Source organism: Rouxiella chamberiensis (genome assembly GCF_026967475.1).
In the GTDB taxonomy this organism is placed as follows: domain Bacteria; phylum Pseudomonadota; class Gammaproteobacteria; order Enterobacterales; family Enterobacteriaceae; genus Rouxiella; species Rouxiella chamberiensis.
Genome location: NZ_CP114058.1, coordinates 4,490,309 through 4,605,651, shown reverse-complemented (window position 1 = coordinate 4,605,651; position 115,343 = coordinate 4,490,309). Strand labels below are relative to the sequence as shown.

73 protein-coding genes, 4 tRNA genes and 20 pseudogenes (2 of these 97 running past the window's edge) are annotated in these 115,343 nt (G+C 53.8%); 40 read left to right on the top strand and 57 right to left on the bottom strand.

Annotated features, from left to right (window positions below):
* Positions 1–44: pseudogene (gene rpsB, locus O1V66_RS21530) on the bottom strand (30S ribosomal protein S2); it reaches 683 nt to the left of the window's first position.
* A 432-nt stretch (positions 45–476) separates the two neighbouring features.
* On the opposite strand from rpsB, the gene map reads away from it, so the two are divergent.
* From map to O1V66_RS21510, 4 genes are all read left to right on the top strand, one after another.
* On the top strand, positions 477–1,283 hold the full coding sequence (gene map / locus O1V66_RS21525) for a type I methionyl aminopeptidase (RefSeq protein WP_045049460.1): 807 nt from the start codon (positions 477–479) through the stop codon (positions 1,281–1,283).
* Positions 1,284–1,391: 108 nt separating this feature from the next.
* Entirely contained in the window at positions 1,392–4,073 is a 2,682-nt protein-coding gene (gene glnD, locus O1V66_RS21520; RefSeq protein WP_414058491.1) for a bifunctional uridylyltransferase/uridylyl-removing protein GlnD, read from the top strand.
* Positions 4,074–4,130: 57 nt separating this feature from the next.
* A complete protein-coding gene (gene dapD, locus O1V66_RS21515; protein WP_045049462.1) occupies positions 4,131–4,955 on the top strand; it encodes a 2,3,4,5-tetrahydropyridine-2,6-dicarboxylate N-succinyltransferase in 825 nt (274 codons plus the stop codon).
* A 126-nt stretch (positions 4,956–5,081) separates the two neighbouring features.
* Positions 5,082–5,471 (top strand): DUF3461 family protein, encoded by a 390-nt coding sequence (locus O1V66_RS21510; RefSeq protein WP_045049463.1) that lies wholly within the window; start codon positions 5,082–5,084, stop codon positions 5,469–5,471.
* An 89-nt stretch (positions 5,472–5,560) separates the two neighbouring features.
* On the opposite strand, the gene O1V66_RS21505 is transcribed toward O1V66_RS21510, so the two are convergent.
* The 3 genes from O1V66_RS21505 to O1V66_RS21495 are packed head-to-tail and all read right to left on the bottom strand — an operon-like array spanning position 5,561 to position 7,135.
* Positions 5,561–6,016, bottom strand: a complete 456-nt coding sequence (locus O1V66_RS21505) for a flavodoxin (protein WP_045049464.1) — start codon at positions 6,014–6,016, stop codon at positions 5,561–5,563.
* Between the two features lie 29 nt (positions 6,017–6,045).
* Complete coding sequence (truC, locus tag O1V66_RS21500) at positions 6,046–6,819, bottom strand: tRNA pseudouridine(65) synthase TruC (RefSeq protein WP_045049465.1); 774 nt, start codon at positions 6,817–6,819, stop codon at positions 6,046–6,048.
* Between the two features lies 1 nt (position 6,820).
* Complete coding sequence (locus tag O1V66_RS21495; RefSeq protein ID WP_045049466.1) at positions 6,821–7,135, bottom strand: YqcC family protein; 315 nt, start codon at positions 7,133–7,135, stop codon at positions 6,821–6,823.
* 302 nt (positions 7,136–7,437) lie between these two features.
* Here O1V66_RS21495 and O1V66_RS21490 point away from each other — a divergent pair.
* A pseudogene (locus O1V66_RS21490) lies at positions 7,438–8,632 on the top strand (MFS transporter).
* Positions 8,633–9,258: 626 nt separating this feature from the next.
* Here the strand turns inward: O1V66_RS21490 and syd are convergent.
* Positions 9,259–9,807, bottom strand: a complete 549-nt coding sequence (gene syd, locus O1V66_RS21485) for a SecY-interacting protein (RefSeq protein ID WP_045049468.1) — start codon at positions 9,805–9,807, stop codon at positions 9,259–9,261.
* 92 nt (positions 9,808–9,899) lie between these two features.
* On the opposite strand from syd, the gene queF reads away from it, so the two are divergent.
* From queF to xni, 3 genes and pseudogenes are all read left to right on the top strand, one after another.
* Positions 9,900–10,745 (top strand): NADPH-dependent 7-cyano-7-deazaguanine reductase QueF, encoded by an 846-nt coding sequence (queF, locus tag O1V66_RS21480; protein ID WP_045049469.1) that lies wholly within the window; start codon positions 9,900–9,902, stop codon positions 10,743–10,745.
* 127 nt (positions 10,746–10,872) lie between these two features.
* Positions 10,873–12,236, top strand: a pseudogene (gene ppnN, locus O1V66_RS21475) (nucleotide 5'-monophosphate nucleosidase PpnN).
* A gap of 149 nt (positions 12,237–12,385) precedes the next feature.
* Entirely contained in the window at positions 12,386–13,147 is a 762-nt protein-coding gene (gene xni / locus O1V66_RS21470) for a flap endonuclease Xni (protein ID WP_045049471.1), read from the top strand.
* 224 nt (positions 13,148–13,371) lie between these two features.
* On the opposite strand, the gene rlmM is transcribed toward xni, so the two are convergent.
* From rlmM to O1V66_RS21450, 4 genes and pseudogenes are all read right to left on the bottom strand, one after another.
* The gene (gene rlmM / locus O1V66_RS21465; protein WP_045049472.1) at positions 13,372–14,478 is read right to left on the bottom strand and encodes a 23S rRNA (cytidine(2498)-2'-O)-methyltransferase RlmM; all 1,107 of its coding nucleotides are present in this window, start codon (positions 14,476–14,478) and stop codon (positions 13,372–13,374) included.
* The gene (locus O1V66_RS21460; protein WP_045049473.1) at positions 14,471–14,866 is read right to left on the bottom strand and encodes a DUF423 domain-containing protein; all 396 of its coding nucleotides are present in this window, start codon (positions 14,864–14,866) and stop codon (positions 14,471–14,473) included. Before O1V66_RS21460 ends, rlmM begins: the two co-directional genes overlap by 8 nt.
* A gap of 25 nt (positions 14,867–14,891) precedes the next feature.
* Positions 14,892–15,819 (bottom strand): annotated as a pseudogene (locus O1V66_RS21455) (transcriptional regulator GcvA).
* A gap of 375 nt (positions 15,820–16,194) precedes the next feature.
* Positions 16,195–16,416, bottom strand: a complete 222-nt coding sequence (locus O1V66_RS21450; protein WP_045049475.1) for a YgdI/YgdR family lipoprotein — start codon at positions 16,414–16,416, stop codon at positions 16,195–16,197.
* A 212-nt stretch (positions 16,417–16,628) separates the two neighbouring features.
* Between O1V66_RS21450 and csdA the strand changes: the two genes are divergently transcribed.
* On the top strand, positions 16,629–17,846 hold the full coding sequence (gene csdA / locus O1V66_RS21445) for a cysteine desulfurase CsdA (RefSeq protein ID WP_045049476.1): 1,218 nt from the start codon (positions 16,629–16,631) through the stop codon (positions 17,844–17,846).
* Between the two features lie 10 nt (positions 17,847–17,856).
* On the top strand, positions 17,857–18,294 hold the full coding sequence (gene csdE, locus O1V66_RS21440; protein WP_187329837.1) for a cysteine desulfurase sulfur acceptor subunit CsdE: 438 nt from the start codon (positions 17,857–17,859) through the stop codon (positions 18,292–18,294).
* Positions 18,295–18,298: 4 nt separating this feature from the next.
* Here csdE and tcdA read toward each other — a convergent pair whose 3' ends face one another.
* Together tcdA and mltA are read right to left on the bottom strand one after the other, a co-directional pair.
* Positions 18,299–19,156 carry a tRNA cyclic N6-threonylcarbamoyladenosine(37) synthase TcdA gene (tcdA, locus tag O1V66_RS21435; RefSeq protein WP_045049478.1) on the bottom strand — a complete coding sequence of 286 codons (858 nt, stop codon included), beginning with the start codon at positions 19,154–19,156 and terminating at the stop codon, positions 18,299–18,301.
* A 27-nt stretch (positions 19,157–19,183) separates the two neighbouring features.
* Positions 19,184–20,361, bottom strand: a pseudogene (mltA, locus tag O1V66_RS21430) (murein transglycosylase A).
* A gap of 219 nt (positions 20,362–20,580) precedes the next feature.
* Between mltA and O1V66_RS21425 the strand changes: the two are divergent.
* From O1V66_RS21425 to O1V66_RS21415, 3 genes are all read left to right on the top strand, one after another.
* Positions 20,581–20,657: transfer RNA gene (locus O1V66_RS21425), tRNA-Met, on the top strand.
* A gap of 92 nt (positions 20,658–20,749) precedes the next feature.
* Positions 20,750–20,826, top strand: a tRNA-Met gene (locus O1V66_RS21420).
* Between the two features lie 57 nt (positions 20,827–20,883).
* Positions 20,884–20,960: transfer RNA gene (locus O1V66_RS21415), tRNA-Met, on the top strand.
* Between the two features lie 78 nt (positions 20,961–21,038).
* Here the strand turns inward: O1V66_RS21415 and amiC are convergent.
* The gene (amiC, locus tag O1V66_RS21410) at positions 21,039–22,289 is read right to left on the bottom strand and encodes an N-acetylmuramoyl-L-alanine amidase AmiC (protein ID WP_045049480.1); all 1,251 of its coding nucleotides are present in this window, start codon (positions 22,287–22,289) and stop codon (positions 21,039–21,041) included.
* A gap of 224 nt (positions 22,290–22,513) precedes the next feature.
* On the opposite strand from amiC, the pseudogene argA reads away from it, so the two are divergent.
* Positions 22,514–23,840, top strand: a pseudogene (gene argA / locus O1V66_RS21405) (amino-acid N-acetyltransferase).
* 59 nt (positions 23,841–23,899) lie between these two features.
* Here the strand turns inward: argA and recD are convergent.
* From recD to rppH, 12 genes and pseudogenes are all read right to left on the bottom strand, one after another.
* The gene (gene recD, locus O1V66_RS21400; RefSeq protein ID WP_045049482.1) at positions 23,900–25,777 is read right to left on the bottom strand and encodes an exodeoxyribonuclease V subunit alpha; all 1,878 of its coding nucleotides are present in this window, start codon (positions 25,775–25,777) and stop codon (positions 23,900–23,902) included.
* A complete protein-coding gene (gene recB, locus O1V66_RS21395) occupies positions 25,774–29,334 on the bottom strand; it encodes an exodeoxyribonuclease V subunit beta (RefSeq protein ID WP_045049483.1) in 3,561 nt (1,186 codons plus the stop codon). Before recB ends, recD begins: the two co-directional genes overlap by 4 nt.
* A pseudogene (gene ptrA / locus O1V66_RS21390) lies at positions 29,334–32,218 on the bottom strand (pitrilysin). Before ptrA ends, recB begins: the two are co-directional and overlap by 1 nt.
* Before the next feature lie 190 nt (positions 32,219–32,408).
* Positions 32,409–35,784: pseudogene (recC, locus tag O1V66_RS21385) on the bottom strand (exodeoxyribonuclease V subunit gamma).
* 150 nt (positions 35,785–35,934) lie between these two features.
* Positions 35,935–36,279 (bottom strand): prepilin-type N-terminal cleavage/methylation domain-containing protein, encoded by a 345-nt coding sequence (locus O1V66_RS21380; RefSeq protein WP_045049486.1) that lies wholly within the window; start codon positions 36,277–36,279, stop codon positions 35,935–35,937.
* Positions 36,269–36,775, bottom strand: coding sequence for a YgdB family protein (locus O1V66_RS21375; protein WP_045049487.1), 507 nt, complete (start codon positions 36,773–36,775; stop codon positions 36,269–36,271). Before O1V66_RS21375 ends, O1V66_RS21380 begins: the two co-directional genes overlap by 11 nt.
* Positions 36,772–37,341 (bottom strand): prepilin peptidase-dependent protein, encoded by a 570-nt coding sequence (locus O1V66_RS21370; RefSeq protein WP_045049488.1) that lies wholly within the window; start codon positions 37,339–37,341, stop codon positions 36,772–36,774. The genes O1V66_RS21375 and O1V66_RS21370 overlap by 4 nt, the downstream gene beginning before the upstream one ends.
* Positions 37,335–37,826 (bottom strand): prepilin peptidase-dependent protein, encoded by a 492-nt coding sequence (locus O1V66_RS21365; RefSeq protein WP_072045122.1) that lies wholly within the window; start codon positions 37,824–37,826, stop codon positions 37,335–37,337. Before O1V66_RS21365 ends, O1V66_RS21370 begins: the two co-directional genes overlap by 7 nt.
* A gap of 244 nt (positions 37,827–38,070) precedes the next feature.
* Positions 38,071–38,865, bottom strand: a complete 795-nt coding sequence (gene thyA / locus O1V66_RS21360; protein WP_045049490.1) for a thymidylate synthase — start codon at positions 38,863–38,865, stop codon at positions 38,071–38,073.
* Between the two features lie 6 nt (positions 38,866–38,871).
* Positions 38,872–39,742 (bottom strand): annotated as a pseudogene (gene lgt / locus O1V66_RS21355) (prolipoprotein diacylglyceryl transferase).
* Between the two features lie 110 nt (positions 39,743–39,852).
* The gene (gene ptsP / locus O1V66_RS21350) at positions 39,853–42,222 is read right to left on the bottom strand and encodes a phosphoenolpyruvate--protein phosphotransferase (RefSeq protein WP_269128012.1); all 2,370 of its coding nucleotides are present in this window, start codon (positions 42,220–42,222) and stop codon (positions 39,853–39,855) included.
* An 11-nt stretch (positions 42,223–42,233) separates the two neighbouring features.
* Positions 42,234–42,761: an RNA pyrophosphohydrolase gene (rppH, locus tag O1V66_RS21345; protein WP_045049493.1), complete on the bottom strand. Its 528-nt coding sequence runs from the start codon at positions 42,759–42,761 to the stop codon at positions 42,234–42,236.
* A 693-nt stretch (positions 42,762–43,454) separates the two neighbouring features.
* Here rppH and mutH point away from each other — a divergent pair.
* From mutH to O1V66_RS21330, 3 genes are all read left to right on the top strand, one after another.
* Positions 43,455–44,141, top strand: coding sequence for a DNA mismatch repair endonuclease MutH (gene mutH / locus O1V66_RS21340; protein WP_045049494.1), 687 nt, complete (start codon positions 43,455–43,457; stop codon positions 44,139–44,141).
* A gap of 90 nt (positions 44,142–44,231) precedes the next feature.
* Positions 44,232–44,450 carry a YgdI/YgdR family lipoprotein gene (locus O1V66_RS21335; RefSeq protein ID WP_045049495.1) on the top strand — a complete coding sequence of 73 codons (219 nt, stop codon included), beginning with the start codon at positions 44,232–44,234 and terminating at the stop codon, positions 44,448–44,450.
* 293 nt (positions 44,451–44,743) lie between these two features.
* Positions 44,744–45,784, top strand: coding sequence for an NADP(H)-dependent aldo-keto reductase (locus O1V66_RS21330; RefSeq protein ID WP_045049496.1), 1,041 nt, complete (start codon positions 44,744–44,746; stop codon positions 45,782–45,784).
* 56 nt (positions 45,785–45,840) lie between these two features.
* Here O1V66_RS21330 and lplT read toward each other — a convergent pair.
* The 3 genes and pseudogenes from lplT to O1V66_RS21315 all read right to left on the bottom strand — a co-directional run bounded on the left by lplT (position 45,841) and on the right by O1V66_RS21315 (position 52,036).
* Positions 45,841–47,044, bottom strand: a pseudogene (gene lplT / locus O1V66_RS21325) (lysophospholipid transporter LplT).
* The gene (gene aas / locus O1V66_RS21320) at positions 47,041–49,209 is read right to left on the bottom strand and encodes a bifunctional acyl-ACP--phospholipid O-acyltransferase/long-chain-fatty-acid--ACP ligase (protein ID WP_045049498.1); all 2,169 of its coding nucleotides are present in this window, start codon (positions 49,207–49,209) and stop codon (positions 47,041–47,043) included. Before aas ends, lplT begins: the two are co-directional and overlap by 4 nt.
* A gap of 568 nt (positions 49,210–49,777) precedes the next feature.
* Positions 49,778–52,036 (bottom strand): molybdopterin guanine dinucleotide-containing S/N-oxide reductase, encoded by a 2,259-nt coding sequence (locus O1V66_RS21315; protein ID WP_045049499.1) that lies wholly within the window; start codon positions 52,034–52,036, stop codon positions 49,778–49,780.
* A gap of 294 nt (positions 52,037–52,330) precedes the next feature.
* Between O1V66_RS21315 and galR the strand changes: the two genes are divergently transcribed.
* Positions 52,331–53,335 carry an HTH-type transcriptional regulator GalR gene (gene galR, locus O1V66_RS21310; protein ID WP_045049500.1) on the top strand — a complete coding sequence of 335 codons (1,005 nt, stop codon included), beginning with the start codon at positions 52,331–52,333 and terminating at the stop codon, positions 53,333–53,335.
* A gap of 18 nt (positions 53,336–53,353) precedes the next feature.
* On the opposite strand, the gene O1V66_RS21305 is transcribed toward galR, so the two are convergent.
* Positions 53,354–53,806, bottom strand: coding sequence for a GNAT family N-acetyltransferase (locus tag O1V66_RS21305; protein WP_045049501.1), 453 nt, complete (start codon positions 53,804–53,806; stop codon positions 53,354–53,356).
* An 11-nt stretch (positions 53,807–53,817) separates the two neighbouring features.
* Entirely contained in the window at positions 53,818–55,092 is a 1,275-nt protein-coding gene (gene lysA, locus O1V66_RS21300; RefSeq protein ID WP_045049502.1) for a diaminopimelate decarboxylase, read from the bottom strand.
* Between the two features lie 160 nt (positions 55,093–55,252).
* Between lysA and O1V66_RS21295 the strand changes: the two are divergent.
* The 3 genes and pseudogenes from O1V66_RS21295 (at position 55,253) to O1V66_RS21285 (ending at position 59,000) form a co-directional block, all read left to right on the top strand.
* Positions 55,253–56,193, top strand: a pseudogene (locus O1V66_RS21295) (LysR family transcriptional regulator).
* Positions 56,194–56,354: 161 nt separating this feature from the next.
* Positions 56,355–58,109 carry an ABC transporter ATP-binding protein/permease gene (locus O1V66_RS21290; protein WP_045049504.1) on the top strand — a complete coding sequence of 585 codons (1,755 nt, stop codon included), beginning with the start codon at positions 56,355–56,357 and terminating at the stop codon, positions 58,107–58,109.
* A 156-nt stretch (positions 58,110–58,265) separates the two neighbouring features.
* Positions 58,266–59,000, top strand: a complete 735-nt coding sequence (locus O1V66_RS21285; RefSeq protein WP_045049505.1) for a GntR family transcriptional regulator — start codon at positions 58,266–58,268, stop codon at positions 58,998–59,000.
* Positions 59,001–59,025: 25 nt separating this feature from the next.
* Here the strand turns inward: O1V66_RS21285 and O1V66_RS21280 are convergent, their stop codons facing one another.
* The 3 genes from O1V66_RS21280 to O1V66_RS21270 form a co-directional block, all read right to left on the bottom strand.
* Complete coding sequence (locus O1V66_RS21280; RefSeq protein ID WP_045049506.1) at positions 59,026–59,397, bottom strand: hypothetical protein; 372 nt, start codon at positions 59,395–59,397, stop codon at positions 59,026–59,028.
* Between the two features lie 80 nt (positions 59,398–59,477).
* Positions 59,478–60,056: a hypothetical protein gene (locus O1V66_RS21275; RefSeq protein ID WP_269128005.1), complete on the bottom strand. Its 579-nt coding sequence runs from the start codon at positions 60,054–60,056 to the stop codon at positions 59,478–59,480.
* A gap of 120 nt (positions 60,057–60,176) precedes the next feature.
* Complete coding sequence (locus O1V66_RS21270; RefSeq protein WP_269128003.1) at positions 60,177–61,808, bottom strand: PTS transporter subunit EIIC; 1,632 nt, start codon at positions 61,806–61,808, stop codon at positions 60,177–60,179.
* Between the two features lie 662 nt (positions 61,809–62,470).
* On the opposite strand from O1V66_RS21270, the gene O1V66_RS21265 reads away from it, so the two are divergent.
* The 3 genes and pseudogenes from O1V66_RS21265 (at position 62,471) to O1V66_RS21255 (ending at position 68,173) form a co-directional block, all read left to right on the top strand.
* Complete coding sequence (locus tag O1V66_RS21265; RefSeq protein ID WP_045049508.1) at positions 62,471–63,607, top strand: efflux RND transporter periplasmic adaptor subunit; 1,137 nt, start codon at positions 62,471–62,473, stop codon at positions 63,605–63,607.
* A gap of 10 nt (positions 63,608–63,617) precedes the next feature.
* A pseudogene (locus O1V66_RS21260) lies at positions 63,618–66,768 on the top strand (efflux RND transporter permease subunit).
* On the top strand, positions 66,761–68,173 hold the full coding sequence (locus O1V66_RS21255) for an efflux transporter outer membrane subunit (RefSeq protein ID WP_045049510.1): 1,413 nt from the start codon (positions 66,761–66,763) through the stop codon (positions 68,171–68,173). The pseudogene O1V66_RS21260 and the gene O1V66_RS21255 overlap by 8 nt, the downstream one beginning before the upstream one ends.
* Positions 68,174–68,248: 75 nt before the next feature.
* On the opposite strand, the pseudogene O1V66_RS21250 reads toward O1V66_RS21255, so the two are convergent.
* The 4 genes and pseudogenes from O1V66_RS21250 to O1V66_RS21235 all read right to left on the bottom strand — a co-directional run bounded on the left by O1V66_RS21250 (position 68,249) and on the right by O1V66_RS21235 (position 77,297).
* Positions 68,249–69,642, bottom strand: a pseudogene (locus O1V66_RS21250) (efflux transporter outer membrane subunit).
* A 28-nt stretch (positions 69,643–69,670) separates the two neighbouring features.
* Entirely contained in the window at positions 69,671–72,796 is a 3,126-nt protein-coding gene (locus tag O1V66_RS21245) for a multidrug efflux RND transporter permease subunit (protein ID WP_045049512.1), read from the bottom strand.
* The gene (locus tag O1V66_RS21240; RefSeq protein ID WP_045049513.1) at positions 72,793–75,999 is read right to left on the bottom strand and encodes an efflux RND transporter permease subunit; all 3,207 of its coding nucleotides are present in this window, start codon (positions 75,997–75,999) and stop codon (positions 72,793–72,795) included. Before O1V66_RS21240 ends, O1V66_RS21245 begins: the two co-directional genes overlap by 4 nt.
* Positions 75,996–77,297, bottom strand: coding sequence for an MdtA/MuxA family multidrug efflux RND transporter periplasmic adaptor subunit (locus O1V66_RS21235; RefSeq protein ID WP_045049601.1), 1,302 nt, complete (start codon positions 77,295–77,297; stop codon positions 75,996–75,998). Before O1V66_RS21235 ends, O1V66_RS21240 begins: the two co-directional genes overlap by 4 nt.
* 409 nt (positions 77,298–77,706) lie before the next feature.
* Between O1V66_RS21235 and O1V66_RS21230 the strand changes: the two genes are divergently transcribed.
* Positions 77,707–78,546 (top strand): gamma-glutamyl-gamma-aminobutyrate hydrolase family protein, encoded by an 840-nt coding sequence (locus tag O1V66_RS21230; protein ID WP_045049514.1) that lies wholly within the window; start codon positions 77,707–77,709, stop codon positions 78,544–78,546.
* A gap of 17 nt (positions 78,547–78,563) precedes the next feature.
* Here the strand turns inward: O1V66_RS21230 and O1V66_RS21225 are convergent, their stop codons facing one another.
* The 6 genes from O1V66_RS21225 to O1V66_RS21200 all read right to left on the bottom strand — a co-directional run bounded on the left by O1V66_RS21225 (position 78,564) and on the right by O1V66_RS21200 (position 85,970).
* Entirely contained in the window at positions 78,564–79,601 is a 1,038-nt protein-coding gene (locus O1V66_RS21225; protein WP_082051065.1) for an ABC transporter substrate-binding protein, read from the bottom strand.
* A 44-nt stretch (positions 79,602–79,645) separates the two neighbouring features.
* The gene (locus O1V66_RS21220) at positions 79,646–81,712 is read right to left on the bottom strand and encodes a TonB-dependent receptor (protein WP_269128001.1); all 2,067 of its coding nucleotides are present in this window, start codon (positions 81,710–81,712) and stop codon (positions 79,646–79,648) included.
* 378 nt (positions 81,713–82,090) lie between these two features.
* A complete protein-coding gene (locus O1V66_RS21215) occupies positions 82,091–83,194 on the bottom strand; it encodes a M20 peptidase aminoacylase family protein (protein ID WP_045049516.1) in 1,104 nt (367 codons plus the stop codon).
* A 78-nt stretch (positions 83,195–83,272) separates the two neighbouring features.
* Entirely contained in the window at positions 83,273–83,740 is a 468-nt protein-coding gene (locus O1V66_RS21210; protein ID WP_045049517.1) for a YjiG family protein, read from the bottom strand.
* A complete protein-coding gene (locus O1V66_RS21205) occupies positions 83,733–84,416 on the bottom strand; it encodes a nucleoside recognition domain-containing protein (protein ID WP_045049518.1) in 684 nt (227 codons plus the stop codon). Before O1V66_RS21205 ends, O1V66_RS21210 begins: the two co-directional genes overlap by 8 nt.
* Positions 84,417–84,830: 414 nt before the next feature.
* Complete coding sequence (locus tag O1V66_RS21200) at positions 84,831–85,970, bottom strand: M20 family metallopeptidase (RefSeq protein ID WP_045049519.1); 1,140 nt, start codon at positions 85,968–85,970, stop codon at positions 84,831–84,833.
* 124 nt (positions 85,971–86,094) lie between these two features.
* On the opposite strand from O1V66_RS21200, the gene O1V66_RS21195 reads away from it, so the two are divergent.
* Positions 86,095–87,006 (top strand): LysR family transcriptional regulator, encoded by a 912-nt coding sequence (locus O1V66_RS21195; protein ID WP_045049520.1) that lies wholly within the window; start codon positions 86,095–86,097, stop codon positions 87,004–87,006.
* Positions 87,007–87,031: 25 nt separating this feature from the next.
* On the opposite strand, the gene O1V66_RS21190 is transcribed toward O1V66_RS21195, so the two are convergent.
* The 3 genes from O1V66_RS21190 to O1V66_RS21180 form a co-directional block, all read right to left on the bottom strand.
* Positions 87,032–88,291: a PTS ascorbate transporter subunit IIC gene (locus O1V66_RS21190; RefSeq protein WP_045049521.1), complete on the bottom strand. Its 1,260-nt coding sequence runs from the start codon at positions 88,289–88,291 to the stop codon at positions 87,032–87,034.
* Between the two features lie 134 nt (positions 88,292–88,425).
* Positions 88,426–88,692, bottom strand: a complete 267-nt coding sequence (locus O1V66_RS21185) for a PTS sugar transporter subunit IIB (protein ID WP_045049522.1) — start codon at positions 88,690–88,692, stop codon at positions 88,426–88,428.
* A gap of 15 nt (positions 88,693–88,707) precedes the next feature.
* Entirely contained in the window at positions 88,708–89,151 is a 444-nt protein-coding gene (locus O1V66_RS21180) for a PTS sugar transporter subunit IIA (protein WP_045049523.1), read from the bottom strand.
* Between the two features lie 215 nt (positions 89,152–89,366).
* Here O1V66_RS21180 and O1V66_RS21175 point away from each other — a divergent pair, with 215 nt between their 5' ends.
* The 5 genes and pseudogenes from O1V66_RS21175 to O1V66_RS21155 all read left to right on the top strand — a co-directional run.
* Positions 89,367–90,392: a LacI family DNA-binding transcriptional regulator gene (locus O1V66_RS21175; RefSeq protein WP_045049524.1), complete on the top strand. Its 1,026-nt coding sequence runs from the start codon at positions 89,367–89,369 to the stop codon at positions 90,390–90,392.
* A gap of 436 nt (positions 90,393–90,828) precedes the next feature.
* Complete coding sequence (locus O1V66_RS21170) at positions 90,829–92,421, top strand: MFS transporter (protein WP_045049525.1); 1,593 nt, start codon at positions 90,829–90,831, stop codon at positions 92,419–92,421.
* A gap of 9 nt (positions 92,422–92,430) precedes the next feature.
* Complete coding sequence (gene bglB, locus O1V66_RS21165; RefSeq protein ID WP_045049526.1) at positions 92,431–93,570, top strand: beta-galactosidase BglB; 1,140 nt, start codon at positions 92,431–92,433, stop codon at positions 93,568–93,570.
* Positions 93,571–94,287: 717 nt separating this feature from the next.
* Positions 94,288–94,530, top strand: coding sequence for a hypothetical protein (locus O1V66_RS21160; RefSeq protein WP_330873431.1), 243 nt, complete (start codon positions 94,288–94,290; stop codon positions 94,528–94,530).
* A 344-nt stretch (positions 94,531–94,874) separates the two neighbouring features.
* Positions 94,875–95,147, top strand: a pseudogene (locus tag O1V66_RS21155) (ATP-binding cassette domain-containing protein); the annotation flags it as partial.
* A gap of 237 nt (positions 95,148–95,384) precedes the next feature.
* On the opposite strand, the gene yghU reads toward O1V66_RS21155, so the two are convergent.
* The gene (gene yghU / locus O1V66_RS21150; protein WP_045049530.1) at positions 95,385–96,227 is read right to left on the bottom strand and encodes a glutathione-dependent disulfide-bond oxidoreductase; all 843 of its coding nucleotides are present in this window, start codon (positions 96,225–96,227) and stop codon (positions 95,385–95,387) included.
* 473 nt (positions 96,228–96,700) lie between these two features.
* On the opposite strand from yghU, the pseudogene O1V66_RS21145 reads away from it, so the two are divergent.
* The 6 genes and pseudogenes from O1V66_RS21145 to O1V66_RS21120 all read left to right on the top strand — a co-directional run bounded on the left by O1V66_RS21145 (position 96,701) and on the right by O1V66_RS21120 (position 103,565).
* A pseudogene (locus tag O1V66_RS21145) lies at positions 96,701–97,686 on the top strand (substrate-binding domain-containing protein).
* A gap of 102 nt (positions 97,687–97,788) precedes the next feature.
* Positions 97,789–99,330, top strand: a complete 1,542-nt coding sequence (locus tag O1V66_RS21140; RefSeq protein WP_045049532.1) for a sugar ABC transporter ATP-binding protein — start codon at positions 97,789–97,791, stop codon at positions 99,328–99,330.
* Positions 99,323–100,309 carry an ABC transporter permease gene (locus O1V66_RS21135; protein ID WP_045049533.1) on the top strand — a complete coding sequence of 329 codons (987 nt, stop codon included), beginning with the start codon at positions 99,323–99,325 and terminating at the stop codon, positions 100,307–100,309. The genes O1V66_RS21140 and O1V66_RS21135 overlap by 8 nt, the downstream gene beginning before the upstream one ends.
* A 1-nt stretch (position 100,310) precedes the next feature.
* Positions 100,311–101,266: pseudogene (locus tag O1V66_RS21130) on the top strand (ABC transporter permease).
* A 42-nt stretch (positions 101,267–101,308) separates the two neighbouring features.
* Positions 101,309–102,964, top strand: a complete 1,656-nt coding sequence (locus O1V66_RS21125) for an FGGY-family carbohydrate kinase (RefSeq protein WP_045049535.1) — start codon at positions 101,309–101,311, stop codon at positions 102,962–102,964.
* Positions 102,945–103,565 carry a KpsF/GutQ family sugar-phosphate isomerase gene (locus O1V66_RS21120; RefSeq protein ID WP_045049536.1) on the top strand — a complete coding sequence of 207 codons (621 nt, stop codon included), beginning with the start codon at positions 102,945–102,947 and terminating at the stop codon, positions 103,563–103,565. Before O1V66_RS21125 ends, O1V66_RS21120 begins: the two co-directional genes overlap by 20 nt.
* On the opposite strand, the gene O1V66_RS21115 is transcribed toward O1V66_RS21120, so the two are convergent.
* Together O1V66_RS21115 and O1V66_RS21110 are read right to left on the bottom strand one after the other, a co-directional pair.
* Positions 103,562–104,317, bottom strand: a complete 756-nt coding sequence (locus tag O1V66_RS21115) for a phosphate/phosphite/phosphonate ABC transporter substrate-binding protein (protein ID WP_045049537.1) — start codon at positions 104,315–104,317, stop codon at positions 103,562–103,564. The genes O1V66_RS21120 and O1V66_RS21115 overlap by 4 nt on opposite strands.
* Positions 104,310–105,297, bottom strand: a pseudogene (locus O1V66_RS21110) (fatty acid desaturase). Before O1V66_RS21110 ends, O1V66_RS21115 begins: the two are co-directional and overlap by 8 nt.
* A 227-nt stretch (positions 105,298–105,524) precedes the next feature.
* Here O1V66_RS21110 and O1V66_RS21105 point away from each other — a divergent pair.
* A complete protein-coding gene (locus O1V66_RS21105; protein WP_045049539.1) occupies positions 105,525–106,634 on the top strand; it encodes an AI-2E family transporter in 1,110 nt (369 codons plus the stop codon).
* Positions 106,635–106,641: 7 nt separating this feature from the next.
* On the opposite strand, the gene O1V66_RS21100 is transcribed toward O1V66_RS21105, so the two are convergent.
* From O1V66_RS21100 to O1V66_RS21085, 4 genes and pseudogenes are all read right to left on the bottom strand, one after another.
* Positions 106,642–106,863 carry a hypothetical protein gene (locus O1V66_RS21100; protein WP_052673474.1) on the bottom strand — a complete coding sequence of 74 codons (222 nt, stop codon included), beginning with the start codon at positions 106,861–106,863 and terminating at the stop codon, positions 106,642–106,644.
* Positions 106,864–107,231: 368 nt separating this feature from the next.
* Entirely contained in the window at positions 107,232–107,507 is a 276-nt protein-coding gene (locus tag O1V66_RS21095) for a hypothetical protein (protein WP_187329834.1), read from the bottom strand.
* 260 nt (positions 107,508–107,767) lie between these two features.
* Positions 107,768–109,254: pseudogene (locus O1V66_RS21090) on the bottom strand (UbiD family decarboxylase).
* A gap of 79 nt (positions 109,255–109,333) precedes the next feature.
* The gene (locus tag O1V66_RS21085; protein WP_045049540.1) at positions 109,334–109,735 is read right to left on the bottom strand and encodes an SRPBCC family protein; all 402 of its coding nucleotides are present in this window, start codon (positions 109,733–109,735) and stop codon (positions 109,334–109,336) included.
* 307 nt (positions 109,736–110,042) lie between these two features.
* On the opposite strand from O1V66_RS21085, the gene O1V66_RS21080 reads away from it, so the two are divergent.
* Positions 110,043–110,582 (top strand): VOC family protein, encoded by a 540-nt coding sequence (locus O1V66_RS21080; protein ID WP_045049541.1) that lies wholly within the window; start codon positions 110,043–110,045, stop codon positions 110,580–110,582.
* A 92-nt stretch (positions 110,583–110,674) separates the two neighbouring features.
* Here O1V66_RS21080 and O1V66_RS21075 read toward each other — a convergent pair whose 3' ends face one another.
* Positions 110,675–111,259: a YceI family protein gene (locus O1V66_RS21075; protein ID WP_045049542.1), complete on the bottom strand. Its 585-nt coding sequence runs from the start codon at positions 111,257–111,259 to the stop codon at positions 110,675–110,677.
* Positions 111,260–111,875: 616 nt separating this feature from the next.
* Positions 111,876–112,205: a hypothetical protein gene (locus O1V66_RS21070; protein ID WP_045049543.1), complete on the bottom strand. Its 330-nt coding sequence runs from the start codon at positions 112,203–112,205 to the stop codon at positions 111,876–111,878.
* Between the two features lie 205 nt (positions 112,206–112,410).
* On the opposite strand from O1V66_RS21070, the pseudogene O1V66_RS21065 reads away from it, so the two are divergent.
* A pseudogene (locus tag O1V66_RS21065) lies at positions 112,411–112,608 on the top strand (hypothetical protein); the annotation flags it as partial.
* Between the two features lie 490 nt (positions 112,609–113,098).
* Here the strand turns inward: O1V66_RS21065 and O1V66_RS21060 are convergent.
* From O1V66_RS21060 to O1V66_RS21050, 3 genes and pseudogenes are all read right to left on the bottom strand, one after another.
* Positions 113,099–113,812 (bottom strand): DUF6602 domain-containing protein, encoded by a 714-nt coding sequence (locus O1V66_RS21060; RefSeq protein WP_045049544.1) that lies wholly within the window; start codon positions 113,810–113,812, stop codon positions 113,099–113,101.
* 155 nt (positions 113,813–113,967) lie between these two features.
* Positions 113,968–115,139 (bottom strand): annotated as a pseudogene (locus O1V66_RS21055) (tyrosine-type recombinase/integrase).
* 162 nt (positions 115,140–115,301) lie between these two features.
* Positions 115,302–115,343: transfer RNA gene (locus O1V66_RS21050), tRNA-Gly, on the bottom strand; it runs 32 nt beyond the window's last position.

The window sequence follows — 115,343 nt, the reverse complement described above, 5'->3', positions numbered from 1 at the left end:
TGTACACCGGCCTTGAGCATGTCGCGCATGGAAACAGTTGCCATGATAAAACCTCTATAGTAAATGTTTGGGGTTATGCCTCCACGTATCCCATGCAACCGACCCCGTAAAAAGCTGTCCGAAGACGGCGATTCCAGAGCACCCCGGCGCAGGTGTCGATACGTGTGTGTTATTACTTATTGAATCAATAAGTACACAAATGAGTGAGTATTCGGCTCAGTCACTTTTCATCCGTTGCAGCCAGACCGAAGTCTTTTTGCAGAGACAATACAGTGATTGCCGGCGCGCTTTATACCATAATTCACGGCGTAAGACCAACTAAAGTTGCACAAAAGCGCGGCGGCAGAATGATAATTTGGCAGGTCAGAACGAGGCTGATACCATAAAGCCAAAGTTAATTATTGACGACCCGCAGGCATAAATAAAGGCTGTTGAAATCAGGGTCGTCGAAAACACGACATCAGCAGGATTCTTTCATGGCAATCTCAATCAAAACACCTCAAGACATCGAAAAAATGCGCGTCGCCGGTCGTCTCGCCGCCGAAGTGCTGGAGATAATCGAGCCTTTCGTCAAACCGGGCGTCAGCACCGGCGAACTTGACCGCATCTGTCACGAGCATATCACCCGCAAACAGCATGCCGTGTCGGCCTGTCTGGGCTATCACGGTTTTCCGAAATCAGTCTGCATTTCCATCAATGAAGTGGTGTGCCACGGGATCCCGAGCGACGACCGCCTGCTGAAAGACGGCGATATCGTCAACATCGACGTGACGGTCATCAAAGACGGTTTCCACGGCGACACCTCCACCATGTTTATCGTCGGCAAACCGACCATTCTGGGTGAGCGTCTTTGCCGTGTAACCCAGGAGAGCCTGTATCTGGCGCTGAAAATGATCAAGCCGGGCATTCGCCTGCGTTCGCTTGGCAAGGCGATTCAGAAATTCGTCGAAGGCGAAAAATTCTCCGTAGTGCGCGAATACTGCGGTCACGGCATTGGTGAAGGTTTCCACGAAGAGCCGCAGGTTCTGCATTACGATGCCGATGACGGCGGCGTCGTGCTGCAAGCGGGCATGGCCTTCACTGTCGAGCCAATGGTCAATGCCGGTGACTACCGTATTCGCAGCATGAAAGACGGCTGGACGGTGAAAACCAAAGACCGCAGCCTGTCTGCGCAGTATGAGCACACGATTGTCGTTACCGAAAACGGCTGCGAAATCATGACGCTGCGCAAGGATGAGACCCTTCCGAACATCCTGACCCACGACACTGCCGCCGCACATTAAGTTTCAACCAGATTGACTCAAGCCGGCGAAATGTCGGCTTTTTTATGACGTGTCTTGTCGTTTTGTCCTCACCGTTCAATAGGCTGCGCATTTATGTCTGATTCGTTTTTGTCTCGAAACCTGATTCACCTGGCGCTGCCGCTGCCGGTTGAAATCACCCGCGCTTTTCCCGACAGACCGCCCTCCCCTTCTTCCTATCCTGACGACGAACTCAACCGCCAGTCGCTCAAGCAGCACATGGACGAATTCCAGCTGTGGCTCGCCGAGGCGTTTAACTGCGGGCAGCGGGTCGAAGAGCTGGTCGTGGCGCGGGCGCTGTATATCGATCAGATGCTGCAACGGCTATGGATTTACTACGGCTTTGACCAGATCCCCGAAACGGCAATGGTGGCGGTTGGCGGTTATGGACGCGGCGAACTGCATCCGCTTTCTGACATCGACGTGCTGGTGCTGAGCCAGAAACGTCTGGATGACGAACAGGCACAGCGCATTGGCGAGCTGATTACCCTGCTTTGGGATCTCAAACTCGAAGTCGGCCACAGCGTGCGCACGCTGGAAGAGTGTCTGCTCGAAGGTCTGGCCGATTTGACCGTGGCGACCAATCTGATTGAGTCCCGGCTGGTGTGCGGCGACGTGGCGCTGTTCCTGAATATGCAAAAACATATTTTCAGCGACGGATTCTGGCCTTCACCAACCTTCTTCCGCGCCAAAATCGACGAGCAGAACGAGCGCCACCAGCGCTATCACGGCACCAGCTACAACCTCGAGCCGGACATTAAAAGCAGCCCCGGCGGCCTGCGCGACATTCACACGCTGCTGTGGGTCGCTCGCCGCCACTTTGGCGCGACGTCACTCGATGAAATGGTCAGTTTCGGCTTTCTGACCAAGGCCGAGCGCAACGAAATCAACGAATGTCAGAGTTTCCTGTGGCGGATCCGTTTCGCTTTGCACCTGATTCTGAATCGTTACGACAACCGGCTGCTGTTTGACCGCCAGCTCAATGTGGCGCAGTTGCTGCAATATCAGGGTGAAGGCAATCAGCCCGTCGAACGGATGATGAAAGACTTCTACCGCATGACGCGCCGCGTCGGCGAACTGAATCAGATGCTGCTGCAACTGTTCGATGAAGCCATTCTGGCTATCGGCCCGAATGAAAAACCGCGTCCGCTGGATGATAATTTCCAGCTGCGCGGCGATCTCATCGATGTGCGCGACGAGACGCTGTTTGACCGTGAGCCGCAGGCCATTATCGGCATGTTCTATCTGATGGTGCGGCATCGCGAAATCAAAGGCATCTATTCCACCACTGTACGTTTGCTGCGCCGCACCCGTCGTCACATGCAAACGCCGCTTTGCATGATCCCCGAAGCCCGCGAGATTTTCATGGCCATCTTGCGCCATCCGGGCGCAGTTAGCCGCGCGCTGGTGCCCATGCATCGCCACAGCGTGTTGTGGGCCTATATGCCGCAGTGGGGCCTCATCGTCGGGCAGATGCAGTTTGACCTGTTCCACGCCTACACGGTGGATGAACACACCGTTCGCGTGCTGCAAAAGCTCGAAAGTTTCGCCGACGAAAATACCCGTCCGCGCCATCCTTTATGTGTCGATCTTTTCCCGCGCCTGCCGCAGCCCGAACTGCTGCTGATGGCCGCGCTGTTCCACGACATCGCCAAAGGTCGCGGCGGCGACCATTCGGTACTCGGCGCGCGCGACGCGCAGGAATTTGCCGAACTGCATGGCCTGACGTCAAACGAAAGCCAGCTGGTGTCGTGGCTGGTGCGCTGTCACCTGCTCATGTCGGTGACCGCGCAGCGCCGTGATATTCAGGATCCCACAGAAATTCAGCAATTTGCCGCTGAAATGCAGAGCGAAAATCGCCTACGCTATCTGGTTTGCCTGACCGTCGCCGACATTTGCGCCACCAATGAAACGCTATGGAACAGCTGGAAGCAGAGCCTGATACGCGAACTCTATTTCGCCACCGAAAAACAGCTACGCCGCGGTGCCCAGCACGCGCCGGATCTGCGCGAACGTGTGCGTCATCACCGCCTGCAGGCGCTGGCGCTGCTGCGAATGGACAATATCGACGAAGAGTCGCTGCACCGTATCTGGAGCCGCTGCCGTTCCGACTATTTCCTGCGCCACACGCCGAATCAGCTGGCGTGGCACGCCCGGCATCTGCTGGATCACGACTCGACCAAACCGCTGGTGCTGGTCAGCCGACAGGCAACACGCGGCGGCACCGAGATTTTCGTCTGGAGTCCCGACAAGCCTTATCTGTTTGCGGCAGTAGCCGGTGAACTTGACCGACGCAATCTGAGTATCCACGACGCGCAGATCTTTACCAATCGCGACGGCATGGCGATGGACACCTTTATCGTGCTGGAGCCCGATGGCAATCCGCTGGCGCAAGACAGGCACGAGGCCATCCGCTTTGCACTCGAACAGGCGATGTTGCAGGCCTATCAGCCACCGCGTGCGCGCAGGCCCTCGCCGAAGCTGCGAAATTTCAGCGTGCCGACCGAAGTCAGCTTCCTGCCGACCCATACCGACCGTCGCACCTATATGGAGCTGGTGGCGCTCGACCAACCGGGCCTGCTGGCGCGCGTGGGTGAAGTTTTCTCCGACCTCGGACTGTCGCTTCATGGCGCAAGGATTTCAACCATCGGCGAGCGCGTGGAGGATTTATTTATCCTTGCCAACAGCGATCGTCGCGCATTAGATAAGCAAACACGTCGTGAAATTGAGCGCAGATTGACAGAGGTGCTCAACCCGTTCGACAAAATATGATACAAGTAATGCTTGGGACTTTTTTCAACATCACCAAAATTTCTAAAAGAGAGCTATATGCAGCATTTACAGAACATTATTGAACAGGCCTTCGAACGCCGTGCAGACATTACTCCGGCTAACGTTGACAGCGAAACACGCGACGCGATCAATCAGGTTATCAACAAGATCGACGGCGGCGAACTGCGTGTTGCCGAGAAGATTGACGGCGAGTGGGTGACGCATCAGTGGCTGAAAAAGGCGGTATTGCTCTCTTTCAGAATCAACGACAACGAAGTCATGGAAGGCGCGGAAAACCGCTTCTACGACAAAGTTCCCATGAAATTCGCCGACTACGACGAAGCGCGCTTCAAGCGTGAAGGCTTCCGCGTAGTGCCACCGGCTGCCGTACGTAAAGGTTCTTTCATCGCGCGCAACGTGGTGCTGATGCCTTCCTACGTTAACATCGGCGCCTACGTCGATGAAGGCACCATGGTAGATACCTGGGCCACTGTCGGTTCCTGTGCACAGATCGGTAAAAACGTTCACCTGTCAGGCGGTGTTGGCATCGGCGGCGTGCTGGAGCCTCTGCAGGCCAACCCGACCATCATCGGCGACAACTGCTTCATCGGCGCACGTTCCGAAATCGTTGAAGGCGTTATTGTGGAAGACGGCTGCGTTATCTCAATGGGCGTTTACATCGGTCAGAGCACCAAAATCTTCGACCGCGAAACCGGCGAAATCCATTACGGTCGCGTTCCTGCGGGTTCTGTCGTCGTTTCCGGCAACCTGCCTTCCAAAGACGGTACCTACAGCCTGTACTGTGCCGTAATTGTGAAGAAAGTGGATGCCAAGACTCTGGGCAAAACCGGCCTTAACGAGTTATTGCGCTCCATCGACTAAACTGAAGAAGCGGGTTGATTAACCCGCTTTTTTTATGGCGTTTTCGGCTTTTCGCGCAGTAGACAGTACAGACCGTATTACCGTACAAACCGTTTTATCGTACAAAAATAACAGGAAGGTATTGCCATGTATGACAATCTGAAAGGTTTGGGGGTCAATAACCCTGATGACGTGGATCGTTACAGCCTGCGCCAGGAGGCGAACAACGACATACTGAAAATCTATTTCCGCAAAGACAAGGGCGAGTTCTTTGCCAAAAGCGTGAAGTTCAAATACCCGCGCCAACGCAAAACCATCGCCGCAGACAATGCGGGTCAGGGTTACAAAGAGATCAACGAAATCAGCCCGAATCTGCGCTACGTCATCGACGAGCTCGACCAGATTTGTCAGCGCGAACAGGTTGAAGTGGATCTCAAACGCAAAATTCTCGACGACCTGCGTCATCTTGAATCGGTGGTCGCCAACAAGATTACCGAGATTGAGTCCGACCTCGAGAAACTGACCAGCGGACGTTAAATCAATTTTGACGTTTAGAATGATGCATCGAGAAAAGCAGAAAGGTCAGGCGATTACGCACTGACCTTTTTTATTGCCCTTCGTTAACCTTATGCCGGGTTAATCTGTGTCGCCCATTTCTCGACCCAGGGCAACGCGACAACTTCGGGTTCAGGATGCTCGATGGCATCGATTTCCAGCATGTCGCCCATGCGGTTGGCCCCCTGCTCCAGAAGCAGATCGTCCATCTTGTGGCCACCGCCGCAGAAGAAATCGTAGCTGCTGTCGCCAAGCGCAATAATGCCGTAGCGCAGCTCGGGCTGATAACCGACCTTGTCGCGGATGTCGTTGTACAGAGAGGCGATGCTGTCGGGCAAGTCGCCCTGACCGGTGGTTGAAGTGATAATTAGCACAAAGTGATGGCGATAATACTGCCAGGCTTCCAGCGTACCTTCTTCAAACACTTTCACGTCATGCCCCTGCTTCTTGAGCACGGTTTCCGCCTCTTCCGCGACCAGTAGCGCGTTTCCATACACGGTGCCTACGAAAATACCAATCTCAGCCATACCGCCAACTCCCTCAGGTTATTCCAAAATTATTGACTATCCTGACCCGACTCCTGCGCAAACTCAACCCTTTCCAGCTCGCCGACACAGCCCTGCCAGCCAAAACGCTGAATCAGCTGCTGCCAGCGAGTGTCCCACGGCGCCGTGATAGACAACGGTTCGCCGGTGACCGGATGGTCGAGACGCAGGTGGCTGGCGTGGAGCATCAGCCCCGGACAGTCGAAATGCTGCGCCATGCCGCGATTCTGCTTTAAATCGCCGTGCGCGGTATCGCCGATAATGGGGTGGCGAAGGTGCGACATATGGCGGCGAAGCTGGTGTTTGCGGCCCGTTTCCGGCTTGAGCTCGACCAGGCTGTAGCGCGCCGTCTCGTAACGTCCGATTGCCACCGGCATCTCCTGCTGCGCCAGCACGCGATAGTGACTGACGGCAGGTTGCGCGGGTTTTTCGCCCTCGGAAAACTTGTCGGCTATTTTGTCCTGCTCTTCGACCAGCGCGTAGTCCACGGTGCCGTCCTGCGGGACAAAACCCCGCACCACGGCGTGATACACTTTGTCCATCTGATGCTGTTCGAGCTGCTGGGACAACATACGCGCCACGTCGCTGGACAAGGCCAGCAACAGCACGCCGGACGTCGGCTTGTCGAGGCGATGCACGGTAAACACGTGCTGACCAATCTGGTCACGCAGGGTCTGCATGACAAAAACGGTTTCATGCCGGTCGAGCCAACTGCGATGGACCAGCATGCCAGCGGGCTTGTTCACCGCAATCAGATGCTCGTCCCGATACAAAATTTCCAGCATGTCAGTCTTCTATGTTAAGCAAATCGTCGAGGCGTTGCAGCGCATTGTGCAGGCGTTCCTGGCCCGGCAGTGCGACTTCAAAATAAGGAGTAATGGCAAAACGGGTCGGCAGATTCGCTTCGGCGGCCAGCAGCGCATGCATGCGTGGAATGAGCACCCACTGCAGCCACTGCTCGGCGGACATCGTATCGACCGCGAAAGGCTCTTTACTTTCAAAGGCTTCTGGCTCCGGCGGCATAGCCTGCCATAAAGCCAGATCATGCATAACGTGCTCGATATCCTGCAATATCAAGCGGACCTGATTTTCTGTACTCATCAATCACTCTCTGCATTGAACGCGCGTGGGGGTGAGACGGCGCGATAAAAAGGGGCAAAGCATAGCACCGAAGCCGCAGCGCCCCAAGTTTCGGCTTTTCAGGCGCGGCTTACCGATGGAGTTTGTCGAACTTTGCTGCTATCCATAAATAAAGCATAGCATTCAACCATCAACTATCGGTTTTTCATACTGGTACTGCAAGCAGGCGACGGGCAAAATAGGCGCACTTTACCTATCTTGACTGTAGGACGCCCGTGAACGCCACTGTAACGCAAAAGAAACACGCCACGCCTGCCAAGGCAATGCTTGCCTCCGTCTCCGGTTATGCCATGGACGGATTCGACCTGTTGATCCTCGGTTTTATGCTGCCCGCCATTGCCGCCGAATTGGGCCTTACACCTTCGCAAAGTGGGTCACTGGTGACCTGGACGCTCATCGGAGCCGTCATTGGCGGCGTAATTTTTGGCCCTGTCAGCGACCGCTTCGGCCGCATTCGCGTACTGACTTTTACCATTCTGATGTTTTCGCTGTTCACCGGCCTGTGCGCCGTGGCGCAAGGTTACTGGGATTTGCTGACGTATCGCACACTCGCAGGCGTTGGTCTGGGCGGAGAATTCGGGATTGGCATGGCGCTGATTGCCGAGGCCTGGCCGGTGGAGAAACGCAATCGCGCTTCCGCCTATGTCGGCATGGGTTGGCAGCTGGGCGTGCTGATGGCCGCATTCCTGACGCCGCTGCTGATAGGCACTATCGGCTGGCGCGGCATGTTTTTGGTAGGATTACTGCCTGCCCTCGCCTCTTTCCTTATCCGCCGCACAATGGGCGAACCCGAGGAATTCGTTAAACAGACCGCCACGCAGCAGCAAGACTCGCTGCTGACCCGCCTGCGCCTACTGTTCAAGGACAAGGCCACCACGCGATGCTCGATAGGCATTTTGATCCTGACCTCTGTGCAGAAACTTCGGCTATTACGGGCTGATGATCTGGATGCCGAGTTATCTGGCGAAAAATTTCGGCTTCTCGCTGACAAAATCCGGGCTGTGGACCGCTGTCACCGTCATCGGCATGACCTTCGGCATCTGGCTGTTTGGCGTGTTGTCTGACCGCTTCCCGCGCTGGAAGATTTTCCTGATGTATCAGATTGGCGCAGTGGTCATGGTGGTGTGCTATGCGCAGTTGAAAGATCCCACCTTGATGCTGTTTGCGGGCGCGGTAATGGGCATGTTCGTTAATGGCATGATAGGCGGGTACGGCGGACTCATTTCCGACAGTTACCCGGTCAATGTGCGCGCAACGGCGCAAAATGTTCTGTTTAATCTGGGGCGTGGCGTAGGGGGATTCGGTCCATTGGTCATCGGCTTGCTCACCTCGCAAATTGCCTTCACGGCGGCGATTACGTTGCTGGCGGCGATTTATTTGCTGGATATCTATGCAACGCTGTTTTTATTGCCTAAAAAACAGGGTCAAAAAGAGGACACGCTCGGGGCGATTGGATGACTAAGAGTCGCCTTGTCAACGAGGTGAAACGCGAGGTTCAACGCGTGTAAAAAAGTTGGGGGTACTGTTTGCACAGTACCCCCGGTTCGTTTTATAGCAATCCAGCTACCTGTGTGCTCCCTGCTCAATCCGTGAAAACTTGTCCAATGGTTATCCTAACCAGCCATCCGTTGCAGCGTCCTACTTTCATCCTGACTGCTCGTCCTTGTCATCCTGACGTCATCCCTTAGTCTTCCTGACCCACCAAACTCCTGTTTTGGCTCTCAATCTCCATCCTGGAGGTGTCCCTTGTTTCATCCTGAAACGTCCTGGCATGCTCCGATGCCGTCCTGACTCATCCTGAGTCTTCCCCTACTTAATGAAGAAGCCATCATCCTGATGTGCTGCTTCATGCCTTCCTTGCGGCAAAGTAAGCATCGTCGATTTTTGGCGTTGAGACAAGGCTAGCGATACGACTTACGTAACCCTTACATACTGGGGAGGAGTAACGAAAACCGTTAATTAATTGATTTTAAGGATTTTAAATAATTCAGGATGAAATTATTAGCATTAAATATAAGAGATCGCTTACAGCGTTTGTAAGAGATCTCTCACAAGGATGTGAGCTAATTTTCCCCTGTATTCAGTCAGGGGATTTGCGGGACGAGCATTGTAAGGAATTCTGCCAGCGAAGACGAGAGAATCGTGCGCTTTTTACTGCCGAACTGTTCAAGTACGACTTCACCGCTGAGATTACATAATGAGACTAGCATCAATTCCGATTCCGTGGTGCCGAGAAAAATCGTCGGCGACAGCTTGAGACGCTTTTGTGTCAGCAGATGGCCAATGAGATTTTCCTGCAAACGAATAAAGTCGTCTTCGCTCCACACCTGTACCAGCGTGAAATCGTGATCCAGATAACTGGCTGACATATCACCGGCAAGCTGGGTGGTATAAAAGGCATGGGCTTCGGGGCGAAGTTGCAAATCAAAGGCCCTTTCAACGTTTTCAAGCTCGGTTTTCAAAGGAAAAGGCTGCGGCAACCAGAAGACCTCGTCGTCGCTGCTTCTGATGGCGCAAGGCGACGCCACACCAAACAGCGCTTCGCTGCAAGGCGCACTGCCGGTTTTCTGCTGCCAGAGGTCTACATAGCGCTGAGTAAAACCCCGCAGGGCGTCTGATACATCATGGTCCATATTTTTTCTCATCTTCCGGGTCGGCAGTGCGTTAAACTAGGGAATACGCATTTTGTTTTTGTATTGTACCAATCTCTTATCAAGGTGACAGCATGTCCTCCTATCAGGATAACCCCGCTCTTTCAGAACTGACGCTCGGCAAAGCCACGCCTTATCGCGATCGTTACGACGCCACCCTCTTACAGGCCGTGCCGCGCAGCATGAACCGCGAGCCTTTGGGCCTTTATCCAGACTCGCTGCCTTTTCACGGCGCAGACATCTGGACGATGTACGAACTCTCCTGGCTGAATGCCAGAGGACTGCCGCAGGTTGCCGTCGGCGAAATAAGCCTGGATGCCGACAGCGCCAGTCTTATCGAATCCAAGAGTTTCAAACTCTACCTTAACAGTTTCAACCAGACAAAATTCGATGACTGGGCGAGCGTGCGCCAGACGCTCGAGAAAGATCTCTCTGCCTGCGCCCAGGGCAGCGTAACCGTCAGTCTGCGTCCTCTCCATGAAGTTGAAGGCTCGCCGATTGGCCGCTTTGCGGGCATCTGCATCGATGCACAGGATATCGAGATAACCGATTACGGTTTCAGCACCGACTATCTAAACGACGCGACCAGCGACAAGATTGTTGATGAAACGCTGGTCAGCCATTTGCTGAAATCGAACTGCCTGATAACCCATCAGCCTGATTGGGGTTCGGTGCAGATTCAATATCGCGGCCCCGCTATCGATCGCGAAGCGCTGCTGAGATATCTGGTGTCTTTTCGCAATCACAACGAATTCCACGAACAGTGCGTAGAGCGTATCTTCAACGATCTGCTGCACTTCTGTAAGCCGACGCGCCTTGCCGTGTATGCCCGTTATACGCGTCGCGGCGGTCTGGATATCAATCCGTGGCGCGCGAATTTCCTGTTTGAGCCGACAACCGCGCGACTTGTCAGACAATAATTTCGAGCTTTGCTTAATTACTGAGCTAACGACCAGAGAGCAATGGTAAAAGCCCATGGACAGGGTTACTGTTAAAGAATAACAAGTACGCATAGCATCTTTAACACGGCGTTAATAAGGAGCAACTTTGATTACACATATTAGCCCGCTTGGCTCAATGGATTTGTTGTCTCAGTTGGAAGTGGACATGCTCAAGCGCACCGCGAGCAGCGACTTATATCGCCTCTTCCGAAATTGTTCTCTGGCTGTGCTCAACAGCGGCAGCCAAACCGACAGCAGCAAAGAGCTGCTCGATCGTTTTGAAAACTTCGACATCAACGTATTGCGCCGTGAACGCGGCGTAAAACTCGAGCTGGTCAACCCGCCGGAAGAAGCTTTTGTCGACGGACGCATTATCCGCTCCTTGCAGGCCAACCTGTTTGCCGTGCTGCGCGATATTCTGTTTGTGAACGCGCAGCTCAGCACCGCTGGCCGTTATCAGGATCAGGATCTTTCAAGTTCGGCGCATCTTACCAATCTGGTGTTCTCCATTCTGCGCAACGCCCGTACGCTGCACCTGGATGAAGACCCGAATATGGTGGTGTGCTGGGGCGGACACTCCATCAATGCGGTGGAATACCAGTATGCGCGCAATGTCGGCAGCCAGTTGGGCCTGCGCGAACTGAACATTTGTACCGGTTGCGGACCCGGCGCGATGGAAGCCCCCATGAAAGGCGCGGCTGTCGGCCACGCGCAGCAACGTTATAAAAACAGCCGTTTTATCGGTATGACCGAACCTTCCATCATTGCCGCCGAGCCGCCTAACCCGCTGGTGAACGAGCTGGTCATCATGCCCGATATCGAAAAGCGCCTCGAAGCCTTCGTGCGTATTGCTCACGGGATTATTATCTTCCCGGGCGGCGTAGGCACGGCCGAAGAGCTGCTTTACCTGCTGGGTATTCTGATGGACCCGGCCAACAGCGATCAGGTTCTGCCGCTGATTTTGACGGGTCCTAAAGAGAGTGCCGACTACTTTAACGTCCTTGATGCCTTTATTCGCGAAACGCTGGGCGACGAAGCGCAAAAACACTACACCATTATCATCGATGATCCGACCGAGGTTGCACGCCAACTGAAAAGCGCGATGCCGCTGGTAAAAGAGAATCGCCGCAACAGCGGAGACGCCTACAGTTTTAACTGGTCTATTCGTATTGCGCCCGACTTGCAGTTGCCGTTCGATCCGAGCCACGAAAACATGGCCAACCTTGACCTGCATCTCGACCAGCCGCCCGAACATCTGGCTGCTGCGCTGCGTAGAGCCTTCTCGGGCATCGTGGCGGGCAATGTCAAGGAGGGCGGTATCAAAGCTATCGAGAAACATGGGCGCTTCAAGCTGCATGGCGATCCTATTCTGATGAAAAAGATGGACAGCCTGTTACAGGGTTCGTGGCGCAGCACCGCATGAAACTGCCGGGCACCGCGTATGTTCCGTGTTACGAGATCTGTTCGTAAGCGCCCTGCCGCCTACTTTCCTCTCCTTCCCCTGTACAAAACAACAGGGGAAGGCATTTGTTGAGCGATGCCTCGCAAACTTTGTTTTTAAGCACTCATTACGTCACGAGTTCAATGCCAACCCGCCGATTTACTGATAACCTCTCTGCATGAAAATTCACTTACTTATCATAGACGCGCTGAATCTTATTCGACGCATTCATGCTGTTCAGGGATCGCCCTGCGTGATCGCCTGTCAGAGCGCCGTGAATCAGTTGATTCAGCATTCGCAGCCTACCCATGCGGTTGCGGTGTTCGACGAAGACGACCGTCACGACAGCTGGCGACACCAGTGCCTGCCCGATTACAAGGCTGGCCGCACGCCAATGCCCGACAACCTGTTCGCCGAAATGCCCGAACTGAAAGCCGCCTTTGAACGCCTTGGCGTTGCCTGCTGGCACTCTACGGGTCAGGAAGCCGACGATCTGGCCGCCACGCTTACCGCCAAGGTAGCCGGTGCTGGTCATCAGGTAACAATTGTCTCTACCGACAAAGGATATTGTCAGCTGCTGGCGCCCGAGGTGCACATCCGCGACTACTTCCAGAAACGCTGGCTGGATATGCCGTTTGTGCAATCGGCTTTCGGCGTGTTGCCGACCCAGCTTTGCGACTACTGGGGACTTACCGGCATTAGCAGCAGCAAGATACCCGGCGTGCCCGGCATTGGCCCGAAAACCGCCGTTACCCTGCTAGGCGAGTATCCAACACTGGAAGCGCTTTATGAGAATCTGCATGCGGTGCCCGAAAAGTGGCAGAAGAAACTTCGAGAAAATCAGGAACTGGCCTTCACCTGCCGCCGTGTCGCCACGTTGCAAACCAATGTCGCACTGAAAGGAAACTTGCAGGAACTACGGCTCAGAGCAGAGCCGTAGTTTAGAGATTCACACCCCATTCGGGAGCTGACACTAGTCAGTGACTGGGGTGAGTGAGCGCAGCCAACAAAGCTACAGCGTCAAGGACGACGAAGACAATCCTCTAAGTCATTGGCGTTGTAGCAAGGCGGCAAGAGCGTCGAATCCCCGGGAGCTGACACTGGTCAGTGACTGGGGTGAGCGAGCGCAGCCAACAAAGCTACAGCGTCAAGGACGACGAGGATTTAGTAGCGCTCGTCTCTGCGTCCAGGAACCGCAGACCAAAAACGGCGCACATGAACGGTCACTTCTTCGCGATCGTGATACAGCTGCTTGGCGAAAATCTCGACGTTGATGTCTTTTTCCGCCAGACGCGCTCTCATGTGATCCAGAATCTGCGAGACTTCCTCATAACGCTTTTTCATTGGCAACTTGAGGTTGAAAATCGCCTCGCGGCACCAGCCGTTGACCAGCCAGTCGCCCATCAATGCGGAAACCTTGGCTGGCACTTCGACCATATCGCAGACCAACCAGTAAATGTTGCTGCGGGTTGGCTTGTATTTGAAACCGTCTTCGCGGTGATGCGTGACCTGTCCGGTCATCATCAGGCTTGGTGCCATCGGACCATTGTCGATAGCATCAACCATCATGCTGCGCTGTACCAGCTGATAGGTCCAGCCGCCCGGACATGCGCCCAGGTCGACGGCATACATGCCGCTTGCGAGACGTTCGTCCCATTCGTCTGCCGGAATAAAGACGTGAAACGCCTCTTCCAGTTTCAGCGTTGAACGGCTTGGCGCATCGGCCGGGAACTTAAGGCGCGGAATACCCATATAGAACGGCGAGTTGTTGTTGCTGTAGGAGTAACCCACATAGCAGCAGTTTGGCGCGATAAAGAACACATGCACCACCGGGCGCTGGGCGTTCTCTTTCTTGCTCAACACGCGCTGCTCGCGCATGGCGGCACGCAGCGGCACCGTCAGCTTGCGGCAGAACTTGGTCAACTCCTTGCTTTCGTTGGTGTCGGCCACTTCCACGCGCAGCTCGCCGCCGTTGGTCACAACACCCTGCAACATGCCGACAATCGGTGTAACACGGTCTTCCGGCGGCAGATCTTTCAGCAGTTCGCCGACAACAATCATCTGACGAGCGAAAATCAGCTCGCGAAAAGGAATTTCTTTAGCCAGACGATCGGCATCTTCAAGCTGATAGCACTCAAACAGTACATAGCCGCTGTCTTCTTTTACACGTGCAAAGCCGAAAATCTCCAGCGCGGCCGCTTTGGCAGTAATTTCAGCCGCACATTCTTTCTCGAAGCCAGAACGGCAATAGAGTGCAAGTTTATTATTCATGGCGTTGTGCCTTTTGTCCCAGACGCAGCGCGCCGACTAACATCAATATCCAACCGATCAGGAAGAAGGTTCCACCGATCGGGGTAACGAAGACCCATAGTTTGAGTCCTGACAGCGCCAGACAGTAAAGACTGCCGCTGAACAATACGGTGCCAAGCGCCAGACAGGCGCTGCTCCAGTAAAACCAGATACTGCTGCGGCGCTGCATGGCAACGCCCAAAGCCAGTATCGCGAGCGTATGAACGCTCTGGTAGTTTAATCCGGTCTGGATCCAGGCCATTTCGGCGGAACCCAGTGACTGACTTAAAACATGTGCCCCAAAGGCGCCAAAGGCGACATATACAAAGCCGCTGATGGCGGCAAAAATCAACATTGCACGGCTGGTCATCTTTATCGTTATCCTTAAAGGGCCGCTATAGTTGCGGCTGATCGTAACGGAAACGCAATCTTTCTTGCTCACTGGCGGCACGCGCCAGGATCCACTGTCGAAAGGCGGCTATTTTACCCAGTTCTCGCCTGACTGTCATGACAAACCAGATAAAAAGCATTTTTACTGATTAAAACTTCATTAAACGGGCAAACAAGACGCCCGGCTTCAATTTCGGTTTGCGCCATGACATTGTTGGCAAGCGCGACGCCCTGCCCGTGAACCGCTGCCTGCACAACCATTGCGCTGTGGCTGAATATCGGCCCCTGCTGAACATTGATATGCTGCAAACCCAGTTGCTTGGTATAGGCAAGCCAGTCCCGACGTGAAGCATCGTGCAGCAGCGTATGTCTGGCTAAATCCTCCGGCGTCTTCAGCGGGTTATCGCCCATCAGCAGCGAAGGCGCACAGACCGGCAACAGGTATTCGGCATATAACCGCTCGGTACGCAGACCCGGCCAGTTTCCGCGGCCATGGAAAATCGCGACGTCGACGTCGTCCGATAATTTGTCTTCATCGCGGTCGACGGCCTGAATGCGCACGTCGATTCCCGGATAAGCTGAGTTAAAGCCAGCCAGTCGTGGAACCAGCCACTGAATGGCAAAGCTTGGCGGCAAACTGACGGTCAGTGCGCCCTTGGCGCTGCGCGCCTGAAGCTTGCGCGTTGCCTCGTTCAGCGCCGAGAAAATTTCTTTTATGTCGAGATAATAACTCTGGCCTTCTTCGGTCAATAAAAGCGAACGATTACGCCGACGAAACAGTTTTAAGCCTAAAAAGTCCTCAAGTGACTTGATTTGGTGGCTTACTGCCGCCTGAGTAACAAAAAGTTCTTCGGCAGCTTTGGTAAAGCTCAGGTGTCGAGCGGCCGCGTCAAAAACACGTAAAGAGTTAAGCGGGGGTAAACGTTTAGACATGAAATGGATACTTCTCATTCAGGCCGCGAGCCATAGGCGCGTAAGCGGAATTAGTTATTAGTTTTTTTAATCCGAGACATTATAAATTGTCCATTGAGGATGTACAGGCAAAAACCTATAGTTGCGCAACTTCCAGTGGCCGGAACGAAAAGTAGAAAGGTATGAGGATGCCTTGATGCTTTTGGCTTGTGGTTGTGATGTTGTGTTTGTATTGTCTGGCAATCCAGACGCGTAGCCTGATAGCTACAAAATTTTCACTTCCTGTACATTACCCTGTCTGTTCAAAGTGATTTTTTAGCACCGCAATTTGCGGTGCTTTTTTTGTCCGGAGCAAGGCAAAGGTGCCGCAGCCTGTGGCCGGACACCTTTCAAGGCTTAGTTGCCTTTAACCATCTCTTTGACTTCAGATTTGTTGATCTGCTGCTTGTTACCATACGCATCCGTGTAGCTGATCATACCGGTATCACTGTCAGTGCTTGGTTTACCGTCTGCGACGATGGTGCGACCATCGTTGGTGTGCATCACATAGTTGCTTGAACAGGCAGCAAGGGTACCGGCAAGTAAAACAGCGGAGACTACGGCGAAGATCTTCTTCATAATTAACTCCTGTAGATTAAAATGCTTGAATTCGCGGCTAAAGTAGCCACGAAAATTCGTCAGTCATCGTAATTCAGCATAACAAGCATCTGGTATATTTCCAGTTAAGCATTCCTAAAGGTGATATAAGCCTCGATTTTGTTATATTCGCCTTATCGAACAGTTTTACACGGGACGGCACAAACCTCCGCCCTACCAGGATTTCTATTATCATGACGCCTTTTGATTTCGCCGACTTTCGCCGCCATTTTCCAGCGCTTGCGGCAGACAATAGCGACACGCCGTGCTATCTCGATAGCGCTGCAACCGCGCTGACGCCGCAGCCGGTCATCCAGGCGACGGTGAATTATTATCAAAATGCAGGCGCTACGGTGCATCGCAGTCAACACAAGGCGGCGCAGTCTCTGACTCAGCGCTTTGAACAGACACGTGCGCAGGTTGCCGAGTTCATCAATGCGCCGCGTGCAGAAGATATTGTCTGGACCCGTGGTACCACGGAGTCTATCAATCTCGTTGCACAGAGTTATTTACGTCCGCGCCTGCAGCCCGGCGACGAAATTATTGTCAGTCCGTTCGAACATCATGCCAATCTCGTTCCGTGGTTGATGCTGGCCGAACAATGCCGGGCGCGTGTCGTTACGCTGCCCCTCAACGATCAATATCTGCCGGACATCACCGCGTTGCCCGCGCTGCTTTCCTCGCGTACCCGTTTGTTGGCGCTGAGTCAGATGTCCAATGTCACCGGCGGACAACCGGATCTCGCCGCCGCCATCGCGCTGGCCCATGCCAATGGCACGCCGGTTCTGGTGGATGGCGCACAGGGCATCGTGCATGAAGCGGTCGATGTTCAGGCTTTGGATGTTGATTTCTATGCTTTTTCCGGCCATAAACTTTATGGCCCGACGGGCATTGGCGTGCTGTATGGCAAAAGCGATCTGCTGGAATCGATGGTGCCGTGGCACGGCGGCGGCAAGATGCTCACGCAAACCACCCTGCAGGCGTTTACGCCGCAGCAGGTACCGCAACGTTTTGAAGCCGGCACGCCGAATATTGCCGGCGTACTCGGCCTGTCTGCCGCAGTGGCGTGGTTACAGACCTTCGACCGCGTGGCCGCCGAACAATATAGTGTCGCGCTGGCCGATGCCGCCGAAAAGGAACTCGCCAAGATTGCAGGCTTTCGCAGCTTCCGTCATGCCGGATCCTCCGTGCTGGCCTTTGATATTGCCGAGGTGCATCACAGTGATATCATCGCCCTGCTGGCCGAAAAAGGCGTGGCGTTGCGCGCGGGGCAACATTGCGCCCAACCGCTCACCGAAGCGCTGGGTGTGAGCGGCACCCTTCGCGCCTCCTTTGCGCCTTATAATACCTTGCAGGACGTCACGCGGCTGGTGGCTGGCGTGCACTTTGCCCTCGAACTGTTAGCCGATTGAAATGAGAGAGATTATGTTAGCGCCCCATCCGTTTGGTCACGATATTACCGAAGCTTCGCTGGTCGAGAAGTTCTCCGCGTTTCGCCAGTGGGAAGACCGTTATCGCCAGTTGGTGATGCTGGCCAAGGCGCTGCCGCCGCTGGACGCCGCGTTGAAAACGCCGGACATCGAGCTGTCTGGCTGCGAGAATCGGGTGTGGCTGGGATACGAACGCCTGGAAAACGGCGGCATTCATTTTTATGGCGATAGCGAGGGTCGAATCGTAAAAGGGCTGCTTGCGGTGTTATTGACGGCGGTAGAAGGGAAAACGCCCGAGGCGATTCTGGCGCGTGACCCGCTGACGCTGTTCGACACGCTACAGCTGCGTGAACAGTTGAGCAGCAGCCGCGCCAGTGGATTGGCTGCTCTCTCGCAGGGCGTGCAGGACATTGCCCGCCGCTGTCTTTAAGCGGCTATAGCTGAGTCGTGGGCGCACGCTCCGGCACGGCATCCTCTGTTGCCAATGCCGCCGTTCGCTCCGCTTTGGCCATCATCTTTTTAAGCACATGAGAAACGGCGACAAAACCGAAGCTTGCGGTCACCATGGTGGCAGCCCCAAACCCTGACTCGCAGTCCATGCGTTTCGGCCCTTCGGCAGTCGCACGCGAAGCGCAGACCGACCCGTCAGCCTGCGGATACATCAGCGGTTCGCTTGAGAATACGCAGTCGATGCCGAGTTTCCCCTTGTTGTTTTTCTTCACGTTGAAATCATTCTTCAAACGCTCGCGCAGCTTGGCCGCCAGCGGATCCTGAATGGTTTTCGCCAGGTCGGCAACTTCAATACGTGTGGGATCAATCTGCCCGCCCGCTCCGCCCGTAGTCACCACCGGAATCTTGAAGCGGCGACAGTAAGAGAGCAGCGCCGCCTTTGGCCGTACACTGTCAATGGCATCAATCACATAGCTGAAATTGCGGTCGAGCATTTCGGCCACGTTATCGGGCGTAATAAAGTCATCAATGCAGGTCACTTTACACTCGGGATTGATTGCCAGAATACGTTGCGCCATAACCTCGATTTTCGACTGCCCCACATTTTCACGCAGCGCATGGATCTGTCGATTGGTATTGGTCACGCACACGTCATCCATATCAATCAGTGTAATGGCGCCAATGCCGGTGCGTGCCAGGGCTTCGGCGGCCCAGGAACCTACGCCGCCAATGCCAATCACACAAACATGTGCAGCAGAAAACAGTGCCAATGCCTGCTGACCGTATAAACGTGCCGTGCCGCCAAAGCGCTGTTGATAAGCCTCGGAAAATTCGGCTGCCATGTTGTGTGACCTCTCTTTACTTGATAACTAGTCTGAAAACGGATTTTTAGCGTTGTCGGCAGGCACCAACTGCGAGCTGCCGCCAAGCTGGCTTCCCTGATACGAAGTCAGCAACGGCGCGCTATTTGCAGCAGATTTTAACACCCATACGCGACCATAGTGGTTATAAAATCCTGCGGCATGGCCAGCTTCTGGACCAATCCCTTGATACATATCGAAATGTTGTCCTTTAATTGCACCGCCTACGTCGAGGGCAACCATCAGGCGCAGATGATATTTGCCGGTAAATTTACCGGTATTATCAAGTTCGGGCACTTCGGCGAGCAATGTAGTGCCGGACGGGATCAGGGAACGATCGGACGCCACCGACGCTTTCGCCACTAAAGGAATGCCCGCCGCACCGCGTACCGGCGCAAAAGGTTCCGGCTTGAAGAATACATAGGAAGGGTTTTGCTCGAGCAACTCGCGCACCTCTTCCGGGCTATGCGTATCGGCCCAGTGGCGAATGGCCTGCATCGACATATCCTGACGCGCCACTTCACCTCTATCGATAAGTACCTTGCCGATGGAGCGATAGGCATGGCCGTTTTTGCCGCCATAGCCGAAGAACATCAGCGGACGTCCATCGCCGTAATCCACATAGCCGCTGCCCTGCACTTCCATCATGAAGTTATCCATCAATGAATTGGTGTAGGCGACAATATAGTTGCTGCTGAGCGCACCCGAATAGATAGAGGCGCGATCCGGCAGACGTCCACCGCGCGGTTTTGGCGGCATGCGGTACAGCGGATACTTGAACTCGCCCTGCGGCGTGTAGCGCGCCTGAACAACCGGCGTGTAGTAGCCGGTAAACTGTACGTTACCGAAGTTGTCGGCACCTTCCATCTGATAGGCGCTGATGCCGTACTGGCTCATGGTGCGGGTATCGGCACCGGAGCGCACCCACTGGTTCCGATTGCCTTGTAGGTGCTGGTGTTGCGGTTATACAGTGCAGAAGAGCCGTATTGCACCTCCATCACCTGATCCGCGTAATCTTTCGCGTTTACCGGCTTGCCGTTGGCGTTGGGTTCATTGACGTACTCCAGCGCATTGGTCAGGCGTCCGTCCTTATATTGTTGGCCCCGATCGGTGGGCCGCGAAGAACAGCCAGCCAGCACGGCGATAACCAGCCCACTCAGCAAATATTTTGTCCAACGTCCTTTCATTACTACTCTCTCTTGCTCAGGGGGAAAATTCTGTGGAAAGAACGATAGCAAAGGGCAATAAGGAAAGGAATTAGACCTTTCAAAAAAATGCATTAACCCAAAGTGGCGGGAATAAGCAGCGTATTGGATGAAAATAGAGCAATAAAGTGCTTTATCTCAATCAAATACAAAAAAGGGTTGCATGATTTCTCTCAGAGAGTATAGTTCGCCTCCATCGGACGCGGGGTGGAGCAGCCTGGTAGCTCGTCGGGCTCATAACCCGAAGGTCGTCGGTTCAAATCCGGCCCCCGCAACCAATTCGATTCTGTGTACGACGAATTAAATAAGCGTTCGATAAGTTAGTGATTTAAAAGTGTATATCGTGTAATGTAGTTCAGCAGTAGACGGACGCGGGGTGGAGCAGCCTGGTAGCTCGTCGGGCTCATAACCCGAAGGTCGTCGGTTCAAATCCGGCCCCCGCAACCAACTGTCTGTTTGCACGAAAAGCAGTAAAAAATAGCAGTAAAGAATGCAGTAGACGGACGCGGGGTGGAGCAGCCTGGTAGCTCGTCGGGCTCATAACCCGAAGGTCGTCGGTTCAAATCCGGCCCCCGCAACCAATCTACAGATTCTAAAAACAGGCACCCTTCAGGGTGTTTTTTTTGCCTGTCATTCCTGCCCGTTCTCTATTCTCTGCCCTATCTTTTCGCCAACATTCCGCCGTCGTTGAAATAAGCTTTTATCCCTGCGAGGATGGATTCGGCCACCTGCTGCTGAAAATGGCTGGTGCGCAGTTTACGCTCCTCTTCAAGATTACTGATAAAGGCGGTTTCAACCAGAATCGACGGAATATCCGGCGCTTTCAATACCGCAAAACCCGCCTGATCGACCTTATGTTTATGTAGATGATTTACTCTGCCCATTCGTGTCAGCACCTCTTTGCCAAATCGCAGGCTATCAGTGATGGTCGCGGTCTGCATCAAATCAAACAAGGTATGGTCAAGGTAGCGGTCACCGCTTTTGCTGACGCCGCCGATGTTGTCCGACTCATTTTGCGTTTGGGCCAGAAAACGTGCCGCCGTGCTGGTCGCTCCCTTAGTCGAGAGCGCAAAGACGGAAGAACCCCGGGCGGCGCGGCTGGTAAAGGCATCGGCATGAATAGAGATAAACAGATCCGCCCGCTGCTTTCGCGCCTTTGCAACTCTAACCTTTAACGGAATGAAAATATCCTCATTGCGCGTCATGTAGGCCGTCATATTGGGTTGCAGCTGGATAAGTCGATGCAGTCGACGGGCGATTTGCAGCACCACGTCTTTTTCGCGAGTTTTATGTTTGCCGATAGCGCCGGGATCTTCTCCACCGTGTCCGGGGTCGAGCATAATCACCAGCGGACGCTCGCGCCCTGCCTTGCCATCTTTCTTTTTCTCGGGCGGCAGCGTGCGTGCCACATCGCCGCGATTGTAATCTTCAAGCAGCGCCAGCAGCTGGTCGTCCCTGTCTCCCAATCCGGTTTTTTCGGGATAGAGATCGACAACCAGTCGATGCCGAAACGCTGCCACCGGCGGCAGCGTAAACAGGTGCGGACTGATGTTCTGCCTGAGTTCAAGCACAATGCGCACGGTAGTGGGAGAAAACTGCCCGACGCGAACCTGTTTGATATTAGGATCACCCGGGTGAATCTTGTTGCCGAGTCCCTTCAGTACCGAGTTCAGCTGCAAACCCTCGATATCCACCACCACGCGGGGAGGATTCTGTAAGGCAAACTGCTTGTATTTCAAAGGCTGGCTGGATTCGAGGGTAATACGGGTGTAGGTTGAAGAAGGCCAGACGCGCACGGCAACCACATGTGAACCGGCGGCGTGCCCAATGCCGCTGACGCTCAACAACCACGATGCGGCGGCGCTTTGCAAAAGAAGGCGACGTCGAGAATTATGTTGTTCGTCAGGCATGGAGTCTCAAAGATATCAAAAGATGAATAAAAGTAACAAAAAGCGATAGGACGAACTTTAACGAATCCCATTACCTCTGTCACTTACTGGATTGTCAGGTTTTTTCAGTTTTTGATTCATTGGAAATAATTGAATTTGAAAAACAGAGATTTCTTACTTGCCACGAGGCAACAAAAGAATAAAAATACAGAAATTACGAATAAAAATTCAAAAGAGGTTTTGCCGTGAAGGAACGAAGCACTGAACTGGTCCAAGGTTTTCGCCACTCAGTTCCCTACATTAATGCTCACCGGGGCAAGACTTTCGTAATCATGCTCAGTGGTGAAGCCATCGAACATGAAAACTTCACCAACATAGTCAATGACATCGGTTTGCTGCACAGCCTCGGCATTCGCCTGGTGGTGGTTTATGGCGCGCGTCCACAAATCGACAGCAATTTGTCCGAGCATGACTATGAGCCGATTTATCATAAAAATACCCGCGTTACCGATGCAAGGGCTTTGGAGCTGGTAAAACAGGCCGCCGGTTTGCTGCAACTCGACATTACCGCTCGCCTGTCGATGAGCCTCAACAATACGCCGTTGCAGGGTGCGCATATCAATGTCGTGAGCGGTAACTTTATCATCGCCCAGCCGCTGGGTGTGGATGACGGCGTAGACTATTGTCACAGCGGGCGTATTCGCCGCATTGACGAAGAGGCCATTCATCGCCAGCTGGACAGCAATGCCATCGTGCTGCTGGGTCCGGTTGCGGTATCGGTGACAGGCGAAAGCTTTAATCTGGTCTCGGAAGAGGTCGCAACGCAGCTTGCCATCAAGCTCAAAGCCGAAAAGATGATTGGTTTCAGTGCCGAACCAGGGCGTTACCAATGAAGAAGGCAATATTGTTTCCGAACTGTTCCCGAACGATGCGCAAAACCTGATTGAAAAGATTGAAGAGCAAGGCGATTACCAGTCCGAAACCGTGCGTTTCCTGCGTGGTGCGGTAAAAGCCTGCCGCAGCGGCGTGCGTCGTAGCCACCTGATAAGTTATCAGGAAGATGGCGCGCTGGTGCAGGAACTCTTTTCCCGCGACGGGATTGGTACGCAGGTGGTAATGGAAAGCGCCGAGCAAGTGCGCCGGGCGACCATTAATGACATTGGCGGCATTCTCGAGTTGATTCGCCCGCTGGAGCAACAGGGTATTCTGGTGCGCCGCTCGCGCGAGCAACTGGAGATGGAAATCGATAAATTCACCATTATCGAGCGCGATAACCTGACTATCGCCTGCGCGGCACTTTATCCGTTCCTCGACGAAAAGATTGGCGAAATGGCCTGTGTAGCGGTGCATCCAGATTACCGCAGCTCGTCGCGCGGAGAAATGCTGTTGAAGCGTGTCGCCAGCCACGCCAGGCAAATGGGGCTTACCAAGCTGTTTGTGCTGACGACCCGCAGCATTCACTGGTTCCAGGAACGCGGTTTTAAACCGGCCGACGTTGATGTTCTGCCGATACAGAAGCAGGAAATGTACAACTACCAGCGACGTTCCAAAATTCTGATTGCTGACCTGTAAGCACTCAAGGTGAAAAAAGGCGGTGTCATCATGATGCCGCCTTTTTTATGCGCCAAAAATCAGCTTTCGGTAAGCCGCTCGACCAGACCGCTGCGCCGCTGTGTAGGCGTGCGGATAGCCATGCTCAGGACTTTTTCGCTGCTGTACATCGACAGCCGTCGTTTGGCGCGGGTGATGGCGGTATATACTAGTTCACGGGTCAGCACCGGCAGGAAATGATTCGGCAACACCAGCAAGGTGTGGTCGAATTCGGAACCCTGGGACTTGTGCACTGTCATCGCGTAGGCGGTATCGTGGATAGGCAAACGGCTAGGTTGCACCGATTTTATCTGTCCGTCGGGCAACTGGAAATACACCCTCAACTCACCGGATTCGCTTCGTAGCGCAATCCCGATATCGCCGTTAAACAGCCCGAGCGCGCTGTCGTTGCGGCTTATCATCACCGGCCTTCCGGCATACCAGCGGCCACCAAGCGCAGTGGGACGACGAATTAACCCGTGGCGCTGCAACATCTGCTCGATGCGTTCGTTTAATCCTGCAAGACCGAATGGCCCTTCGCGCAGTGCGCACAGCACCTGAAATTCACCAAACGCCCGCAGGATCTCGGCGGGATCGGCTTTCTCCGCCACGGCTTGCAGATAAGGGCGATAACTTGAGACGCAGGCATCGAGCAGCGTCTTGAAGTCTTCCGTTTCGTTGAGCGGGAAACTGCCGACATCGGGCAGTGATTGCGCAAGCACGCGACGCGCGGCCTGACTGTCGCCAGCATTCACCGCAGCCGCCAGCACGCCAATCCCTGAACTGGCATCGAAGCGGTAGCTCTTGCGCAGCAGGCAGAGGGTATCGCGAACGCTGGCAGGTTGAGCCAGCTCCACGCCTTCGGCGGCGCAGCCTGTCAGGCGCATAAGCTGTGCTGCGCGGGCAGGACTGTAACCCTGCTCCGCAAAACGGCAAATATCGCCCAGCACCGCACCCGCTTCCACGGAGGCCAACTGGTCACGATCGCCCAGGAAAATGACACGTGCCTGTGCGGGAAGTGCCGCTATCAGGCGCGCCATCATCGGCAAATCAACCATGGAGGCTTCATCGACGACCAGCACGTCGAGGTGCAGCGGATTGCCCTGATGATAGCGCATTCTCTGACTGTTGGGCTGCGCGCCCAGCAACCGGTGCAAGGTTGAGGCCTCCTCCGGAAACTGCGCGCGCTGGGCTTCGGTCAGGTCGAGCTGACGACTCGCCTGCCCCAGCGATTCGGTCAGTCTCGCGGCCGCTTTGCCGGTTGGCGCTGCCAGCTGAATGCGCAGGCGATCGGGCTGCAACTTGACCAGCGCCGCAAGCAGCTTGGCGACGGTCGTTGTTTTACCGGTGCCCGGCCCGCCGGAAATAATGGCAATACGACGTGTTACGGCCACGGCGGCGGCCACTTTCTGCCAATCGATGCTGTCGGAACTGGCCGGTCCGAACAGTTGATCCAGCACTTCACGCAGGCGCTGTTCGTCTACTGCAAGCGTGCCGCCCTGTTCTGCAAGATTCACGTGCAGCGACTGGCCGTCATCGATGAAAAAGGTCGCGACGCGGCCTTCGTCCTGCCACATCCGCTGTAAATATAGGCGCTGTTGCTGCAAGACCAGAGGCGTTGCCTGAGTGCCGTCGCCCACGGAGGGATGCTGCTGCAGCAGCGAGAGCCATCCCTGTGCGTCGGGTGATCCTGCCGCCTGCCACATTGCATGAGCCAGTGCCGGGAAGCGCCCCTCAAACAGCTGGTCGGGCAGCAGTTCGTCGATGCGAAGACAGACGTGTCCGCGCCCCGCTTCGGCACTCAGACAGGCCACGGCCAGCATCATCGCAGCGTCTTCCTGCGCCAGCATACGGGCAAACTGTACGTCCAGAGGGCGCAGAGCGCCTGATGTTATCGCCTGCTCATAAAGGGCATTCATTCGGTATTCTCCCGTGCCAACTGCACGACGGCTTCGCCTTTAAACAGGTCATCCATTGAGGTAATAAATTCTTTGTTGGGACAGTGGCGGAAAATCCCGTTGTCAGGATGCTCGGCATCCACGCCGCGAAGAAAGAGGTAAATCACGCCACCAAAATGCTGTTCATAATCATAACCTGCCAGCCGGTGCCCGAGATAGCGGTGCAGCGCCAACGTATAAAGCTGATATTGCAGGTCATAGCGATGCTGCGCCATCGCGCCTTCCATCGCCGACTGGGTATAGGCACTGCTGTCTTCGCCAAGCCAGTTGGATTTGTAGTCCAGCAGGTAGTAACGTCCGTGCCAGCAAAACACCAGATCGATAAAGCCCTTGAGCATGCCGCGAACCTGCTGGAAGTTTAACGGCGGACACCTTGCCGACAGCGGATCGTGTTGGCGGATAAGCGCGTCGAGATCTACGGGTTTCAGCAGGCCGTCAATCGGCAGATAAAACTGCAGTTCGGATTGCTGTTGCGAACCGTCAAGCATGCTGAGCGACAGGCCGGAATCATCCAGCTCGGTAGTAAGCACGGTGTTTAGCCACCCCTCGAGTACCGCAAGCCATTCGTTGGAATAACCCTGTGCCTCTAGTTTTTCCTGTAGCCAGTCGGGGTCGACAGGCTGCGTAAAGTCCAGCTCTTCAAACAGGCTGTGCAGGAAAGTTCCGGGCGCCGCACCGCGCGGGAAGCTGTGCGGCGACAGTTGCGGTTCGCTTTCCTGTGGTTGCTCGCCTGCGGCATCGACGTCCAGCTTGGGCAGCAGGTCTTGCGCCAGCGCAGAACCGTGCTGTTGCAGACCCGAATAACTGGTAACCCGCCAGAAATCGGCAAGGGTGCGGGTTATCTGCGCCGCCGAAAGCGTTGCAACTTCCACTTTTGGCGGTTCCCAAACAGCCTGCTCGGCAGGTTCAATCTGCGTGACGGCAATATTGTCGCCCACCAGTTCCTGGAGGCAGGCGGCCAGATAATTCGCGTCTCCGGGCTGCCCGTTCTGGATGAGATATCCGAGCGCGCCGAGATGCAGGTCAGTGTCACCCTGCTTTTTGCGCGTTCCCTGAATCAGTGGCGCGACGCCAAGGCTACAGTGGTAAACCGAACGCGTAAGCGCGACATACAGCAAGCGCAGATCTTCAGCCAGACGCTCTTCTTCGGCGAGCTGGATGCTTTGTTCATCTTCACTTAAATCGAGCAGCGCGGCAAAACTCTGGCGATCGTGATAAAGGCCGTGCTTCTGCACGCGGAAATTGCTGATAAAGGGCAGCCACACCAAAGGATATTCCAACCCTTTGGATTTGTGGATGGTCACGATGCGCACCAGATGCCTGTCGCTTTCAAGACGCAGCTGCTGGCTTTGCGCCTGAGTATCGGGTTGTGCCACCTGTTGCGCCAGCCAGCGGACCAGCGCATGCTCGCTTTCCAGCTGTGCGGCGGCTTCCTGCAGCAGTTCGCCGAGATGCAGGAGATCGGTAAGACGCCGCTCGCCGCCCGGGTTGGCCAGTAAATCCTCGGCAATATGGCGATGTGTTATCAGGCTTTTGAGCATCGGCAAGACACCGCGCTGCATCCAGCGCTGACGATAGCCGTCAAATTCGTCGACCAGCTTGTCCCATTTATCTTCATTTTGCGTCAACGCGTCCAGCGTGAGGGCATCAAGTCCCATCAGGCCCGTGGCCATTGCGCTGCGCAGGGTTCTCTCATGCTCGGGCGTCAGCACGGCCTGCAACAGCCAGAGTACATCCATTGCTTCGGGAGTATCGAATACGCTGTCGCGGTTCGAGAGATAGACTGAAGGAATATTCAATGTCGCCAGCGCATCACGAATCAGGCCCGCTTCCCGACGGCTGCGAATAAGGATGGTAATGTCTGATGCTTCAACCGGTCTGCGGTGCTTGCCAGAAATCAGCCAGGCTTCCTGTTGCTGGCCTGCGGTGAGCCACTCGCGAATCTGGCCTGCACAGTGCTGCGCCATAAACTGCTGATAATCGGCAGAACCCACGCCTTCGCCGGGCTGTAACCAGCACTGTATGCCCGGTTGTTTATGTCCGTGCAGCTCAAAGCCGAGAGAGGCATTCTTGGGGGCAGGCTGAACAGAGATAAACGGAATCTGAGAGAACAGAAACGGCGTTTCCAGCCGTGAAAACAGCTGATTGACGCCATTGACCATGGGTACGGCGGAACGCCAGTTGGTGTCCATTGTGTAATGTGCCGTCACTTCGGCACGCGCCTTCATATAGGTGAAGATATCTGCACCACGGAACGCATAAATCGCCTGCTTGGGGTCGCCAATGAGCAGTAAACCACTTTCGGGCTGCTTGCCGTACAGGTTGTGGAAAATACGGTATTGCTGCGGGTCGGTGTCCTGGAATTCGTCAATCATCGCCAACGGATAACGCTTACGGATAGTTTGCGCCAAAATCTCGCCGTTGGGCTGTCTCAGCGCGCTGTCGAGACGACTCAGCAGGTCATCGAAGCCCAGCTCGGCACGCTGGCGCTTGCCCTCGGCCACGGACAGACGTATTTCATCAAGCGCCCGGGCAATGACCAGATCACGAATACCAAGCGGCTCTTCATACAGCGAGTCGATAGCGCGGAAAACGGCATGCTGCGGCGGCTGACCCTTCTTTGTTTTTTCCAGCAAAATTGACTGACGAAACCGCTCAAGCTCTTTCGGGCGCGCATAACTTTCGGTTTTCTGCATCGCCCACTCGCCTACCGCGGCGAGCCAGACGGGCAGATAACGGGCGCTGTAGCTGCGCCTGTCGACGTCGGAATGATTCATCTCTTTTTCAATATCGGCCGCAGCGGCATGCCACTGCTGCTTGATATCGTCGATGCGAGAAATAATGCGCTGATGCCGGCTTTCCAGCGTCTCTTCGCTTTCTGGCGGAAAACGCAGCTGCGGCGCTTCGCCATGAAGGTAGGAGGCCAACACACCCAGCAACTCTTCGGGGCCGCTCCACTCTTCGGCGACCGCGCGGGCAATATCCAGAGGCAACGGATAACAGTATCGCCGCCAGAAGTCGGCACAGGCCTGACGACGTAACGGCAGTTCATCCTGAATCAGCGTTTGCTCGAACAGAATTCCGGACTCGAAGGCATTGTGCATAAGCATTCGCTGGCAAAAGCCGTGAATGGTGTAAATGGCAGCTTCGTCCATCTGCCGTTCGGCGGCCAGCAGCGTCGAGGCGGCTTCTGATAAATCCACGATCTCAGCCATTAAAGCCGTGAGCATAGTATTGTCGCTGGTGCCGCGAATGCAGGCGAGTCGCAACTCGTGAATATTGCTGCGGATACGCCCGCGCAGCTCTTCGGTAGCGGCTTCGGTAAAGGTCACCACCAGAATTTCTTCAACCGTTAACCTGCGCGGAAAGGCGGCTTCGCGCCCTAAACCCAGCAACAGACGCAGATAGAGCAACGCCAGCGTAAAGGTTTTTCCGGTGCCCGCAGAAGCCTCAATCAACCGCTCGCCATACAGCGGCAGTGTGAGAGGATCAAGCTTGTGCGGGAGTATTTCTGTCATTATTTATTAACCTGATGTGGAAAGGTTTTTTGTAAACTGGACGTCGTCGGGTAGGTTTTCCAACCCGTTGGAGCCGCATATTCCGGCGTTTTGCTGTCATTGCCTGAAACCTGCGACAGCATAGCAAAGCCGGTTTGAGCGATAACCGCCTGATGGAAGAAATCGGCCAGTTTTTTCTGGGTCAGCCCCTGAATCACGGCGATCACTTTATCTCGGGTGTTGAAATCATCGTTACCCCGACTGAAATCTTCGCTAAAACGCCCCGCTTCTTCACTCAGCGTCTGCGGACGCTGCTGCATATCGTTAAGCAGGCCCTGCTTATACTGGGCGAACTCGCTGTCTTTCATCTCGCGCAGACGTTTTTCTGCCTGCGGGTAAAATGCCAGATAACGATCGTATAGGTATTTGGGTTGTTTGCTATTACTTTGCAACAGGAAACCGATGCCCCACTGTTTACCTACCGGCATCGGGAAGGCAAATACGGCATAACCCAGTTGCTCCTGCGTTCGCAGCTGACTGTAAAACCATGGCTGGATAATCTGCCCAAGCAAGGCGCTGTATCCCATGCTGCGAACTTCGTCGAACCCCGTCGGCACGTACACCGCCGCCAGTGCGGAGTCTGTTGAAGTGCCGACACGCTGCATGTTCACCTTTTGCGGATGATTAACCAGAATTCGGCTGCCGCGCCAGAACACACTGCCCTGCGGTTTCACTTTCGCCTTAATGTCCGCCACCATTTTTTCGACCTGCGGCGCAGTCATATTGCCATTGACCAGCACTTCAAGCGCGCCGTCATCGAGCAGGCTTTTGCGATAGGCAATCACGTCTTGCAAGGTGATGTCTTTCACCAGCCCTTCACGTACTTCGCGCTCGCTGTAAGGCAACCGCGAAATAAGCTGTACAGGTTGCAGTGCCAACTCGAAGGCCTTGCCCTTGTCTGCGGCGGCGAGACGTTCGAGATACCAGGATTTCGCCTGTTCCAGTTGCTCTTGCGTAGGAACGACTTTCGGATACTCCTCTACCAATTCGCTCAATAAATCAGGTAGATGATCGGTAAAGCCGTTGGCATTGAATTCGAGTCCGTGGTCTGGCGTGGTAGCAAAACTGATGCCGCCGATGGAAGCCTGGTAACTTAGCTGGTCGAAAGCGACACCAGTCAGATAATCGTTCAGCCCGTATAAAACCTGCTTTTTGGCGCTATCGAGCGCGTTATGACTGCGGAAGGCCAGCGTCACGTCCGCCTTGGGTTCGGCCGTAAAATAGCGGCTCGGCATATACAGCACACGCAGCCCTTTCTGATTGACGATGAGTGAAGGTCGCGTCTGCCCCCCGGCTTGTTAACCGGCTCGAGGTTTTCAGGTATGTAGGGATTAAGTTTCGGCAGCGAAAGCGTAATCTGCGTTTCAAGCTGCTGCCACCGGCTAAAATCGGCCGCAGGCACTTTATCGACCTCATAAGGGGCATCGACAAAATAGGCGGTCTTGTTATGCGGCTCGGACGGGCTGATGAACCACAGACGGGCATTTTGCGGCGTCAGGGCAGCAAGCCGGTTATCGATGGCCTGAGGGTCGAACCTGTCTGTAATATACGGCGAGTCGAGCACGTGATCTACCGGGACCCGCATCATGGTATCCACCAACCATTCAACATAATCCATATCGCGTGTGACGGCCGGATAACGAAAATCCAGTGCCATGACGTGCGCGATTTCGTCAAAGTACTCTTTTTTCACACCTTGCGAGCGAATCAGCGACACATAATTGAAAATGGCGGCGATCACGCGATCCTTTTCGGCCAGTCCTTTGTCGGTCAGTGAAACCGAAATGGCAAAAATCCCCTGATTTCGTTGCACCATGGGGTCGGCACCGGCGCTGATACCATCGGCCAGTCCCTGCTTTTGCAGCCAGTCAGACAACGTGTTAGTGCTGCGATTGCCTATCAGATAGCTGATGTAGGTATCGGTTTTACTTCTAAAGGCAGCGCTGTTGTTGTCGATGGCAAATTCAACCCGCAACTGTTTGCGCGGCTCGGCGGGCACATAGTGGATAATGATCCCCTGCTGCGCGGGCGTAACGCTCGGCACGGTAATCGGCGGCACCGTGGCGTTGCGATTGGTAATTTTGCCAAAGGTATCCGCCGCTATTTGTGCAAGTTCGGGCAGCGGCTTGTTGCTGTAGACAACGCCTACCATAAGATTGGCGGAATAGTAGCGATGATAGAAATCCACCAGCGCATCGTGCAGATTATTGCCGGGTTTGTCGCGCAGCGTGTCAAGATTTCCGCCCGCATAGCGGGATCCGGGGTGTGCCGGATTCAGCGTTTCGGCTCTTACCTGCCCCATGCGCATGCCATCGCGGGAACGCGCCATGGTCAACTCGGCATTGACCGCATTACGCTCTTTATCGGCATAGTGGGGGTCGAGTAGCGGTTCACCCACGGCATCGGCCAGCCTGTCTACCGCCTCTTTAAGCGCATCATTTTCGACTTCAAGATAAAAAGCCGTACGGTAAGACGCAGTGCTGCCATTATGGCTGCCGCCGTGCATTTTCAGAAATTCGGACAGGCTTTCAGGTTTGGGATATTTCTTGGACCCCATCAGCAGCATGTGTTCGGTAAAATGTGCCAGCCCCAACTGCCCGTCGGGATCTTGCAGTGAGCCTACCGACACGGCCAATGCCGCAAGGGATTTGGTCGCATCATTGTCTGAAACGAGCAGCACCGTCATACCATTGGACAATTTAACTGCCTGATACTGACGAGGATCGTTCTGACTTTTATGTATTGTTTCTGCGATGGGTTGCCAGTCTGTCGCGGACCAGACTTCAGGGGCCCAAAACGTCAATAACAACAGTAACCCGCTTACACGGGTAAGCTGTTTCAACATTACCTGTCTCCCTTGGTGAAAAATTAAAAACTCAGGTTAAAGCATCGACCAGGGCCGCCCTATTAACCAAAAGCATGCTAAATGACTCAGACCCCTCAGGAAGCAGATAGTTTTTACCTTTGCTCATTTGCTGCAGGACTCAATTCTTTGTTGAGATTTATTAACCCTTCAAGGTCATTGATAAAGATTACTATGCCAGATTATGTATGGCGACAGGCAAAAGAAAACGCTCGGCCTCACTGATGATGGCTTCAATGCTTTCGGTATCCAGTTGACGCATGGCACGCTGTACGTAGGGATCCTGCCCCTCACCGGGTACGCGGTCGTTACCCTGCCAGGCCTGTATCAGCTTGTTTGTTGCCTTGGTTTCCCGTTCGGGGTCGCGATTCAGGGTGCCGCTTTTCTTGTCAAAACATTCGTCAAGCCAGGCCCAGCCGCTTTTGTTTAACAGTTTCAATGGCGAATTCATGCCCTGTTTGAAGCCGCCAATCAAAGTCTGTAAATGCTCGGCTGCCACATCGGCCGCAAGCGGGGCATACCGGAAAGCCGTGCCTTTACGACCAAACATACGGCTTTCTCCCATGCCCCCGGCGGCACAGTAAGCCACGTGTTCAACCCACAGCAATAATCCGTCTCGTGCCAGCAGATCGGCTGGTCGCCAGCGCACAAGCCCGTCATTCTGAACCTGATGCAGCCAACCGTTGAGTTGGCAATCTGCGAGTGAGATATTCAGCTCGAGACTGCTGCTGTCAGAACGTTCATCACGCACCTGTGCGGCCAGTTCGGCCATATCTTCACACTGCTTTGCCCAGAAAATCTCGCCAAAGGCACCATAGGGTAATCCCCCGACGCCTTGACCTGACTGTATAAAATGGCCGGATCTTCTTCTTCGATCAGTGCATTGAGCAGCTGGGTATTGAGCTGATATCGGTTGAGGCTATCCAGAATAAAAGGCTCTTCATCCAGCAGTTCGGTTTGTTCAATCGAAAAGCTTACGTTAAGGCGCATCTGGAAGAAGGCCTTAATAGGATGACGATAAAAACGCAGCAGGTTATCTAATGAAACGTCTGATATTTCAATGGGCTCCAGCGGCTGATTAAAATCAGCGGCAGGCGAACCCAAGCCACCGGCCGCCGGTAACCACTCCATGGCATAGCTCTGCACAGGATGATGAATATCAAAATTACTGGCATCGAAAGGCGTTCGCGAGTGCCAGTGCTCAAGGTGCTGACGCACATTTTTTTCGCTTTCGTCTGCGTTCAATGCCAGATCTTTCTCCAGACAGTAACTCTGCCCGAGATATTCCAGTAACTCACTGACCAGCACCGACGGATACCGTTCGCTGTTGTCTTGAATGGAGCGCCCGATATAGCTGATATAAAGTTTGTCCTGCGCCGAAAGCAGCGCCTCGAGGAACAGATAACGGTCATCGTCTCGGCGACTCCGGTCACCACGCTTAACCTGCCGAGCCATGAGATCAAAGCCCAGCGGCGGCAGCGTGCGCGGATAAACGCCATCATTCATGCCCAGTAAACAGACAACCTTAAAAGGTATCGAACGCATCGGCATCAGAGTACAAAAGTTTATCGGTCCGGCCAGAAAACGCTGGCTGATTCTTTCCTGATCCAGTCTTGAGGCCAGCTCGTCGCGCAAAATTGAGACCGGCACCGCTTCTGGATAACGCGCGGCAACCCCCTGATTGAGAACTTTTTGCCACTGCTGTTCAATAAGTGCCAGTGCGACTTCCGTTTCGCCCTCTGGCGAGAAGAAGGTGGTGAGCAGTTCGTTGCAGACTGGCAGCCAGTCATGAGGTGAACGCGGCTGCGCAAGGCGGATGCGCCACTGGCTTAGCTGCATCAATAATTCAGCCAGATGCCCGGCCAGTTCAGCCGCCAGACCGGTGGATTCATCATAAGGTAAAACGCCCTGCCAGTCCCCTGCACGACTGTCCATGGCATACCCCAGCAGCATTCGGGTCAGGCCAAAGTGCCAGGTGTGCTGCCCCGTCGCGGGTAAAGCCAACTCGCGCACGTTGTCGTCGTCAAGCCCCCAGCGAATGCCGGATTCACCTACCCAGAGGCGCAGTAACCTTAACCCGTCTTCATCAATAGAGAATCGCGATGCCAATGCCGGTACTTCAAGCAGCGCCAGTACCTGTTCGGAGGTAAAACGGCTTAGCGGCAGTTCAAGCAGCGAGATAAAAGCCTGTAACGCAGGATGCGACTGACTGGCCTTGCGGTCGGAGATGGCAAAAGGCAAATAACGGTCTCGCGGTGCATTGCCGAATACGGCCTGAATATAGGGCGCATAGCTGTCGATGTCTGCCACCATCACGATGATGTCGCGCGGTGTCAGCTCGCTGCCCTGCTCCATGAGTCTCAGCAGGTTATCGTGCAGGACTTCGACTTCACGCTGCGGGCTGTGGCAAATATGCACACTGATCGACTTGTCATCCTCATGCAGAACGCGTTTGCTTTCGCTGCTGTTCAGGGTTTCGGGAGTCATGCCAATGACCGCGCGATCTTCGAGATCCAGCATGTCCTGTTGCACGGCATGCAGCAGCGAGGCTTCGCCGACATCAACAAAGGCATGAACTTCCTGAATATCTTCAACCTGTGAAAGCAGATACATATGATCACGCCCCAACTTGCCCCATGAAGCCAGTAGAGGATTGCTAAGGTTTTGCTCGCCTTCTTCGTTAAAAAGCTGCTCGGCCAGTTCAGGATCGCGGAAAAGTGATGTTTCATTCGATTCAAGATAGTGTCGACGTTTACGGCTCTGCAAACGGGCCAGAAATGCATAATTCTGGATATCACCCCAGTAATATCGGCAAGGATTGGTAAACATCAGATGGATATCGATGTGTCTTCCGAGCGCCTGCAATGCTTGCAGATAAACGGGCGGCAGCGCGGAAATCCCGCAGATAAACACTCGCTTCGGCAAGCCTGGCGGACATTGGTCGGTCTGGTTCAGCGTAGTGATAAAACGCTCGTAAAGGTTGGCCCTATGCCATTCCGGCTGCTGTAGTTCTTCGGTATATTCACACAAAGCTCGCCAGAGCAATGCCTGCCACTGCTGAGAGGCATCAAGATCATCATCGACCAGACGGCCCTTTTCCCAGGCCTTCAGCCATTCGGGGCGATACACCAGATATTGGTCGAAACCAGGTCCGCTACACGGGCCGCAAGCTGGTGGATCTTCCGTTTGTCGCCATCGTCTGTCAGATAACTTTGCAGCTGCGCGAATTCGGGCTGTTCAAGTTTACCGGGCAGTAACCACATCAGCTTCCAGGTCATCGCATCTTTACTGAATGCGCTTTCCTTGGGAATACCGGGCAGCACCTTGGTGAACATGTCCCAGATAAAGGTGGCCGGTAAGGGAAACTCGATATTGGCGGCTATACCAAAAGTTTGCGCCAGCTCCATTTGCAGCCACTGTGCCATTCCGGGGCTTTGAACCAGTATGACTTCCTGCTGAAAGGGGTTGTCGAGTGGACGCCCCTCTATCAGGCTGGTGGTAAGAATTTTCAGCAAATCTAGCTGATTGGAATGGTACACCGTGAACATATCTGTTTCCTTGAGGCCCGTGGGCAACGACTGATTGAATCCTCAGAAACCTGCGACAGCAACTCACCGGGAATACGGTTACTTTACCGACCGGTTGCTGCAAAGCAAAGAAAGTAGGAAAACATAATCGTTTTTACTCTGAAAACCGTTTTAAAGAGGGCAAATCCAGCGACTCAACTGGCTTTTATAGCGCAGTGGGGTTTCGACAGTCGCCGTTATGCGCTGACAGTCGGCAGTGACGGCATTCTCTGTTATCTGCGCCCGCCAACCGCGTTTCTCAAGGGCTTTGCCCTTACCCGTTACTGCAAAACTTTCAAGTTGATCGTGTGCTTCACTCCACGCCTGTCGAACCTGCCATTGTCGATTGAAACCATCACTTAAAGACTGATAATAATTCAGTAGTCCCAACAGAGATATCGAGAGTAATAACATGGCCAGCAGCGTTTCAGGCAGACTGAGTCCCTCTTCTCGACACGTAAATCGATTAGCTTTCATTGCAGTTCACCTCATCTTTGAGTGGGCAGAAATCCAGCCAGCCGTTCAACTGAGGTTTTAGACGTGTTTCACTGCCGTCGGGCGTTACCAAAGTCGTAAGCTGATACAAGAAAACCGGTGGTGCTTCAGGCAGCACTCTTCCCTCTCCTCTTAAAAGATATTGGCCTTCGACTTCGGCTTTCTTGAGGCAACTTTTAAGGTCTGAAGTCTGCTCGAACTTTTCCGACGTGCTGCGGCTATTCACCCGGCCAACGCATAACCATTGATTCTCGTTGGGTATTGTCCAGTGCCGTTGTAATCCCCAGTTTAACGAAGAGACTGCCAGCTCCCAGGATTGCAGATACTGCTTTTCGCTCCGCGTTAAACTCAACGCCGCATTCAAGTGCTGATTTACCGTATTTAGCCCCAGCAGGCCCAATGCCATTATCATCATGACAGTCAGTATCAATGCGCTGCCCTGCTGCCGATTAACGATGCGTTTATCGATGACAGTCATTGTATTTTCACCACCGTATGCAGTCGACTTTTCACCGCAGGGCTTTTCTTCCAGTTTGCCTCCAGTTTCAACTCCAGCAGCGCAGCATTGGCCTCGGCATGGATTGCCGACACGTCAAAATGACTAATTTGGACTTCGGCCGGATCAAGCATGCGCTCCCAGCCGCTGCCGTTACACTGGTCTACTCCGCGTTGACTCTCCAGCATCCTGTCTCGAAGGCGGTAACCAAAATATTCGGAGTCGATATGGCCCGGCGGCTCCCAGCGCCCGTTGCGGTTAAGGTCATAGGCCACAATAATGCACGAGTCTTTTGCTTCACCGCTGGCCTGGCCAATCGTGTACGCCTTACCGGCACAGGCACCTGCGCAGAATCCTGCGCGCCGGAAGTCTTTTTGCAGCGTGCGCGATGTCTGCCGCAGCAATTGATCTAGCTGGTAATGCTGACTCAGCTGCTGCGTACGCTGGCGGAGCAGCGGGAAAAATTGCATCGCGCCGAGAATCAGTATGCTGCCAATGCCCATGGCCAACATGACTTCGGGGAGCGTAAACCCTTTTTCATTCAACATAATGGAATGCCCGAAAGCGCGCTGCGTTCACTGCAGAGCCTGAGCCTCCCTCTGGCAGAAAGGATCACACGAACACTACCTGCACTGTTGCTGACAATGATATGCCCTGCCTGCGCCATATTGCGAATCCCGTAGAATCCCATTATTTTTTCAGAGAAGGCGCGTAAAGAAATATCGGGCAGAGAAGGCCTGAATGCGCTGTTGTCTGCCATCTCACAGGTTGCCGGTTTTTCTCCGCTGCCGACACATCCTTGCGGTCCGTCAATGATCCACAGTAAGCGAGTCTGATTATGTCTGTAAGCCTGTGCCTGCAAGCCGGTCAGATAGATACGAAGCCTCTGAATCTGCTGCTCGAGCTGCAACTTTTGCTGGTGCTCGCGCCAGCCCTGAAGCGACCAGATACTCAGCATGGCTATCAGCCCCAGCGCCAGCATGATTTCGATAAGCGTCATTCCGCGCTCTCTTGATGTAGTGTGCGTTTTCATGCCGTGAGTGTAAGGAACTGGCGGCGCTTGAACAGCGGTATAAAAGAAGTCGCCAGCATGTCTCGCAAAAAATAAAGGAACGTTGCAAGGCACGACAAAAGTTCAGGAATAGGCATTCCAACTTTTCATCCGAGACGAAAAAACGGGTTGGCAATGACTATTTTTACGGTAGAAATAGAACGCAGGAAGGGAGACAAGGCGGAAGGCAATCACCCGGCACGAACGCCGGGTGATTGATTAGGATTTAGATGGCAACCGGGGCCTTGATAGCTGGATGCGGGTCATAACCCTCAATTTCAAAATCTTCAAAATTATAATCAAACAGGGAAGCTGGCTTACGTTTGATGATTAATTTCGGCAATGCACGAGGTTCACGACTCAGTTGCAAATGGGTCTGTTCCATGTGGTTGCTGTAAAGATGGGTATCACCGCCGGTCCACACGAAATCACCGACTTCGAGGTCGCATTGCTGGGCCATCATGTGAACCAGCAGCGCATAGCTGGCAATATTGAAAGGCAGTCCGAGGAACACGTCGCAGGAACGCTGATAAAGCTGGCAAGAGAGCTTGCCGTCGGCCACATAGAACTGGAAGAACGCGTGGCAAGGCGCAAGCGCCATCTGGTCCAGCTCGCCAACGTTCCAGGCAGAAACGATGATGCGTCTTGAGTTTGGATCCTGCTTTAGTTGCTCAACGACATTGGCAAGCTGGTCAATCTGCTTGCCGTCGGCTGCGCCCCATGAACGCCATTGCTTACCATAAACCGGACCCAGCGAACCGTTTTCATCAGCCCACTCGTCCCAGATGGTGACCTTGTTTTCACGCAGATAGGCAATATTGGTTTCACCTTTCAGGAACCAGAGCAGCTCATGAATGATGGAACGCAGATGGCAGCGCTTGGTGGTAACCAGCGGAAAACCTTCTTGCAGATTGAAACGCATCTGATGGCCGAAAATCGACAAGGTACCTGTTCCGGTACGGTCGCCTTTAGGCGTGCCTTCATCAAGCACTCGCTGCATTAATTCCAGATACTGTTTCATATTACCTCAAGACAATTGTTTCTGCGGGCGACGGTAGGCCCAGACGAACATAATGATACCAAAGACGATCATCGGGATGGAGAGAATTTGCCCCATGCTGATAACGCCATCGAACAAGCCGAGCTGGGCATCCGGCTGGCGGAAATGTTCGACAATAATGCGGAATGCGCCATAGAAAATCAGGAACAGTCCAGAGACGCTGCCCATCGGGCGCGGCTTGCGAATAAACAGGTTGAGGATGATAAACAGCACCACGCCCTCAAGCAGCAATTCATAAATTTGTGAAGGGTGGCGCGGCAGAAACGCCGTACTGGTTAAGCAGCGGCTGCCATTTAGGATCGGCGGCAGCGATCGCCACGTCTTCATCGTGTGAGCCTGGGAACAGCATTGCCCAAGGTACATCGGTAGTGACACGGCCCCAAAGCTCACCGTTGATGAAGTTGCCGAGACGACCCGCACCCAGACCAAACGGGATGAGTGGAGCAATAAAGTCTGAAACCTGGAAGAAGGTCCGTTTGGTACGGCGTGCAAACCACAGCATGACCAGAATGACGCCAATCAGGCCGCCATGGAACGACATTCCGCCGTCCCATACCTTGAACAGATACAGAGGGTTATCGAGGAACAGGGGCAGATTATAGAACAGAACGTAGCCAACGCGGCCACCAACGAAAACGCCAAGGAAGCCCGCGTACAGCAGGTTTTCGACTTCTTCCTTTTTCCATCCGCTGCCGGGCTTGTTGGCGCGACGCACGGCAAGCCACATGGCAAAGAGGAAACCTACCAGATACATCAAGCCGTACCAGTGAAGTGAAACCGGGCCGAGGGAGAAGATGACCGGATCAAACTTGGGAAACGCCAGATAGCTGTTACTCATCTATCACCACAAATTGTATGTTGATGTGCGCCAAAAGTAACTTTTAATCAATAAGATAACAAATCAAGGGTCGTTATCTGATTGATTGACTCAAGGCCAGAGGATGCGAATCATAGCATAAGAGCACAGAACTCTGGTTCAACCGCGAGGGAAAAGATCTGTAAAAAAAGTCTCGTCGTCATGTAACACATTAACAATTCGAGACTTTCCAGCAAGTCTAGAGGTGGAGTGACCCTACTTTCCGCCGCGGATAAGCCCCCAAGGCCTCTGCGCTCCATAAAGGCTGCCGTCATATGACGCACTTCGGCGGTGAATTGCGCCTTGAGCGCATGCTTTGCCAACTCTTGAGCTTCAGTGACATCAATCTGGCGAAGCAGGTATTTAACACGCGCGATACTGCGTCCGTTCATGCTGAGATTGCGATAGCCGAGGCCGATTAAAAGTAGCGCGCCCATAGGATCTCCCGCCATCTCACCGCAGAGGCTGAGATCGATACCTGCCGCTTCGCTGTCGCGTACGATTTGGTTGAGCACACGCAGCATGGCTGGATGCAGACTGTCATAGAGACCCGCAACACGGGTGTTGTTACGATCGACCGCCAGCAGATACTGCGTCAAGTCATTGGTACCAACCGATATAAAATCGACTCTGCCAGCCAGCGAAGGCAGCATGAAAATCATTGAGGGCACTTCAATCATCACGCCAATACGTGGTTTGGGCTGCGCATAACCCAACGCCTCTTCGACTTCGCGTCCGGCACGGTCAATCAACCGGCGCGCTTCGTCGATTTCTTCGAGGCTGGTTATCATCGGTAACAGAATGCCAAGATTGCCGGTCGCGGCGTTGGCGCGCAGCATCGCCCTGACCTGAATCAGGAAGATTTCGGGTTGATCCAGCGTTATGCGAATCCCGCGCCAGCCAAGACAAGGGTTTTCTTCGCTGATGGGCATGTAGGGCAGCTGTTTATCCGAGCCGATATCCAGCGTTCGTAAAGTGACCGGCTTGGCCGGAAACAGTTGCAGCATGCCCTGATATTGCGCCACCTGCTCTTCTTCCGACGGGAAGCCGCTTTGCAGCATAAAAGGAATTTCGGTGCGGTAAAGCCCGATGCCGTCGACACGACCACCAAAGCGCTTTTCGTGGTCGGCACTCAGGCCTGCGTTGAGCATCACCTGAATCCGCTCGCCGCTTTGCAGTTTACCGGGTTGTTCAACGTCGCTTTCGGCGCGCTCGCTCAGCTCCATCTCTTCGCTGATGAGTCGACGATATTCTTTGACCAGCACGGGTTCGGGGTCGATAAGCAATTCACCGCGATAACCGTCGACAATCAATTGGCGCTGATTCAGCAACGATGGCTGGATATCGGCACCCATGACGGTCGGAATACCCATCGCGCGAACCAGTATCGCGGCGTGGGAGTTGGCCGCGCCGTCACGCACGACTACGCCCTTAAGGCGATCCTGCGGCATTTCGGCCAGCAGCGTGGCAGTCAGCTCATCGGCTACCAGAATAAAGTTTTCGGGCCATTGAGTATCGCCCTGCGCCGTGTCGTCAAGATGAAATACCAGACGTTGTCCGAGCGCGCGAAGATCACTGCCACGTTCGCGCAGGTAAGTGTCCTGCAGGCTGGCAAACTGCGCGGCAAAGTGTTCGACGACCTTTTTTACGGCCCATTCGGCTACGGCACCTGCATCGATTTCAGCAAACAGCTCACGTTTGAGCCGCGCGTCATTTAACAAATGCGAATAAAGGTCGAAAATGGCCGCACTTTCTTTTTGCGCACTGGCGGTAAAACGTTTGCTGAATCGGCGGAACTCGGCGCCCGCGTCTTCCAGTGCACGGGTCAGGCGCTCGCGTTCACGCACCGGATCAAGCGTTGAGGCCATATAGATATGGTCGAGCGAAGGCTGATTGCTGTCCTGCCAACCCGTACCGATAGCCACGCCCGGAGAAGCTGGCAATGCCTTGACGCGAGTCTGACGAAAGCGGCCGTATAATACGTTGAGCTGCGCCTGCGAAAGAATGGCCGCCATCTGCGTGGCCAGCGTAACCATGAAAGACTCTTCGCTTTCATCGAACTGGCGGTGTTCGCGCTGCTGAATAACCAGAACGCCCAACAGTTGACGGCGATGAATAACGGGTACGCCAAGAAAAGATCGAAACAGATCTTCTTTTACCTGGGGAATATATTTGAAACTGGGGTGGCTCTGGGCATCGGCAAGGTTGATAGGCTCGGCCAGACGCCCGACCAATCCAACGACACCTTCATCGAAAGCGAGTGCGATAGTGCGCCCACGAGGCTTTTTCAAGCCTCGCGTCGCCATCAGGTAGTAACAACGTCGATCGTTATCTGCGAGATAAATTGAACACACTTCGGTGTCCATCGCCAGGCAGGTTTCATTAACCAGAACATCCAGTGCATCATTCAGGCTGGACGCCATCGCTACCTTTTCAACAATTTCCCGCAACCGCGTGAGCATTTCTTCGTGACTTAGCCTCTTTTTCGACGATACGCGGGAGGCGTGCGGTTAACCGGCACCTCCTGCATTGGCATCACAGTAGTGGAAAACTCCTTCATTACCCGGCGATAAACGTCACGTTTGAAAGACACAACCTGACGCACCGGATACCAGAAACTCACCCAGCGCCACCCGTCAAATTCGGGCGTACTGCTGCGTTGCATATTGATGTCTGCATCATTACACATGAGCTGTAGCAGGAACCATTTTTGCTTTTGGCCGATACAGACCGGCTTTGTATCCCAACGCACCAAACGTTTTGGCAATTTATAACGTAACCAGTTGCGAGTCGAAGCCAGAATACGAACGTCTTTTCTACTTAGTCCCACTTCCTCAAACAGTTCACGATACATGGCTTGCTCGGCAGTTTCGCCGGGGTTGATTCCCCCTTGCGGGAACTGCCAGGAGTGCTGTCCATACCGGCGGGCCCATAGAACTTGCCCCTGCTTGTCACAGATTACGATACCAACATTCGGGCGGTAGCCATCATCATCGATCACCGGACTACCTCGATAAGCTTTAAATGCATAGATACTCTGATTGTTTCATACTACCAACAGGCGGTAAACCACTGCTTATCACTCAGTTCAAATGGGGAAAAGCGGGATAACTTATGCAAAACACCAAAGTTATAAACAGACCTTTCCCCGTTTCGGGAATTTTATTCACTTTTTCTGTGGATAGGTATGTGAAGAACATAAGAGTAAGAGGGGTAAAACTAATTGGACCCTATCTTTATACCCACGAAAAAATAAAATTAATCATTTAAATTACAATAAGATAATAAGATATCCACCGGCTTGACGCGCCGCTGACCTCACGTGTATTTGTAGAGAGATCCTAAACTGGCGAAAGATCACACAATGTTGATTTTATCCACAGAGAAAACTCAGTTTCAGGTCATATATGGGACAAAACCTCATAAAAACCCCCTCGTCAAGCCTGTAAATGGAAACAGTGTTAGGTTTTAAGCTGCTTATCCAAGTTTTCTGTGGATAAGTAGGTGGAAGATCCTGTTCATTGTGCCCTTCAACGGGTGATCAACTCAACGAACGGACATTGCCCTACGCGATTTAGGGGAAAAAACCTGCGACAAATCATGCTATTATTCAGCTTAATCACAGTGCATGGATTTTAATTTTTAATTGCGCTGCCTGCTGTGCATTTTTTAACCAACTCTGGACGAGTGTTTTATGTCGATTCCCTTACCTGCCTTCGAACCTCCTCATGACGAACATGCGTTGCTTTTGCGCGCCCAGTCATTGGCCGGTTATACACTCGGAGAGCTTGCAGAGCGGGCTGGCTTGCCTATTCCCAAGGATTTGAAAAGGGAAAAAGGCTGGGTCGGCATGTTGCTGGAAGTGTATTTAGGAGCAAGTGCAGGAAGTAAACCGGAACAGGATTTCCCGGAAATCGGCGTTGAACTGAAAACGATCCCTATCGACAGTACGGGCAATCCGCTGGAAACCACCTTTGTTTGTGTCGCGCCACTGACGGGTAACAGTGGCGTAACCTGGGAGAGCAGTCATGTTCGTCATAAATTGGCCCGCGTGCTGTGGATTCCAGTGGAAGGTGAGCGGCAAATTCCGCTCTCGGTACGTCGTATCGGCACGCCATTACTCTGGAGTCCTTCGGTAGAAGAAGAACATCAGCTGCAACAGGATTGGGAAGAACTGATGGATCTTATCGTTCTGGGCAAAGTGGAAAGCATAACGGCACGTCACGGTGAAGTATTGCAGCTTCGACCCAAGGCGGCCAACAACAAGGCCAGAACGGAAGCCATTGGCGAAAAAGGGCAACCTATCATGACGTTACCGCGTGGTTTTTACATCAAGAAGAACTTTACCCGCCAGCTGCTGGCGCGTCATTTCTTGCTCTGAAATCTTTGAAGGCGGCGTTGTCAGGCCGACCCATTTCTTTGCTAATCTTATCAAAGGGGTCTATTTCGGACTGAATCCAGAGGTCATGCTATGAAAAATGCTATCAGGCTTGTCGGTGCGGTAGGTATTGCGTTTACATTGATGGGATGTTCCAGCGATTATGTTATTGCCACCAAAGACGGCAACATTATATTAACCGAGGGCAAACCCGAACTCGACAGTAATACGGGCTTGCTGAGTTATGAAGATGCTCAGGGTAATGAACGCCAGATCAATAACGATCAGGTCTCGCAAATAATGAAGCGCTGAACGGCTTCATCCGTGCCTTATCTTGTTTTCCAACAACAATACCGGCTTGAAGCAGGACGGTATTGTTGTCAGACGCCGTCTCCCTTTCACGCAATATGGCGCACGTAGCAAAACGAGCGCTTTCCCCGTTTGCCCTTCCCCCTCTGGCATCCGTTGTATATAGTCAATCATGCGTGGCTGCTCCGATACGCGCTTTTTTGGTTATAAAAGACTGTGCTACGCGCCGGCGAAGCCTCTGCGGCCCCCACTTTCAAGCGCAGCCAGACATTCTCAGACACTAAGGAAGACAGGCAATGCAATATCACCGTATACCCCATAGTTCTTTAGAAGTGAGCGTACTGGGATTGGGCACCATGACTTATGGTGAACAGAACAGTGAAGCCGAAGCTCACCAGCAGCTCGATTATGCCCTCGCGGCAGGCATTAACCTTATCGATACCGCCGAGATGTATCCGGTTCCTCCGCGTCCCGAGACGCAGGGGCTGACTGAAAGCTATATAGGAAGCTGGATCAAGGCGCGCGGTAATCGTGAAAAAATCATCCTCGCGAGCAAGGTTGCCGGACCTTCGCGCGGCAACGATGCCTCTATTCGTCCGGGTCAGGTGCTCGATCGCAAAAATATCCGCGCCGCGCTGGATGCCAGCCTGAAACGCCTGAATACCGATTACATCGACCTGTACCAGCTGCATTGGCCACAGCGTCCGACCAATTTCTTCGGCAAACTGGGTTACACCTACAGCCCGGATAATTCGCCAATCACGCTGCTGGAAACGCTGGAAGCGCTGAATGAGCAAGTGCGTGCAGGCAAGATTCGTTATATCGGCGTCTCCAATGAAACGCCCTGGGGCGTGATGCGTTATCTGCAACTGGCCGAAAAACACGACCTGCCGCGCATCGTTTCCATTCAAAACCCGTATAGCCTGCTGAACCGCAGCTTCGAGGTTGGTTTGGCGGAAATCAGTCAGCACGAAGGCGTTGAGCTGCTGGCCTATTCCAGTCTGGCATTTGGTACGCTGAGCGGCAAATACCTTAACGGGGCAAAACCGGCCGGGGCGCGTAACACCCTGTTTAGCCGCTTTACCCGTTATTCTTCGCCGCAATCACAGGCGGCGGTCGCGGAGTATGTCGGTTTGGCGCAGAAACTGAATCTGGATCCCTCGCAGATGGCGCTGGCCTTTGTTCGTCAGCAACCTTTCGTGGCCAGCACCTTGCTGGGCGCCACCACGATGGAACAGCTGAAGATTAATATCGACAGTCAGGATCTGACGCTGGATGAAGACGTTATCAACGCGCTGGAAGAGATCCACAAACGTTTCACCATTCCTGCGCCATAATCGGCGAATAATGACGAAAAAAGGGCGCTCGATGCGCCCTTTTACTTTGCGAAAAACTAGCGGCGTTTCTGCTTGATTTGCCAGGCCCACAATACGGCGATGGCCAGGGCAAACACGACGCCGAATCCTACGCCAATGGCAACCACCGGTGCGCCCAGCATCACCACTAGCGAATAGAGCCCCAACATCAGCAACATCGCCGTATTTTCGCCGAGGTTCTGCACCGCAATCGCATTCCCTGCACCGACCGTCTCTTTGCCAAGATGCTGTAACAAGGCATTCAGAGGCACCACAAAAAAGCCGCCCAGCACGCCAATCAGCGCCAGCAGGACATAGGCATTGAGCATATTGTGTTGCAGGCTGAACAGCACCACGACCACGCCGATACCGATGCCGGCCGGCAGACAGCGTTTAACGGTTTTTAACGTAACCAGACGTGCCGCCGCGCCCGCGCCCAGCACGATCCCGACGGCGACCATCGCGTTCAAAAGCGTCGGCGTGGTGTTATCGCTTATCCCCAGAGCCACCGGCACCCACAGCACCAGCAGAAAACGCAGCGTAACCCCAGCGCCCCAGAACCAGGCTGGTTCCCACTAAAGAGAAGCGCGTGTCGGCATCTCGCCAAAGCGTGTTACAGGCGCTGAAAAAGCGGGAAGACATGCGACGTGGATGCCAGGATTGCCCCGGTCGCGCAGCCGCCAGTTTTGGAATAAAGATATTGGCGGCGACGGCAGCGGCATACGCCAATCCACAGATAATCAAGGCTGCCGTAATATGCCAATCTGCCAATGCGCCCCCGGCAACCGAGCCGAGCAGAATGGCGGCAATGGTTGAAGACTCCATCAAGCCGTTCGCCTTGACCAGCTGATCGCCCGAGGTGATTTCACCCAGAATGCCGTATTTGGCCGGGGAATAGGCCGCCGCCCCCACGCCCACCAGCGCATAGCCGAGAAAGGGATTGAAGCCAAAGCAGATAACCAGCGCACCCAGCAGTTTAAGCCCGTTGGCGACCATCATGACCCGTCCTTTGGCGAAGCTGTCGGCAAACTGCCCGACAAAAGGCGCCAAAATGATGTAGGCCGCGACAAACGCCATTTGCAGAATAGGCTGGCTCCAGTCGGGATAAAGCTCCTGTTTAATCAGGGCCAGCGTCGCAAACAGCAGCGCGTTATCGCCGAAGGCCGATAAAAACTGGGCAACAATCACGGCAGTCATACCGCGCGACATCAGGGGAAACTGGCTCCCCAAAGGCTTGCTCATGCTTCATTCTCCGGTTTTTCTGCCATTTCGCGCAGGGTCACAAAGTCAGGTTTTCCGCTGCCGAGTAACGGCAGGGCTTTTACTACGCGAATGTCACGCGGCACCGCAAGTTCGGGAATGCCCATTTCGCGGGCGCTTCTGGACAGTTGATCACGCTTGAGCTCGCTGTCGGTCGTAAACAGCACCAGCGCTTCGCCTTTGGCACTGTCGGTGCGCGAAGTCGCCGCATGCTGTGCGTCGGGAGAAACATTGAGCGCCAGCTGTTCCACGCTTTCGAGCGAAATCATTTCACCGGCCAGCTTGGCGAAACGTTTTACGCGGCCGCGAATGGCGCAGTAACCCTGCTCGTCGAGCGTGACGATATCGCCGGTGTCATACCAGCCCTGTTCGACCTCACCCTGGGCATTTTCGGCCGACGGCGTCTCGAGCACGCCGGGATTTTCAACCCGCAAATAGCCTTTCATGATATTCGGGCCGCGTAACTGCAATCGCCCGCCCTTGTCGATGCCTTGAACGGGCAGCAGACGCGAAGTCATGCCCGGCAAGATTTTGCCGACCGTATTCACCTTGGCCGCCATCGGCACATTGATAGCCACTACAGGGGCGCATTCGGTTACGCCATAACCTTCGAGAATGCGCAGCCCGAACTTGTTCTGCCAAATCTCGCGGGTACTGTCGGAAAGTTTTTCGGCGCCTGCAACAACATAGCGAACCCGTGCAAAATCATAGGGGTGTGCGAATTTGGCATAGTTGCCAAGGAAGGTCGAGGTGCCGAACAGCACGTTGCAGTTCTGGTCGTAAACCAGTTCCGGCACAATGCGGTAATGCAGCGGACTTGGATAGAGAAACACGCGGGCACCGGTCATCAGCGGCGTAAACAGCCCCACCGTCAGGCCAAAGGCATGGAACAGCGGCAGTGCCGACATAAAGCGGTCACGCGGGGTAAAGTCGGCAACGGTGCGGATTTGTTCGACGTTGGCCAGCAAACTGGCGTGCGAGTGAACCACCCCCTTGGGATTGCCTTCCGACCCGGACGTAAACAGCACCAGCGCCGCATCATCGGGTTGCTGCGGGAGCATCGCCTTGCGGGGGAAAATCAGGTGATAAAGGATCCACAGCTTGTCTTCCCGCGTGACGGTATCTTTAAGGTCTTCAAGATAGACCCACTTCACCTCGGTCACCTGCTCCGGCAGCTGGGTCAGCTTGCCTTTCTCCAGAAACTGTCGGGAAGTGACGATAGTCTTGATTTGCGCCGCTCTGGCCGCGCTTTTCAGCCCTTTTGCACCGGAGGTGTAATTAAGGAGAGCCGGAATGCGATTGCGCATCGAGGCCCCGAAAATCGCCGCGGCGGTGATGGTCGCATTGGGAAGCAACATGCCGACGTGCTCGCCCTCCTCGGTGAAGCGCTGAAGGATGCGGCTCACGCCGAGAGATTTCTTCAGCAGCCCCTGATAACTGTCTTCCTTGAAGGCGATATCGGCGATACAGGGTTTACGGCGACCATAACGGGTCTGGGCCGACAGAAAGGCCTGATACAAGGTTTCGGGTGGACGAGTCGCCATCCGCGCTTCCATCATCATGCTGTGCAGATGCTGACCCGCCAGCATGCGGCGGTCGCGGGCGCGAGGAGCATCGGGCATCGGCACCGTCTGTGCCGGCAGAATATTAAGGGTAATTTTCGGGAACCAGCGCAGCTTGAAGCTGCCGAACAAACGGCTGAAAATCGTGAATTCAGCGCCGTCGATGCGAATGGGGATCACCGCCGCCTGCGATTTGGCGGCAACGAATCCGGCACCGTCATAAATTTTCATCAATGAACCGGTGACGGTAATGCGTCCCTCGGGAAACACGATGACCGGACGCCCCTTCTCGATTTCGCGCATCAGGCGCTTGATAGCCATCGGTTTGGTCGGATCCAGCGGCACGAAGTCGACATGAGGCTTGAGCCAGCGCATATACCAGCTTTCGGTAATGTTGGAATAGACGGCGAACACCGGTTTTATCGGTAGAAACAGGACCAGCAGCACGGCATCGATAAACGACACGTGGTTTGGAGTCAGCAGCATCTTCGGGTAGTTGAACTGCGCATGGGCAGGCGTCACACTGACGCGAAAAATCAGCTTAAAAAATGCGCGAAAAAATGAATATAACAACCGATAGAGCATTCCGTTCTCCTCTGAATTTGTGCCTATCCGAATGAGAACAGGCAGTTAACGAGGTTAGCACAGGCATGCTTTCTTTGACGACAGCTAAGGCAATATCAGGAAAAAATCAGAAAAAAATCAGAGACAAAAAAACCTACGCATCTGCGTAGGTTGGTGCAAATTTAATCGGTTTCAACATGCAAAACATGCTGGATGATTCACCAATCAATACCTCTGGGATCACCCACATTAGAGAAGTGGTCGGCAATGCACTACCTTTCAATCGCAAGAGTTCTGCGCAAACTGCAACCAACTGTAAGAATTGCCGCACAGAATGTAAGGAGCAAGTTTTATAGTTGTTAACAGAATGAGTAAGATTCAGGCGGGCAAGGTGCGGGGGTGCGGGGTGCGGGCAAAAAAACCTACGCATCCGCGTAGGTTGGTGCAATGTCAATCGGTATCAACACACAGTGTATGCTGATGATTCACCAATCAATACCTCTGGGACTGTTAATGTAGCCGCTGGCAGGCCGCGCCGACCAGCAGGCAATCGCAACATTAAGCCGCAAAGTGTAACCAGCGGTGAGATTCAGACAGCCGATACTTCCACCAGACAGCTCATGGCGTTTGGCCCCTGCGTCAGCCGCGAGGTGCCGATGTCCAGCGTCAGAACATTCGGGTTACCCGCCTGCTCCGTTTCCTGCCAGGTCTGGCCGAATCCCGGATTGAACCAGGCGCCGGTCGCCATCAAGACGACATGGCGGGTAATGCCGTCGTTAAGCGAAATACCGGCCAGACAACTCCCGCGCGCATTGCTGACTTTAACCCGGTCACCGTCTTTGAGCTGACGCGCCGCCGCGTCTTCCGGGTGCATGAACAGCGTCTCCTTACCGGCGGTCTTGTTGCTTTGTGCAAGCGGCGTCTGGTCAAGCTGACTGTGCAGACGATCTTTCGGCTGGATGGAAATCAGATGCAGCGGCCAGCGTTTGGCCGTTTCCGAACCTAGCCACTCGACAGGCGGTTGCCACTCTGGATGCGGCGCAAAATCTTCATAGCGGTAATCGGCGATTTTCTGGCTGAACAGCTCGATTTTTCCGCTTTGCGTGCCGAGAGGATGGGCGCGTGGACTTTTGCGAAAGTCATCGAAAAACACGTAATCCTTCCGAGGTTTCGGCAGCTCGACAAAGCCGCGTTCCCAGAAGGTCTCGAAATCCGGCCACTCGACGTTTGTACCCGCCTGCTCCTGTCCACACTGGGCATAAATCTGGCGTAGCCAGGCCTGTTCGTCACGCCCCTGCGTATAGGCTTCGCGATACCCCAGCCGCTCGGCGAGATCGGCAAAAATATCGTAGTCGTTGCGCGCCTGATGCTGTGGCTTCACCGCCTGATGCATCGCCAGCACAAAGCGATCGCGGGAAGCCCCGCCAATATCGTTGCGCTCGAGCGAAGTGGTCGCCGGTAACACGATGTCGGCCATGCGAGCGGCGGACGTCCAGACATTGTCCTGCACGATAACGGTGTCGGGCTTTTGCCAGCCCTCGACAAGCCGGTTGAGCTGCTGATGATGGTGAAACGGATTACCGCCCGCCCAATGCATCAGATGAATATCGGGATAAGTCAGCGTTTCGCCCTGAAACTCGTAGGACTGACCCGGATTCAGCAGCATGTCGCTGATTCGCGCCACCGGAATCGACAACCCGGAAGGATTGGGGCCGGTACTGACCGCCGGTCCGGGCGTATCGAAACGCGGATTGCCGACGCTGTTCATTGAACCATGACCAAAGGAGAAGCCGCCGCCCGGCAACCCGACCTGCCCCAGCATGGCCGAGAGGGCAATCATCATCCAGTACGGCTGTTCGCCACGGTGCGCGCGCTGAACGGAATAGGAGCAGGTAATGAAGCTGCGTACCCCAATCAGCTGTTCAGCCAGTCTGGCAATGCGCGCCGCGGGCACGCCGGTGATGGCACTCGCCCACTCCGGCGTTTTCGCAACGCCATCGGTTTTTCCGTCCAGATAGGCGGCCAATTGCGGATAACCTACGCAGTGGCTGGCGAGAAACGCACTATCCTGCGCCTCTTTGCGCTGGATTTCATAGGCCACCGCCATCATCAGCGCCACATCGGTATTGGGGCGAATCGGGATCCATTCCGCATTGACGAACTCGGGGCAGTCGTCGCGCATCGGACTGATATTGATGATGGGCGTGCCTTTCCTTGCCATCTGCTCGAGCGCGGGTTTCAGCGTGTGTTCTACCGCGCCGCCCGAGGCAACCTGCGCGTTTTTCAGTGCCAGTCCGCCAAAGGCCAGCAGAATGTCGCAATGTTCGACCACACTCGGCCAGGTGGTGACTCGCCCCGTGAGCGGCGTGTAGGTCCCAATCACATACGGCAGGAAAAACTGCGCGGAACCCCAGCTGTAGTTGCCCTGCTGGTCAACCCCACCCCCGCCGCTGAAATAGAAGCGTCGCACCAGCGAACGCGCGTGGTGTAAACGGCCGGCCGATGACCAGCCGTAGGAACCGGTAAAAATTCCGCAGGCGCCGTAGCGATCGCGCACGCGGCGGTTTTCCTCGGCCACCAAATCCAGCGCGACATCCCAGTCGACCTCGACGAAATCTTCTTTTCCGCGCAGCGTTCGGTCGCTGTTTTCACGTTTTTGCAGCCACGAGCGGCGCACGGCAGGTTTGCGGATTCGTTTATCGGAATAGAGCAACGCCGGGATGGAGGCGAGCATGGGTGAAGGGTCGGCATCCGCAGAATAAGGTTCGCAACGAATCAGACGGCCGTCTTCGACCACCGCCGTATAGGCTCCCCAATGGGCCAACTGCGGATAACGTTTAATGGACATGTTTTTCTCTTGGCAGGTGTGGTGATAGACCAGTTCGGATGACCAACAAAATAGCAATTCACACGGGCGGACTCAAAGCACAAAAGGAGATATCTTCGGCTTAAACATTCATCATTCACCCTGCAACTCGATGTTTAAGTCAAAAGACTTAATTTATCAGCTTATGACGAGTATTATTCGCCGTTTCAAGATGCTTGCTTGTGAAGTTGCGATCCATGTCCCTTGCAGACAGGGTTTTTTTCCGCAAAACTACACCATGTAAACGCTTACCCTCATTTGGCTGGATATTCAACAATGGCTACGATTAAGGATGTCGCAAAACTGGCGGGTGTGTCTGTCGCTACCGTTTCACGCGTAATCAACCACTCTCCCAAAGCCAGTGAAAGCTCGCGTGAAGCGGTCACCCATGCGATGCTGCAATTGCAATATCATCCTAATGCCAATGCCCGTGCGCTTGCCCAGCAGGCTACCGAAACGTTGGGGCTTATCGTCGCCGACGTTTCCGATCCCTTCTTTGGCGCAATGGTCAAGGCGGTGGAACAGGTCGCCTACACCACCGGCAACTTTCTGCTGATTGGTAACGGTTACCATAATGTCGATAAAGAGCGGCAGGCAATCGAACAACTGATCCGCCATCGCTGCGCGGCACTGGTGGTGCACGCCAAAATGCTGCCCGAAGATGAACTCTCCAGTTTGATGAGTCAGATCCCGGGCATGGTGCTGATTAACCGCACACTCCCCGAATTTGCCCATCGCTGCATTGCGCTCGACGACCGCTACGGTTCCTGGCTCGCCACGCGCCACCTGATTCAGGCGGGTCATCAGCGCATCGCCATTCTCTGTTCGAATCACGATATTTCCGATGCGCGCGACCGTTTGCAGGGTTATCTGGACGCATTGGAAGAGCACGGCATTCCGGTGGATGAAAGGCTGATTGTCTCGGCAGAACCCGATGAAGTAGGCGGCGAACAGGCGATTACCGAACTGCTCGGGCACGGTAAAAACTTCACCGCCGTCACCTGTTACAACGATCCGATGGCGGCTGGCGCACTGTCCGTGCTGAGTGATAACGGCATCGATGTGCCCGGAGAGATTTCGCTGATTGGCTTTGATGATGTGCTGATTTCGCGCTATCTGCGTCCGCGACTCACCACGATCCGCTACCCGATTATCGCGATGGCGAATCAGGCGGCCCAACTGGCGCTGGCGCTCGCCAAAGGTCAGCCCCTGCCGGAAACCACCAATATGTTTAGCCCGACGCTGGTACGACGCCATTCGGTAAGCGTGCCGTTTCAGTGATATAACACGCTGAAAGCACTAAAGTTTACGATGGTAAAGTCTGACGGGAATATCGGGGTAATCCAGTGCGTCGCCAATGAGGTTCCAGCCGTGGCGATCGTAATACCCCGAAAACGTCGACCATAAATACAGCTCGTCATAACCGGCCTGACGGCTGTACTCTGTCACAAAGGTCTGCAACTGCCGACCCAATCCTTTATCCCGCCACGCCTCGTCGACATACAGCGCCGCCAGCCACGGCGTGAGATCCTGACGACTGATCAAATCACAGCGCCACAACCCCACGGTGCCGACCACTTGCCCTTTGTCCAGCGCAATAAAGGTCAGCGGCAGATCTGCACCGTTCAGGCTGCTATCGACAACGCTTGCATAAAACGCGCGGCTCTTTTCGTTGCCGAACGCCTTCCACAGCCAGGCTATCACCTGCTCGCGATGCTGTGGATGCCGTTTCAAGTTGTCGATAGTCAGCATGTTTGATCCGTTTAAGACAGCAGCTCAAGCGCCAGCAGCTCGTCAATGGTCTGACGGCGGCGAATCAGGCGCGGAACGCCGTCTTCAAACAGCACTTCAGGAATCAGGGGACGACTGTTGTAATTTGAGGACATCGACGCCCCGTAAGCGCCGGCGTCGTGGAACACCAGGTAATCGCCGATGCGGGCTTCCGGCAGGAAACGGGTTTCAACACCGCCGCCAGCCTGCTGGGTAAACACATCGCCCGATTCACACAGTGGTCCGGCAATGACCGACTCGCGCAGCGGCTGCTGACTCAGGTCGCGCCCATCGGCGGCCAGTACGGAAATATGATGGTAGCTGCCGTACATCGACGGACGCATCAAATCGTTAAAGCCCGCATCCACCAGCACATAGTGACGGCTGCCCATCGATTTGATGGCGCGGATCTGCGCGACCAGCACGCCCGACTCGGCGGCCAGATAACGGCCCGGTTCAATTTCCAGCCCGACCGGGTGCCCCAGATGCGCGGCGATTTGCTCACGCGCCCGATTCCATAAGCCGTAGTAGTGATCGGTATCGATAGACTCGCCGCCAAACTGGTAGGGAATAGACAGACCGCCGCCCGCTGAAATTGCCTCAATATCATGACCCAGCGAAATCACCTGCTGCACCATGGTGTCACACACCTGCTCGAGGTGCGCATAGTCAACGCCAGACCCGATGTGCATGTGAATACCCACCAGTTTGAGCTGATAGGCGTTGATTTTCTCCAACGCCAGCGGCAGGTCTGCGAACCAGATCCCGTGCTTGCTGTTTTCACCGCCGGTATTGGTTTTCTGGCTGTGGCCGTGACCAAAGCCCGGATTAACGCGCAGCCAGACTGGATGACCGGGCTTCTGCCGACCAATCTGCTCCAGCATATCGACAGAACCGGCATTGACCGGAATCGACAACTCGGTCACGCGGTCAAGCGTAGGCTGGTCCAGCAGATCGGCCGTAAACACAATCTCGCTGTGCTCGCCCGCCTGATAACCCGGCTTGAAACCGGCATGAAGCGCGCGCTCGATTTCGCCGAGCGACACAGAGTCCACCTTGACGCCCTGCTCGCGCATCAGGCGCAGAATGTGAATGTTCGAGCTGGCTTTCTGCGCAAAACGAATAACGTCAAATTGACGCAGTTGAGCGATACGCTGCTGAATAATCTGTGCATCGTATGCCCAGACCGGGCAGCCAAACGTTTTTACGACATTCAGCAGGTTAGCGCCGGTAAGGGCATTGTCTGTATTGCTAAGTTCAAAAGGCATGAGAGTCTCCGCAACCGCACCGCGCAGACGGTGGGTGCTACTGCATAATTTCAAAACGATGCAGGCATTATGACTCGCGTCTTTTAGGGGTTAAAATATCTATTTCGCGTGAGTCTATTCATTTATGATATAGCCTGAGCCTGCTTTGGAGCCGCCGACAATGCCCGCCATTTCGTTGCGACATATAGAAATTTTTCATGCCGTCATGACGACCGGCAACCTGACCGAGGCTGCCGCCTTGCTGCAAACTTCGCAGCCTACGGTAAGCCGCGAGCTGGCGCGCTGCGAAAAACTGTTTAATCTTCAACTGTTTGAGCGGGTGCGCGGCCGACTGCATCCGACCGCACAAGGACTGCGGCTGTTTGAAGAGGTGCAGCGTTCCTATTATGGTCTCGACAGAATTATCAACGCCGCTGCCGGTATTCGCCAGTTCGAGCAGGCACAGCTGTCGATAGTCTGCCTGCCCGTCTTCAGCCAGTCGTTGTTGCCTGCCGTATGTCAGCCTTTTTTACAGCATTATCCCGAGGCCAGTTTCAACATTGTGCCGCAGGAATCACCGCTGCTGGAGGAGTGGCTTTCGGCGCAGCGCCATGATTTGGGCATCACGGAAAACCAGCACACGCCGGCCGGAACGGACAGGGAAACCCTGCTGACGCTGAACGAAGTCTGTGTGCTGCCGGTGGCCCATCCTTTGGCAAAAAAACGGTGATCACGCCCGAAGATTTTAGCGGGCTAAACTTTATCAGCCTCTCGGCAACGGACAACTATCGGCAATTACTGGATGCCCTGTTTGTCGAACGCGGCATTCAGCGGCGCATGGTCATGGAAACACACAGCGCCGCGTCGGTATGCAGCATGGTGGCGCAGGGCATTGGCGTGTCGATTGTCAATCCGTTGACGGCGCTGGATTACGCGGCGGCTTCACAGGAAACTACGGGTCGCGTCGTGGTGCGCGCATTTAGCGAAAATATTCCGTTCACCGTCAGTCTGATTCGGCCACATCATCGCCCGGCTTCCGCGCTGGTCGATACCTTTGTGGCGCATTTTCGGGAAGAAGCCGAAAAATTTCCGGCGCGGTTGGGCAGGATCCTGAATCTATGACCTTTTTTCTCATCAATAGGCTGCAAGGTGAAGCGCGGGCCTCCAGCCTGATAAGTAAACCCTAAAGTTTGCTTACAAGTCGAGCATTGCCCTCTCGCACGCTACACCTCATTCTGAGATGATAAAGAATCACCACTTATTGATACTTGATATGGCTATTTATGACTAAAAAACCTGGGAAAACAGCCCGCTGGCGCGCTGTCTGGCAGTTGATTAAGCCTTATTGGCAGTCTGAAGAGAAGTGGAAGGCCTGGGGCATGCTGGCCGCCATTGTGATGCTGTCGTTAGGATCGGTGTATCTTAGCGTGCAGTTTAACCAATGGAACCGCGTGTTTTACGATGCCTTGCAAAACAAGAACTTCCCGGTATTTAAACAGCAGCTATTTAAATTTTCATGGCTGGCGCTGATATTTATCGTGGTGTCTATCTACAAGGTGTATCTGACGCAGGGCCTGCAAATGAACTGGCGGCGCTGGATGACCAACGAATATATGGATAAATGGCTGCATAACCACGCCTATTATTACACCGAACATCAACATCAGATTGATAACCCCGATCAGCGTATTGCCGCCGATCTCGACGCGCTGACCTCCGGAACCCTTAATCTGACACTCGGGCTGCTCTCCAGTCTGGTGACGCTATTTTCGTTCGTCACTATTCTGTGGTCAGTCAGCGGACCGTTGAGCTTTATGCTTGGCTCCCATCAAATCACCATTCCCGGCTATATGCTGTGGTTTGCCCTGCTTTATGCGCTGATTGGCTCCGTTATCATCGGCTTAATCGGTCGCCCATTGGTCAAGCTGAGCTTTAATCAGGAATGGTTTGAGGCAAACTTCCGTTTCGGGTTGATCCGAATTCGTGAAAACAGTGACGCGATTGCGCTGTATCACGGCGAAAGAAGCGAGAAAAAACAGCTGACCGATAACTTCGAGGCGATTCGTTCCAACTGGTGGTCGTTCATGCGCGTAACGCGTCGACTGAATTTTGCCAGTTCGTTCTATGGTCAGTTTGCGATTATCTTCCCGATTCTGGTGGCTTCTCCGCGTTACTTCTCGGGCGCTATCCAGATGGGTCTGCTGATGCAGATTTCGTCGGCCTTTGGTCAGGTTCAGGATTCTCTCTCCTGGTTTATCAACGCATTCAACGAGTTGGCAAGCTGGAAAGCCTGCGTTAACCGTCTGGCCGGATTCAACGCCGCCATCAATCAGGTTAACGCGCAGCCGCGCAATATTGCGCTGGGCAATGCGACCGACAGCGATTTGCAGCTCAATAATCTGACGCTGAACCTGCCCAACGGCAATCCGCTGTTCTCTTCCGTAACGGCTTCCCTTGCCACCGGCGCCCGCGTGCTGGTGGCCGGGCCTTCCGGCTGCGGTAAATCGACGCTGCTACGCGCCATTGCGGGCGTGTGGCCTTACGGCTCGGGCGAAATCAATACCGCCGCGAACAAGAAACAGTTGTTCCTGCCGCAGCGCAGTTACATACCGATTGGCTCGCTGCGCGAGGCGCTTACCTATCCGGAAGACGCGACGCTCGAGTATACCGACGAGCGTCTGTGTGAGGTGCTTGAATGGTGTAATCTGGGTTATCTGCAACCGGTGCTGGATCAGTATGCCAACTGGAGCCAGCGCCTGTCGCCGGGTGAGCAGCAGCGTTTGGCGTTTGCTCGCGCGATGCTTATCAAGCCGGAAATTCTTTATCTCGACGAGGCCACCAGCGCACTGGACGATGATACGGAGCAACGGATGTACACGCTGCTGCTGGAGAAACTGCCGCAGACCACGGTGCTCAGCGTCGCGCACCGCAACAGCGTGGCGAAATATCATCAGGAATGCTGGCGCTTCAAGCTACAGGATGACGGCCAGTCTCACATGATTGCCGCGCCCTTGCAGCAGGAAATCCTCGCGCGATAACCTCGCCCTCCCCTCGCCCTTCCTCGAATTCGGGGAAGGGCTGACGATCCGATCGGTTTTTAAACAATTTGTGAGCGTCGGCCCACAAAACTCGGTACTCTGTTTGTTCAAATTGTATAGCTCACCATACAATTACAGCAAGATTCAGGAGGGCTGATGAATATTGATAAAAACTCGCTCATACCTTTTTATTTACAAATAGAACAGCAGCTTACCGAAAAAATCAGCTCGCACGAAATCAAGCCGGGCGACCCTATTCCGACCGAAGCCGCGCTTTGTGAAATCTATGGCGTTTCAAGAATGACGGCGCGCAAGGCGGTGGATTACTTAGTCCGCCAAGGCCGCGTGGCGCGATTTCGCGGGCGCGGCACCTTTGTTATCGACACGAGTCTCGAACAAAAGACGGTATTGCCACTGGACCGGCATTTTACCGCAAGCGACATCGCACGGGAGCTTAATCAGACGCTGGAAAATCGAGTCGTCGAGTTTCGCCGCGAAAAGGCCGATGCCGAAACTGCGGCCTTGCTGAAACTGCCTGTCGGCACGCCCGTCTATTTTATGATTCGTCTGCGTCTGCTCGACAATAAACCCTTTGTGTATGAAAAAAGCTGGATGCTGAGCGAGCCTTTTCCGGATCTGACCCGTGAACATTTAAACCATTCCAAATATGCCTATCTCGAGGCGCAGGGTTATACGCCTTCGGGCAGCAGCAAACAGATTTCGGCCGAATTACCTGCCAATACGGTGCGTCAGGCGCTGGATCTCTCACGCGACGAACCTATTCTGCATGCGCGTTCGGTTGCCTACTTTACCGACGGCAGCCCTTTTGAGGTTGCCGATATCTATTACAACCAGCGCTATTACCGTTTCAGCCTGGAAGCGCGCTGCTAACCGACTGCACACGAGACATGCGGATTCACCGTGGCGGGAAAAACGACGTTGACGGTATCGGTTTGAACTCCAATAATTTTTCGCCATTTTGAGCACGTCGCAGATTAATTTTTTGCATGACATCCTGCAGCACTTCGGCCCTGTTACGGGTACGCCCCCCGCAGCAGCATGAATCAGAGTCGGTTTGCGTCTGTTTATCGGCATGGATAACGGCGCGTGCCAAGCGGGTTGCGGCTAAATGAGGTCGGATAAAACTACGCTGCACGTCGTCGATATTTTGATACAGCGCATCATAACGCTGGCGAGTATTTTGAAGCAGTGTGCCAATCGGTTTGTTAAAAGCACTCTCGACGGGAGAAAATAAAGGTGTAATAAAACCGGTTTGATTAATCGGCATGATAAGGCCTGCTGATTTAATTAATTGAAACGACCCCGAGAGGTCGTTAACTGTTTCAACGCTTTTATTCTAAATGTTTATTATTGATTACTCAGCACGGGAGCGACATTGTCTGGATTCCAGATATTGTATATGCCCTGCGGTTGCCGAAATACAAAGCTTTTTTCGAGTTCATCGGGGGTAAGTTCTTTTTTAACCCAGGTCACCTTGTCGTTTTCCAATGTCTTTTTCTCGTATTGCGCCAATATGCCGCCCGGCGAAGTTACCGGCTTGAGTGATTCGTAGAACCCGACATTGTCCTTGACGCTTTTCTGCCTGCCAATCGGCCCGCACTTCTCGAAGGCATCCCGCAGATGCTTGAAACGCTCCGTGCCGAACCGCTCTTCTGTTTTGATTTTGCCGGACTGCGTAGCATCGACACTCAACTTGGCAAGCGGCAGCGCAAAGACGATTTTCTCGTTATGTGACTTGAGAAATTTTTTAACCGACCCGCCTTCCGAACGCAGATTGGCCAGTTCTTCACGCACGTTCGAAGAGATAGCCTTACTGGAGTTTTTTAACTGGGTTATTAATCTGGCGCAGTTTTCACTCACCGTCGCCTTCTGAATAAATTCCATCCCTACGCGATGGAAACCTATATTTCTGGGGGCTATTTGCATAACGATATCCTCATGGTTTTTGGATTCGTTGAGTCTACTCTCTGGATATTATCCCCAAAAGAAATAAACCACTCACAGGGAAATAATGAGCGGTTTATATAAAAATAATTAAGAGGACGATTAAGTCGCCAGCTCGACTTTGACATCATTGGCAATTTTTTCAACCTGCGGGCCGTAAATGACGTGCACATCCGTTTCCGTCACGCGCTTGACGCCCATCGCGCCTGTCGTCATCAGCGTCTTGTCGACCACCTGATTCATGTCTTTGACTTTTACCCGCAGTCGGGTGAAGCAGCAATCGACGCTCGCGATATTCTGTTCACCGCCCAGCCCCTTGATGATGTTGGCCGTTTTATCGCTCGCGCTCGAACTGGCTGCCGCCGTTGAAGTCGATGTGCGGGCAGGGGCACTACCGCGCAGCTCTTCACTTTCCATCTCCTCTTCTCGTCCCGGCGTTTTGACCTGCATACGCAGAATGACCCAGCGGAAAGTGAAATAGTAGAGAGGCGCATAAATCACGCCCAGGATCAGCGGATACCACCAATGGGTTTTGCTGCCCCCAAGAATACCGAAGATAACCCAGTCAATTGCCCCGCCCTGCACGTTGCCTATCATGACGCCCAGCATCTGCATCAACACGAATGACAGGCCCATCAGAATGGCATGCAATATGTAAAGTACCGGAGAGACAAAGATAAAGCAGAACTCGAGCGGTTCTGTAATGCCGGTAGTAAAGGAGGCGAGCGCACCGGCCATCATCAGCGCTTTGACGCGATCCTTGTGTTCCGGCCTGGCGCAGTGGTACATCGCCAGTGCCGCTGCCGGCAGGCCAAACATCATGACCGGGATCTTGCCCTGCGCCAGAAAGCGGGTGGCCTCGCGTGTAACATCATCACTCACCGCGCCCGGATTGGTCAGTGCGGCATTGAAGATGTTCAATGCGCCGACCACGCTTTGATGGTCGACGGTGGTCACGCCGCCGAGCGGAGTAAAGCGCACGGTTTCATTGATGATATGGTGCAGACCGGTCGGGATCAGCAAACGCTCGGAGGTGGCATAGATAAAGGTGCCAATCTCGCCCGTGCGACCAATCAGTTCGCCGACCCACTGAATACCCAGCGCGATGGTAGGCCAGATCAAGGACACCAGCACCCCGACGACAGGCAGCACGACGACGGTAATAATCGGCACAAAACGGCGTCCGCCAAAAACGCGACGGCGGTCGGCAGCACGATGGTATAGAAACGATTGTGCAGCAACATGGTGATAAGCCCGACCAGAAACCCCGCCAAGCACACTCATGTTATAGGTAAAAATACCCAGCGTGCGGGTGAATTCGGAGGCAAAGATCAGGGCTTCGGTAGAGGGCATACCCTGCGCGGTAAGGTGTTCGACCGTCGTGGTCGCGGGCGTGATATTTTGCGCGAGAAGGCTGTAATTGATGCCTACATGCAGGCCGACAAAACCGATCACTGCGGAAAAGGCCGCGGTCGCCTTCTCTGCATTGGCCAGTCCCATCGCCGTCGCTACGGCAAAGAACAGCGGCAGGTTGGCAAACAGCGCACTAGACACCTGACGAATAAAACCGATAACCAGTTGCAGCGCTTTCATCTGGGTAAAGCTGTCGCCCATCACGTTGGGATTTTGCAACGCGGAGGCCAGCCCGAGAAATATCCCGGCGGCGGCAATGACGGAAATGGGTGTCATCAATGCCTTACCTAAATCGTGGATCTTGCTGCCCAGTTTAATCATGCCTTTCCCCTCGATGCCGATGCTCAAAAATCGCTCATCATGAGTTAAGTCATAGATTGTATAGCTGTATAGACAAAGGGATCAGGAGTATGAATGCGATCACAGTTTGTTAACAAATTGAAAGCAGGTTACAATGAAAATGTTAGCATCGTCTTTGATTAAAAAAACGGCAATTCCATCGTAGAGACGAAAAAAAGCCCACATCGGACAGTGGGCATGAGGGTTGCGATATACTGCTTTTTTACAAAGCCGTTGCAACAATGCAAATGTGAGAACTGCTCGCTCTCGATTGCTACCCTAACGGCAATTGGCTTATTGCGGCAGCGATTTCTGGTAAGGTCACTGTTAATAAGTATGTCTTACTTTGATCCAGATCATACTTTTATGATTCTTTGAAATTTACGGCTTGCAGAATATCCTTCCAAAAGTTGACGTTATAATAGTTAACTGTGTTACTACTACCCCGCTATTATTCAAATCGCTCCAAAAACCTTAGCTGTGCACAAAAAACCTTCAGATGTTTGATTTTTATAGTCATTACCGAGTGAAACATTTAGACATATCTCACAACCAAATACTTACAGAGTGAATTCATCGCCTCTCGTATAGTGGGGGACTTATTGAGAATGATTGTTCTCAACCCCCTCAAGAGAGTAAATTCTATGCGCCTGAAGGTTCTTTCTGTCAGTACTGTGGTACTGCTTTCCGCTTGCGATGGTTCCGCTGGAACGGCCTCGCAACCTGCTGCCCAAGCTCCAGCCGTTGAATATGTCACCTTGCAAGCCAAACCGGTAACCTTGACGACCAGCCTGCCGGGCCGTACTTCTGCCGTTAGAACCGCGGAAGTTCGTCCTCAGGTCAGTGGCGTTATCCTGAAGCGCACCTTCGTGGAAGGTAGCGAAGTCAAAGCCGGTCAACAGCTCTACCAGATAGACCCGGCGACCTATCAGGCCGCATACAACAAAGCGCTCTCTACCTATAAAAGCGCAGCAGCCACGTCAAACCGTTACAAAGGTCTGGTGTCATCGCAAGCCGTCAGCCGTCAGGTTTATGACGATGCCGTAGCGGCAACCGGCGAAGCGGCAGCCGATCTCGAAACGGCCCGCGTCAACCTGCAATATACCAAGGTTTATGCGCCAATCTCCGGCCACATTGGTCGTTCTTCCGTGACGGAAGGGGCATTGGTTACCAGCGGTCAGACCACCGATCTCGCCACTATCGACCAGCTTGACCCTATCTATGTCGATGTCAGCGAATCCTCGCTCGACCTGCTGCGTCTGCGCCGTGCGCTCGCCGAAGGCAAACTGGCTTCTGCCGGTAACAATGCCGCGCAGGTTCAGCTGACTCTGGAAGACGGTAGCAACTATAGCCTGCCGGGCAAACTGGAATTCTCCGAAGTCACCGTAAATGAAGGCACAGGCTCCGTGACACTGCGTGCATCCTTCCCTAACCCGAAAGATGAGCTGCTGCCGGGCATGTTCGTTCACGCCACGCTGAGTCAGGCGGTTGAGCAGAACGGTATTCTGGCACCGCAGGAAGCCATCATGCATGACAACAAGGGCAAACCTTATGTCTACGTGGTGAAGGCGGACAACACCGTCGAGCAGCGCGAAATCACCACCGGTCAGATGATGTCGGGCAACTGGCTGGTCACCTCCGGTCTGAACAACGGTGACCGCGTTATTACCAGCGGTCTGCAACGTGTACACCCAGGCACCAAAGTCAACGGCAGTGAACAGAAAGCCGCCGAACCCAAAGTGGACGCAAATCTGTCAATGACTGACCCATCCGCGCAATAGAGGAACACAGATGTCGACTTTCTTTATTAACCGCCCGATATTCGCCTGGGTGGTCGCAATTGTCATTATGATAGCCGGTGCGCTATCGATAATGAAATTGCCGGTAAACCAATATCCAAACATCGCCCCACCTGCGATTTCCGTGACCGTCACCTATCCGGGTGCATCGGCCGAGACTGCGCAGAACACCGTGGTTCAGGTTATCGAACAGCAGTTGAACGGTCTTGACGGCCTGCGCTACCTCGAATCGCAAAGTAACAGCGACGGCAGCGCCACCATCATCGTGACCTTCAATCAGGGCACCGATCCGGATATCGCGCAGGTTCAGGTACAGAACAAGGTTTCTCTGGCCGAATCCCAGCTGCCTACCGAGGTGGTGAATCAGGGTATCCGCGTCGCCAAATATCAGCAGAACTTCATGCTGGTAGTCGGTCTGGCGTCAACCAACGGCAAGATGAGCAACTCTGACCTGGGTAACCTGCTGGTCACCAAGCTCGAAGACCCTATCGTGCGTACCAAGGGCGTGGGTGACTTCCAGGTATTCGGTTCTGAATACGCGATGCGTATCTGGCTGGATCCGTCCAAGCTGTACAAATACTCGCTTATCCCGAGCGATGTCACGACGGCCATCGAAGCACAGAAACGTGCAGGTTTCTTCCGGTTCACTCGGCGGTCTGCCAACGGTTAAAGATTCCAAGCTCAATGCGACCATCATTGGTAAAACGCGTTTCACCAGCGTGAAACAGTTCCAGGATGTGCTGCTGAAAGTGAACAGCGACGGTTCTCAGGTTCGCCTGAAAGACGTGGCCAACATCGATCTGGGTCCGGAAAGCTACTCGATTTCGACGACCTACAACGGCAGCCCGTCCACGGGTATCGCCCTGCGTCTGGCAACCGGTGCCAACGTGCTGGATACCGCCAACGCGGTAAAAGCGACCATCGAAAAACTGAAATCTTCTCTGCCGGAAGGCGTGGAAGTAGTCTATCCATACCAGACTTCACCGGTTGTAAGCGCGTCGATTCATGAAGTGGTGAAAACCCTGATTGAAGCTATCGTGCTGGTGTTCTTCGTCATGCTGCTGTTCCTGCAAAACCTGCGCGCAACGCTTGTGACCACGCTGGTTGTGCCGGTCGTGCTGCTGGGGACCTTCGGCCTGCTGAATGCCTTTGGATTCTCGATAAACACCCTGACGATGTTCGGGATGGTGCTCGCCATCGGCCTGCTGGTGGATGACGCCATCGTGGTGGTCGAGAACGTCGAACGTGTCATGCATGAGGAAAAGCTGCCGCCGAAAGAAGCCACCATCAAGTCGATGGGACAGATTCAGGGCGCGCTGTTTGGTATCGCACTGGTGCTGTCTGCCGTCTTGATTCCAATGGCCTTCTTCGCCGGTTCAACCGGGATTATCTACCGCCAGTTCTCGATAACCATCGTTTCCGCGATGGCGCTGTCGGTGCTGATGGCGTTGATCTTCACCCCTGCCCTGTGTGCGACCATCATCAAGCACAGCGACGACGACAAGAAAACCACCGGCTTTGCGGGTTGGTTCAACCGTAACTTCGACAAGGGCGCAGCGAAATACACCTCAAGCGTGGCGGGCGTTATCAGCCGTCGCCGTCTGTTCATGGTGGTTTATCTGCTGATTGTGGTCGCCATGGGTTACATGTTTACCCGTGTTCCGACGACCTTCCTGCCTGACGAAGACCAGGGCATCCTGTTTGTGCAGGCGACATTGCCGGCCAACGCCTCGGCGGAACGTACGCAGGAAGTGCTGGATCAGGTTCGCGAATACTTCCTGAAAAACGAAAAAGCCAACGTCAATTCCGTGTTTACCGCCAACGGCTTCAGCTTTGCGGGTCGTGGTCAGAACGTCGGTATCGGCTTCGTTTCCCTGAAAGACTGGGAAGCGCGTCCGGGCGAGGATAACGGCGTACAGGCCATTGCAGGCCGTGCGATGGGTCACTTTGCGGGCATTAAAGGCGCGCAGGTGTTTGCCTTCGTTCCTCCTGCGGTTCTTGAGCTGGGTAACGCCACCGGTTTCGACTTCTATCTGCAGGATACCAACGCGCAGGGCCACGCAGCCTTGATGGCGGCACGTAACCAGTTCCTCGGCATGGCATCGCAGGACAAACGCCTGATGGCGGTACGTCCGAACGGCATGGAAGATGAACCGCAGTATCAGCTTGAAATCGATGACGAACGTGCGCAGGCCCTGGGTCTGAGCCTGAGCGACATCAACAACACGCTGTCCGCCGTCTGGGGCTCGTCGTACATCAACCAGTTCATGTACAACGACCGCGTGAAAAAAGTCTATATTCAAGGTCGTGCCGCTTCACGTGTCACGCCTGAAGATTTGGGCAAATGGTACTTCCGCAACAGCGCCGGTCAAATGGTGCCGTGGTCGGCGTTCGGTACCGGCAAATGGGTTTACGGCTCTCCTCGTTTCGAGCGCTTCAACGGCGTCTCTTCCGTGGAAGTGCTGGGTTCTCCGTCTACCGGTTACAGCTCCGGCGATGCCGTGGCGGCGGTGCAGGAAATTGCCAAGAAACTGCCACCGGGCTTCAACATTGCCTGGCACGGCCTGTCGTATGAAGAGCAGCAGTCCGGTTCGCAGACCCCTGCCCTGTATACGCTGTCTATCATCGTGGTATTCCTGTGTCTGGCAGCACTATATGAGAGTTGGTCAATTCCATTCTCTGTCATGCTGGTTGTTCCATTGGGTATAATTGGTACTATCGGTGCCGTATTGCTCCGTGGATTGTCCAACGACGTCTTCTTCCAGGTAGGCCTGTTGACGACGGTGGGGCTGGCGGCCAAAAACGCCATCCTGATTGTCGAATTTGCCAAAGAACTACACGAAAAAGAGGGAATGTCGATCACCGAAGCAGCAATCGAAGCGGCTAAACTGCGTATCAGGCCAATCATCATGACCTCGATGGCGTTTATCCTCGGTGTAATTCCGCTGACCATTTCGCATGGTGCCGGTTCCGGTAGCCAGCACTCGATTGGTACTGCGGTAGTAGGTGGGATGATTACGGCAACATTCCTGGCGATTTTCTTTGTTCCTATGTTCTACGTGGTTGTGGTTAATCTCTTCACCCGTAAGTCAAAAAAACAAGATAAGCCGCATTTAGATACTGAGGTTTCGAACCATGAATAAACCACGTTTTGCGCTGCCTCTTTTCTCGGCGCTGACACTGACTGTATTGGCTGGCTGTACCATGGAGCCCAAATACGACCGACCGGCCTTGCCGGTTGCCAGTGACTGGACCACCAGCAAAGGCGTTGATGCCGGCAAGGTACAGGATATCGGCTGGAGTCAGTTCTTTAATCAGCCTGACATGAAACAGGTGATTACCCTGGCTCTGGCAAACAACCGCGACCTTCGGGTCGCGGCATTAAATGTCGACACGGCGCGGGCCACCTTCCAGATTGACCGCGCGGCCCTGCTGCCAACGCTGAATGCGACCGGTGGCGAAACCGCAACCCACCTGCCGGGCGGACTCTACTCGACGCAAAGCACCGGTCCTGTGACCTATCAGCAGTACAGCGCGGGTGTCGGGGTCAGCGCCTATGAGCTTGATCTGTTCGGCCGTGTGCGCAGTCTGCGCGATCAGGGTCTCGAAACCTATCTCGCGACCGAAGCGACGCAGCGTGCGACCCAGATTAGCCTGGTCTCTCAGGTTGCCGAAGGTTACCTGAGTCTGGCCGCCGATAACGACCTGCTGAAACTGGCTATCGATACCGCCAACAGCCAGAACAACTCTTATGAACTGACCAAACGCAGCTACGATCAGGGCGTGAGCAATTCGCAGGATCTGGCGCAGGCCGAAACCACCGTGCGCAGCGCACAGGCCGATATCGCGCAGTACACTCGTCAGGTTCGTCAGGACGTCAATGCCCTGACCTTGCTGGTAGGCACGCAAATTCCTCAGAATCTGCTGCAGAATGCCAGCCTGAACAACAACTGGAACTTCCCGGCAACGCCGGCGGGTCTGCCATCAGACCTGTTGACGCGTCGTCCGGACATCATCGCGGCAGAACATACGCTGAAAGCGGCTAACGCCAACATCGGCGCGGCACGCGCGGCCTTCTTCCCGAGCATTACCCTTACCGGGTCTGCCGGTTCGGAAAGCGGCAGCCTGAGCCGTCTGTTTGACGGCGGCACCGGTGCGTGGTCGTTTGGTCCTTCCATCAATATTCCTATCTTTGATGGCGGCGTGAACAGTGCGAATCTGGACATTGCCAACACGCGCAAGAAGATCGAGATTGCGAACTACGAGAAGGCGATTCAGACGGCCTTTAAAGAAGTGTCCGACGGATTGGCGGGTCAGGCAACCTACGGCAACCAGTTGAAATCTGTTCAACAGGCGAATGACGCGAACCAGCGTAACTTCGACCTGTCGCAACAGCGCTTCAAGGGTGGCGTAGACAGTTACCTGAGCGTGCTGGTGGCCCAGCGTTCACTGTACTCTGCGCAGCAGACGCTCATCTCCACCAAACTGGCGCAACTGAACTCGGATATCACCCTGTTCAAAGCCCTCGGCGGCGGCTGGAAGAAGTAATCCCCCCGCTTACGTCAGCAATAAAAAACGCCAGCATCTGCTGGCGTTTTTTTTATTTCAAGGCCACAAAAGGGATTACTGCGGAGCCTGCCAGCCACCGCCGAGGGCGGCGATAAGTTTCACGCTGGTCACCATCTGCGTGCTCATCAACGACAACACGTTCTGCTGCTGGCTGAGGCTGGTGTTTTCCGTCGAGGCGACATCCAGATAATCGATCATCCCGGCTTCATACTGATTGAACGTCACTCGCGCAGACTCCTTCGCCGACGTCGCGGCATTTTGCTGCGCAACCATTTCGCTGTCGAGGGTATTGAGCTCGACCAGATAATCTTCGACTTCGCCCATTGCCGTCAGCACCGCCTGACGATAGGCGGCCACATCCGCATCGTAGGCGGCTTCGGCTTCCGCCACCTTGCCGCGCGTTGCGCCGAAGTCCAGCACCGTCTGGCTTAGCTCGGGGCCGAGAGACCAGACGCGGTTCGGCAGTGAAAACAGATTATGCAGCGCCGTGCTGGTGAACCCGCCAGAAGCGCTCAGCGTAAGATCAGGATAATAGGCGGCGGTAGCGACGCCAACGGCGGCATTGGCTGCGGCCATCGTGCGCTCTGCGGCGGCAATATCCGGACGTCGCTGCAACAGTTGCGACGGCAACCCTGCCGGAATCGACGGCACGGTAAACTTGATAGGGGCCGCCGCAAGGCTGAACTGCGCCGGTGGTTTACCGATAAGAATGGCTATCGCATGCTCAAGCTGCGCCCGTTGCCACTGCAAATCCAGTGCCGAGGCGCGGGTCGTTTCAAGCTGCGTCTGCGCCTGGGCAAGCGTTGCACGCGACGTATTTCCGCCCTGATACTGATTCTGAATGACGATCAGATAGCGCTGATAGGCGTCGATACTGCGCTGATACAGCGCGATGCGTGCATCCATGACGCGCAGCTGGAAATAATCCTGTGCCAGTTCGGACTGCGCACTTAGCGTCGCATTGGCTAAATCCGCCGCACTGGACTGCGCATTCGCACGCTGTTCTTCCGTGGTTCGACGCAGTTTGCCCCAGATATCAAGCTCCCAACTCGCGCCAAGACTGGCCGACTGGGCATTGCTGGTGCTAGTCGCCGAGCCGCTGCGCGTGCTGTCCACGGTCGCCGTGACCTGCGGAACTGCTGCGAACGCGCCTGCGTCACCAAGGCCTGCGCCTGACGATACTGCGCCGCATATTGCGCCACATTCTGGTTGGAAATCTGCACCTGACTCATCAACGCAGAAAGTTGGGGATCCTGATACACCGACCACCAGTCACCCTTGCTCTGCGCCTCTTTCGGCGCGGCCGCTGTCCAGCCTTTGGCCTCCTTGAAAGCGGTCGGCATGGTTACGGCGGGACGTTGATAGTCCGGGCCGACAGAACAACCGACCACCAGCATTACCCACGCCAACGGCGCCAGACGGAATACGCTTGAACCTGCTTTAATCATTACCGGTTTCACTTTATTGAACGTCATATTATTTATTACCCTGCGCATCGGCTGGCGTGTGGTGCGGACGAATACGCGCCCACAGTCGCTTGGTCGCGCGGCTGCTTCTGTCCATATAGAGATACACCACGGGCGTGGTAAACAGAGTCAGGATCTGACTCAACGCCAGTCCTCCGGCAATCGCCAGCCCGAGCGGACTGCGCAGATCGGCGTCGCCACCGCTGCCCAGCGCCAGCGGCAAGGCACCGAAGAACGCCGCGAGCGTGGTCATCATGATGGGCCGGAAGCGCATCAGACAGGCCTGAACAATGGCCTGCTGCGGCGTCAGCCCGAGTCTGCGTTCGGCATCCAGCGCAAAGTCGATCATCATGATGGCGTTCTTCTTCACGATGCCTATCAGCAGCAGGATCCCTATCAGCGCAATCACCGTCAGCTGCGTATTGGTCATCAGCATCAGCAGCAATGCCCCAAGCCCGGCCGACGGCAAGGTCGACAGAATCGTCAGCGGGTGAATGTAACTTTCATACAGCATCCCTAGCACGATATAGACTGCCGCCAGCGCCGCGAGAATAAGCCACGGCATCTGGTTTGCCAGATCCTGGAAAGCCTGCGCCGTCCCCGAATAACTGGTCTGAATGGTGTCTGGCAGCGCAATTTTAGCCATCGCCGTCTTCACCGCCGCCTGCCCCTGCTCCAGCGACAGACCGTCGGCCAGATTGAAGGCGATGGTGGTCGTCGCCGATTGTCCCTGATGCGCGACCGACAGCGGCGCGTTGGCACTGCTGAACGTCGTGAACGCCGACAGCGGGATCTGCTTGCCTTCGTCAGTGACCACATACATCTGGTTCAGCACATCGGGGTCGCTCGTAAAATCGGGCGTCAGATACATCACCACATGATACTGGTTCAGGGTTTTATAGATGGTCGCGACCTGCCGCTGACTGAAGGCGTTGTTCAGCATCGCATCGATGGTCTTGACATCAACCCCCAGCTGACTCGCCTTGTCGCGGTCGATATTAAGCATCACTTCCTGCCCGCCGGTCTGTGAGTCGGAATCCACGCCGGTCAGCTCGGGCAATGCGCTGAGCGCCGTTTTAACCTTCGGCCCCCACTCGCGCAGCAGCGACAGGTCATCCGCCTGCAGGCTGAACTGATACTGGGCATTGGCACTGCGGCCACCCACGCGCAGATCCTGCGCCGCCATCAGAAACAGCTGCGAACCGGGCAGCTTGGCGGTTTCCATCATAATGCGGTTGGCCACCTGATTGGCGGTCGACTTGCGCTTGTCAAAATCTTTCAGGCGTACAAAGAACATGGCGGTATTGCGCGAGCCGAAACCGCCGCTGCCCGCCGAGCTGAGCACTGCCGAGACATCCGGATCGCGCTGAATAATCTTGGCGTAGTTAATCATCTGCGGCTGAATCGACTGGAATGAGGTGTTCTGGTCTGCGCGCAGCATTCCCATCAGCATGCCGGTGTCCTGATCCGGGAAAAAGCCCTTCTCGACCACGGTATAGAGATAGAAATTCAGCACCACCGTCAGCAACAGCCCGAACATGGTCAGCGGCTGATGGCGCATGACCCAGTTCAACCCGCGGGAATAGGCCTGTAGCAGGCGGTTGAGCCACCCTTCAATCAGGCGATAAATGCGTGGCTGACGTTTCTCGACCGGCGGTTTTCTTTTCAGGAAGCGCGCGCAGAGCATCGGGGTCAGCGTGAGTGACACCAGCATCGAAATCAGCAGCGAAATCGACAGCGTGACGGCAAACTCGCGGAACAGACGTCCCACAATGCTGCCCATCAGCAGGATCGGAATAAACACCGCAATCAGTGACAGCGTCATCGAGAGCACGGTAAACCCGACCTCCTGCGCGCCGCGAATGGCCGCCCGCACCGGACTCAGCCCCTCTTCTATATGTCGGGTAATGTTCTCCAGCACCACAATGGCGTCATCGACCACAAAACCGGTGGCGATAATCAGCGCCATCAGCGACAGGTTGTCGAGGCTGTAGCCGAGCAGATACATGATGGAACAGGTGCCGATTAACGAGACAGGCAGCGCCAGCGCAGGGATCAGCACGGCGCGGAGATTGCGCAGGAACACAAACACTACCGCGATAACCAGCAGCGTGGCTTCAAGCAGGGTGGTTTCGGTATCGCGCAGCGAGGCGGAGACGTTCGGCGAACGGTCCAGCGCCAGATTGAGCGTCACATCGCCCGGCAGCTCTTTCTCCATCAACGGCAACGCGGCCTTGATAGCGCTGATGGTGTCGAGCATGTTGGCACCGGCCTGACGCGTCACCGCGATCATCACGGACGGCGTGCCGTTGTAATAGCCGACGTTGTATTTGTCTTCTACCGAATCATAGACGTTGGCAATATCACTCAGGCGAATGGCATTGCCATTTTTATAGGTCACGATCAGCTTGCGATACTGCGCCGCGGTACTTTGCTGGCCGTTGCCCTCAACCATCCACGACTGATCTTTTCCTTGCAGCACGCCTTTCGGCAGATTGGTGGTGCTGTTGGCGATGGCCGTGCGAATGGTGTCGAGCGAAATTCCGTAGGAACTGATGGCCTGCGGACGCAGGTCGATACGCACGCCCGGCAGCGCACTGCCCGTCAGCGATACCTGACCGACGCCGTTGACCTGCGCAATTTTCTGCTGCAACTGGCTGGAGGCAATGTCATACAGTTCGCCGTTGCTGCGCGTCGCGGAGGTCAGGGCCAGCATCACAATCGGCGCATCCGACGGGTTGGCCTTGCGGTAGGTCGGCAGCGACGGCATGCTGCTTGGCAACAGCGATCGCGAGGCGTTGATCGCCGCCTGTACGTCGCGCGCGGCCCCGTTGATATCGCGATTCAGGTCGAACTGCAAGATGATCCGCGTCGAGCCTTGCGAGCTGGACGAGGTCATTTCACTCACACCCGCAATGGTGCCCATCGCCCTTTCGAGCGGTGTTGCGACCGTTGCGGCCATGGTTTCGGGGCTTGCGCCCGGCAGGCTGGCCGACACCATCACCGTCGGGAAATCCACCTGCGGCAAAGGAGCGACCGGCAGCAGGTTATAACCCAGCAACCCCAGCAGCACGATAGCCGAGGTCAGCAGCAGCGTAGCAACCGGTCGGAATATAAAGAAGCGGGAAATATTCATTCCTGTTCCTGTACCCTACGACGCGCCGGACGCCAGCGAGTCGCCATACGGTCAAACATCAGATAAATCACCGGTGTCGAGAACAGCGTCAGGATCTGACTGAAAATCAGGCCGCCGACGATAACCAGCCCCAGCGGCTGGCGCAGTTCGGCACCGCTTCCGCTCGCCAGCATCAGCGGCAATGCCCCAATAAGCGCCGCCATCGTCGTCATCAGAATCGGTCGAAAACGCAGCAGACACGCCTGGTGAATCGCATCGCGCGGCGACATATGGTGCTTCTGTTCCGCCTCCAGCGCAAAGTCGATCATCATGATGGCGTTCTTCTTCACGATACCGATAAGCAGGATCACGCCTATCAGCGCTATCAGGCTGAACTCGGTACCGCTGAACAGCAGCGAAAGCAGTGCACCCACTGCCGCAGACGGCAGCGTGGAGAGAATCGTCACCGGGTGAATAAAGCTTTCGTAAAGAATGCCGAGCACCACATACATGGTCAGCAAGGCGGCCAGAATCAGCCACAGCGTATTGCCCGTCGCGCTTTCAAATGACGACGCAGCTCCTTGATAACGCAGCGTAATGCTCTCCGGCAACCCTATCTCGGCGCGGGTGTTCTTGATGGCTTCCTGCGCCTGTTCGATGGAGTATCCGTCATTCAGATTAAAGGAAACGGTCACCGCCGGAAGCTGGTTCAAACGCGCCTGCAAAAGCGCGCCGGTGCGCATATGAATGCTGGCGATTGAGGTCAGCTTGACCATTCCCGTGGTCGAGGTCGTGGAGCTGGTGCTCGACGAAGTACTGCTGCTGCTTGAGCTGCTGCTGGTGCTGGTGCTGGTGCTTGACGATGTGGTGGTCCCACTCGTATCCGTCGAGGTGTTGGTGCCCTCAAGATAAATATCATCAAACGATGCCGGAGACTGCTGATACTGCGGCGCAACCTCGAGCACGACGCGATACTGGTTCGCCTGGGTAAAAATGGTCGACACCAGACGCTGCCCGAAGGCGTTGTACAGCGCAGTATCGACGTCGGAAGCCGTAATGCCGTAACGCGCGGCGGCGTCGCGATTCAGCTCGACATAGGCCACCTGCCCCTGCTGTTGCAGGTTGCTGACCACGCTGTTGAACTCCGGCTGCTGACTCAGTTTCGCCAGCAGTTTCGGCGTCCAGCTCACCAGATTGGTGCTGTCGGTATCGTCCAGCGTGAACTGGTACTGGCTCGGTGTAACCTGATCGTCGACGGTCAAATCCTGCGAAGCCTGCATGTAAAGCTGAATACCGGCAACCGACGCCGTCTCCTGCTTCAGACGGGCAATGACCGCAGGCGCGCGATCGTCACGTTCATCGATAGACTTGAGGTTTATCTGCAGGCGGCCACTGTTGAGGCTGGTATTGTTGCCGTCGACGCCAATGGTCGAGGCCACGCTTTCAACGTCTTTGTCCTTGAGGATAACATCGGCAAGCGCCTGCTGTCGGCGTCCCATTTCGCTAAACGAAACGTCCTGCGAGGCCATGGTGATACCCTGCACCATGCCGGTATCCTGCGACGGGAAGAACCCTTTCGGCACCATCAGATAAAGCAGACCCGTAAAGACCAGCGTGGCCAGCGCCACCAGCAGCGTCAGCCGCTGATGATTCAGCACCACCGTCAGCATGCGGTCGTAACCGGCAATAAGCCTGTCGAAGACCTGGCCGCCCTTGCGATAGAAACGGCTCTGCTTCTCTTCCGGAATATGGCGCAGCAAATAGGCGCACAGCATCGGCGTGAGTGTCAGCGAAACCAGCATCGACACGATGATCGATACCGCAAGCGTAATGGCGAATTCGCGGAACAGCCGCCCGACCACATCGCCCATGAACAGCAGCGGAATAAGCACGGCAATCAGCGAGAAGGTCAGCGAGATGATGGTGAACGCAATCTGTTTCGACCCGTTCAGCGCTGCCTGCATCGGCGTTTCGCCCTCTTCCAGTCGCCGCGAAATGTTCTCGACTACCACAATGGCGTCATCGATAACAAAGCCGGTGGCGATAGTCAGCGCCATCAGCGACAGGTTGTTAAGGCTGAAACCGCACAGGTACATCACGCCGAAGGTGCCTACCAGCGACAGCGGTACAGCCACGCTCGGGATAAGCGTCGCCGCGATATTGCGCAGGAACAGGAAGGTCACCATCACCACCAGCGCTATCGACAGCAGCAGTTCAAACTGCACATCGCTGATAGAAGCACGGATAGTCTGGGTACGGTCGGAGAGAATGGAAACCTTGATGGAATCCGGCAGCGCGGCCTGCAACTTCGGCAGCTGCGCCTTGATGTCGTCCACCACCGAAATCACGTTGGCACCGGGCTGGCGCTGAACGTTGATGATGATGGCAGGCTTGTTGTTCGCCCACGCCGACAGATACTCGTTTTCCGGCGCTTCGCTCAGGGTCGCGATATCTTTCAGACGCAGTGCGGCCCCGTTGCTGTAAGTCACAATCAGGTTACCGTACTCTTCGGCCGTGCGCAGCTGGTCGTTGGCGTCGATGGTAATCGAGTGATGCTTGCCGTCGAAGCCGCCTTTCGAGCCGTTGACGTTGCTGTTGCCGATAAGGGTATTGATGTCTTCCAGCGTCAGGTTATGCGACGCCAGCGCGCGCGGATTCACCTGTACGCGCACCGCAGGCTGATGTCCCCCGGCCAGCGTCACCAGACCCACGCCCGAAATCTGCGACAGTTTCAGCGCCACGCGGGTATTGACCAAATCCTGTACCCTGGTCAGCGGCAGTGAATCGGAAGTGACTGCCAGCGTAATCACGGCGCTGTCGGCCGGGTTAACCTTTTTATAGGTCGGCGGATTGGGCAGATCGCTCGGCAACAGGCTGTCGGCGGCATTGATTGCGGCCTGCACTTCCTGCTCGGCGACATCGAGCGACAAATCCAGCGAGAATTTCAGGGTGATGATCGACGAGCCGGTGGAGCTGGTCGAGTACATCTGACTCAGGCCGGCCATCTGGCCCAACTGCCGTTCAAGCGGGGCCGTAACGCCCGACGCCATGACGTCGGGACTCGCGCCCGGATAGAGCGTCGTGACCTGAATGGTCGGATAATCGACCTGCGGCAGCGCCGAAGTCGAGAGCATATTGTAGGCAAAGATCCCCGACAGCAGCACGGCCACCATCAGCAAAATCGTGGCGACCGGCCTCAGGATGAATAGGCGTGATGGATTCATTTCGTCCCGCTGTCTTTGCCGGTGGTCGCTTTGTCTACGCCGGTTTTATCGGGCTGCTCCTGACCTGCTGCGGAAGCCGCTGCGCTTTCCGCCGTCACGACCTGCACTTTGGTGCCATCGTTCAGACGATCGATACCGGTAGTTACCACCTGATCGCCCGGCGCAATGCCCGACAGCAGCGCGACCTTGTCATCGCCATAGGCAGGCCCCGATTTCACCGCCTGACGTTTCACGGAGCCGTCTTTCTGGATGACATACACAAAGTCGCCGTCAGAACTCAGTTGCAGCGCCGCAGAAGGGATGACGGTCGCGTTGTCCAGCGTGCCAACCTGTAAGCGAGCATTCACAAACTGATTGGGATAGAGCGCGTCGTCCGCGTTGTCAAACACGGCTTTAAGTTTAACGCTGCCGGTAGTGCTGTCGATTTCATTGCTCATAAACTGGAGCTTGCCCTGCGCCAGCACGTTGCTGCCGTTCTGGTCGAAGGCCGTGGTCGGCAGAGACTGACCGTTGCGCAGGGATTTCATGATGGTTTGCAGATTGCTTTGCGGCACGCTGAAGGTGACGGCAATCGGCTGAGTTTGCGTAATGGTCACGATACCGGAGGTGTCGCTGGTGGTGACCATATTGCCCGGGTCGACCAGACGCAGACCTACGTGACCGCTAATCGGCGCGGTGATACGCGCAAACTGCAGGTTCAGTTTCGCGGCGGCAATCTGGGCCTGATCGGCCTTTACGGCACCGCTATATTGACCGGCGGTCGCAATCTGGCTTTCGAGATCCTGACGGGCCAGCGAGTCCTGCGCATAGAGTTTACGGTAACGCGCCAACGTCAGCTGCGCGCTTTTTTCCAGCGCCTGATTCTGCGCCAGTTCGCCCTGATACTGCTCAAGCGTCGCCTGGTAGCTGCGTGGGTCAATCTGTGCCAGCAGTTGTCCGGCTTCGACTTTCTGCCCTTCGGTGAAATACACTTTCATCAGCTGGCCGTCAACGCGGCTGGTCACGGTGACAGAGGCATTCGGGATAACCGTTCCCAATGCGCGCAGATAAACCGGCACATTGGCCTGTTCGGCCACGCCCGCCTGCACCGGCGTCGCGCCGCCTACCATACCCGGCATACCGCCTCTCATGCCACCCCGCATACCGCCGCGGTGACGTTCGTTGCCCGCAGGCGCGCCGTTTGAGGGGGTACTCTTATGAAAGAAGAAGAACCATGCTGCAATCGCCAAAACGATGACAGCAAGAATGATCCACAAGGTTTTGCGGCTTTTGGAGCGGGATGAGGCAGTTGGCAGCATAAATTTCTTAAATTCGCACGAGTGATGGGAAGAAAACAGCTGAAAATGGTCGTTCAACCAGAAGCGTTCATTATCCAGAATTTACAGGTAGACTGTTTTTAGGGCAACGTAAAGATTATGTAATCGATCATGTAAAAATGATTCTTAAAGTCTAAAAATTTACGTATATTCAATAAACACAGAGTCTATCCTGTGCTACCTCTCTATTATCTCAATGGGCGGTCTACCTATATAAAGAGCAATCGTGAGAGGCATACCCAGCGCCTGTAAAATAGTATGATGAATAGGCAATAATTAACTTTTCCGTTTACAGTGACCTTGATATCTTAAGGTATTGAATATTTTTAAAGCAAAGCGTGGCGCACTAGACGCCATTCCCGGGCTTTTAAAAAGGAAAAAGCGAGTCCCTATGAGCATTACGCCTCACTCAAGGCCGGTCATCGGCGTGACGTTAGACAGCGAAGAACCCGGCGGTTATTCCGACAGCCCGTGGTATGCGCTGCGACAAAACTATATGAGCAGCCTTGTGGAACTGGGCGCAGTGCCGCTGGCGTTACCGCATCACGGCGAACTGTCCAACGAGTTTCTGTCTCTGTGCGACGGCATCATCGTTACCGGGGGTGCCTTCGACGTGCCGCCTGCCATGTTCAACGCCCTGCAAAGCAGCGACCAGGTTCGTCTCAAACCCGGCCGTACTGAATTCGAAACGGAAATCGTCAAGGGTGCCATGCTTCGCGACATGCCGCTGCTGGGCATCTGCGGCGGCGAACAGTTGCTGGCGGTGTTGACGGGCGGTACGCTGATTCAGCATATTCCCGACACCCTACCCCATGCGCTCGAACACAGCACAACGGTCGATACCGAAAACGCCGGTGGCAAGATACGCGCGCGTCATCCGGTAGAGATCCTCGACGGAACAAAGCTTAGCAAGTTAGTGAGTGTTCGCAACTACGAGGTCAACAGTTCGCATCATCAGGCCGTGCAATCGGTCGGCAAGAACTGTCGTGTCAATGCGCTCTCCCCCGACGGCGTGATTGAAGGGCTGGAGTGCGACGACTATTACTTCTGCATGGGCGTGCAATGGCATCCGGAATATTTGCAGAATCCGCAGGACCGCGAACTGCTGAAAGCGTTTGTCGAAGCCGCCGATGACTATAAAAATGCCCGCCGCTCTTCCGGCAAGGCCATGGCGAAAGCGATGAACGAGTCACACGTCAACCGCTCGGGCGACAGCGCCAACAATCAATAATCGGCTGCACTGCGGCGCTAGTTCGCCGCAGGAGGAAGCGCCGCAATAATCCGCTGTGCCTGACTGGCGCTCAGCGGATAATGAAAGAAACGGCGATAGAAATCCTGCGTCGCCGCAACGATGTTAAGGTTCGCAAACAGCTCCGGATGCAGCTGTTTCGCCGCCCACTGAATCTGCAATGCCGCCTCTGTCCCGTATCTGTCCCACGGAAATACGCCCGATGGATTCTGCCACACCTTGTGCTGCTGCACGGCTTTCAGCGGCTGAAACAGCGAGGCGTAATCCGAGGTTTCAATCTTCCCTGCTCCCGCGCCGATAATCATGACGTCGGGCTGCCATGCCAGCACCTGCTCCGGCGACACCTCTTTCATGTTTCCTTTCACGCCCACCGCCGCATTGCGGCCCCCGGCAAGGCGGATCCAGGTGTCTATCAAGGTATCGCTGCCGTCGATTTTCAGAGGATGCAGCGAGACGATATGCAGCACACTCGGCCGCTGCGCTTCGGAAAGCGCGCCGGTTTTCGCCTGAATGGCCGCGACTTCGCTGTCGAGATACAGATTATACCGCTGCGCCTGTTGTTCGGCCTGCGGCGTGCCCAGCACGGCGGCGGTGGTCAGCAGCACCTGTTTCATCGACGTGAAATCGGTAAATTGCACCTCGACGGTCGGCAAATGCGCCTGTCGATAGGCAGGCACATCGCCGTTCCCCTGCGCGGCAAACACCACATCGGTTTTTTCCGCCAGCAGGGTTTCGGGATTAAACGTCGTACCGTGCACGCTCAATGCCTTATTCAATGAGGGCTGAATCAAGAACATCCACGGGCGATCCTGCGCATGATTGACCGTGGCGATAATCTTGTCCCCCGCGCCCAACGTCATCAGCAAGGAGTGGTGCGCATACCAGGCGTCGGCGATGCGCTCGACCTTGTCCGGCACGCTGACTGGCGTCCCGGCCGTGTCGACGACCTGCCGCTGGGCAAACGCCGCCTGCAACGGAGTCAGCAGCAGCGCAACCGCCGCCAGCAGAGTAGATAACCGATTTGCACTGCCTTTCATAAGCTTCTCCGAAATGACGTAGGCTGCGGCAACATTGCCCGCCCCTAGAAATCAACCTGCATTGAAAGCTGCGCCATGCGCGGTGCGCCGAGCGAGGCGCTAGCGTAACCCGCGCCGGTGTAACCGTTTAGTCCGCCCGGCACGATGTTGGTCCAGTAATGGCGATTGGTCAGGTTGGTGACATCCAGCCGGAACGTGGTCCCCGTGCCAAACAGGCGCGTGCGATAGCCTGTGCCCACATCGAAGGTGGCATAACTGCCGACCCAGCTGCCATTGGCGTTATCCGTGGCGCGACGGCCCACATAATGCGCACTGCCGCTGACGTCCATGCCCTGCACGAAGGGTAAATCATAGACCACCAGCAGATTACTGGTCACACGCGGCAGGCCGACGACCTGCTTGTCTTCGGTGCTGCTGCTGCCCGTGTCGCGCAGACGCGGATCAAGCCAGGTCACCCCGCCGAAAACATGCAGATCGGAGCGCAGGTCGCCGTCGGCCAACAGCTCCAGACCGCGGTTGCGCTGCGTGCCGTCGACCGCATAATCGCCGTTGCTCAGCGTGTAGGCATACGGGCGTTCAATCTGGAACAGCGCCGCCGTCAGCAGCGTTTTGCCGACTACCAGCTTGCTGCCCACTTCGACCTGCTTGCTGCGATACGGCGAGAGGATGGCCCCCGCATTGTTGCTGCCGCTCGGGGCGACATCGCCCTGTTGCAGGCTGTCGGCGTAGGTGGTGTACAGCGTCAGCGGTTCTACCGGTTTGTACATCAGGCTGGCCGAGCCGCTGAATCCACTGTTGTTCGATGCACTGCTGCGCACGCCGGTTTTGCCGTAGTTGCTTGAGGTCAGGAAGCTTTCGCTGCCGGCCAGCAACAGGCTCCATTTAGGGCTGAAGGTCAGTGTATCGCCTACCAGAAATGCCTGCTGGGTGCTGCTGGCCGAGTGGTAACGATCGGTAAAATCAGGGTAATCCGGCTCATTAAAGGCCAGAGTATTATCGAGATTGGCCGAGCCGAGGGTTTGCGACGCCCCGTTTACCGGATTGTAGTTTTTCCACACAAACCCGCGCATGCCTAGCGACAGAGAGTGGCTCAACCAGCCGGTATCGACTCGGCCGGTCAGATTGGCCATATAACTGTTGATGGTGAAACGGCTGGCGGTCGCGCTGGACACCGTCGAAGTGTAAGCGCCCGCATTGTTGGTCAGCGTGTTGGTGACCGCCGTGGATTCGCGGTCGGCAATCTGGCGCAGGAAGCCGAACTCACCCAGCCAGTTGCCGTCGAAATCATATTTGAAATGCACGCTGGCGGTGGTGGTCCTGTCATCGTCACCGGCGTAATACTGACCGTAGCGCCCGTCGGTGGCATTCAAAGCACTCGGGAACGTCGTGCCGCTGGCAAGCGCAAATTTACCCGGCAACCCTTTCTGATAGAAATGGTAATAGCTGAAATTGGTCTGCATGGTCAGCTTGTCGGTCAGCTGGAAATCCAGCGCCAGACTCGCCAACTGACGACGGCGCGTGCTGCCGCTGGCATACCCGCGCCCCTCGTCATCCAGCAGATTCAGCCGATACTTCACGCGATCTTCGCTGTCCAGCGGCCCACCGAGATCGGTTGAAATCAATGTGCCGGTTCCTGTGCCTGCTCCCACGGTGACGGAGTGCTGTGGCGTATCCGTCGGGCGCTTCGACACAAAATTGAAAATACCGGCCGGATTGGCAGGACCATAAAGCGCACCGGCCAAGCCGTTCAGGACTTCAATCTGTGAAAACTGCTCGGCGGGATAATCGGTGGTCGACACGACGTTCAACCCGTCGATCATCGAGTTCTGTACTACGCTGCCCTGCATGCCTCGCGACTGCGGACGCGCGCCGTCACCCTGTACCGACGGCAAATACCGATAGAGGTCCGTTACGCTTTGCAGCTGCTGACGTTTAATGAGTGATTGCGGCAATACTTCGACCGAATATGGGGTATTGGCGATGGCTCGACTGCCAAGACTGCCCAATGTCGCCTGTTTGTCGGGGGAAGCCGGTTCGGCCTGGGTAGTATTATCAAGGGTGGCCGCATTCACAACCAGGGTGTCATCGGCGCGGACGTGCGCCGACAGCATCAAAAAGGATGCTGCGCAGGTGAAAAGCTTTTTATTGTGCATTTTATATTTATCTATGGCGTTTTATTAAAGACTTCCCCCTCGCAAAGAAAATAATGACGTCATAATGCGGCACTCAGGCAAAAATGCATGAATTGGCGAGGGAAAACTAAACAGATTTTGGATGCTATCATCGATATATATTTGTGTATATAACGAAAATTGTTATTAATTCTGTCCATCGCCGAGTTTGGCGGGATAATTAATCTCGGTCATTAACTATTCCGCTCCTTTCTATTTCTGCATGACTTAATTGATTCATAAACCCGCGCAATCATATTGATGCGCCGGTGAGAGACTTTCCTGTTTTATGGCCCCGAAAAGGGGCCGTGAAAGAGATTAACCCAGCACTTTTTTAACGCAGTTCTTGAATACGCGCACGCCGATTTCCAATGCTTCGAGATCAAAACGCATGTCGGGATGATGCAGGCCCGGCGTCAGATTCGCCCCTAACCCCCAGAACCCGGTTTTTACCTCGGGACGCTGACGTGGATAGTGGAAAAAGTCTTCGCTGCCCGGCGTAAATTTCGGCTCGGTCAGCCCTTGCTCGCCCAGCACTTCGACAATCGATTCCGCAATGATGGCCGTCACGTCGTCGCTGACGATGGCGGCCGGCATCTCTTTCTGTACGCTGATTTGCGCCGTAGCGCCGAGTGCCGCCACGCTGTGTTCGATAGCCTTGAGCACTTTGGCTTTCAGTTCATCCATCGGCTCATTGTACTGCGAGCGCAGGTCCCAGCAGACTTTAGCGATGTCCGGCACGGAGTTGGTCACCCCCGCGTCGCACAGAAAACGCGTTGCCTTGACACTCCAGGTCAGGTTGGGCGCCAGATGAATGCTGTTGACCGCCTGCACGGCCGCGACGGCCGCGTCCAGCGCGTTAATGCCAAGATGCGGACGCGCGGCGTGCGCAGGCAATCCGGTTATGGTCGCTTCGACGGTTGCACAGGCCGAATACAGCATGGCCGGCACCGCCTGCCCCATCGGACACTCTTCCAGCGGGCGCACGTGAAAACCGAGCAGCATGTCGACGTCATCCAGCGCGCCGCCTTCTACCATCGCCAGCGCGCCGGTTCCCAGCTCTTCGGCCGGCTGGAACAGGATTTTCAGGCGGCCTTTTCTGACGATGCCTTCCTTGATAACTTCCTGCGCCGTGGCGAGCACTACGGAAGAGTGGCCATCGTGACCGCAGGTATGACGCGCCTCGAGCTGCCCCTCGATAATATGGCCCAGCGCGTCCATATCGGCGCGCAGTGCCATGACCGGGCCCGGTTTACCGCTATCCAGTTCGGCAACAATACCGGTGGTGCCGTTAATGTTGCGCGTCACCTTGTAACCGGCGTTTTCCAGCGCTTCGGCAAGATAAGCCGAGGTCTTGAACTCCATAAAGCCCAGTTCAGGGATCTGATGCAGATAGTGAAAATGTTCCAGTGTGTTAGACACAAATGACTCCCGTTAAATTTTGTCTTAATCGCGTTATTTGAATGAATCTCTTGCTGGCAAGTTGGTGGAAATGCCCTGTCAGGAGATAACGCGCATAATAATCATGGCGATAATCGAGTTCAGGATGCTGGTCAGCATCAGCAGCGGCCAATATTTTTTCGGCACATCCGCCACGCCCAGCAGACGCCCCATGTACTGCAACTGCGCGCCCATCAGGAAAATGGCCGGGGCCAGAATGGTTATTTGCGCCGGATCCAGCGTGCCCTTGGTCAACAGGCTTATTGCGACGCCGGTTCCTGCCGATGAAGAGAGCCAGGCGGTCAGCAATACAGTGACCGCTTCGCCCGGCAAACCCAGCAAGCCCATTAATGGTGCAAAGGCGTGGCCCAGGAAATTCATCACGCCCAGCAGGTTCAGGATCTCCGAAATGACGTAAGCCATGACCACATTGGGCATCAGGTTATTAATCGCGATATTAAAACCTTTACGCGCGCCGATAACGAAAATATCAAAGGGATTATTGGTAGCCTTGGCAATATTACTCATTGTCGAAATCTCTTTTATAGACAGTGTTCAGGGCGAAGCGAACAAATACCGCCCCCACAAATTTCATTACAAACATGACCAGCAGCGGAATAATGACCGGCAGCGTCAATGAGGCAAACATCGCCGAACCAATCGAGAAATAGTTATTAATCAGACCGGCACCGGAATATTGCCAGGCCCCCATAATGACGACGTCTTTACGGGTTATCTGTTTGGTGTCATAGAGTTCTTTACTCAGCGCCGCGCCCGCATCGGTACTTTGCAAGTCTGTAATCAGCGCCAGACCGGTATGGCCCGGAATGCCGAGAATCGGTTTAAGTAACGGCGTCAGCAATTTATGCGCCGCGCGGATAGCGCCGTAGTGGGTGAAGATCTCGAGCATGCCGAGTGCCAGCATCACAGTCGGTACCAGCGACAGCGCGAACAGGAATCCGGCTTTCGCACTTAATCCGCCAGCGCCGACAAAAGTATTGGCGGCCGGATCTTTCATGGTGCCAAAGGATCCGCCCAACGTGGTGAAGTCGAACGCGCCCAGCCATGCCATTCCGTCGACTTTCAAAAATGCGCCGGAGAACAGCAAAATAACCGCGATTAACGCAACATAGGCCCCTGTCCCGACCCTCCACTCTTCGGCCTGCTCGACCGGTTTTTCTTCAGAAACTCTGCTGTCACTCATATTGCCTACCTTCTCTGATGTTTTTTGAAAATAAGAACTACTGCTGGTGTTTTTTAATCGTTGGCATCAAGACGATTTATAACAATTTATTAACCGTACACGCAGCCAAAGGTATTAGGGTGTCGACCCCTCGTTTTATTACTAACAACAGATAGGCATAATTCATGCCAAAAGGCGAAAGCGGGATGTTTTTTTATTATTGGCGAGTTTGCAGGCTGAAAAAGGCGATATTGCCTAAATTAACAACAGAGAGGGAAATAATGGAGACGCGAAAAATCCGCTCTTATTAAAATAAGAACGGACAGGTGTTTTCTGGCTATTTCTTACATTACGCGCCGAATACCTTGCACCCATTTGGAAGACCGTGCACCAAAATGAGGCCCCGCATTGGGCAGCGAAATTCGCGCCTGCGGATTAACCTTCGCGACCGTTTTCGCCAAGCAGAATTTCGGCGATTATCGCGGTCCGTAACGGAATATCCTTAACGATGATATGTTCATGGCGGGCGTGAATTCCGACGCCGGTTGCGCCCAGTCCGTCGAGGGTGGCAATGCCCATCGCCGAGGTGAAATTACCGTCGCTCCCGCCGCCGACCGCCTTGCCTTCCAGGTGGAAACCGAGGCGTTTTACCGCCTGCCGCGCCTGATTGAACAAGGCCAGATTTTGTGGCGTCTGCTCCATCGGCGGACGGCCTATGTCACCGGTGACCTCTACGGCAGCCCCCGCCAGATGCGGCTTGCAGGCGCGTATCGCCGCGACTGCGCGCTCGGCTTCGGCCATGTTGGTAACGCGAAGATCCACGCCAAGCACCGCTTCGTCGGCGACCACGTTAAGCTTGCCACCGCCTTTTGCTACGCCAACGTTAACCGTTGTGCCGACTTCCGGCGCATTCAGGCCGTGGAGATACAGAATCTGGTGTGCCATCTCCTGAATCGCGCTGATGCCCTCTTCGGGATTATTACCGGCGTGCGCTGCTTTGCCCGTAATCCGCACTTCGAAACGTCCCGTTCCCTTGCGGGCAATTTTGGCTTCATTCGTTTGCGCGACCGCCGGTTCGGCGACCAGAACGCGCGATGAGCCTGCGGCATGCTGCTCTATCCACTGACGCGAACTTGGGCTGCCGAGTTCTTCATCGGAAGGACAGATAATTCGGATGCTGTGCTGCGCCAATCCGCCTGTCTGCGCGATTGCGCGCACTGCCCAGATAGCCTGGATAAGACCCGCTTTCATATCCAGCACGCCCGGCCCGTAAAGCTTGCCGTCTTTTTCCACCATCGGGATCTCGTCGATTTCCCAAACGGTGTCGAAATGGCCCAGAATGCTGGTGATCTGCGGCCCCTCGCCTACACAGAACAGCAGGTGGTCGCCGAGTGTCTCCTGCGGACACACCTGAGCCTCGACGCCCAGACGTTCACGGACGATCGCCTGCAAAACCTGGCCGCAGCGGTCAGTCGCCGCCTTGTTCAGTGAGGGCGATTGCGCCTGCACCAAACGTTTGATGTCGTCGAGAATAAGCGCCGCGTGCTGTTGCAGATAATCGTGTGCCGTTTGCATAGGAGTTCCTGATGTTGAACGTCTGATTAGTGGTCAATTTGATTATCTATAACTCATTCCCTAATATAAATGCCGTTTCAATGACTATATTGTTGACCTAAGAGCAACAGTAACGAGTGCGAAAATGAGCCAACTGTTTCACGAAAAGCAAATCAGCTACCTCTACGAGGTCGGCATTCAGGGCGGAATACGGCGCGCCGCCGATATTCTGGGCATTAATGCCTCCGTCATCAGCCGTCAGATTTCTCTGCTCGAACGCACGCTGCAACTGCCGTTGCTGGAGCGCAAGGGCCGCACCGTTGTCTTGACCGAAGCGGGTAAACTGCTGGCCGACGATTTCTTCGAAAGCCGTGAACGCCGCAGTAAACTCGAGCGCCATCTCAAGGATTTGCGCTACATGAAAGGCGGCGCTATCACTATCCGCGTCGGTGCCGGTCTGGTCGATACCTTTGTCGAATACGTGCTGAAAGCCTTCGCCGCCTCCTACCCGAATGTGTTTGTCGAAATCGTGGCGGGCAACATGCAGGAGACGCTGGCGTCTATCGTTCAGGGCGAAGCGGACATGGCGCTGGCCTTCGGGCCTATCGGCAATCCCGAATTGAAACGGCACAGCTTTCCGTGGGGGCCAATCTGTGCGGTGGTTAATCCGCAGCATCCTATCGCCAAACTGGAAAAAGTAACCATCGAGGAGCTGAGTAAACATCGGCTGATTTCGTTAAGTGAAACCTTTGGATTGCAGCGACATATGAATGCAATGTTTCAGAGTCAGGGCTTTCTGTTTACCCCGGCGTATCGCTGCAACCTGTTTTCAACGGCCATGAGTCTGAGTATTTCGGGAATGGGAATTTCATTTATGAGTGCGCAGGCGGCGGGAGAGCGGATCGAGCATAACATTCTGGTGGCGGTGCCTATCGATCACCCCATCGCGACAGAGGCGCAGTGTCATCTGCTGCGCAATTCCGACCGGCGTTTTTCGCCGGCCGCACACCATTTATGGCAATTGTTATTGAACTTCTTTCAGCAAAAGGGGGAATAATTTCCCCCAAGACTTAACGCTGCGGTTAGTGGAACGCGCTCATCAGCTTGCCGAGAATAATGCCGACCACGCCGAAATCGGCATCGCCAAAGGTGGTGGAGTTTGACAGGTCACCCAGCACCGACAGCAGAATCGCAGGCAGGAAGGAGATGATCAATCCATTGACGAAAGCGCCGATAATCGCACCGCGACGGCCGCCGGTGGCGTTACCGTACACTCCCGCCGTTGCACCGCAGAAGAAGTGCGGCACCAGACCCGGCACGATGATGCTGAGTCCCAGCATCGGGAAGAAGAACATGCAGATAAGGCCGGCACAGAAGCTGCTTAAAAAGCCGATGATCACCGCATTTGGCGCGAACGGGAATACCGTAGGGCAGTCCAGCGCGGGTTTGGCATCTTTGACCACTTTATCGGCAATGCCTTTGAATGCCGGAACAATTTCGGCGATAACCATACGCACGCCCGCCAGAATGATATACACCCCTGCCGCGAAGGTAATGGCCTGAATAATCGCGAAGATAATGTAGTTCTGACCGCCGCTCACCTGTGTTTCGGTAAACTCTTTACCGGCAATTACCACCAGCACGATAAACAGAATCGTCATGGTCAGCGCGATGGCAATCGAGGAGTCGTGCAGGAATTTCAGGTGTTTGGGTACCTTGAACTCTTCCGTGGAACGGCTGCCTTTGCCCATCACCTTGCCCACCAGCGCGGCACACAGATAGCCGGTAGAACCAAAATGACCCAGCGCGAAATCGTCGCTGCCGGTAATTTTACGGGTAAAAGGCTGCAAAATGGCCGGAGAAATCACCATCAGCGCGCCAAGAATCAGGGAGCCGGTCAATACCAGCGGGAAACCACTCAGACCGCCGGTGGCGAGAATAACCGCCAGCATCGCGGCCATATACAGCGTGTGGTGCCCGGTCAGGAAGATATATTTAAGCGGCGTAATACGCGCAAAGAGAATATTGAACAGCATGCCCAATATCATGATCATCGCGGTTGATGTGCCGAAATTTTTCTGGGCAATGGCCGCGACCACATCATTATTGGGCACCACGCCCTGAATATTGAAGGAGTGGACAAATAATTCGCTGAAGCTTGTCAATGTAGTGGCAATAACGCCTGCACCGGCAATCAGAATAAGGAAACCCATAATGGTTTTCAGGGTGCCGGACACGGTATCCGAGAATGACTTTTTCTGTAGCAGCAGACCAATCAATGAAAACAGGCCGACAAGAATCGCAGGTGTCCCTAGTACATCATTAATAATAAAACTGAGCATAAATACTCCAGATAATCGGCAATGATCCCTCGTCAAACGCTACCCGTCACCCAACCGGATGCAGAAACGGCAGTGTTCACTGCCGCGCGGCCAAGGCGTGAGAGTATTTGTGAAAGAGGCGATATTAATTATTGTTATAGGTTGTTGCTCAGAATCTCTTTAATTCTGGCGTTATCCAGCAGATTGGTCAGGCCGAATACAGTACGTTTGCCGTCATCCAGGCTGGCAATAATTTCGTTTGAACCAATATAGATATCGGCCGGTTCAGACTTGGCGGAGCTTAAATCCGTATGGCTGACTTCCGCTTCCTTTCCCAACTCCTTGATAATTTTCTTCACGTTCATTTCAACAATAAAGCTGCTGCCCAGGCCATTGCCGCACACGATCAGGATCTTTTTCATCTCACATACCTTTCATTAATATTTCTGGATAAGTGCATTGAGTGCCGGATAGGTATCGGCCTTGATCAACGCCTGGAAGTCGTCTTCATCACTAAACAATTCGGCCAGATGTGAAATCATCTCGAGATGTTCCTCGCCGTTGATGGCGCAAAGCATCACGATGACAAAGACCGGATCGTTCTCTTCGGCGTCGAAATGCACGCCCTGCTTGACGTGCAGCAGCGACAGGCCCGGCGTGATCACGCCCTCTTCTGGACGGGCATGCGGCATCGCCAGTCCCGGCGCGATAACATAGTACGGGCCAAGCTTTTCGTGGGAGGCAAAAATCGCCTCGACATAGGATGGCGTAATGGCTCCGGCTGCAAGCAGCGGTGCCGCCGAGAGCTGCACGGCGGCGCGCCAGTCTTCGACCTGCTCGACGATATTGATGCGGTCTTCTGTTAACCATTTGGCGAGCATGGGAAACCTCACTGAATGAATGTTTTCAGGAGTATATGTGAAGCGCTGGCCGCGTTTCTGTGATGAAAATCGCAATTCCTGTTAGCGCTAACAGCGATACTGATAACATGATGTTAACGCTAACAATTCCATGTTCACTTAATTTTAATCGCGTGCAGGCGTGAAAAGCACAGGGGATTCGGGCTAAAATCTGCGCCAGCTAACAAGGGGAACATATGAAGGCCAAACAACGGCGAAACTCGGGAAAGAGTACTCTGGCGGATGTCGCAAAACTCACGGGCGTCAGCACGATGACCGTATCGCGGGTACTGAGAGAGCCGGAAAAAGTCTCCCCGCAGGTTCGAGAAAAGATTGAAGCCGCAATTAGCGAACTGGGTTATGTGCCCAATCTGGCGGCCAGCAATTTAGCCTCTTCAACCTCGCGCCTGATAACAACGGTGGTGCCTTCCATTAACACGCCGGGCTGTGCGCAGTTTTCGGAGGCGTTGCACAACGTGTTGAAACCTAAAGGCTATAACGTGATTATGGCCGAAGATCACTATACCGCTGCCGACGAATCCAGACTGATTGAGATGATGCTGTCCTACAATCCTGCGGCGATGGTGATGTACGATTTTGACTGTAGCGAAGAGAACAACAATCTGTTGCTGAAATCGACGATCCCTGTGGTGCAGGTCGGCGGCACCATCAGTGCGCCTATCGGCATGAACATCGGTTCAAATTACGGCCTTGCGGTGAAACAGCTAATCAATGCGCTGGCATTGAAGGGGTATCACAATATCGCCCTGCTCTGCGCGGCGCACGAGCATCATATCGTGCAGCAGATTTTGAGCGGCTGGCATTCGTCGATGCTTTCTCTCAATCACTCGCCACACCGCGTGGTCAGCTCTTCTCTGCCACCCACGCTGCAAACCGGACAACGCCTGTTACCCGATATCCTTCTGACCTGGCCCGAGCTGGATCTGCTGATTTGCACTTCTGACCAGCTGGCGAGTGGTGCGCTGCTTGCCTGCCATGACAAGGGCATTTCCGTTCCGGCGCAGTTGGCCATTGCGGCGCTCGGCGACGGCGACAGCGCCCAACTCTGCTCCCCGACATTAACTACCGTGGCAATTCCGTATCGGCAGATGGGCACCCTGACCGGCAAACACATTCTCGCCGCGCTCGAAGGCGACGAAGTGCAAGAGAGTGTGACCCTGCCAACTCAGCTCATCATGCGGGGCAGCACGGCGGTGCATTAATTTCAGGCCAGATTAACGCCATCGTCTGGCCTGCCTTGTCATCCATTCACCTCATGAATAAACCGCTTCGCGACCTCCCGAAGAATTTACCGGCCTCCTGGCGCAGCGTATCGCAACCTTCTAATCCCTAAAGATTAACCGGCAAGGCCGGGGTTTTACCCGCCGTTGTTTTTTAATGGCTCCTCTTCGAAGTATTCCTGCAAAAAAAGTGTGCTGCCCCTCTCAATTCCCTTACCTCATTCACACAAAAATAAAACACTGTTTTATAAATTTAGAGTCTCGACGGCCCGCTCTTTGTGTTTTTGCCACTTTCTCGCAGAAGGTTGCCAAATCACGAAGGTTTATCCCGTCCGCTGGCTTTAAGTTCGTTGCTAATCCGTCTGAGTAGTCCGGAAACCGTTGTTCATTGTCACCTGTCATTCAGGGAGTTTTGCACATGACCTCTCGCAAGATTGGATTAGCCAATTACCTCGCCTACGGCGCAGGGGATTTTCTGGGTGCGGGCACGACCGCGCTGACCGCCGCATGGTTATTGTATTTTTACACCACGTTCTGCGGCCTGACGCCGATTGAAGCCACGTTTATTTTCGCCATGGCGCGCGTGCTCGATGCCATCATCAGCCCACTAATGGGCTTTCTGACCGACAACTTTGGCTCTACCTGGCTCGGCAAGCGCTTTGGTCGCCGCAAATTCTTCATTTTGCTGGGTATTCCGTGCGTGTTCAGCTATAGCCTGATGTGGGTCGGCGACATGAGTTATCTCTATTATCTGCTGACTTATCTGCTGTTCGACATCGTCTACACCATGATTCTGGTGCCTTACGAAACGCTGGTGCCGGAGATGACAGACGACTTCAAGAAGAAGACCAAGTTTTCGGGCGCGCGAATCGCACTGGCGCAACTGTCGGCTATTCTGGCCGCCTTTCTGCCGGGAATTTTGCTGGGTATTTTCGGCAAGGACAACGCCCTCTCCTTCTTCTACTCGAGCCTGGTGTTTTCAGTGATTTGCGCCATTGTGCTGTCGCTGGTGTGGCGCTTTACCTGGGAACGAGCGCCGGGCGATTTCTCGGAGGAGTCGCGTCGGGCGCTGGAAGAGAAAAAGAGCCTGACCCTGCTGCAAAGTCTTAAACGTCTGTTCGTCGAGCTGGCGTCGACCTTCCGCATTCGCATTTTCCGTCAGCATCTCGGTATGTATCTTGGCGGCTATATCGCGCAGGACCTGTTTAACGCGGTCTTTACCTGGTACGTGGTCTTTGTGCTGATGCAAAGCGCACAGATGGCTTCGGACTTGATGGGTACGATGGCTATCCTGCAATTTATAGCGGTAATGGGCATGATCCCGCTGTGTATCCGCCTGGGACCTGCTCCGTCGTACCGTCTGGTCGTGGTGTTGTTCGGCGCGAGCGCGCTGTCTTATGCCGGCCTGTGGTACGCCGGTATGAGCGACAGTCTGTCGCTGCTTTTGCTGATTTCGGCTATTGCCGGACTGGGCCGCGGCGGCATCAACTATGTGCCGTGGAATATTTACACTTATATCGCCGATGTCGACGAGGCGATTACCGGCCAGCGCCGCGAAGGGATTTTTGCCGGGATCATGACTCTGACCCGCAAAGCCTCGCAGGCGGGTGCGGTAATGCTGGTCGGCATTCTGCTGCACCTTTCCGGTTTCGTCTCCGGTAAGGCGGTACAGAGTGAGACGGTGAGTCACACCATTCTGCTTATCCTCAGCGTCGGCACCGTCTGCACACTTGCGGTCGGGTTCATCATTTCGCTGCGCTTCAAACTCAACCTGCACACACACCGTATTCTGCGCGAAGAGACGCTGAAAATGCGCCTCGCCGACGGCATTGTGCCGGAGCAAACCACGCCGCAGGCGCGCGCAGTGGTCGAAACGCTGACCGGCATGCCCTATGACAATCTGTGGGGCAATAACAACATTGGTTTTCTCAATCGCAACAAGACGCCCGCGGCAGCGCTCGACCCTGCCCGCAGCGGCCTCTCCCCTCTTGCTCAACCGGTGAAAAGATAGGATATCCTCATGAACGTATTTCCCGTAAAACACAGCGCCCTGCTTCGCCAGCCCGAATTCATCATGCCGCGCGAAGAGCTGAAACAGCTGATAGGCAAGCTTGGCGATAATCTGGTAAATATCAGCGATCACAGCGGAGAATTTTTACTGCGTCTCGACGACGGGCGAGTCATTGATACCAAAGGCTGGGCAGGATGGGAATGGACGCACGGCATCGGCCTGTATGGCATGTACCAGTATTACCAGCAGACCGGCGACAAAAAGACGCTGGGCATTATCGACGACTGGTTTGTGGCGCGACTGGCCGAGGGCACGCCGACCAAGAACGTCAATACCGTCTGTCCGTTTCTGACCCTCGCCTACCGTTATGAAGAAACGCGGGACGCGACCCTGCTACCGGTGCTGGAGCGCTGGGCCGACTGGGTAATGTATGAAATGCCGCGCACCACCTGTAACGGATTACAGCATATTGTCTATAACAATGAAAACCATCAGCAACTGTGGGACGACACGCTGATGATGAGCGTGCTGCCGCTGCTTAAAATCGGCAAGGTGCTGAATCGTCAGGAATATATTGAAGAGGCCAGCTATCAGTTTCTACTGCACGTGCAGTATCTGATGGACAGAAAAACCGGCCTGTGGTTCCACGGCTGGACCTTCGACGGCCAGCATAACTATGCCGAAGCGCGCTGGGCGCGGGGCAACAGCTGGCTGACCATCGCCATTCCCGAGTTTATCGAGCTCATGAACTGGCCGGAACAACACGCCACGCGACGCTTTTTATTGCAGGTTCTGGAAACGCAGGTGAAGGCGCTGGCGCATTGGCAGCATGAAAGCGGTCTTTGGCATACGCTCCTGGACGACAGGGATTCCTATCTCGAAGCCTCTGCTACGGCGGGATTTGCCTACGGGATCATGAAAGCGGTGCGTAAACGCTATCTGTCGCGCGATCTGCTGCCCGTTGCCGAAAAGGCAGTGCAGGCGGTGATTCGCCACATCAATGCGGAAGGCGAGTTAACCCAGGTTTCGTTTGGCACGGCGATGGGCAGTGATTTAGAGTATTATCGGCAAATTCCATTAACTTCAATGCCCTACGGGCAGGCGATGGCGCTGCTCTGTCTGACCGAATGCCTGCGGGGATATTTATAATTACCCGAACATATGACTCGCTAAGCTAATAGAAATCTAAACTACTGTGAAAATCCAACCGTTATGAAATTCATAATTGGTTGGGTTTTAATTTAATAATAGTATGAATAATCTCTATCATCATCAATTCAGCATTTACTTTACACATTCTTTTATAGCCAATTTATATAATTCACACATAAAATAATCAACAAATTTAAAATAATATTTTTATATGAATAACACTTCCATTCAAATAATAAACCTCAAATCATTTGACCCCAATCACACATTTATTATTTATACCAAATATTACATTAATTTCAAGGGTAGTATTTATTCTAACCAACTTGGTCATATTGATTGAAATAATCTCATGGAGAAAACAATGAAGAAAATATTAAGCAGTCAATTAGATGCTATATCTGGTGGATGGCAAAACCAGAACGGAAATGGGCAATGTTCAGCAAACAATGCTTGCTCTGGAACTAGCTCTTCCAATAGAAGTGGTAATGGAGGGGTAATAATACCCAGTCTTTTTTGTCAACGAATTCCCCATACGGTAGCGGCTCTGGTGCAAGTGGTTATTGGTGAGGTTCGAGTACCATGAGTCATGGTTCAAACGGTTATAGCGTTAATGGTACTGGTCCCGGGGCGAACCAAAGACGAGTTGGTGATAATCATTAAATAATAAATAAAAGTACAGAATTTTTATTCTGTGCTTTTATGGAGTACATAATGCGAAAATATGTAATATACATTAATAATAACAAGTCAAAAGTAATGCCGAAAGAATTAGCCACGAGAGCCTTTACTAAGGAAATGAAACAGCGAGGTTTTAGAAAACATCATGTGGAAATTGATGCAAAAAATGAACAAGATGCCATTGTGAAATTAAATGAAAATAGTCAAGAATACCTTAATTCTCTTAAAGAGCTATCTGGGAGCGCTGTTATCTGTGCCATTTGTGGGGGGTTGTAGCTTTGATTTACTTCATAAGATTTTGGTAGAAAACATTTTTCTTAAGATAAAACAAGTTTTACCTAAAAATAAGAAAAATCAATAAAGAGAACATCTAAATAACAATAATATTATACATTTTTGAACATGCTGATTAGATGAGTATATCCGAATACTTTAAGTTGGTATTGATAGCATGTTGAACTGAAAAGGACTTTTAAATGAAACATAGATTGTCAGAAATAAATTTATCATATGAGGGAAAAAGTCCTTATCCCTAATAATTTACATTTTTTATGGGTTGGTGATACTTCTTTGGCTAACACAGATTATATTGGAATATGGCAAAAAACTAAAGAAGACAAGATTGTATATTAAAATTACCAATGGGCTATGAGACGTTAATAGGTGAACTCGGTGAAGGTCTTTCTGGAGGTCAGAAGCAACGCATTTTTATAGCCAGAGCTCTGTACCGGAAACCCGGCATCCTTTTTATGGACGAAGCTACAAGTTCATTAGATCCTGTAAGTGAAAATTTTGTAAACCGCGCTATAAAAAAGCTGAACATAACCCGCGTTATTATTGCTCATAGGGAAAATACAATTGCTTCTGCAGACCGTATTATTAATTTAATTTAAAAACCCCTCACAAAATAGCTAATAAAAATATTATAAATACTAATACTTCTAGTCAATTACTTTAAACAAGTTTTAATGAATTTTAAAAATACTTATCTTTTTAAAAATAAAAAATCCTCCTCAATTCCTTAACCAGAATGAGGAGGATTACCTTATTTATTCATAAAAAGCTTATTAATTAATAGCTTATTATCGTCCTGTTTTATTATCAGCCAGCTTTATCAGCGACCCGCTTTCTTAAAGGCCAAGCGGCTCAAAATCCGACGCATCATGGCGCTCGGGAAGTTGCTTATCCCCCCAGGTGCGATTGACGATACGCCCACGCGCCACTGCCGGACGCGCTTCGATTTCGTTCGCCCAGCGAATCAGGTGTGTGTAGGACTGCGCATCGATAAACTCGGCGGCCTCGTACAGCAGACCTTTCACCAGTGCGCCGTACCACGGCCAGATAGCCATATCCGCGATGGTGTAGTTGTCACCGGCGATATAACGATGACGCGCCAACTGTTTGTCGAGCAGGTCCAGGTGGCGTTTGGTTTCCATCGTGAACCGGTTGATGGCATATTCGATTTTGACCGGCGCATAGTGATAGAAATGACCAAACCCGCCGCCCACATAAGGCGCCGCGCCCTGAAGCCAGAACAGCCAGTTCAGCACTTCCGCGCGGTCGGCGATATCTCTCGGCAGGAAGGAGCCGAATTTATCCGCTAGATAAACCAGGATCGCACCGGATTCGAAAACGCGGATCGGATCCGATCCCGACACATCCAGCAGCGCCGGGATCTTTGAATTTGGATTTATTTCAACAAAGCCCGAGGAGAACTGATAGCCTTCACTGATTTTGATCAGATGCGCGTCATATTCAGCGCCCGTAATGCTTAACGACAGCAGTTCTTCAAGCAAAATCGTGACTTTCTGGCCGTTCGGCGTGCCAAGCGAATAGAGCTGTAACGGATGCTTGCCGCGCGGCAGGGTTTTCTCGTGGGTTGCGCCGGAAACCGGACGATTAAGTTTGCCCCACTGGCCGCCGAGTTCACTGTCCGGGCTCCAGACCTTAGGGGGTTGATAACTGTTTTCCATGACATTCCCTCTGTTTCAATAACAAGAATTTTATAAAAAGTTGAAGTATTAATGGCATGCAGATTTTAGAGCTATCAAATACCGGCATCATTTCAGTGTAGACCAGCCTTGGTGACTGCGGATATACCGCATGTGCGGTGACTCAACGTGACAGCACTCACAAATTGCGCATTCCATCTGCTGCTGTGGCCTCAAGTAAACCGCTTAACCGACTTGAATGGCGTCAATGTTAAATAATTGTTATTTTAATGATCCTTATTTTGTATTATTTAACATGAAAAGCGATGCCCTGCCTGATATCCCTCCCGCCATCAGCCTTAATTTAACTATTTATTAACCAAATAAACCATATAAATTAACATTAACGGGCTTTTATCACATTTCATTTACTTTTAACGTATGGGCAAGTAGGACCTTTGTTACTCTCAATCCGTGGAAAAAATAACCACCCTACACATAACAAAGGTCTCGCCATGAAATTTAACCTCGCATTACTCAATGCATGTGTGATTTCAGCATGCATGTTGATCGCCACGCCAAGCCTTGCCGCCACACCTTACGATATTGCCGTTGTCGCCAAAGTCACGGGGATCCCGTGGTTCACCCGCATGGAAGTTGGCGTCAAGGAGGCGGCGACCAAACTCAACGTCAATGCTTACGAAGTCGGGGCCTCAACGCCGGATCCCGCACAGCAGGTCAAAGTCATTGAAGATCTGATTGCCAAGAAAGTCGACGCCATCATTGTGGTGCCAAACGACGCCAAAGTGCTGGAACCCGTGCTTAAAAAGCGCGCGATGCCGGAATAGTAGTATTAACCAACGAGTCGCCGGATCAGAGAATCGGGCAATGGGATATCGAAACCATCGACAGCCAGAAATATGCCCAGGCCAATATGGATTCTCTTGCCTCGGCAATGGGGGGCAAAGGCGGCTACGCGATATATGTCGGTTCATTGACGGTGCCATTGCATAACGCCTGGGCCGATACCGCGATTAAATATCAGAAAGAAAAATACCCGGATATGCATGAAGTCACCTCGCGCCTGCCGGTGGCGGAAAGTATTGATAAGTCCTACTCCACCACGCTCGATTTAATGAAAGCGCACCCCGACCTGAAAGGCATTATCGGCTTCGGCTCGCTCGGCCCTATCGGTGCCGGTCAGGCCGTGCAGCAAAAACGGGCCAAGAATAAAGTCGCGGTAGTCGGTATTGCCATGCCGGCACAGGCCGCGCCGTATCTGGTGCGCGGCGATATCAAGAAAGTGCTGCTGTGGGACCCGAAAGATGCCGGTTTTGCACTGGTCAGTCTTGCCAATCAGATGTTGCAGGGCAAAGCCGTCACGCCGGATTTAACCATCGATGGATTGGGTAAGGCCGACGTGAATATGGACACCGGCGTCATTCGCTTTAACCGTATTCTTGAAGTCACGCCGGATAATGCCAAAACATTAGGCTTTTAATTCCTCGCGTCCTGTCAATAAGCAGATCATTACAAGAACAATAAAATATATCGATGCCTGATCCGCATCGATATATCACCAGATGCTGTAAGGAAAATGTCGATGAATACTTCTACGACGCTTGATTCCACTTCCCGCCAAGCCGACGTGTCTTCCCGGGCATTGATTAGCCTTGAACATATCAGCAAGAAATTTCCCGGCGTATTGGCGCTGGATAATGTCACCCTCACCCTGAATAAAGGCGAGGTGCATTGTCTGGCGGGCCAGAATGGCTGCGGGAAAAGCACGATTATCAAAGTCATTTCCGGCGTCTATCAACCGGAAAAAGGCGCGGCCATCATGCTCGACGGCAAACTGTTTCATGCCCTGACGCCGCAGCTTTCTTCCTATTACGGCATTCAGGTGATTTATCAGGATTTATCGCTGTTCCCGAATTTATCCGTTGCCGAGAATATTGCTATCCACCGCTATTTGCCCGGCGGCGATTTCTGGGTGCATAAAGATACCATGCGCAAAAAAGCGCTGGCGGCCATGCAACGCGTGGGCGTGATGCTCGACCCCGATCGCAAGGTTGAAAAACTCTCGATTGCCGATCGCCAACTGGTGGCGATTTGCCGCGCCATTGCCGCCGATGCCAGCCTGGTCATCATGGATGAACCCACCGCATCGCTGACACGCACCGAAGTGAACGGCCTGCTGCGCGTGGTCAACGAACTCAAGGCCGCCAATATTTGCGTGGTATTCGTGAGCCACCGCCTCGACGAAGTCATGGAAGTCGCCGATCGCATTAGCGTGATGCGCGACGGCAAGCTGGTAGGAACTTATCCCGCGAGCGAACTCGACAGCAACGAACTGGCATTTCTGATGACGGGCCAGCGCTTTACCTACAGCCACCTGCCCCATCGCGCGCCCGCTGACGTCACTCCGTTGCTGGAGGTGAGTCATCTTGGCCGCAAAGGGCAATATCACGACATTTCACTGTCGCTGCGACAGGGCGAGATCACCTCGATTATCGGCCTTTTGGGGGCGGGACGCACCGAACTCTGCCTGAGCCTGTTTGGCATGACGCAGCCCGACAGCGGCGAAATCCGCGTCAACGGCAAAAAAGTCAGTTTTCGCAGCAATCGGGACGCCATTCGCCACGGCATTGCCTATGTGTCGGAAGACCGGCTGACGCAGGGGCTTATCATGGAACAATCGATTTATGACAATACGCTGGTGTCTATTTTCAACAAGCTGCAAAGACCCGGCGGCCTGATGAATCATCGCAAGGCGCGCGCCGTGGTCAAGGGTCTGATTCGTGACCTCAATATCAAGGTGTCGGACAGCGCGCTGCCGGTAAAAACGCTGTCGGGCGGTAATGCGCAGCGCATAGCCATTGCCAAATGGGTCGCCACCGAACCGCATATCCTTATTCTCGATTCGCCCACGGTGGGCGTCGATATCGCCAATAAAGAGGGTATTTATCGCATTGCCCGCGACCTTGCCGAATCGGGCATGGCGGTGTTGATGATCTGCGATGAAATTCCGGAAGCCTACTACAACAGCCATCGAGTGCTGGTGATGCGCAAAGGGGAACTGGTCGCCGAGTTCTCGCCGCACCAGTGCAGCGAAGCGCAGATAGCCGAGGTGATCAATGCGTAGCGCTTTAAGCAAGGCCGTTTCACATCACGAATTCTGGCTGGCCGTGCTGGTCCTGTTGCTCGCGGTCGGGCTAAGTCTCGGCACCGGCGAATTCCTGACGCTGGGCAATATGACCGATGTCGCCACCAGCTACGCCATTCTCGGCATCCTCGCCTGCGGGCTGTTCGTGGTGCTGATTGCAGGCGGTATCGACATCTCGTTTCCGGCCATGACGTCAATCGGCCAATACGTGATGGCGAGTTACATCATTCACCACGGCGGCAGTTTTCCGCTGGCTTTCGCGATGGCGATGGGCGTGGGACTTCTGCTCGGGCTGGTTAACGGTTTTCTGGTGTACTGGCTGCGCGTGCCGGCCATCATTATCACCATCGCCACGCTGAATCTCTATTACGGACTGCTGGTCTATCTGACCAACGGCACCTGGCTTTACGGCTTCCCGGACTGGTTCATGAACGGCATCAACTGGTTCTCGTTTACCGCTTCGGACGGCTACGACTATGGCCTGACGCTGCCTCTGCTCAGCCTGCTGGGCGTGATTATCGCGACGGGCGTCTTGATGAACCGCACGCGTATCGGACGGCAGATTTATGCCATGGGCAGCAATCGCGACGCCGCCTCGCGTCTGGGATTGAACATCCTGCGACTGCATTTTTATGTCTATGGCTTCATGGGATTGCTGGCGGGGATTGCCGCGGTGGTGCAGGCGCAGATAACCCAGTCGGTGGCACCCAATTCGCTGCTCGGATTTGAACTCACCGTGCTGGCCGCCGTGGTTCTGGGCGGCACCAGCATGAGCGGCGGACGCGGATCGCTCACCGGCACGATTTTGGGGGTAATGCTGCTGGCATTTCTGCAAAACGGCCTGACACTGCTGAGCATCTCCTCCTATTGGCATCAGGTTTTCAGCGGCGTCATTATTCTGGTCAGCATCAGCAGCACCGCGTGGAACGAAAAACGCAAACTGGCAAAGGGCATGTGATATGACGACATTAACCCGCATTATTCAAGGCGATCGCATCATCCGCCTGCAAATACTGATCATTGTTGCCGTTGCCGTATTGTTCTCCTTCACGTTGGGAGGACGTTTTTTCAGTCTCGGCAACTTCCAGTCTATCTCCTCCCAACTGCCGATTCTGGGCATGTTGGCGCTGGGCATGGGCATAACCATGCTGACCGGCGGCATTAATCTGTCGGTGATTGCCGGTGCCAACGCCTGGTTTCGCTGGTCATGGCGGCCATTCTGGTCGCACATCCCGACCAGCCGCTCTATTTTGCGCTGGCGATGCTGGCAGGATTGGCGGTCGCCATCGTAATCGGTCTGCTGAACGGCTCGCTTATTGCCTATATCGGCGTGTCACCGATTCTTGCTTCGCTCGGCACCATGACGCTCATCGCCGGGCTGAATATTCTGCTGACCAACGGCACCGTCATCTCCGGTTTTCCGCGAGCCATTCAGTATCTCAGCAGCGGCAATGTCCTCGGAATTCCTCTGGCGCTGCTGCTGTTTCTGCTCGTCGCCCTGCTGCTGTGGGTCGTGCTCGAACATACCACGCTGGGTCGCAGCCTGTATCTGATGGGTTCCAACGAACAGGCCACGCGTTTTAGCGGCATCAGTACGCACCGCGTCACGCTTGTGGTGTATGTGCTCTCCGCGCTGTTTGGCTGGGCGGCGGCGCTGTTGATGATGTCTAAATTCAATTCGGCAAAAGCGGGTTATGGCGATTCCTATCTGCTGGTGACCATTCTGGCCTCGGTACTCGGCGGCATTAATCCCGATGGCGGCTTTGGTCGGGTAATCGGGCTGGTGCTGGCACTGGTGGTCTTGCAGATGCTGGAAAGCGGTCTCAACCTGATGGGCGTCAGCAGTTATCTGACCATGGCGCTCTGGGGCGGCGTGCTTATCCTGTTTATTGCCTTGCAGAATCGTCAATCATGATTGACCCATAACTCATTGGATTAAAAGATTAAGGACCAAAACATGGCGAGTTATTTTATTGGCGTGGATGTAGGAACGGGCAGTGCTCGCGCAGGCGTGTTTGATGTGAAAGGTCATATGGTCAGTCAGGCCAGCCGCGATATTACACTGTTTCGTCCCAAGGCCGATTTTGTAGAACAATCCTCGGACGAAATTTGGGCGGCGGTGTGCAATGCCGTCAAAGATGCCATGAGCCAGGCGGATATCAATCCTATTCAGGTCAAGGGAATGGGCTTTGACGCCACCTGTTCGCTGGTGGTGCTCGATAAAGAGGGCAAACCGCTTACCGTCAGCCCTTCCGGGCGCAGCGAACAGAATATTATTGTCTGGATGGATCATCGCGCCATCACGCAGGCCGAAAGAATCAATGCCACCGGGCATCGGGTGCTGGAATTCGTCGGCGGGATTATTTCGCCGGAGATGCAGACGCCGAAACTGCTGTGGCTCAAGCAACATATGCCCACAACCTGGAAAAGCGTCGGCCACCTGTTTGACCTGCCGGATTTTCTCACCTGGCGCGCCACGCAGGACACGGCGCGATCGCTTTGTTCCACCGTCTGCAAATGGACCTATATCGGCCATGAAGACCGCTGGGATACCAGTTATTTCAAACAGATAGGGCTTGAAGACCTGCTTGAGAACAATGCCGCTAAAATCGGCAGCGAAGTCAGGACGATGGGGCAGCCGCTGGGTCATGGCCTCACCCAGCGCGCGGCGCGGGAATTGGGGTTGATGCCGGGCACCGCCGTCAGCGTGTCGATTATCGATGCCCATGCGGGCAGCCTCGGCATCCTCGGCGCAAGCGGCGCGTCAGGCGAAACCGCCGATTTCGACCGGCGCATCGCGCTTATTGGCGGCACCTCGACGGCGCATATGGCCCTTTCGCCGACACCCCGCTATATCGGCGGCGTCTGGGGCCCCTATTTCTCTGCCCTGCTGCCGGATTACTGGCTAAATGAAGGCGGGCAATCTACCACGGGCGCGCTGATTGACCACGTGATTCAATCGCATCCGTGTTATGCCGACCTGTTGAAACAGAGCAAAGAGCGCGGCAAGACCATCTATGAGACGCTGAATGCGCTATTGCGCGAGATGGCGGGCGAGCCGGAGAACATCGCCTTCCTGACGAAAGATATCCATATGCTGCCCTATTTCCACGGCAACCGCTCGCCGCGCGCCAATCCCACGCTGACCGGGACACTGACCGGGCTCAAGCTCTCGCGCACGCCGGAAGACATGGCGCTGCACTATCTGGCGACCATTCAGGCGCTGGCGCTCGGCACTCGCCACATTATTGAAACCATGAATCAGACGGGGTATTCGATAGACACCATGATGGCCAGCGGCGGCGGCACCAAAAATCCGGTGTTTGTGCAGGAGCATTCCAACGCAACCGGCTGCGCCATGCTGCTGCCGGAAGAGAGTGAAGCCATGCTGCTCGGCAGCGCGATGATGGGCACGGTCGCTTCGGGCGTGTACGAGTCGCTGCCCGAAGCGATGGCGGCCATGAGCCGTATCGGTAAAACCGTGACACCGCAAACCAACAGGATAAAAGAGTATTACGACAGAAAGTATCAGGTGTTCCACGCCTTGTACGATGACCTGATCAAGTATCGCCGCATCATGAAAGGAGAGCGCGATGCCAAACCTTCGGCATGAACAGGAGTGGCAGCAGGCCTGCGCCGGCTGGCAGACTTACAGCGACGAGTTGCTGGCGCTGCAACGTAATCTCGACCCGCAGGTCTGGCAGCAGGTGCTACAGACAATGGCGGAATGCAAGGGCAAGATAGCGGTCACCGGCGTCGGCACGTCGGGCATTGCGGCGCGTAAGGTGGCGCATATGCTGGCCTGCGTCGAGCAACCGGCGGTGTTTCTCAATCCGACCGATGCAGCGCATGGCGATCTCGGCTTTCTGCGCAGCGACGATGTGTTGATCATGATTTCACGCGGCGGAAATTCGGAGGAGTTGACTCGTCTGCTACCTACACTGGCGCAGAAAGGCGTTACCCTGATAAGCGTGACGGAGAATGAGGAGTCGGCGATCGCCAAAGCCGCCGGACTGGTGCTCAAAACGCATATTCAGCGGGAAATAGATCCATTGAATATGCTGGCAACCACCTCGATTGTGCTGGTGCTGGCGGTGTTCGATGCGATATGCGGCTGCCTCATGCTCCGCAACGGTTTCGACAAGGAGCATCTTTTGGCCGTGCATCCGGGCGGCAATGTCGGCAAAAGCCTGCGCGAAGATAGCCGTTCTTAAAGGATCATTGTGTATTGCCGACGACTCACCTTACTGAATCCCCGAATCAGCGCCGCACGACATACGGCCTGATACGCCGGTTCAGTGACCAGTCTTTTCAGCGCACGCCGCAGACCGGCCAGAGTTTCGGGCGACGTCGCCGCTCCCGTAATGAGCGGCAGACCCGGCGTCAGCGGGGTTTCTCCAATGACTTTCAACTGCGCCAGTGCCTGCGGCTGATGCCGTTTCAGCAGGGCGAAGGTGACACAATCGATAGCGGCGATATCAGCCTCGCCCTCTTGCAGCGCCTGAAGGGAGAGTCGATGGCTGCCGCTAAACCGCGTTTCCCGAAAGAAACAGCCGCCGCTGCTTAACGGCGCGACCATTTTTCGTAGCGCATTAAAGCCCGACTGCGAGTCTTCACTGTTGCACACCACCACTCGCTGCCTGAAATCTGCCAGCGTGCTGCCCATATCTTGCTGCCGGACGACCAGAAAACTGCGGTATCCCACACCTTCACATCCCGGCGCGGTATAGTGAAAACAGCCGACCGGTTGCACTGTGTCGAGCTGGGTCATGAGCGGAAAACCACAGGTTTGGCTGAGCAACAGCTGCGGCTGCTGCCAGTGACGCAGGAGATCCTGCGGCCAGAAAAGATCCTCGTGGTTCAACACCACGCCTTCGTCCTTGAGCAAATCGCGCAGCGCTTGCCATAACGCCGACACATCGGGTGGATTCACGGCATACATCGGCAAAGAAACGGCATCAGTCATGTTTTTCGCCTACCTGTTCGACAGAAGGTCGCCCCGGATGCACGTCGACATCGACGGAGCGGTTCCAGAATCGGCGTAACCATTCGCGGTAGCCGCCAATCAGGAAACCGTGATTGCGCTGCAAATAGGCTTCCCGGTACTGGAGATAGATTTTGCGCAGGCCGTACCACGGCACGCCCGGTAGATTGTGGTGTACGGCATGATAATTGAGATTAAGAAAAAGTATCCGCCAAAGCAAGGACGCTTCATTAATCGCCGATCGTGCCTGCGGATCCTCCGCCGCGCGATGCTCGAGAAAGGAACGCATTTTGGTCAGGCTTAATGCCGGATAACTGACGGCCACCAGAAAATAGATTATCGAGAAATCGGCCTTTTGCATCCAGCCAAAGACCGCCAGTAATAGAAATCCGTGTGTCAGCCACATAAGGATGGTCTGGCTCTCGCCGTGGCGAAATGCCTGCACCATGCCGCGCAGAGTCTGGGCAATGTCCAGCGCCGGACCAAGAATAACGCGGCCCGGAAACGTATTGCGCAGTGCAACAAGACGCCGCTGCCACGGTGAAAAGTGCTGCCAGCGCGCAGGCGAGAAATAATAGGTTTCGGGATCCTCATCCGGAAAGGTTAAATGCTGGTCGCGGTGATGCTGTAAATGCGAGTCGCGGTAAAGCCCGTAGGGATACCAGACGGCAAGCGGCATCAGCCCCAGTAACTGATTAAATCGCGGCGAAGCGGGTAGGATGTCCGTGAATAAGCTCATGTTGCAACGACATATACCAGGTCGTAAACCAGATAAGCAGCAGCGTTGCCGGAAACTGCCCCAGAGTGCGCCAATAGGCGAGCGTACCAAACCAGCCGCCGTAAATAAGGACCACCAGCAGCCAGGTCGGCCATTCACTGCGCCACAGCCAGCTTTGCGATAATTCACGAATGGCGTCCCGCTGCTGCGAATGCAGATAATTGGCGTGTTTCTTCTCACTCACGGTCACAATACCCTTTCACTCAAAAGCCAAAAATGCGGTTTTTAGGGCGTACAAACAACGTATTAAAAACGCTTTGCTTATGAAGGAATGGGGATAATCGGACGTGCCGACAGAAGGCGAAACATTAACTCTCGATTAAAGAAATGCTTAATCGTCGCGCTAAAGGTTACAAACCCCTCACTACGCACTATAGTCTCGTGACAAAAATTAAGTTTCAGGAGAAACAGATGAGATTGAATGGTATTTCGAAGGGATTTTTCATCCTGATACTTTTCATTGTGAGTATTGCGTTTATGGACGTCTTGCAGCCGTATTACTCCTCGGTGCTGTGGGCCGCCATTCTGGCTATTATTTTCCATCCAATGAAAACCAGGCTGCGTCAGTCGCTCGGCGACAAAAACGGCATCGCTTCGCTACTGACGCTATTAGTGATTTGCCTGATTGTATTCACCCCGCTTGCGATTATCGCCTCCTCGCTCGCGATTGAATTCAATATGGTTTACGGCAAGCTCCAGCACAATAATACGCAGCTGCCGACGATTATTGCCGATGTTATTCAGCATCTTCCGGTTTGGGCGCAGCATTCGCTGGCCGAGTACAATCTGGACAATGCCGCGGGCATTCAGCAAAAACTGTCTGGTTTTGCGCTCAAAGGCAGTCAGTATCTGGCCGGTAGTGTCTTCCTGATTGGTAAAGGTACGTTCAGCTTTGTCGTCGGTTTCGGCATCATGCTGTACTTGCTGTTCTTCCTGCTGAAAGACGGGGCTTATCTGGTCAATCTGATCCTGGACGCCCTGCCGCTGTCACGCCACATCAAGCATCACCTGTTCCTCAAGTTTGCCGCCGTATCGCGTGCAACCGTGAAAGGCACCGTGGTCGTTGCCGTGGTACAGGGGGCGCTCGGTGGTATTGCCTTCTGGATTACCGGAATCGATGGCGTACTGCTTTGGGGCGCGCTGATGGCTTTCCTGTCCCTGATCCCGGCCGTGGGTTCTGCGATTATCTGGGTACCTGCTGCGGTCTATTTCTTTGCATCAAGCCAGTTGTGGCAGGGTATTTTCCTGGTTGTGTTCTTCGTGGTGGTCATCGGTCTGGTGGACAACATTCTGCGTCCGCTGCTGGTCGGTAAAGACACCAAGATGCCGGACTACCTGATTCTTATCGCCACGCTCGGCGGCATGGAAGTCTACGGCATCAACGGTTTCGTGATTGGTCCGCTAATCGCCGCCCTGTTCATCGCCTGCTGGAATATCCTTTCAGGCCGCGATAACCGCGAAAATATCGAAGAAATCGACGAAGAATTTATCGAAGACGGCAAAGCCCCGCCTGAATCTTGATAACTCGTTAAGTCATCAAAGCCCCTTTTTCGTGATGTGAAAGGGGCTTTTTTATTGTCTGAATCTTTATCAGTTCGATATTAGGATTATTAAGTACCTGACCTAGTGCGGCGATTGACGAAAACCAGATTTTTGGCTCGTTTGCCTCAAGAATATAAAGCCCTTTCACTCTAGCCATCACACGTTCACGAAACATGTTTTCAGGCATCATGCCGATGAGTGCTTTCATGATATTACCCTCCCTTCGCGGGCTTAACTGACCTGTTCGACGATTTTCTCAATCGCATTGAAAAAATCAGTCATCAACTGCTCGGGACGGGAAAAGAGAGAGGCGACGGACAAAAATGATGGCCCAATGAAAGATTTTAAACTCCCATTAAACAATCATTTAGTAAGATTTAACTTTGAATGTTCAAGCATTTCCCAACCTATTAGCTGGAAAAAACCTGCCGTTTTACACAGGCAGAATTCGCAGCGGGGGCCAAAAGTGGGGTAATTTAGGACCCTAAAGACAGTGTTAAATAAACGAGTAAAAACATCACTGACGTAGAAAAGAAACAAAAAAAGACCTGCTGACAGGTCTTTTTTACGGATAAATTACTGGTGTGCCATCGGGCACTGCGGCAGACGCGAAGGATTGCCGGGTATACAGTCGCGCGGCGTGGGCGATGTCGGGTCAATCGGTTGAGGCGGTTGAACCGGCTGCGTAGGCTGTCTAGGTTGCGTGGGCTGCCTTGGCTGTATCGGCTGTCTTGGTTGAAGCGGTTGATTGGGCTGGCTCGGCTGTCCGGGCTGCGCCGGTTGAGTCGCCAGCGCTTGGCCTGACAAAAGCAGTACAAGCGAAGTCATCACGACGGCGAATATCGATTTCATAGGGCCTCAAAAGGGTTTCCAGCGTACTTGTCTGGAGATAATTATAGCGCTGTTCCCCTCTTGTCGCAGTGTCTCGAGAGGGAATCCGAACTTTTTGCGAAACGCTATTGAAAGGTTCTCAGAGGCCGTTCTTTTCGTTCTGCTTCGCCGGGCGGCGCTTTCTCACGATCGCTTGAAAAATAGCGTAGGCGAATTAAAAAAAGCGTCGGCGGAATCTCTCCGTGCGACGCTTTTTTAAAGCAAAGTGCCAATGAACTGATCTAGTCTTCGTTTTTGCCAAACAATGACGGCGCCCACAGGCTGGGATCGACGTCCTGGAATTTGGCCCGCACAAAGTTCTCTTTAAGATTAAACGGCACGGTGCAGTCGAACACGGTTTTGGTCGTCGTGCCTTTGGAAGAAACGCGCGGGTCGTATTCCGTTGACTGCGATGGGTCCAGCACATGCCCCGCCACGCCCGGCACGAACGTAGTATCCAAATCCCCCGAGAAACGGGTTTGCATAGCCCACAGCACGTCGTTGGTGTCGAATAGATCCACGTCTTCATCGACGATAATCACGTTTTTCAGCTCGCGATAGACCGCCAGTGCAATCAGCGCCGCCTGCTTAGTCATGCCATCGTCCGCGGCATTACGTTTTTTCACCTGCAAAATGGCAAGGAACTTTCCGCCTCCCGAACTGTGGGCATAGACGTTTTTAACCAGTCCCGGAAGGGCATTTTCACATTCGATGTGAATACTTGCTTCTGTGGGGATCCCGGCCAGACTCACATGTTCTTCACCCGGCCCTACCAGCGTTTGCAGAATGGGGTTCTTGCGGGTGGTGATGGCCTTCACCTTGATAACCGGTAAAGAAGGGTTCGCCACACCGGTATAACCCGGAAATTCGGGCATTGCCTTGCCCGTATGGGAGTTCTGGTCTTCGGCAACGCGAACGTTCGGCATAATCTCGCCTTCAATCACGATTTCTGCCCGCGCGATGGCGCGCTGATTGACGGTCAGACATTCGACCAGCTCAACCGGCTTTCCACGCAATCCACCGGCCACACAGAGTTCGTTGAAACCAAATGGGGTGGTCGGCGCTTCGAACTCGGCACCAATATAAATCGCCGGATCCAGCCCCATGTTGATCGATACCGCCAACGGTTTATCCGCCGCTTCTGCTTTCTTTCTGAAAGCATCAATATGACGACCCGGCGCAAAGAAGATAGACATCTCGTCTTTACTTTGCACGCAGAGACGGTGGATGGTGACGTCAGTGTTGTCGCGATCGTCGGGATCGCTGCCCAGCACCAGTCCGAGGCAAAAATACGGCCCTGCATCTTCCGTGGTATTAGTCGGTGCGGGGAGCAACTTGCGCAAGTCAAAACCTTCATCCGTGGCGCGATAAACCACCTCCTGACACGGGGCCTCTTTTCTCTCGACAGTGACGGGCGGCGTCACATTCTTGCGTGCGTCGGCCATCTGAATACCCAGTTCCCGCTCAGGCGCTCCAAGCAGACTGCTGACTCGCCTGCGACTCGCCAACAGGCCGACCAGCACTCTGGAGTCAGGAAATCCCTTGATATTGTTGAACGTCATGGCGGGTCCGATACGCGTTGGCCGCATCACCGTGCCCCCTGCGCCAATGTGTCGGTAAACTCCGGCCAGCTCGCCGATAGGATCGATTTCCCGATCGGTTTCAATGTACTGACCCGGAATTTTTTCAGAAGCTCGATGGCAGAACGCAGGTCATTGACCGGCGGCACCTCCCAGCCTTGCGGATGGGCTTCACCCGGTTTCACCACGTTATAACTTGCAGGTTTTCTTTGCGGCATGATGTCCCCCTCATCCCTTTTCAGCATGGGTTTTAAGGCGGAACAACACCTCGCCCCAGTAAGTGTTACAGAATGGCAGATGCGGATCGTTGAGCTGCCACTCCCCATCGCTCAACTGCACCAACACGCCGCCCTCTTCAAGATCCGAGACAGAGAAAGTCAGCACTTTGCCCGGCGAGGTGCCCGGCCCTTCGATACAGGTCTGCACCAAGAGCGTTTGCGGCTCCACTTTGTCCGTGCGCCAGCTGAACTGGATATCGGCTTTGGGTTTCAACGTGAGGATCAGTCCGGGAGCAATATCGCCCTCAACGCTTCCCTCATGCCAGGCTTCCATCTCGCCGATATTGCTTAATGCCCGCCAGACAACATCGCGCGAGGCGCTGATTTTGACGGCATGGTGAAGTGTATTCATCTGCATTCTCCCTAAGCTCGTGTTCAATAAAAGGGTAACCACTGTTGACGTGATTCGATAAATTCGTCAAAAACGTATCATCTGGTTCAAAGTGATAGTGAAAGTCTAGCAAAGGGATTTGCGGCTTTAAGCCAATGTCACGCGTTGTATGTGCAACTGTTTCCGAAACCCAATTAAACCCGCTCAACTCCCGTTATTTTTTACACTTGATAATAAAGTGAAATGCTTTATTGACCCTTTACTCGATGAGAGTCCCATTCTATGTCTATGCTTAATAAAGGATTAAATAAATGGGAGGAAACAGGTAATGACAGAGCAAAAAGAGAAAGTCCTAACGCGCGGGATAAATCATGTCGGATTAACCGTTCCCGATATTGACCAGGCAACCGCGTTCCTCAAAAAAGCTCTGGGGGCAAAGTTTCTGTATAACGGACAAACTCTCGAGGATGGTCCAAAGAAAGGTGCGGATGCAGAAAGACAGCTTGGCGTACCTGGAGGGACGATGGTTCTCAAACAGCGCGTATTACGCATTGGGAATGGTGCCAATCTGGAATTATTTGAGATAATTAGTGACCATAAACAAGCGCCTTTGAGTCTGCAAGACTACGGATGGAACCATATTTCGCTCTACGTTGACGATATAGATTTCACTATTGAAAGTGTGAAAAACGCGGGCGGGGAAATATTATCGGAAGTTCATCAGAACTCTAAGCATGAAGACACAGAAAATAGCGCCAGTGTCTATTTTAGAACGCCGTGGGGAAGTCTGGTCGAGCTGCAATCCATTCCTAACGGCTACTATTATCCTGATAACAGTGAAGCCGAAACGTGGGTGCCTGCCAAGTAAATGCTGAAACGGGAAGTATTCATACCTGGATAAATCATCTCGGCGAAATACTTCCCGCATATTACGTCTTCATGTCATCGGTATTTTACCGATTACTTGGCGTAACCTTCGGTAGAAATGGTCAGCGTTACGTCATCGCCTACAGCCGGAACATATTTATCCAGTTTGAAGTCGGAACGTTTAATGTCGGCCGTTGCATCAAAACCAATAGCCTGTTTTTTCACCATCGGATGCTCACCCTGCTTGGTCAAGGTTGCATGCAGCGTGACAGGTTTAGTAATGCCTTTGAGGGTCAGATTACCTTCAACATCGAATTTATTGTCACCCTTGGCGGTCACTTTGGTGCTGTGGAAAACGGCTGAAGGGTATTTGGATACGTTAAAGTAATCTGCACCCAGGAACTCTTTGGTTAGAGCAGGAACATGCGTATCGATTTGAGCCACTGGCAGAGTAACGTCTACGCGAGACTGCTCAGGATTCTCTTTATCGAATACTACCGTACCTGTAGTGTTCGGAATATCGGCAGTCGGATGAGAAAAACCGAAGTGATTCCAGGTAACGATAACCGAAGTGTGTGCCGGATCGAGAGAATAATGCATGGCCGCAGCCTGAGATAATGGTGCATACAACGTCGCTACTGCCAAAAGAGGCAAAACAATCTTTTTAACATTTTTCACGCGAATATCCTTTTAAGAAAACCAAACAACAGTACTTAAGTGTGGTTCATGTCTGCAAATAGGCATAACGAAAAGTTTTGTCTTTAACCCTCAAATAAATTGAGCAATAACGCTACGTTATTATTATCGTCTTTTCTTTCTATATCGGTAGGTTACAGGCTTAATTCGTCGATTATGCTGTACACCTCCGTCAGTTCCGACTTCGATTTATTCCGTAATGGCGCATACTGTTCATTTATCAGGGTAGCTAAGCAAGATGTCGGCGTGTAGGATCAACAAAAATTTGCAATAACCTTAGTCGCCGTATTGGCAAATAACGATGATCACCGGAGAGAAGTTCCATGGATGGGAGCTGTAAAGTCACAATTCACCAAAGTTTTCTCAAGCGAACCCTTCGCTCGCGCGGATTGATAACCCTTGGCGCGCTATTTACCCTAGTCATTCTGACCCATTACACCCTGAATTTTCTATGCTGGTTTACCTGCGAAGTGATATTTAAGGCGTAGATTGGATAACCGATTTGGCGTGCCTTTAAAGAAGGTCTGATCCGACAGGATTAAAAATAGCCAAAGAAAAAGGCCGGAAGACCGGCCTTTCGCTTATCGCAGACTGACTATTAGTTAGTCGCTTTGTTTTTCAGGTTCTCAGCGCCCTGTTTGGTTTTATCCCAGGTTTTCTCAGTACCTTGTTTGGTACTGTGCCATGCCTTCTGGGAGCCTTCGGACACTTTGCTGGTTGTAGAATTGGTTTTGCCTTCGGCTGCGTGCTCGGACTTGAGCTTAAGCTCTGCGCCTTTATCCTGAGTCTGATGCAGTTTTTCCTTGGCAGTATCCGCGCCTTTATTTGCCTGAGCGACGGTTTCGTCAGTTGCAGAACCCGTAGTCGTCGCAGCGAAAACCGGCGCAGCAAGCAGGATAGCGGACAGCGCTAAAATTGTCTTTTTCATGATTCCCTCATTTGTCAGTTATGTTTGGTACAACACTAACAGGATGGCACAAATCCGAAGATATGCGATTCAGATAGCACTGAAAATGGGGAGAGTCTGTAAGAGGATGTTTTGTGTTCGAAATGCATTGCTTTGATGAGATAAATGCAGGAAACCAGACCCATGTATATGATGGGGTTGATGAACAACATCGATGATGATTTAAGCACTGCTACAGTTTATGGAGGCCAGGGGACGCAAATACCTGATGAACCTCATTACATTTGGACGAGCCGTACCGCAAACGCTAAAGGAGTATGAAATCATGCTGCTCAAGCGAAAGACCAATCAGGGGGTACAGACAAACCTTATGCTCAATGAAGATTGTGAAAGCGTCTGGCTCCCCAAGTGCGAAACCGTCTGATAGAACTGATATAAAAGCACCTCATTCTCAACCGGCTCAGGCCGGTTTTTTACATCCTACACATACTGTTCACGAAAGGGTGACCAGTTCGCGGCAACTACTCACTGGCTCTTCACCACTTAACACATTGTAATTGAATGTATTTTTTATAAAATGCACAGTGTGACTAGTCTTTATGAAAAAAACTTTTACTTAAGACTTATCTACGTCTCATTCAATCGACTAAAGCAATAAATTGTTTGATTATCTTTAGTGTGCCAATAGTAGATATTTGACTGCTTTTGATAGACGATCCTGCCCATTCCGACGGATGGCATAATCTGGCCGGAACAAATCGGAATCCGTGGTCGAATCAAATCGTAAAGTGCGATTGGAGCACATCAGAATCAATCGTCAGTTTGGAGCGGAATATGAAAGAGTGTCTCATCACTCAAAAATATGGATTAAAGAAAGGCCAACATCACGTCAGCCTCGGAGTAGTAGGTGACATTTAATTCAAAAGCCATTCAAGTAAGGAGTAGTCACCTCTGGATGCAGCTTCATCTTCAATACAATTCAAAAACAGGGCGAGATATGTAGCAGTGGTATCAACCTTACCATTTGTAGGGGTTTTATCGTATTTTTTTGATTGAGGAGTATTCATATAAAGACCAGTATCAGGTAAACAGAACATTACGCTTGGTATATTTTCTGTGACATTCCACTTTGAAAGAGCATTGTCTAAATTGGTTATAGATTGCTTATAACTGAAGCAACTAACCACAGGGTAATTAGATTTTCCATCTTCAAGGTTCCCTTTTTTAGCCGTTTTTAATCCTTGTTGGTTGTCAGGATGTAGTGACCATGCAAGATTTAAAGTTTGATGCATCCCGTCTGTATTCAGGTCGCTCTTAATTTCGATTGCTCTGTGTACGGAATCTATGAAATAGACGCCTAGCCCATTCTGTTCAATGATTGGTGGTATTTTCCTTTTGTCGTAAATAATGATGTCTGCTTGAGGCGAAAATCTATCCCACTTATCAACAACCTGGCCTGAGCCGACACCAAAATGAGATGGAAGTAGTGATTGAATAATCGGAACGAGAAAGCTCTCTCTAAATGTGCCTTTGACAGTAGTATGAGATATGTCAGAAACAGCTTCTGCATTATCATATGCTTGCTGAATTTTGTTATGAAGAATAGTTTTTAAAAACTGACTAGGCATGGTCAATGATTCCTTGAATTATTTCGATTGTGGTGGGCAACTAAATTTTGCCACTTTAGTAGACATGTTAATTTTCGCTTCTAGCTCATGATTGACGGATAATTAAAACCATCCGTCAGTCCAGAACAATAATCGTTAAAAGGTTATAACTTTGATTAAAAGCCACAACTATCCATATAGTCCGCATACCACTGCATCATCTCCCTACGCCCATCAAGATACACCGCATGGTTATACGTGCCACGAATGCTGTTCTTATCAACGTGCGCGAGCTGTAGCTCGATCTAGGCGGAGTTATAGCCCTTCTCGTGCAATATCGTGCTCATGGTGTGTCTGAAGCCGTGGCCGGTTGCCCTGCCGTTGTAGCCTATAAGTTTCACCACCTGATTGATAGAGGCTTCACTAATAGGTTTTCTGAAGTCATGCCCTCGGAAAATCAGCTCATAGCCGCCCGTCACGACTTTGATCTGTTCAAGCAAGGCCATCGCCTGATGAGATAACGGCACAAGGTGAGGACGCCACATTTTCATATGCTCAACGGGTACTTCCCAGACATTGTTCTCCATATCAATTTCAGACCATTGCGCCCTTCTTACTTCTCTTGGCCGCAAGCCTGTGAGGATAAGTAGCTGGGTCGCAATCTTGGTGATCATGCTGCCGGTATAGGCGCTTAACTCGTTTAAAAACTCAGTTAACTCCTTAGCTGTCAGATGCACGTAATTATTGGCTTTATGAAGTTTCATTGCCGAGGCGAGATCCGGCGCGGGATTGTACCCGGCGCAACAGGTAATAATGGCGTAACGGAATACCTCACCAAACCGTTGGCGCACCTTGCGTACTTTCTCAGTCGCTCCCCTGCTCTCAACCTGACGCAGCATCGCCAACAGCTCTAACGGCTTAATTTCTGCTACGGACGAAATCCAAGATACGGGAAGACATCTTTCTCAAAGGTATCCATCATCTCTTCGCGGTATGACGCCGACCAGCGGTCATAACGATGCTCATACCACTCACGGGTTAGCGCTTCAAAAGTATTGATGGCTGAAAGGGATTTTGCGGCCTTCTGCTCTTTACGGAGCGCGCTCGGGTTCACGCCCAACGCAACCAGCCGCCTTGACTCATCACGCTTTTGGCGAGCATCGGCAAGGGAGACGTGCTCATAGGTGCCTAATGACAGCATTTTGGGTTTACCGTCAAAACGATAGCGAAAGCGCCACGCTTTACTGCCGTTAGGCTCAACAAGAAGGGACAAACCTAGGCCGTCACTCAGGGTGTAAGGCTTTTCTATGGGCTTTGCCTTTATGATTTTTAATTCGGTCAGGGGCATTGTGTATAGGGATCCGTGTATAGAAAAACTCCACGCGATCATATACATATCAGACACCGGCTTTCCAAGGACGCACTCGGACGTAAGCGGACAATAAAGCGGGTATAAACTTTGATTTTATTAGCTTTTCAGGATGATTACGGATGCTCTGGGAGGTGCTTCTGGAGCGGGTGAAGGGAATCGAACCCTCGTATGCAGCTTGGG

Excerpts from the sequence above, each read along its gene's own strand:
- map (WP_045049460.1), top strand. The coding sequence starts at position 477 with ATGGCAATCTCAATCAAAACACCTCAAGACATCGAAAAAATGCGCGTC.
- dapD (WP_045049462.1), top strand. The coding sequence starts at position 4,131 with ATGCAGCATTTACAGAACATTATTGAACAGGCCTTCGAACGCCGTGCA.
- O1V66_RS21510 (WP_045049463.1), top strand. The coding sequence starts at position 5,082 with ATGTATGACAATCTGAAAGGTTTGGGGGTCAATAACCCTGATGACGTG.
- O1V66_RS21505 (WP_045049464.1), bottom strand. The coding sequence starts at position 6,016 with ATGGCTGAGATTGGTATTTTCGTAGGCACCGTGTATGGAAACGCGCTA.
- truC (WP_045049465.1), bottom strand. The coding sequence starts at position 6,819 with ATGCTGGAAATTTTGTATCGGGACGAGCATCTGATTGCGGTGAACAAG.
- O1V66_RS21495 (WP_045049466.1), bottom strand. The coding sequence starts at position 7,135 with ATGAGTACAGAAAATCAGGTCCGCTTGATATTGCAGGATATCGAGCAC.
- syd (WP_045049468.1), bottom strand. The coding sequence starts at position 9,807 with ATGGACCATGATGTATCAGACGCCCTGCGGGGTTTTACTCAGCGCTAT.
- queF (WP_045049469.1), top strand. The coding sequence starts at position 9,900 with ATGTCCTCCTATCAGGATAACCCCGCTCTTTCAGAACTGACGCTCGGC.
- xni (WP_045049471.1), top strand. The coding sequence starts at position 12,386 with ATGAAAATTCACTTACTTATCATAGACGCGCTGAATCTTATTCGACGC.
- rlmM (WP_045049472.1), bottom strand. The coding sequence starts at position 14,478 with ATGAATAATAAACTTGCACTCTATTGCCGTTCTGGCTTCGAGAAAGAA.
- O1V66_RS21460 (WP_045049473.1), bottom strand. The coding sequence starts at position 14,866 with ATGACCAGCCGTGCAATGTTGATTTTTGCCGCCATCAGCGGCTTTGTA.
- O1V66_RS21450 (WP_045049475.1), bottom strand. The coding sequence starts at position 16,416 with ATGAAGAAGATCTTCGCCGTAGTCTCCGCTGTTTTACTTGCCGGTACC.
- csdA (WP_045049476.1), top strand. The coding sequence starts at position 16,629 with ATGACGCCTTTTGATTTCGCCGACTTTCGCCGCCATTTTCCAGCGCTT.
- tcdA (WP_045049478.1), bottom strand. The coding sequence starts at position 19,156 with ATGGCAGCCGAATTTTCCGAGGCTTATCAACAGCGCTTTGGCGGCACG.
- amiC (WP_045049480.1), bottom strand. The coding sequence starts at position 22,289 with ATGCCTGACGAACAACATAATTCTCGACGTCGCCTTCTTTTGCAAAGC.
- recD (WP_045049482.1), bottom strand. The coding sequence starts at position 25,777 with ATGAATGCCCTTTATGAGCAGGCGATAACATCAGGCGCTCTGCGCCCT.
- recB (WP_045049483.1), bottom strand. The coding sequence starts at position 29,334 with ATGACAGAAATACTCCCGCACAAGCTTGATCCTCTCACACTGCCGCTG.
- O1V66_RS21380 (WP_045049486.1), bottom strand. The coding sequence starts at position 36,279 with ATGAAAGCTAATCGATTTACGTGTCGAGAAGAGGGACTCAGTCTGCCT.
- O1V66_RS21375 (WP_045049487.1), bottom strand. The coding sequence starts at position 36,775 with ATGACTGTCATCGATAAACGCATCGTTAATCGGCAGCAGGGCAGCGCA.
- O1V66_RS21370 (WP_045049488.1), bottom strand. The coding sequence starts at position 37,341 with ATGTTGAATGAAAAAGGGTTTACGCTCCCCGAAGTCATGTTGGCCATG.
- O1V66_RS21365 (WP_072045122.1), bottom strand. The coding sequence starts at position 37,826 with ATGAAAACGCACACTACATCAAGAGAGCGCGGAATGACGCTTATCGAA.
- thyA (WP_045049490.1), bottom strand. The coding sequence starts at position 38,865 with ATGAAACAGTATCTGGAATTAATGCAGCGAGTGCTTGATGAAGGCACG.
- ptsP (WP_269128012.1), bottom strand. The coding sequence starts at position 42,222 with ATGCTCACGCGGTTGCGGGAAATTGTTGAAAAGGTAGCGATGGCGTCC.
- mutH (WP_045049494.1), top strand. The coding sequence starts at position 43,455 with ATGTCGATTCCCTTACCTGCCTTCGAACCTCCTCATGACGAACATGCG.
- O1V66_RS21335 (WP_045049495.1), top strand. The coding sequence starts at position 44,232 with ATGAAAAATGCTATCAGGCTTGTCGGTGCGGTAGGTATTGCGTTTACA.
- O1V66_RS21330 (WP_045049496.1), top strand. The coding sequence starts at position 44,744 with ATGCAATATCACCGTATACCCCATAGTTCTTTAGAAGTGAGCGTACTG.
- aas (WP_045049498.1), bottom strand. The coding sequence starts at position 49,209 with ATGCTCTATCGGTTGTTATATTCATTTTTTCGCGCATTTTTTAAGCTG.
- O1V66_RS21315 (WP_045049499.1), bottom strand. The coding sequence starts at position 52,036 with ATGTCCATTAAACGTTATCCGCAGTTGGCCCATTGGGGAGCCTATACG.
- galR (WP_045049500.1), top strand. The coding sequence starts at position 52,331 with ATGGCTACGATTAAGGATGTCGCAAAACTGGCGGGTGTGTCTGTCGCT.
- O1V66_RS21305 (WP_045049501.1), bottom strand. The coding sequence starts at position 53,806 with ATGCTGACTATCGACAACTTGAAACGGCATCCACAGCATCGCGAGCAG.
- lysA (WP_045049502.1), bottom strand. The coding sequence starts at position 55,092 with ATGCCTTTTGAACTTAGCAATACAGACAATGCCCTTACCGGCGCTAAC.
- O1V66_RS21290 (WP_045049504.1), top strand. The coding sequence starts at position 56,355 with ATGACTAAAAAACCTGGGAAAACAGCCCGCTGGCGCGCTGTCTGGCAG.
- O1V66_RS21285 (WP_045049505.1), top strand. The coding sequence starts at position 58,266 with ATGAATATTGATAAAAACTCGCTCATACCTTTTTATTTACAAATAGAA.
- O1V66_RS21280 (WP_045049506.1), bottom strand. The coding sequence starts at position 59,397 with ATGCCGATTAATCAAACCGGTTTTATTACACCTTTATTTTCTCCCGTC.
- O1V66_RS21275 (WP_269128005.1), bottom strand. The coding sequence starts at position 60,056 with ATGCAAATAGCCCCCAGAAATATAGGTTTCCATCGCGTAGGGATGGAA.
- O1V66_RS21270 (WP_269128003.1), bottom strand. The coding sequence starts at position 61,808 with ATGATTAAACTGGGCAGCAAGATCCACGATTTAGGTAAGGCATTGATG.
- O1V66_RS21265 (WP_045049508.1), top strand. The coding sequence starts at position 62,471 with ATGCGCCTGAAGGTTCTTTCTGTCAGTACTGTGGTACTGCTTTCCGCT.
- O1V66_RS21255 (WP_045049510.1), top strand. The coding sequence starts at position 66,761 with ATGAATAAACCACGTTTTGCGCTGCCTCTTTTCTCGGCGCTGACACTG.
- O1V66_RS21245 (WP_045049512.1), bottom strand. The coding sequence starts at position 72,796 with ATGAATATTTCCCGCTTCTTTATATTCCGACCGGTTGCTACGCTGCTG.
- O1V66_RS21240 (WP_045049513.1), bottom strand. The coding sequence starts at position 75,999 with ATGAATCCATCACGCCTATTCATCCTGAGGCCGGTCGCCACGATTTTG.
- O1V66_RS21235 (WP_045049601.1), bottom strand. The coding sequence starts at position 77,297 with ATGCTGCCAACTGCCTCATCCCGCTCCAAAAGCCGCAAAACCTTGTGG.
- O1V66_RS21230 (WP_045049514.1), top strand. The coding sequence starts at position 77,707 with ATGAGCATTACGCCTCACTCAAGGCCGGTCATCGGCGTGACGTTAGAC.
- O1V66_RS21225 (WP_082051065.1), bottom strand. The coding sequence starts at position 79,601 with ATGAAAGGCAGTGCAAATCGGTTATCTACTCTGCTGGCGGCGGTTGCG.
- O1V66_RS21220 (WP_269128001.1), bottom strand. The coding sequence starts at position 81,712 with ATGCTGTCGGCGCACGTCCGCGCCGATGACACCCTGGTTGTGAATGCG.
- O1V66_RS21210 (WP_045049517.1), bottom strand. The coding sequence starts at position 83,740 with ATGAGTAATATTGCCAAGGCTACCAATAATCCCTTTGATATTTTCGTT.
- O1V66_RS21205 (WP_045049518.1), bottom strand. The coding sequence starts at position 84,416 with ATGAGTGACAGCAGAGTTTCTGAAGAAAAACCGGTCGAGCAGGCCGAA.
- O1V66_RS21200 (WP_045049519.1), bottom strand. The coding sequence starts at position 85,970 with ATGCAAACGGCACACGATTATCTGCAACAGCACGCGGCGCTTATTCTC.
- O1V66_RS21195 (WP_045049520.1), top strand. The coding sequence starts at position 86,095 with ATGAGCCAACTGTTTCACGAAAAGCAAATCAGCTACCTCTACGAGGTC.
- O1V66_RS21190 (WP_045049521.1), bottom strand. The coding sequence starts at position 88,291 with ATGCTCAGTTTTATTATTAATGATGTACTAGGGACACCTGCGATTCTT.
- O1V66_RS21185 (WP_045049522.1), bottom strand. The coding sequence starts at position 88,692 with ATGAAAAAGATCCTGATCGTGTGCGGCAATGGCCTGGGCAGCAGCTTT.
- O1V66_RS21180 (WP_045049523.1), bottom strand. The coding sequence starts at position 89,151 with ATGCTCGCCAAATGGTTAACAGAAGACCGCATCAATATCGTCGAGCAG.
- O1V66_RS21175 (WP_045049524.1), top strand. The coding sequence starts at position 89,367 with ATGAAGGCCAAACAACGGCGAAACTCGGGAAAGAGTACTCTGGCGGAT.
- O1V66_RS21170 (WP_045049525.1), top strand. The coding sequence starts at position 90,829 with ATGACCTCTCGCAAGATTGGATTAGCCAATTACCTCGCCTACGGCGCA.
- bglB (WP_045049526.1), top strand. The coding sequence starts at position 92,431 with ATGAACGTATTTCCCGTAAAACACAGCGCCCTGCTTCGCCAGCCCGAA.
- O1V66_RS21160 (WP_330873431.1), top strand. The coding sequence starts at position 94,288 with ATGCGAAAATATGTAATATACATTAATAATAACAAGTCAAAAGTAATG.
- yghU (WP_045049530.1), bottom strand. The coding sequence starts at position 96,227 with ATGGAAAACAGTTATCAACCCCCTAAGGTCTGGAGCCCGGACAGTGAA.
- O1V66_RS21140 (WP_045049532.1), top strand. The coding sequence starts at position 97,789 with ATGAATACTTCTACGACGCTTGATTCCACTTCCCGCCAAGCCGACGTG.
- O1V66_RS21135 (WP_045049533.1), top strand. The coding sequence starts at position 99,323 with ATGCGTAGCGCTTTAAGCAAGGCCGTTTCACATCACGAATTCTGGCTG.
- O1V66_RS21125 (WP_045049535.1), top strand. The coding sequence starts at position 101,309 with ATGGCGAGTTATTTTATTGGCGTGGATGTAGGAACGGGCAGTGCTCGC.
- O1V66_RS21120 (WP_045049536.1), top strand. The coding sequence starts at position 102,945 with ATGCCAAACCTTCGGCATGAACAGGAGTGGCAGCAGGCCTGCGCCGGC.
- O1V66_RS21115 (WP_045049537.1), bottom strand. The coding sequence starts at position 104,317 with ATGACTGATGCCGTTTCTTTGCCGATGTATGCCGTGAATCCACCCGAT.
- O1V66_RS21105 (WP_045049539.1), top strand. The coding sequence starts at position 105,525 with ATGAGATTGAATGGTATTTCGAAGGGATTTTTCATCCTGATACTTTTC.
- O1V66_RS21100 (WP_052673474.1), bottom strand. The coding sequence starts at position 106,863 with ATGAAAGCACTCATCGGCATGATGCCTGAAAACATGTTTCGTGAACGT.
- O1V66_RS21095 (WP_187329834.1), bottom strand. The coding sequence starts at position 107,507 with ATGAAATCGATATTCGCCGTCGTGATGACTTCGCTTGTACTGCTTTTG.
- O1V66_RS21085 (WP_045049540.1), bottom strand. The coding sequence starts at position 109,735 with ATGAATACACTTCACCATGCCGTCAAAATCAGCGCCTCGCGCGATGTT.
- O1V66_RS21080 (WP_045049541.1), top strand. The coding sequence starts at position 110,043 with ATGACAGAGCAAAAAGAGAAAGTCCTAACGCGCGGGATAAATCATGTC.
- O1V66_RS21070 (WP_045049543.1), bottom strand. The coding sequence starts at position 112,205 with ATGAAAAAGACAATTTTAGCGCTGTCCGCTATCCTGCTTGCTGCGCCG.
- O1V66_RS21060 (WP_045049544.1), bottom strand. The coding sequence starts at position 113,812 with ATGCCTAGTCAGTTTTTAAAAACTATTCTTCATAACAAAATTCAGCAA.